The organism is Thalassotalea psychrophila, assembly GCF_031583595.1.
In the GTDB taxonomy this organism is placed as follows: domain Bacteria; phylum Pseudomonadota; class Gammaproteobacteria; order Enterobacterales; family Alteromonadaceae; genus Thalassotalea_A; species Thalassotalea_A psychrophila.
In genome coordinates, this window is sequence record NZ_CP134145.1 from 4497978 (window position 1) to 4613320 (window position 115343).

At 39.6% G+C, this 115343-nt stretch carries 109 protein-coding genes (2 of these 109 cut by a window edge); 52 read left to right on the forward strand and 57 right to left on the reverse strand.

What is annotated here, in order from left to right; translation table 11 throughout:
- The 9 genes from RGQ13_RS18760 to RGQ13_RS18800 form a co-directional block, all read left to right on the forward strand.
- On the forward strand, window positions 1-171 hold the final stretch of the coding sequence (locus tag RGQ13_RS18760; RefSeq protein WP_348391257.1) for a CaiB/BaiF CoA transferase family protein. Its footprint begins 1050 nt before the window's first position; the window shows 171 of its 1221 coding nt (coding positions 1051-1221); the start codon falls outside the window, past its left edge; the stop codon is at window positions 169-171.
- Between the two features lie 101 nt (window positions 172-272).
- Entirely contained in the window at window positions 273-1022 is a 750-nt protein-coding gene (locus tag RGQ13_RS18765) for a DUF3108 domain-containing protein (RefSeq protein ID WP_348391258.1), read from the forward strand.
- A 1-nt stretch (window position 1023) separates the two neighbouring features.
- Window positions 1024-2205, forward strand: a complete 1182-nt coding sequence (locus RGQ13_RS18770) for a class I SAM-dependent methyltransferase (protein ID WP_348391259.1) — start codon at window positions 1024-1026, stop codon at window positions 2203-2205.
- 21 nt (window positions 2206-2226) lie between these two features.
- Window positions 2227-2580, forward strand: a complete 354-nt coding sequence (locus tag RGQ13_RS18775; RefSeq protein ID WP_348391260.1) for a hypothetical protein — start codon at window positions 2227-2229, stop codon at window positions 2578-2580.
- A 21-nt stretch (window positions 2581-2601) separates the two neighbouring features.
- Window positions 2602-3573, forward strand: coding sequence for an alpha/beta fold hydrolase (locus RGQ13_RS18780; RefSeq protein ID WP_348391261.1), 972 nt, complete (start codon window positions 2602-2604; stop codon window positions 3571-3573).
- Window positions 3566-4591, forward strand: a complete 1026-nt coding sequence (locus RGQ13_RS18785; protein ID WP_348391262.1) for an alpha/beta hydrolase family protein — start codon at window positions 3566-3568, stop codon at window positions 4589-4591. The genes RGQ13_RS18780 and RGQ13_RS18785 overlap by 8 nt, the downstream gene beginning before the upstream one ends.
- A gap of 14 nt (window positions 4592-4605) precedes the next feature.
- Entirely contained in the window at window positions 4606-5568 is a 963-nt protein-coding gene (locus RGQ13_RS18790) for a DUF1838 family protein (RefSeq protein WP_348391263.1), read from the forward strand.
- Between the two features lie 52 nt (window positions 5569-5620).
- Window positions 5621-6343: a response regulator gene (locus RGQ13_RS18795; RefSeq protein ID WP_348391264.1), complete on the forward strand. Its 723-nt coding sequence runs from the start codon at window positions 5621-5623 to the stop codon at window positions 6341-6343.
- Between the two features lie 2 nt (window positions 6344-6345).
- Window positions 6346-7674: an ATP-binding protein gene (locus tag RGQ13_RS18800; protein ID WP_348391265.1), complete on the forward strand. Its 1329-nt coding sequence runs from the start codon at window positions 6346-6348 to the stop codon at window positions 7672-7674.
- Between the two features lie 165 nt (window positions 7675-7839).
- On the opposite strand, the gene RGQ13_RS18805 is transcribed toward RGQ13_RS18800, so the two are convergent.
- Window positions 7840-8049, reverse strand: coding sequence for a cold-shock protein (locus tag RGQ13_RS18805; protein WP_348390208.1), 210 nt, complete (start codon window positions 8047-8049; stop codon window positions 7840-7842).
- A gap of 311 nt (window positions 8050-8360) precedes the next feature.
- On the opposite strand from RGQ13_RS18805, the gene RGQ13_RS18810 reads away from it, so the two are divergent.
- From RGQ13_RS18810 to RGQ13_RS18830, 5 genes are read left to right on the forward strand one after another with little or no spacing between them, the layout of a single operon-like run.
- Window positions 8361-13133 (forward strand): cobaltochelatase subunit CobN, encoded by a 4773-nt coding sequence (locus RGQ13_RS18810; RefSeq protein ID WP_348391266.1) that lies wholly within the window; start codon window positions 8361-8363, stop codon window positions 13131-13133.
- Window positions 13134-13136: 3 nt separating this feature from the next.
- A complete protein-coding gene (locus tag RGQ13_RS18815; RefSeq protein WP_348391267.1) occupies window positions 13137-13835 on the forward strand; it encodes a hypothetical protein in 699 nt (232 codons plus the stop codon).
- Between the two features lie 4 nt (window positions 13836-13839).
- Window positions 13840-14427 (forward strand): MotA/TolQ/ExbB proton channel family protein, encoded by a 588-nt coding sequence (locus RGQ13_RS18820; protein WP_348391268.1) that lies wholly within the window; start codon window positions 13840-13842, stop codon window positions 14425-14427.
- A 23-nt stretch (window positions 14428-14450) separates the two neighbouring features.
- On the forward strand, window positions 14451-14795 hold the full coding sequence (locus RGQ13_RS18825; RefSeq protein ID WP_348391269.1) for a DUF2149 domain-containing protein: 345 nt from the start codon (window positions 14451-14453) through the stop codon (window positions 14793-14795).
- Between the two features lie 5 nt (window positions 14796-14800).
- Window positions 14801-15454 carry a hypothetical protein gene (locus RGQ13_RS18830; RefSeq protein WP_348391270.1) on the forward strand — a complete coding sequence of 218 codons (654 nt, stop codon included), beginning with the start codon at window positions 14801-14803 and terminating at the stop codon, window positions 15452-15454.
- A gap of 57 nt (window positions 15455-15511) precedes the next feature.
- Here RGQ13_RS18830 and RGQ13_RS18835 read toward each other — a convergent pair whose 3' ends face one another.
- The 5 genes from RGQ13_RS18835 to RGQ13_RS18855 are packed head-to-tail and all read right to left on the reverse strand — an operon-like array spanning window position 15512 to window position 19572.
- On the reverse strand, window positions 15512-15991 hold the full coding sequence (locus RGQ13_RS18835; RefSeq protein ID WP_348391271.1) for a hypothetical protein: 480 nt from the start codon (window positions 15989-15991) through the stop codon (window positions 15512-15514).
- A 29-nt stretch (window positions 15992-16020) separates the two neighbouring features.
- Window positions 16021-16911, reverse strand: a complete 891-nt coding sequence (locus RGQ13_RS18840; protein WP_348391272.1) for a hypothetical protein — start codon at window positions 16909-16911, stop codon at window positions 16021-16023.
- Entirely contained in the window at window positions 16901-17767 is an 867-nt protein-coding gene (locus tag RGQ13_RS18845; protein WP_348391273.1) for an isocitrate lyase/PEP mutase family protein, read from the reverse strand. The genes RGQ13_RS18840 and RGQ13_RS18845 overlap by 11 nt, the downstream gene beginning before the upstream one ends.
- 17 nt (window positions 17768-17784) lie before the next feature.
- Complete coding sequence (locus tag RGQ13_RS18850) at window positions 17785-18285, reverse strand: LeuD/DmdB family oxidoreductase small subunit (RefSeq protein ID WP_348391274.1); 501 nt, start codon at window positions 18283-18285, stop codon at window positions 17785-17787.
- A 9-nt stretch (window positions 18286-18294) separates the two neighbouring features.
- Window positions 18295-19572, reverse strand: coding sequence for an aconitase/3-isopropylmalate dehydratase large subunit family protein (locus tag RGQ13_RS18855; RefSeq protein WP_348391275.1), 1278 nt, complete (start codon window positions 19570-19572; stop codon window positions 18295-18297).
- Window positions 19573-19741: 169 nt separating this feature from the next.
- Between RGQ13_RS18855 and RGQ13_RS18860 the strand changes: the two genes are divergently transcribed.
- Both RGQ13_RS18860 and RGQ13_RS18865 read left to right on the forward strand, forming a co-directional pair.
- A complete protein-coding gene (locus tag RGQ13_RS18860; RefSeq protein ID WP_348391276.1) occupies window positions 19742-20512 on the forward strand; it encodes an enoyl-CoA hydratase/isomerase family protein in 771 nt (256 codons plus the stop codon).
- Entirely contained in the window at window positions 20512-20955 is a 444-nt protein-coding gene (locus RGQ13_RS18865) for a PaaI family thioesterase (RefSeq protein ID WP_348391277.1), read from the forward strand. The genes RGQ13_RS18860 and RGQ13_RS18865 overlap by 1 nt, the downstream gene beginning before the upstream one ends.
- Here the strand turns inward: RGQ13_RS18865 and RGQ13_RS18870 are convergent, their stop codons facing one another.
- Both RGQ13_RS18870 and RGQ13_RS18875 read right to left on the reverse strand, forming a co-directional pair.
- A complete protein-coding gene (locus RGQ13_RS18870; RefSeq protein WP_348391278.1) occupies window positions 20956-21591 on the reverse strand; it encodes a glutathione S-transferase family protein in 636 nt (211 codons plus the stop codon).
- A 21-nt stretch (window positions 21592-21612) separates the two neighbouring features.
- Window positions 21613-22287, reverse strand: coding sequence for a hypothetical protein (locus tag RGQ13_RS18875; RefSeq protein WP_348391279.1), 675 nt, complete (start codon window positions 22285-22287; stop codon window positions 21613-21615).
- A gap of 251 nt (window positions 22288-22538) precedes the next feature.
- On the opposite strand from RGQ13_RS18875, the gene RGQ13_RS18880 reads away from it, so the two are divergent.
- Complete coding sequence (locus RGQ13_RS18880) at window positions 22539-23306, forward strand: GntR family transcriptional regulator (RefSeq protein WP_348391280.1); 768 nt, start codon at window positions 22539-22541, stop codon at window positions 23304-23306.
- A 139-nt stretch (window positions 23307-23445) separates the two neighbouring features.
- On the opposite strand, the gene RGQ13_RS18885 is transcribed toward RGQ13_RS18880, so the two are convergent.
- Genes RGQ13_RS18885 through RGQ13_RS18895 form a run of 3 tightly spaced genes read right to left on the reverse strand, consistent with a single transcriptional unit; the run spans window position 23446 to window position 26370 of the window.
- Window positions 23446-24132 carry a hypothetical protein gene (locus RGQ13_RS18885; protein ID WP_348391281.1) on the reverse strand — a complete coding sequence of 229 codons (687 nt, stop codon included), beginning with the start codon at window positions 24130-24132 and terminating at the stop codon, window positions 23446-23448.
- 41 nt (window positions 24133-24173) lie between these two features.
- Complete coding sequence (locus RGQ13_RS18890) at window positions 24174-24635, reverse strand: VOC family protein (protein ID WP_348391282.1); 462 nt, start codon at window positions 24633-24635, stop codon at window positions 24174-24176.
- Window position 24636: 1 nt separating this feature from the next.
- On the reverse strand, window positions 24637-26370 hold the full coding sequence (locus RGQ13_RS18895) for a carbon-nitrogen hydrolase family protein (RefSeq protein ID WP_348391283.1): 1734 nt from the start codon (window positions 26368-26370) through the stop codon (window positions 24637-24639).
- 114 nt (window positions 26371-26484) lie between these two features.
- Between RGQ13_RS18895 and RGQ13_RS18900 the strand changes: the two genes are divergently transcribed.
- From RGQ13_RS18900 to RGQ13_RS18925, 6 genes are read left to right on the forward strand one after another with little or no spacing between them, the layout of a single operon-like run.
- Window positions 26485-27363 (forward strand): NAD-dependent epimerase/dehydratase family protein, encoded by an 879-nt coding sequence (locus RGQ13_RS18900; protein WP_348391284.1) that lies wholly within the window; start codon window positions 26485-26487, stop codon window positions 27361-27363.
- A 2-nt stretch (window positions 27364-27365) separates the two neighbouring features.
- A complete protein-coding gene (locus RGQ13_RS18905) occupies window positions 27366-28163 on the forward strand; it encodes an SDR family oxidoreductase (RefSeq protein ID WP_348391285.1) in 798 nt (265 codons plus the stop codon).
- An 11-nt stretch (window positions 28164-28174) separates the two neighbouring features.
- Window positions 28175-28999: a hypothetical protein gene (locus RGQ13_RS18910; RefSeq protein ID WP_348391286.1), complete on the forward strand. Its 825-nt coding sequence runs from the start codon at window positions 28175-28177 to the stop codon at window positions 28997-28999.
- A 23-nt stretch (window positions 29000-29022) separates the two neighbouring features.
- Window positions 29023-30348 carry an MFS transporter gene (locus RGQ13_RS18915; protein ID WP_348391287.1) on the forward strand — a complete coding sequence of 442 codons (1326 nt, stop codon included), beginning with the start codon at window positions 29023-29025 and terminating at the stop codon, window positions 30346-30348.
- Window position 30349: 1 nt separating this feature from the next.
- On the forward strand, window positions 30350-31192 hold the full coding sequence (locus tag RGQ13_RS18920; RefSeq protein WP_348391288.1) for a hypothetical protein: 843 nt from the start codon (window positions 30350-30352) through the stop codon (window positions 31190-31192).
- Window positions 31185-31916 (forward strand): alpha/beta hydrolase, encoded by a 732-nt coding sequence (locus RGQ13_RS18925; protein ID WP_348391289.1) that lies wholly within the window; start codon window positions 31185-31187, stop codon window positions 31914-31916. The genes RGQ13_RS18920 and RGQ13_RS18925 overlap by 8 nt, the downstream gene beginning before the upstream one ends.
- Before the next feature lie 218 nt (window positions 31917-32134).
- Here RGQ13_RS18925 and xylA read toward each other — a convergent pair whose 3' ends face one another.
- Both xylA and xylB read right to left on the reverse strand, forming a co-directional pair.
- Window positions 32135-33454, reverse strand: coding sequence for a xylose isomerase (xylA, locus tag RGQ13_RS18930; RefSeq protein ID WP_348391290.1), 1320 nt, complete (start codon window positions 33452-33454; stop codon window positions 32135-32137).
- Between the two features lie 53 nt (window positions 33455-33507).
- Entirely contained in the window at window positions 33508-34965 is a 1458-nt protein-coding gene (gene xylB, locus RGQ13_RS18935; RefSeq protein WP_348391291.1) for a xylulokinase, read from the reverse strand.
- Window positions 34966-35311: 346 nt separating this feature from the next.
- On the opposite strand from xylB, the gene RGQ13_RS18940 reads away from it, so the two are divergent.
- The 8 genes from RGQ13_RS18940 to RGQ13_RS18975 all read left to right on the forward strand — a co-directional run bounded on the left by RGQ13_RS18940 (window position 35312) and on the right by RGQ13_RS18975 (window position 44920).
- Window positions 35312-36061: an AraC family transcriptional regulator gene (locus RGQ13_RS18940; RefSeq protein WP_348391292.1), complete on the forward strand. Its 750-nt coding sequence runs from the start codon at window positions 35312-35314 to the stop codon at window positions 36059-36061.
- Window positions 36062-36270: 209 nt separating this feature from the next.
- Window positions 36271-37164, forward strand: coding sequence for an alpha/beta fold hydrolase (locus RGQ13_RS18945; RefSeq protein WP_348391293.1), 894 nt, complete (start codon window positions 36271-36273; stop codon window positions 37162-37164).
- 29 nt (window positions 37165-37193) lie between these two features.
- Entirely contained in the window at window positions 37194-38054 is an 861-nt protein-coding gene (locus RGQ13_RS18950; RefSeq protein WP_348391294.1) for a phosphoenolpyruvate hydrolase family protein, read from the forward strand.
- A gap of 105 nt (window positions 38055-38159) precedes the next feature.
- The gene (locus RGQ13_RS18955) at window positions 38160-39416 is read left to right on the forward strand and encodes a Tm-1-like ATP-binding domain-containing protein (RefSeq protein ID WP_348391295.1); all 1257 of its coding nucleotides are present in this window, start codon (window positions 38160-38162) and stop codon (window positions 39414-39416) included.
- A 33-nt stretch (window positions 39417-39449) separates the two neighbouring features.
- Window positions 39450-41408, forward strand: coding sequence for an SDR family NAD(P)-dependent oxidoreductase (locus RGQ13_RS18960; protein ID WP_348391296.1), 1959 nt, complete (start codon window positions 39450-39452; stop codon window positions 41406-41408).
- Between the two features lie 34 nt (window positions 41409-41442).
- Window positions 41443-42594, forward strand: a complete 1152-nt coding sequence (locus RGQ13_RS18965; protein ID WP_348391297.1) for a Gfo/Idh/MocA family protein — start codon at window positions 41443-41445, stop codon at window positions 42592-42594.
- A gap of 19 nt (window positions 42595-42613) precedes the next feature.
- Entirely contained in the window at window positions 42614-43666 is a 1053-nt protein-coding gene (locus RGQ13_RS18970; RefSeq protein WP_348391298.1) for a sugar phosphate isomerase/epimerase family protein, read from the forward strand.
- 30 nt (window positions 43667-43696) lie between these two features.
- The gene (locus RGQ13_RS18975) at window positions 43697-44920 is read left to right on the forward strand and encodes an MFS transporter (RefSeq protein ID WP_348391299.1); all 1224 of its coding nucleotides are present in this window, start codon (window positions 43697-43699) and stop codon (window positions 44918-44920) included.
- Window positions 44921-45086: 166 nt separating this feature from the next.
- Here RGQ13_RS18975 and RGQ13_RS18980 read toward each other — a convergent pair whose 3' ends face one another.
- Together RGQ13_RS18980 and RGQ13_RS18985 are read right to left on the reverse strand one after the other, a co-directional pair.
- Entirely contained in the window at window positions 45087-45932 is an 846-nt protein-coding gene (locus RGQ13_RS18980; RefSeq protein ID WP_348391300.1) for a phytanoyl-CoA dioxygenase family protein, read from the reverse strand.
- A 101-nt stretch (window positions 45933-46033) separates the two neighbouring features.
- On the reverse strand, window positions 46034-48565 hold the full coding sequence (locus RGQ13_RS18985) for a TonB-dependent receptor (RefSeq protein WP_348391301.1): 2532 nt from the start codon (window positions 48563-48565) through the stop codon (window positions 46034-46036).
- Window positions 48566-49467: 902 nt separating this feature from the next.
- Between RGQ13_RS18985 and RGQ13_RS18990 the strand changes: the two genes are divergently transcribed.
- Window positions 49468-50502, forward strand: a complete 1035-nt coding sequence (locus tag RGQ13_RS18990; protein ID WP_348391302.1) for a LacI family DNA-binding transcriptional regulator — start codon at window positions 49468-49470, stop codon at window positions 50500-50502.
- Between the two features lie 155 nt (window positions 50503-50657).
- Here RGQ13_RS18990 and RGQ13_RS18995 read toward each other — a convergent pair whose 3' ends face one another.
- Window positions 50658-51380 carry an SDR family oxidoreductase gene (locus RGQ13_RS18995; protein WP_348391303.1) on the reverse strand — a complete coding sequence of 241 codons (723 nt, stop codon included), beginning with the start codon at window positions 51378-51380 and terminating at the stop codon, window positions 50658-50660.
- Window positions 51381-51513: 133 nt separating this feature from the next.
- On the opposite strand from RGQ13_RS18995, the gene RGQ13_RS19000 reads away from it, so the two are divergent.
- From RGQ13_RS19000 to RGQ13_RS19010, 3 genes are all read left to right on the forward strand, one after another.
- On the forward strand, window positions 51514-52290 hold the full coding sequence (locus RGQ13_RS19000) for a maleate cis-trans isomerase family protein (RefSeq protein WP_348391304.1): 777 nt from the start codon (window positions 51514-51516) through the stop codon (window positions 52288-52290).
- Between the two features lie 3 nt (window positions 52291-52293).
- Window positions 52294-53160, forward strand: a complete 867-nt coding sequence (locus RGQ13_RS19005; protein WP_348391305.1) for an isocitrate lyase/PEP mutase family protein — start codon at window positions 52294-52296, stop codon at window positions 53158-53160.
- A 438-nt stretch (window positions 53161-53598) separates the two neighbouring features.
- Window positions 53599-55533 (forward strand): NAD(P)-binding protein, encoded by a 1935-nt coding sequence (locus tag RGQ13_RS19010; protein WP_348391306.1) that lies wholly within the window; start codon window positions 53599-53601, stop codon window positions 55531-55533.
- Between the two features lie 303 nt (window positions 55534-55836).
- On the opposite strand, the gene RGQ13_RS19015 is transcribed toward RGQ13_RS19010, so the two are convergent.
- The 19 genes from RGQ13_RS19015 to RGQ13_RS19105 all read right to left on the reverse strand — a co-directional run bounded on the left by RGQ13_RS19015 (window position 55837) and on the right by RGQ13_RS19105 (window position 77866).
- Window positions 55837-56661 (reverse strand): SDR family NAD(P)-dependent oxidoreductase, encoded by an 825-nt coding sequence (locus RGQ13_RS19015; protein WP_348391307.1) that lies wholly within the window; start codon window positions 56659-56661, stop codon window positions 55837-55839.
- Window positions 56654-57850: an MFS transporter gene (locus RGQ13_RS19020; protein WP_348391308.1), complete on the reverse strand. Its 1197-nt coding sequence runs from the start codon at window positions 57848-57850 to the stop codon at window positions 56654-56656. The genes RGQ13_RS19015 and RGQ13_RS19020 overlap by 8 nt, the downstream gene beginning before the upstream one ends.
- Before the next feature lie 23 nt (window positions 57851-57873).
- Window positions 57874-58503: a 3-isopropylmalate dehydratase small subunit gene (leuD, locus tag RGQ13_RS19025; RefSeq protein WP_348391309.1), complete on the reverse strand. Its 630-nt coding sequence runs from the start codon at window positions 58501-58503 to the stop codon at window positions 57874-57876.
- Entirely contained in the window at window positions 58503-59921 is a 1419-nt protein-coding gene (gene leuC / locus RGQ13_RS19030) for a 3-isopropylmalate dehydratase large subunit (protein ID WP_348391310.1), read from the reverse strand. The genes leuD and leuC overlap by 1 nt, the downstream gene beginning before the upstream one ends.
- 18 nt (window positions 59922-59939) lie before the next feature.
- On the reverse strand, window positions 59940-60854 hold the full coding sequence (locus RGQ13_RS19035) for a hydroxymethylglutaryl-CoA lyase (RefSeq protein WP_348391311.1): 915 nt from the start codon (window positions 60852-60854) through the stop codon (window positions 59940-59942).
- Window positions 60854-62053, reverse strand: a complete 1200-nt coding sequence (locus RGQ13_RS19040; protein ID WP_348391312.1) for a CaiB/BaiF CoA transferase family protein — start codon at window positions 62051-62053, stop codon at window positions 60854-60856. The genes RGQ13_RS19035 and RGQ13_RS19040 overlap by 1 nt, the downstream gene beginning before the upstream one ends.
- Before the next feature lie 132 nt (window positions 62054-62185).
- Window positions 62186-63154 carry a hypothetical protein gene (locus tag RGQ13_RS19045; RefSeq protein ID WP_348391313.1) on the reverse strand — a complete coding sequence of 323 codons (969 nt, stop codon included), beginning with the start codon at window positions 63152-63154 and terminating at the stop codon, window positions 62186-62188.
- Between the two features lie 28 nt (window positions 63155-63182).
- Window positions 63183-63959: a maleate cis-trans isomerase family protein gene (locus RGQ13_RS19050; protein WP_348391314.1), complete on the reverse strand. Its 777-nt coding sequence runs from the start codon at window positions 63957-63959 to the stop codon at window positions 63183-63185.
- Window positions 63960-63994: 35 nt separating this feature from the next.
- Window positions 63995-64384 carry a hypothetical protein gene (locus RGQ13_RS19055; RefSeq protein ID WP_348391315.1) on the reverse strand — a complete coding sequence of 130 codons (390 nt, stop codon included), beginning with the start codon at window positions 64382-64384 and terminating at the stop codon, window positions 63995-63997.
- A gap of 120 nt (window positions 64385-64504) precedes the next feature.
- Window positions 64505-65431 (reverse strand): hypothetical protein, encoded by a 927-nt coding sequence (locus tag RGQ13_RS19060; protein ID WP_348391316.1) that lies wholly within the window; start codon window positions 65429-65431, stop codon window positions 64505-64507.
- 105 nt (window positions 65432-65536) lie between these two features.
- Window positions 65537-68194, reverse strand: coding sequence for a TonB-dependent receptor (locus RGQ13_RS19065; protein ID WP_348391317.1), 2658 nt, complete (start codon window positions 68192-68194; stop codon window positions 65537-65539).
- Between the two features lie 364 nt (window positions 68195-68558).
- The gene (locus RGQ13_RS19070) at window positions 68559-69767 is read right to left on the reverse strand and encodes an FAD-dependent oxidoreductase (protein WP_348391318.1); all 1209 of its coding nucleotides are present in this window, start codon (window positions 69765-69767) and stop codon (window positions 68559-68561) included.
- A gap of 26 nt (window positions 69768-69793) precedes the next feature.
- Window positions 69794-70387, reverse strand: coding sequence for an isochorismatase family protein (locus tag RGQ13_RS19075; protein WP_348391319.1), 594 nt, complete (start codon window positions 70385-70387; stop codon window positions 69794-69796).
- A gap of 4 nt (window positions 70388-70391) precedes the next feature.
- Window positions 70392-71201 (reverse strand): alpha/beta fold hydrolase, encoded by an 810-nt coding sequence (locus RGQ13_RS19080; RefSeq protein ID WP_348391320.1) that lies wholly within the window; start codon window positions 71199-71201, stop codon window positions 70392-70394.
- Between the two features lie 12 nt (window positions 71202-71213).
- Window positions 71214-72653, reverse strand: a complete 1440-nt coding sequence (locus tag RGQ13_RS19085; protein WP_348391321.1) for an aldehyde dehydrogenase family protein — start codon at window positions 72651-72653, stop codon at window positions 71214-71216.
- Window positions 72653-74086: an aldehyde dehydrogenase family protein gene (locus RGQ13_RS19090; protein WP_348391322.1), complete on the reverse strand. Its 1434-nt coding sequence runs from the start codon at window positions 74084-74086 to the stop codon at window positions 72653-72655. Before RGQ13_RS19090 ends, RGQ13_RS19085 begins: the two co-directional genes overlap by 1 nt.
- Window positions 74087-74119: 33 nt before the next feature.
- Window positions 74120-75388, reverse strand: coding sequence for an acyl-CoA dehydrogenase family protein (locus RGQ13_RS19095; protein ID WP_348391323.1), 1269 nt, complete (start codon window positions 75386-75388; stop codon window positions 74120-74122).
- Between the two features lie 56 nt (window positions 75389-75444).
- Window positions 75445-76179, reverse strand: coding sequence for a hypothetical protein (locus tag RGQ13_RS19100; protein ID WP_348391324.1), 735 nt, complete (start codon window positions 76177-76179; stop codon window positions 75445-75447).
- Window positions 76180-76201: 22 nt separating this feature from the next.
- Complete coding sequence (locus RGQ13_RS19105; protein WP_348391325.1) at window positions 76202-77866, reverse strand: nitrilase-related carbon-nitrogen hydrolase; 1665 nt, start codon at window positions 77864-77866, stop codon at window positions 76202-76204.
- Window positions 77867-78111: 245 nt separating this feature from the next.
- On the opposite strand from RGQ13_RS19105, the gene RGQ13_RS19110 reads away from it, so the two are divergent.
- Genes RGQ13_RS19110 through RGQ13_RS19120 form a run of 3 tightly spaced genes read left to right on the forward strand, consistent with a single transcriptional unit; the run spans window position 78112 to window position 80842 of the window.
- Window positions 78112-78795, forward strand: a complete 684-nt coding sequence (locus RGQ13_RS19110) for a hypothetical protein (protein WP_348391326.1) — start codon at window positions 78112-78114, stop codon at window positions 78793-78795.
- A gap of 19 nt (window positions 78796-78814) precedes the next feature.
- Window positions 78815-80155, forward strand: a complete 1341-nt coding sequence (locus RGQ13_RS19115; RefSeq protein ID WP_348391327.1) for an MFS transporter — start codon at window positions 78815-78817, stop codon at window positions 80153-80155.
- A 3-nt stretch (window positions 80156-80158) separates the two neighbouring features.
- Entirely contained in the window at window positions 80159-80842 is a 684-nt protein-coding gene (locus RGQ13_RS19120) for a glutathione S-transferase N-terminal domain-containing protein (protein ID WP_348391328.1), read from the forward strand.
- A 42-nt stretch (window positions 80843-80884) separates the two neighbouring features.
- Here RGQ13_RS19120 and RGQ13_RS19125 read toward each other — a convergent pair whose 3' ends face one another.
- Window positions 80885-81688 carry an SDR family NAD(P)-dependent oxidoreductase gene (locus RGQ13_RS19125; RefSeq protein WP_348391329.1) on the reverse strand — a complete coding sequence of 268 codons (804 nt, stop codon included), beginning with the start codon at window positions 81686-81688 and terminating at the stop codon, window positions 80885-80887.
- Between the two features lie 96 nt (window positions 81689-81784).
- Here RGQ13_RS19125 and RGQ13_RS19130 point away from each other — a divergent pair, with 96 nt between their 5' ends.
- A complete protein-coding gene (locus RGQ13_RS19130; RefSeq protein WP_348391330.1) occupies window positions 81785-82381 on the forward strand; it encodes a hypothetical protein in 597 nt (198 codons plus the stop codon).
- Window positions 82382-83018: 637 nt separating this feature from the next.
- Here the strand turns inward: RGQ13_RS19130 and RGQ13_RS19135 are convergent.
- From RGQ13_RS19135 to RGQ13_RS19160, 6 genes are all read right to left on the reverse strand, one after another.
- A complete protein-coding gene (locus tag RGQ13_RS19135; protein ID WP_348391331.1) occupies window positions 83019-83345 on the reverse strand; it encodes a hypothetical protein in 327 nt (108 codons plus the stop codon).
- 113 nt (window positions 83346-83458) lie between these two features.
- Window positions 83459-83929 (reverse strand): hypothetical protein, encoded by a 471-nt coding sequence (locus RGQ13_RS19140; protein ID WP_348391332.1) that lies wholly within the window; start codon window positions 83927-83929, stop codon window positions 83459-83461.
- A gap of 976 nt (window positions 83930-84905) precedes the next feature.
- On the reverse strand, window positions 84906-85301 hold the full coding sequence (locus RGQ13_RS19145; RefSeq protein ID WP_348391333.1) for a hypothetical protein: 396 nt from the start codon (window positions 85299-85301) through the stop codon (window positions 84906-84908).
- A gap of 287 nt (window positions 85302-85588) precedes the next feature.
- Window positions 85589-86224: a hypothetical protein gene (locus tag RGQ13_RS19150; RefSeq protein ID WP_348391334.1), complete on the reverse strand. Its 636-nt coding sequence runs from the start codon at window positions 86222-86224 to the stop codon at window positions 85589-85591.
- A 118-nt stretch (window positions 86225-86342) separates the two neighbouring features.
- Complete coding sequence (locus RGQ13_RS19155; RefSeq protein ID WP_348391335.1) at window positions 86343-87398, reverse strand: DUF169 domain-containing protein; 1056 nt, start codon at window positions 87396-87398, stop codon at window positions 86343-86345.
- A 35-nt stretch (window positions 87399-87433) separates the two neighbouring features.
- Entirely contained in the window at window positions 87434-88255 is an 822-nt protein-coding gene (locus RGQ13_RS19160; protein ID WP_348391336.1) for a hypothetical protein, read from the reverse strand.
- A 181-nt stretch (window positions 88256-88436) separates the two neighbouring features.
- On the opposite strand from RGQ13_RS19160, the gene RGQ13_RS19165 reads away from it, so the two are divergent.
- On the forward strand, window positions 88437-89351 hold the full coding sequence (locus tag RGQ13_RS19165) for a LysR family transcriptional regulator (protein WP_348391337.1): 915 nt from the start codon (window positions 88437-88439) through the stop codon (window positions 89349-89351).
- Window positions 89352-89434: 83 nt separating this feature from the next.
- On the opposite strand, the gene RGQ13_RS19170 is transcribed toward RGQ13_RS19165, so the two are convergent.
- The 4 genes from RGQ13_RS19170 to RGQ13_RS19185 form a co-directional block, all read right to left on the reverse strand.
- Window positions 89435-89950 (reverse strand): hypothetical protein, encoded by a 516-nt coding sequence (locus tag RGQ13_RS19170; RefSeq protein WP_348391338.1) that lies wholly within the window; start codon window positions 89948-89950, stop codon window positions 89435-89437.
- Window positions 89951-90137: 187 nt separating this feature from the next.
- On the reverse strand, window positions 90138-90692 hold the full coding sequence (locus tag RGQ13_RS19175) for a GFA family protein (RefSeq protein WP_348391339.1): 555 nt from the start codon (window positions 90690-90692) through the stop codon (window positions 90138-90140).
- Window positions 90693-90965: 273 nt separating this feature from the next.
- The gene (locus tag RGQ13_RS19180; protein WP_348391340.1) at window positions 90966-91232 is read right to left on the reverse strand and encodes a hypothetical protein; all 267 of its coding nucleotides are present in this window, start codon (window positions 91230-91232) and stop codon (window positions 90966-90968) included.
- A gap of 214 nt (window positions 91233-91446) precedes the next feature.
- Window positions 91447-92667, reverse strand: a complete 1221-nt coding sequence (locus RGQ13_RS19185; RefSeq protein WP_348391341.1) for an aromatic ring-hydroxylating dioxygenase subunit alpha — start codon at window positions 92665-92667, stop codon at window positions 91447-91449.
- A 367-nt stretch (window positions 92668-93034) separates the two neighbouring features.
- Here RGQ13_RS19185 and RGQ13_RS19200 point away from each other — a divergent pair, with 367 nt between their 5' ends.
- The 4 genes from RGQ13_RS19200 to RGQ13_RS19215 all read left to right on the forward strand — a co-directional run bounded on the left by RGQ13_RS19200 (window position 93035) and on the right by RGQ13_RS19215 (window position 96875).
- Entirely contained in the window at window positions 93035-94690 is a 1656-nt protein-coding gene (locus RGQ13_RS19200; RefSeq protein WP_405054145.1) for an FAD-dependent oxidoreductase, read from the forward strand.
- A gap of 157 nt (window positions 94691-94847) precedes the next feature.
- Complete coding sequence (locus RGQ13_RS19205; RefSeq protein WP_348391342.1) at window positions 94848-95822, forward strand: hypothetical protein; 975 nt, start codon at window positions 94848-94850, stop codon at window positions 95820-95822.
- A 9-nt stretch (window positions 95823-95831) separates the two neighbouring features.
- Window positions 95832-96326, forward strand: coding sequence for a flavin reductase family protein (locus RGQ13_RS19210; RefSeq protein ID WP_348391343.1), 495 nt, complete (start codon window positions 95832-95834; stop codon window positions 96324-96326).
- A 111-nt stretch (window positions 96327-96437) separates the two neighbouring features.
- Window positions 96438-96875: a DUF2141 domain-containing protein gene (locus RGQ13_RS19215; RefSeq protein WP_348391344.1), complete on the forward strand. Its 438-nt coding sequence runs from the start codon at window positions 96438-96440 to the stop codon at window positions 96873-96875.
- Window positions 96876-97043: 168 nt separating this feature from the next.
- Here RGQ13_RS19215 and RGQ13_RS19220 read toward each other — a convergent pair whose 3' ends face one another.
- The 3 genes from RGQ13_RS19220 to RGQ13_RS19230 are packed head-to-tail and all read right to left on the reverse strand — an operon-like array spanning window position 97044 to window position 99615.
- Complete coding sequence (locus RGQ13_RS19220) at window positions 97044-97967, reverse strand: polysaccharide deacetylase family protein (RefSeq protein WP_348391345.1); 924 nt, start codon at window positions 97965-97967, stop codon at window positions 97044-97046.
- On the reverse strand, window positions 97967-98938 hold the full coding sequence (locus RGQ13_RS19225; protein WP_348391346.1) for a polysaccharide deacetylase family protein: 972 nt from the start codon (window positions 98936-98938) through the stop codon (window positions 97967-97969). The genes RGQ13_RS19220 and RGQ13_RS19225 overlap by 1 nt, the downstream gene beginning before the upstream one ends.
- An 11-nt stretch (window positions 98939-98949) precedes the next feature.
- A complete protein-coding gene (locus tag RGQ13_RS19230; RefSeq protein WP_348391347.1) occupies window positions 98950-99615 on the reverse strand; it encodes an isochorismatase family protein in 666 nt (221 codons plus the stop codon).
- Window positions 99616-99791: 176 nt separating this feature from the next.
- Here RGQ13_RS19230 and RGQ13_RS19235 point away from each other — a divergent pair, with 176 nt between their 5' ends.
- From RGQ13_RS19235 to RGQ13_RS19250, 4 genes are all read left to right on the forward strand, one after another.
- Window positions 99792-100973, forward strand: a complete 1182-nt coding sequence (locus RGQ13_RS19235; protein ID WP_348391348.1) for an acyl-CoA dehydrogenase — start codon at window positions 99792-99794, stop codon at window positions 100971-100973.
- 119 nt (window positions 100974-101092) lie between these two features.
- The gene (locus RGQ13_RS19240; protein WP_348391349.1) at window positions 101093-102487 is read left to right on the forward strand and encodes a sodium/proline symporter; all 1395 of its coding nucleotides are present in this window, start codon (window positions 101093-101095) and stop codon (window positions 102485-102487) included.
- Window positions 102488-102588: 101 nt separating this feature from the next.
- Window positions 102589-103347: a peptidylprolyl isomerase gene (locus RGQ13_RS19245; RefSeq protein ID WP_348391350.1), complete on the forward strand. Its 759-nt coding sequence runs from the start codon at window positions 102589-102591 to the stop codon at window positions 103345-103347.
- An 18-nt stretch (window positions 103348-103365) separates the two neighbouring features.
- Entirely contained in the window at window positions 103366-103749 is a 384-nt protein-coding gene (locus RGQ13_RS19250; protein ID WP_348391351.1) for a hypothetical protein, read from the forward strand.
- 13 nt (window positions 103750-103762) lie between these two features.
- Here the strand turns inward: RGQ13_RS19250 and RGQ13_RS19255 are convergent, their stop codons facing one another.
- Window positions 103763-105829 (reverse strand): S9 family peptidase, encoded by a 2067-nt coding sequence (locus RGQ13_RS19255; protein ID WP_348391352.1) that lies wholly within the window; start codon window positions 105827-105829, stop codon window positions 103763-103765.
- A gap of 163 nt (window positions 105830-105992) precedes the next feature.
- Here RGQ13_RS19255 and RGQ13_RS19260 point away from each other — a divergent pair, with 163 nt between their 5' ends.
- Window positions 105993-106190 carry a hypothetical protein gene (locus tag RGQ13_RS19260; RefSeq protein ID WP_348391353.1) on the forward strand — a complete coding sequence of 66 codons (198 nt, stop codon included), beginning with the start codon at window positions 105993-105995 and terminating at the stop codon, window positions 106188-106190.
- A 22-nt stretch (window positions 106191-106212) separates the two neighbouring features.
- Here RGQ13_RS19260 and RGQ13_RS19265 read toward each other — a convergent pair whose 3' ends face one another.
- Window positions 106213-107691, reverse strand: coding sequence for a M20 family peptidase (locus tag RGQ13_RS19265; RefSeq protein ID WP_348391354.1), 1479 nt, complete (start codon window positions 107689-107691; stop codon window positions 106213-106215).
- A gap of 145 nt (window positions 107692-107836) precedes the next feature.
- On the opposite strand from RGQ13_RS19265, the gene RGQ13_RS19270 reads away from it, so the two are divergent.
- On the forward strand, window positions 107837-109129 hold the full coding sequence (locus RGQ13_RS19270) for a YdgA family protein (RefSeq protein ID WP_348391355.1): 1293 nt from the start codon (window positions 107837-107839) through the stop codon (window positions 109127-109129).
- An 83-nt stretch (window positions 109130-109212) separates the two neighbouring features.
- Here the strand turns inward: RGQ13_RS19270 and RGQ13_RS19275 are convergent, their stop codons facing one another.
- From RGQ13_RS19275 to hppD, 3 genes are read right to left on the reverse strand one after another with little or no spacing between them, the layout of a single operon-like run.
- Window positions 109213-110220: a fumarylacetoacetate hydrolase family protein gene (locus tag RGQ13_RS19275; protein WP_348391356.1), complete on the reverse strand. Its 1008-nt coding sequence runs from the start codon at window positions 110218-110220 to the stop codon at window positions 109213-109215.
- Window positions 110220-110780, reverse strand: coding sequence for a VOC family protein (locus tag RGQ13_RS19280; RefSeq protein ID WP_348391357.1), 561 nt, complete (start codon window positions 110778-110780; stop codon window positions 110220-110222). The genes RGQ13_RS19275 and RGQ13_RS19280 overlap by 1 nt, the downstream gene beginning before the upstream one ends.
- Before the next feature lie 27 nt (window positions 110781-110807).
- Entirely contained in the window at window positions 110808-111887 is a 1080-nt protein-coding gene (gene hppD / locus RGQ13_RS19285) for a 4-hydroxyphenylpyruvate dioxygenase (RefSeq protein WP_348391358.1), read from the reverse strand.
- Window positions 111888-112015: 128 nt separating this feature from the next.
- On the opposite strand from hppD, the gene RGQ13_RS19290 reads away from it, so the two are divergent.
- Together RGQ13_RS19290 and RGQ13_RS19295 are read left to right on the forward strand one after the other, a co-directional pair.
- Window positions 112016-112462 carry a MarR family winged helix-turn-helix transcriptional regulator gene (locus RGQ13_RS19290; RefSeq protein ID WP_348391359.1) on the forward strand — a complete coding sequence of 149 codons (447 nt, stop codon included), beginning with the start codon at window positions 112016-112018 and terminating at the stop codon, window positions 112460-112462.
- 166 nt (window positions 112463-112628) lie between these two features.
- Window positions 112629-113414 carry a 3-hydroxybutyrate dehydrogenase gene (locus RGQ13_RS19295; RefSeq protein ID WP_348393437.1) on the forward strand — a complete coding sequence of 262 codons (786 nt, stop codon included), beginning with the start codon at window positions 112629-112631 and terminating at the stop codon, window positions 113412-113414.
- A 9-nt stretch (window positions 113415-113423) separates the two neighbouring features.
- Here the strand turns inward: RGQ13_RS19295 and RGQ13_RS19300 are convergent, their stop codons facing one another.
- From RGQ13_RS19300 to RGQ13_RS19310, 3 genes are all read right to left on the reverse strand, one after another.
- The gene (locus RGQ13_RS19300; RefSeq protein ID WP_348393438.1) at window positions 113424-113663 is read right to left on the reverse strand and encodes an ATP-binding protein; all 240 of its coding nucleotides are present in this window, start codon (window positions 113661-113663) and stop codon (window positions 113424-113426) included.
- A gap of 114 nt (window positions 113664-113777) precedes the next feature.
- Complete coding sequence (locus tag RGQ13_RS19305; protein WP_348391360.1) at window positions 113778-114902, reverse strand: hypothetical protein; 1125 nt, start codon at window positions 114900-114902, stop codon at window positions 113778-113780.
- A gap of 2 nt (window positions 114903-114904) precedes the next feature.
- Window positions 114905-115343: the 3' portion of a hypothetical protein gene (locus tag RGQ13_RS19310; RefSeq protein ID WP_348391361.1), read on the reverse strand. The gene runs 8 nt beyond the window's last position; 439 of the gene's 447 nt are visible here — the last part of the coding sequence; its start codon lies beyond the right edge, outside the window; the stop codon is at window positions 114905-114907.

The window sequence follows — 115343 nt, forward strand, 5'->3', positions numbered from 1 at the left end:
CAAGCCGGTACGATTAAACAAGTGGCAAATCCGGTTAAGTTTTCCAAAACACCACAGCAATACAGTAAAGCGCCACCAACATTAGGTGAAGACACCATCAAAATACTGGCTGAGCAATTAGAACTAACGCCTGAACAATTAGAAAAATTACGCGCCAGTCAGGTTATTTAACCAAGGCGATGATTGTTGACAAATAGCAGTGCAATGCCGCTGTATTTGTTCAAAGATAAAAATATAAGAAATGCCACAGGCAAAGCGGAATAGTAAGAATTATGAAAACATCAAATATGCCTCACAAAACCATACGAGGGAAAATAAAATATACCAGCAATAAACCTGAGCGTTTAGGTCAAGAACGTGGCCGTGAATATTTCAGCCAAACCGTACATGCTAATGGTGCTCGAACCCTACGCGCACAAACTGAAATTGAAGACGCACCAGCCGTACTTCGTGATGTAACCTACTCGGTTGATGAAAACTGGAAACCACTTGATGGATTTTCTCGTATCAGCGTTGATGATAAATTTGTGGGCAGTGGTTGGTATCGCTTTACCGATGAGTTTGCTGAATGTGAATCGTTTACTGTCGAACATGGCCGCCAAAGCCAAAAATTACCTCTTGATACACCAATTCAAGCGGTAGGTACCCACCCAACCTGTGGCGATGCCTGGTTCTGCCAAATTTTTAATATTGCCAATGGTCCCGGACAGCAATTTTTTGAAAACCTAGTATTAACTTCCCCTGATCATCGTGGTGCCACTGGTCCAGAATTATTCCCATTCTCTTACGGTTTGCAATATGTTGGCAAAGAACAAGTTACGGTAATGGCCGGCACATTCTCTGCCCTACATTTTCAGTTTGTTGAAACCCCAGGGGCATTACCTGAAGATCATCCTATTTATGACGTTTGGTTTACCGATGATGGCGACTATATCTTTTTAAAAGGTGGTGTTGGTGGCTATATGCAAACTGTATACGAACTTGAAGAGCTAGAAGTAATTTACGGACAAGCGGGAGCGTAACATGGCTAAAGCATTACCAAGTTGGAGTGCCTTAGAAAAGCACGAGCTTTTTCCTCAGGTTAAGAGTGACGATGTATCACGCTTAAACTTTTTAACGCATTTAAATATGCACCTTGCCGGCAATGTTTTACCTGGTGTAAAAATCGCCTATGAAAATAAAGTACTGCCTGAATTTATTAATGAGCATGGACGTGAGCCTAGCGATAGGCATGAAGTTCGAGTGGCTATGGATGATAATTCATACTTGCAAATGTGGAGTGCAATGCGCCGTAACACCATGGAAATGCGTCATCAATTAGGTCGTTCAATTGTATTGAATGACAGCAAAAACATTACCCAAAAAGTAAAAGGTTTGATTGGTGATGGCCGCAATATTAAGCTTGATGACGATATCGCCGTGCCATATAACGTTAGTGCGGTAGATGTGCATTGCCAACCTGGCTGTTATTACACTGAATACTTCAATGATGATGTGACCGTTGCTAGCAGTTACGACATTGGTATTTTTGTAACTACTGCTGGCTTACTTGGCGGTTTAAGTGATGGCGGTGGCCAAGGCCTTGGTACTTGGTTAGCGAAAGAACATCCAACATTTAAGCCTAAACGCATTTTAGATATAGGATGTACAATTGGTCATAATGCAGTGCCATTGGCGCAAGCATTTCCTGACGCAGAGGTTATCGCAATTGATGTGGCCAAACCTTCATTACGGTATGCCGCAGCAAGAGCAAAAGCTTTAGGCGTACACAATATTACCTTTATGCAAGTGGACGCCGAGAATATGGCAGGTTTTGCTGACGAGTCATTTGATCTCGTTACCACGGCAATGTTCTGGCATGAAGCCTGTGATCGTTCAATGATGTCTATTTTAACCGGCATTAATCGGGTGTTAAAAACAGGCGGCTTAACCATTTCACTTGAACAACCACAATATACTGATAAGCCAGTTTATGAGCAGTTTATTCGTGACTGGGACACCTTAAATAACAACGAACCTTACTGGGGCCGTATGCATGAACGTGACCTAGTGCAATGGCATACAGACTGTGGCTTTGACGGCAGCAAAATGTTTGAAACTGGCGTAGTGTCAAAAGTTGATGAAAACATTTTCGGAAAAGCAGATAGCAACAGTGAAGATTTTGGTCGTGCACCAGTATGGAATGCCTTTGGCATTTGGAAATAGGCCAAATAAGAGGAATATATTATGGAATTTGCAGAGAAATTAGCTCTTGCCAACACAAAGGCAAAGGGGAAACGTCCGGAGTATTTGCTAGATAAGCAAACCGAACAAACCTTATCGATTACCATGGCGTTAGCAATGGAATTACATGCCGCCAATGAGCGTGTTGCCAGCCTAGAATGTTTATTAGAACAAAAGGGCATTATTACTCGTGACGAGCTCAATAATTTTCAACCTGACAGTGAAGAAACAGCAAAGCGTTCATTAGATACGCAAGTATATTTAAATCGAATTCTGCGAGTGCTTGACCAAGAAAAACAAGCAATGGCGACAAATGATGAAAGCGTAAGTGAAGTACTGGAAAAGCTTAAAGACTAAAATATAAATGAGTGCGAAACCATGCTAAGTTGGCGATTAATCACCATACCGTTAAAGTTGCTATTAACCATTATAGTGCTTTACCTGTTGTGGGTTTTAATCGCTTTTCGCGATATACCAGTTGCAGAATTAGAACAAAAGTATGGTGGTAACAATCTGCAAACCACTAGCATTGATGGCGTCAACATTCGCTATAAAGTCGAAGGCAATGGCCCGCCAATAGTTTTAATCCATTCACACTTTTTTACCATGCGCCAATGGCAAGCTTGGGTCGATATTCTCAAAGATGACTTTACCGTTATCCGTTTTGATTTAACCAGTCATGGTTTAACCGGCCCAGATCCAACAGGCGATTATTCTCGCAAACGTTCTACCGTATTACTTAATGGTTTAATGCAACATATCGGTATAAACCATTTTAACTTAGTTGGTTCTTCTACCGGCGGTGGTATTGCTTATACTTATGCGGCAACACACCCCGAACAGATCAATAAATTAGTATTAATCAACACGCCCGGCATGCCAAAAGTCACCAATAAATACATGAAAAAAGAACTACCAACTTGGGGTGGTTTTATATTCTATTTATTACCTGAGTCGCTGTTTTCAGACTTTCTTAAAGCACCGATCATCGATGATGCACTGGTCACCGATGCTATGGTGAAAGAATTTCACCAAATGTATCGCCGCAGTGGTAACCGCATGGCTGAATATCAACGTATGCGCGGTTATGAAAAAGGCGATGTGACATCTATTTTAGAAAAGATTACTGCGCCAACCTTAATTATGTGGGGTGAAAAAAATCCCCAACTGCCCGTTGAGCATGTTGAACAGTTCCAACAAAAATTGAGAAGTAGCCCTAATGTGCAAACCATTATCTATCCAGATATTGGTCATGTAATTCCCATTGAGAATCCACAACAATCGGCGTTAGATGTACGCAAATTTTTCAAACAAATAACAATCAGAATGAATGACAAAACTAATGAATAAACTGAACCAGTTATTTATCACCCTTATGCTAACCATAGCGCTAACCGCGTGTGGTGAACCGCCAATATTGCCGCCAGCCAAACCATTATCAGCAAGCCAAGAGCAACTACAACAAATTCCCAATATCGATAAAGGCCAGCATCAGGTTGTTACTATCCGCGACATCATTTTATTTAATGCCGATACTGAGAGAGAACTTGAACTCAGTGCGTTCTACCCCAGAATTGGCGAAAACTTCCCGTTAATATTATTTTCCCATGGTAACTTTTCTAGCAAAGATAAATACGACAAAATCATAGAACATTGGGTAAGCCATGGCTATGTGGTCGTTGCCCCTAATCATCAAGATTGTTGTGGCATGGTTAGCGGTATTTTTAATAGTCTTTGGTATGGCAATTTTGGCTTGGTTGAACAGAGAATGATTGATTTTAAGTTTTTGTTGGGTAACTTAACGCAAATTGAACAAAAACATCCTGCCTTCAAAAATAAGGCAAACTTTAACAATATCGCCGCAACTGGCCACTCGTTCGGCGCATTTTCAGCACAACAGTATGGTGGAGCCGGATTATATGAGCCAGATACCGATAAGTATCACTACATTAATGATGACCGTATCAAAGCCATTGTTGCACTGTCACCTCCTGGGCCAATGTTTGATGTGATCACTAAAGACAGTTGGAACAATTTAGCCAAGCCGATGATGCTGACCACAGGAACTTGGGATGTGGATAGTCAGTTTTTTACAGAATGGCAGATGCATAAAATGTCGTTTGATAAAGCCAAGCACAACGATAAATATGCATTAATAACCCAAGGCGCTGATCATTACTTGGGCAATTTAATTTGTCGACCTGAAAAAGAACAGCCACCGCAAACCGATGCACTAAATATGGTAAATGCAGCAACAACTTCATTTTTAAATGCTTACATGAAACGCACAAAACGCGATTCTATGTTTTTAGACTTTAATGATTTAGCTGAACTTACTAATGGCTTTTCAATAATAGAAAAACGCTAAGAGATCACAGCATTATGACCTTTACACCGACGGCAATAAAACACTGTTTACATCCAAACTCAGACTTTGGCAGTGGCTCGCATAGTGGCACTAACCCTTTAGATTTCAACAATGCTAAAGATAACCTGCAGGCGTTTGCCAAGTTGTGGTTTTCATTTGATGACAAGCCAGCAGTTGCTGCTTTTCATGGTTTAATGTTTGGTGCAGTTGGCGATAACCGTTTAAAGCCTCTATTTGGTTATACCGGTTTTGGTTTGTTTCAAGCCAAGCTGCTTAGTAATGGTAATGTGCGCATTCGTGGCAAAGAAGTAGGTTACTTTTGTGACCCCATCACTGGTGATATCCTCGAATATTGGGACAACCCTTATACGGGTGAACGCGTCAAAGTATTTAACTTTTTTAACGACCGCATTAGGGGTGAGTTAACTCCTGAGATGCCAAAGTTTCATTTTGGTGATGACAATGATGCACCAACATTAATGAATGAAGGCAGCATTAAAACCCGCATCGACGGTAGTGCTCCATTTATTCTGCCGTGGCAACGATTTGGCGATAATATGACCCTTGCCTGGGATTATACTCACAGATATCGCAACCCAGTAACCAAAGACAAATGGCCAAAAGCCCACACCGGTGAATTTATAAATCCGTCAGAGCACTTTACCTTTCAAACGAATTATAACCACCTTGCTGATCGGGCAACGCCCACTGCAGATTTTGCTTGCGGGTTTTCACGTATTTCGCCTTGGTGGCCGTGGATGCAAATGGGACAAAGTGGCATTAAAGGTCACTTATTCGGTCGGATGAATTCTCATAAAAGCAATAATGGCTTTGTCGATATCCCTGAAAAAGTATTGGCCTATACCGAACAACATCACCCTGAATACTTAATAGCGCCGAATGATTGGGATGATGGTTTCCCTATTGGCACTTGGGAGTCTTACGCGCAAAAAGTAGCGCCAGAAATTGCATTGTAAATATTGTTATTAATCGCTAAGGTCTTAATAGATAAACTACAATTATAAAAATATGACAGAAAACCAACACATCTTAATTGTTGACGACGACCCAGAAATTCGCGAATTACTGGGCCAGTTTCTACGCAAGCACGAATTTAAAGTGGCCTTAGCCGCAGACGGTGAGCAAATGCAGCAGCAATTGCAACATCATAAGTTTGACTTACTGGTACTTGACCTGATGTTACCCGGTGAAGATGGACTATCTTTGTGTCGAAACCTGCGTACAAAAACCAATATGCCTATTATTATGCTGACTGCCTTAGGTGAAGAAGTGGACCGCATATTAGGGCTAGAAATGGGGGCAGACGACTATTTAGCAAAACCATTTAGCCCAAGAGAATTATTAGCAAGAATTAAAGCAGTATTGCGACGTTCACAGTTGGGAAGAGGCGGTCTAACCGAACAACAAAGCGGTACCTTGCTAATCTTTGATAACTGGCAACTCGATATAGGTAAGCGTGAATTGAAACAAGCTGATGGCACACTTATTCCGTTAAGCTCAGGAGAGTTTACCTTATTGCAAGTATTTGCCGAACATCCACAACGAGTTCTTAGTCGCGATTTTTTACTAGACCATACAAAAGGCCGTGAGAGTGGTCCATATGATCGTAGTATCGACATTCAATTATCAAGACTTAGACGCAAAATTGAAGTGAACAAGAAAGAGCCAGAAATAATTAAAACGATTCGCAGCGGTGGCTATCAATTTAGCCTGCCGGTTTTGAGAAAATAACTATGCGTTGGTTCTGGCCATCAGGGCTAACCGGACGAGTCGCATTAGTGCTGATCTTGGCATTAATTACGGTGCAACTGTTAAGCTTGCCGTTTTACCTGCGTCAGCAAACCAGTGAAGCAACTGAACTTTATCAACACTCAACATTGCAACGCATTAATCACATAGTTAAATTATTTGAACAATTAAATGCTACCCAACGTCGTGATTTATTACCCGCGCTAAACAGCCCATCTCTGTCTATGGATGCCTATTACCAGTTAACCCAAGCAGAAAGTAAGGCAACCGATGAACCAAGCTTGGCGGCAACACTATCAACACAGTTAGACCGCAACGTTATTGTAAAACACGCCAAACAAGACGGTTCTATGTTACTCGACATGTTTCCATCACAGCAGCGAATTGCTATTTGGGTGCCCTTAAAAGATAACTCTTGGCTACGCTTTTCTACCAGTTCATCACTGCCATCATCAGGTTGGATAATGCATATTTCTGCGCAAATAATCATGCTATGTATTGCAGTAATCATTCTTGCCATTGTTGCGGCTAGGCAATTGACTCGGCCGATTCGCACCTTTGCCGCCGCCGCTGAGCGCTTAGGTACCGATGTAAATGCAGAACCGATTGAAGAAAAAGGCAGTACCGAATTAAGAAAAGCTACCCGCGCATTTAATACCATGCAACAACGCTTGCAAAGTTATGTGGAAGACAGAACCAAAATGCTCGCGGCAATATCACATGACTTAAGAACATCCCTCACCCGATTAAGGCTAAGAACCGAATTTATAGAAGACGAACAACAACAACGTAAAGCCGAACATGACTTAGAAGACATGGAAGCCATGCTTGCCTCAACCTTAACGTTTGCCCGAGATGATGCAGGGCAAGAGAAACTAGTAAACCTAGATTTAGCAAAACTGATCCACACTCTTTGCGACGATATGGAAGACTTAGAAAAAGATGTCATATACCAAGGCCCTGAAGCACTCACCTGTTTAGGGAGACCAACTGCACTTAAACGAGCCATATCAAACGTAATAATAAATGCGGTGAATTATGGTAAAAAAGCAAAAGTGACCCTAAGCCAAGATGAAGAAAACATTAACATACAAGTTGAAGATGATGGTCCTGGTATACCAGCAGAGCAAATAGAAAAGGTATTCGAACCATTCGTAAGACTCGACCAAGCAAGAAACCGTAGCACTGGTGGTACCGGTTTAGGCTTATCTATTACAAGATCAGTTATACGTTCACATGGAGGTGATGTCACATTAAAAAACCATCATAAAAGTGGTTTAGTTGTTACTTTGGCTTTACCGAAAGTTAGTTAATAAAACCCTCTATCTCCCACCCATGAAAAATGCAGCTCGCCATTCCCCCATCTATGGTACAGGAGGATAAGCACGTCCTTGTGCAAAAAAAAAGCAAGGCTAATAGCCTTGCTCTTTATTCTAAATTCTTAATGCTTTGGGTTAGTGATCTAACCTAGCGATTAATTATAAAGGTTTGATGTTCTCTGCTTGAGGGCCTTTTTGACCTTCAGTTACAGTGAATTCAACTTTTTGACCTTCAGAAAGAGTCTTAAAACCGTCAGCAACGATTGCACGGAAGTGAGCAAAAACGTCAGGACCATTTTCTTGTTCGATAAAACCAAAACCTTTAGCTTCGTTGAACCATTTAACTGTACCAGTAGTAGTGTTAGACATAATAATATCCTATTTAATATAAATTTAATTTAAGCCTTTCTAGTGAAAGACCAAGTCGTTGGAAGCAAACTATCAAATATCAAACAGGATGAAGTCTTAAAAAAAACATCAACTTGGTGTACATAAATATAGGTCGAACTTTCAAGCTGCGAGGATTATATCCTAGTGAGTTTTTTAATCTAGAGGTTTAGTGTTAAATATTTGTTAAATATTGTTGTTACACAACGATACAAAACTCTAACTCCTTGAAATACTTGCGATACAAACAATCCATATACTTAATTTATTAATGTGTAAATTAGGAAAAAGTAATGGCTGTAGGTAAACGTGGGTTCTTTAAACGTCATTTACGGAAAATTTTAACTTTAATGGTCATTGCCGCTTTGATCGGTGGTTATTTTAAACTAGCCTCGCCTACGCTAGTTGCCATGGTTAACTATGAAGATTTTCAGGTAGCACGCGTATTTAAATCTAATACCAACTCAATGATTACTATTAATATGGTGTCGTTAGAAAACATTGAGCAAGTTGCTAATTACGATTTGGTGTTGTTTTTTGGTCGTGGTTTAAACCTTGAGCCCGAGCAGTTTGATTTTTTACAATCGCAAGGTATTAAAGGCTTGAAAATGTTTATGGAAGGTGCAACCAACCCTAACATTGATGTTACCAATCTACGTGGACAAGACTTAGACTTTATTGGCGATTACATTAAATACGGCGGCTCTGCTAATTACCGCTCCTTGTTAAATTATGTTCGATCTGTATTTGATCAGAAAAAGCTGTTTGTGGACGAGCTTAAAAAACCTATCCCATTATCACAAGATTTAGTGTTTCATCTTAAGGAAGATGAGATGTTTGAAACCGTAAGCGAATTTGAACAATACGCAGCATTAAATGGCATACACAAACCGGGGCAGCCAAAAGTTGCCATGGTTACTTCGGTTCCAGGGCCGTTTAACTCAAACCGTGATCACGTAGACGGTTTAATAAATTCATTAGCCAATCGTGGCCTGAATGTTTATCCAATGGCAGCGTTAAACAAACGGCTTGAATTTTTACAAGCAGTAAACCCTGATGCAGTGGTATTTATGCCGCACGGCCGTATTACCTTAAATGATACCGATGCCGCATTAAAGTGGTTAAAAGACGGCAACGTACCAATGTTTGGCCCTATTTCAGTATTTCAAAATCATGACGAATGGATAGATGACCAGCAAGGCATGATGGGCGCATTAATTACCATGTCGATTGTATTACCTGAATTCGATGGCGCCATCACCCCTTATGCCATTGCCGCGAAATATTCAGATGAAAACGGTTATCAAATCTTTAAAGCAATTCCCGAGCGCATGGAAAAGTTCACTGCCATGGTACGCAACTGGATTGATTTAAAAGTATTACACAACAAAGATAAAAAGCTGGCGATTTACTACTACAAAGGTCCGGGTAAAAATGCGATGACCGCCGGCGGTATGGAAGTGGCAGAATCATTGTATAACACTTTAGATGAGCTTAAAGGTTCTGGCTTCAATGTTGACGGATTGCCAGAAAACTTAGCGAGTTTTAAACAATTAATACAACGACAAGGTCCTGTACTTGGCCCATATGCCGCAGGTGATATGGCCGAGTTTTTCAAGCATGGAAAACCTGCTCGTGTTAGCGCCGAACAATTTGATTTATGGTGTAAAGAAGAGTTAAAAGCAGCAATGTGTGCAGCGGTTGAAGCGCGTTATGGCCGTAGCCCTGGCAATTATATGGTAGATGTGAAAGATGGTATTGAACATATTGGGGTTGCTCGAATTCAGCTAGGTAATGTAGTTATTTTACCGCAACCACTACCTGGTATAGGAGATAATACCTTTGCTTTGGTTCATGGAACCCGCGAAGCACCGCCACATCCGTATGTTGCCTCATATTTATGGACCCGCAAAGTGTTTCAACCCGATGCAATTATGCATTTTGGTACTCATGGCTCATTAGAGTTTACTCCATGGAAACAGGTAGCATTATCTGATTACGATTGGTCAGATGCGTTAGTAGGAGGTCTGCCACATTTTTATATTTACACCATCAATAATGTTGGTGAAGCAATTATTGCCAAGCGGCGCTCTTACGCCACTATTTTGTCGCATTTAACCGCACCATTTATGGAAAGTGGCGTGCACAATCAAATGAAATCATTAGCAGATAAACTGCAGAGCTATCATCAATTAGAAAATGGGTCTGTTAAAGCCAGTTATGCCCGCAGCATTACTGAGATGGCTAAGGACATGGGCATTGTTGAGCAACTTAACATTGGCGGAGAAAAATGGAGCGAAGCCGACTTTTTTGCCTTATCTAATCATGTTGAAACTGTATCGTCTGAAAAGATCACCGAAGGTTTATACACTCTGAACAAACCTTATACGGCTGAGCAGATTGATTCTACAACGCGCTTAATTGCTACAGATCCTCTAGCCTATTCAATGGCAAGCTTAGATGTATTAAAAGGCAAAATTGACAGCCAACAATTAGATAACAAACCCTGGTTTAATGCCAACTATCAAGCACCTGCCAAAGCTTGGGTAAATCGGGTATTAACCGGTGAACAAGCAAGCCAGGTTTTGCCTGAGTTGATTTCAACTAAAGAACTTGTGCAAACCGAGCAATGGTTTATTGATAACCGCCGCTTAACCGATGGCGAAATTATTGGTGGCTTTGTCGCTATGGGTAGTATGGAAGCCGATTTGGGCAATGTCGGTGGTAATTTAGCCGAAAACTTAGAATCGGTAAAAAGCCTATTGATAAAAATTATTCCTCATCCAGAACGCCTTGAATTTTTACAATCTCTAAAATCTGAAAAGCAATTTGTGATGGTGTCAAAATCGCTCGACCCCGAATTACTTAAACAAGCACAAACCATTGCCAAGGCAATTCCTGCTATGGCGGCTGGTTTAAAAATATCGCAACAGGGAGATGTTAATCAGCTACTGCGTTTGATGCAAAAACCGGCGATATACGAACAGGTATTTGTGTTACTTAACGATCCACAATTAGCAGACTCGGTTGCAAAAGAGCGCGCAGCAGTTGCTACAGAAAATAAACAACTTGCCCTGCAATCAGACAACTTAAAAGCCTTAAGCTTAGCGTTAAACGACATGCAGCGCCCGCAAACTTTGCCAAATATGGATAAAGCTGAGCTGCAAAATTTTATTGACGTATTGCAGTTTTATTTGGCTAAGAAAGAGGGATTAGAACTTAGCTCTGACGACAGTGATGAAGGCATCAATAAACAAGTAGAAATTTTAGCAGCTCTGCTTGCTGTTAATGATTTTGATGATCGGATTGAAGTTGCAAAGCAGCAAGCCTCAGAAAAAATTAGAATTATCGATCAACGCGCCAAAAGCATGGCCCATGCGGTACGCACCATAGAGCAAAACTTAATATCGGTTAACCAATACCGTGAAGACTTAGCGAATAGTCCAAGTATTGAAATGCAAAGTTTACTCAATGCGCTGAGTGGTGGTTATATTCTACCCTCTTCCGGTGGTGATTTAGTGCGCAACCCTCGGACCCTGCCTACTGGTAGAAATATGTTCTCGGTAGATGCAGAGCAAACTCCTACCGTTGAAGCATGGGATGTAGGTGTGAAGTTAGCCGATTCTTTACTGGAAAATCATCTTGCCAGCAACGACGGCGAATATCCGAAGAAAATCACTTTTACCTTATGGCCAGGCGACTTTATCCAAACCGAAGGGGCGCAACTTGCACAAATATTTTATCTATTAGGTGTTGAACCGGTGCGAGACCCATTTAACCGAGTAGTATCAATCAAACCTATCCCTCTGGCAGAGCTTGGCCGCCCACGTATAGATATTGTTGCTCAAACTGCTGGCCAGTTTCGCGATTTAGCGGCCAGTAGAATATTACTTATTAACAAAGCCATTGAAATGGTCAGCCAACTTGATGAAACAGCCAGCGACAACTTTGTTCGCAGTGGTGTAAGTAAATCAGAGCGGATGATGGTTGCTAAAGGCATATCTCCGGTAGAGGCACGGGAGCTTGCTAGTACCCGAGTATTTGGTGGTGCTAACGGTGCGTATGGTACCGGTATTATGGGTATGGTTGAACGAGGAGATTCTTGGGAAAAAGACTCAGAAGTGGCCCAGCAATACCTTAACAATATGGGCGCGGTTTACGGCAAAGGTGATAAATGGAGTTACTACCGTGAAGGCGTATTTGAAGCCGCATTGCAAGATGCCGAAGTAGTGGTACAACCTAGAGAGTCTAATACTTGGGGCGCGTTATCACTCGATCATGTTTATGAATTTATGGGCGGCTTAAATTTAGCAGTAAGAGAAGTGACTGGTGAAGATCCAAAAGCTTATTTTAATGATTTTCGCCAAGCTAATAATCCAGAAGTACAAACAATGGAAGATGCTGTATGGACAGAAGCGCAAGCAACACTATTTAATCCTCAATACATTAAAGCCATTCAACAGGGCAGCGCTTCATCGGCCGAGAAAATGGCAGAAACCTTCCGTAATACTTATGGTTGGAATGTAATGAAGCCCGACGCCATCAAAGATGAGCTTTGGGATGAAGTATATGAAACTTACGTAGATGATAAGTACGATCTCGGTGTTCAAGACTTCTTTGAAAATGAAAACCCTTACGCACTACAAGAGATGACCGCTGTAATGATGGAGACTGCCCGTAAAGGTTTATGGGAAGCCAGTGATGAACAACTTAATGCACTAGCAACACTGCATGCTGAATTGATCGAGAAGTACGATGCTGGTTGTACTATCTTCGTATGTGATAACAGTAAGTTGCGTGACTTTATCAGTCAGCGATTACCCGAACAGCAACGTCAAAATTACCAACAACAAATTAAAAAATCGTTAGAAGCACCAAGTGATGCCAATGAAGACTCTATGGTACTAGAAAAAGAAGTGGTTAAAAAAACTGATGAAAGTGAATTGCCACTTATCCAACGGTTAAACTGGGGCTTGATCCTTGGCTTGTTATTAATATTAGCAACCATTGCATTTTTAGCGTCACGTCGTCGTCAAGTTTCGCACCTTGATACTAACGAGCTGTAAATTATGGACAATATAATCCTATTTTTAGCGTTATTTAGCCTAACGGCAACGGCAGTCCAAGTGTCATTGTTTCGCCATTGGTGGCAACAACTGGCACTGGCATTAGTAATTGCAGCAATTACTTATTGTTTTTACCCAACGGCAATTGCGTATAGTACTACTGATATAGAACAACTACTGGCCAATACCAACTCAATGTTAGATATGTCGGTGGTGTTGGTACTTGAAGCTGTGGTAATGCTAATACTCGCGTTGTTTATGTTACGTGATATGTATACTCGCTTAGTTATGCCCTACAAACTTATACCCCATATGCAGTTTATCCCAATGGTAAGTGCCGTTGGCGTGTTGTGCTTTTATCAAGTGCACCTTTATCAACAAGCGCTTGAATGGGAGTTTGCCACTACCGCATTTATTTACGGCGGCTCGGTAGCATTAACTGTTGTGTTATTTGCCTGGGTTATTAAATTTTTAGTGCCAGCAAGAGTATTGCGGCTAGAACTGAAACTAGCAATGCACGCGGCGCAAATTGTTTTAGCGGTTGCGGTATCTATTTTAACGGCAAGGCATCCATATCTCCAAAGTGACATTAACCCTAATATAAACGAATTTATCGTGGTAACTATCATCATCAGCTTAGGTGCGGTTGTCGGTTACGTACGCTATCAATATCAATCAAAAAAATTATTAAAAAAGAGGTAATACCATGGAATTCATCATTCAAACACTGTACTGGATTTCTTCCGGTTTGCTGATCCCAACAATCGTATTGTTATTACTGTTTTTAGCACAAGGGCTAATGGTTATTGGTGGCTTTTATGGCGCTTATGCTAACCGTATGGCCTTTGAAAAAAGCGTAAAGCCAGCACTGCATGAGTTATCAAAAGACAACGCTAATGATGTACTAAACCAAGAAAAAATTCGTCGTACAGGTTTGGTGAATGTTTACTTAGAGAAGCTTTTGGCTAATCGCGACAATACCATTAAAGCTGAAAAAGTGTTGGCTGATTTTGAAATGGCTTGTGAACAGGATTTAGGCAAAGTAAAAACATTAGCCAAAATCGGTCCAATGTTAGGTTTAATGGGTACGTTAATTCCAATGGGCCCGGCGCTGGTTGGTTTAGCTTCTGGCGATATGGCTTCACTTGCACAAAACATGCAAGTGGCATTTGCAACCACCGTTGTTGGCTTATTAATTGGTGCCATTGGTTTTTTCTGTAACCAAATTAAAACTCGTTGGTATGCATCAGATCTTACCGACCTTGAATACGTTTATGCCGTAGTTAAAAATTAGTTAAGAACTAATAAGGATTAGTTATGCGCTCAACGAACACCAGACATAAATTTTTAAAACAAGATGATGATCTTGACCCGTTATCATCCCTTACCAATCTATTTGACGTTGCCATGGTATTTGCAGTAGCGTTAATGGTGGCCTTGGTACAACATTTAAATATCGCTGAAATGTTACTCGATGAAGACTTCACTATGGTGAAAAATCCAGGTAAAGAGAATATGGAAATTATTCAGAAAAAAGGCAAAGAGATTAGTAAATACAAACAAAACCAAAATAGTGAAGCTGATCCAAATAAAAAGCGTGGCAAGCGAGTTGGCGTGGCTTATCAGCTTGAGAATGGCGAAATCATTTATATTCCGGAGTAAAGTTAATGTTCAATTATATGTTACTTGGCTATGCCGTGTTGCACCTAACTATTTTGGCTTGGACATTTAGTTGGGCCGATAATAAGGACGCAAAAATTTGGATTTTGCGAGGCATGTTATTTGGCATGTTTTACGACAACCTTTTGCAAGGTTTAGGTGTTTGGTTTATAAATGCCAGTTGGTATGAATCGGCCAGTATTCTGCGCTTTGTATTGCACGTTACAGTATTGCCATTTTTAACCGTCTTTACTCTAAAAATATTACAACTTGGGCACGTTGAAATTGCCAGTAAACCGTTGTTTATTTCTTTTTGTTGGGCTTTTACATCCGCAGCACTTACCTACGGTATTTATCAAGAAGTGTACTTACTTGAGCTTGGTCCAAAATCAGCATTAGGCGTGGAAAAGTTATCAAACTTATCAAAAATACCCCCCATTGCCACGATATTAACCAATATTTTGGTGATGATAATGGCGGCAGTATTATTACGAGTTAATGGTTGGAAATGGTTATTTTTAGGCGCGTTATTTATTTTTATAGTTAATGGTGCAACCGCAACATTAACCTGGGGATTTATCGCCGGAAATTTTGCTGAAGTGGTATTTATACTATGTTTACTCGCCACTACTCGCAAGTTTCAACCAATCCAAACATCATGATACAAAAAGCCCAATGGCACGATATCGATCATGCCTTTGGTACAGCTCTCGGTTGTATTACATCATAAAACCATAGTAATACAATGGAAACGAAGTAAGGCCGGTAGCAAACATGCTAATCATCCCGCAATACCCTAAAGGCCGATGAAACTTACGAAATGGGTTAGTTTTGGTATTTGGCGGGAGTTTAAATTTCTTTATCGATAAAATAACCAATACAGCCCATAACAAGGTGGTAATAATAGCGATTAATGTATGGCCCCACATCCAGTAATTTAGTGTATTTGTGCCAAAGTATGTGCTGTCTTTAGTAAGTACCGCCATACCACCAGAAAGCTTTAAATCTAGCTCAAAAATTACTACTGCAACTGCCAAAATAACACTTAAGGAAATTTGCATTTTCGCATGGCCAAGATGATTGCCACTACGCGCTGTACGCCATGAGATGACCAACAATGGCATGATAATAATGAACGCGACAATAACCAAATCCATCATCAAATCAGCTCGAGTACCAAAAAAACCTTGCGGAAACATGCCATTCTCCAAATTATTATTGTTTTATATTAACTAGTTAGCATAATCTCCAACAACTCACCTGCCTTACCTTTATACAATCGAACTTCACCATTACCATAATAAGGATCATTTTCGACCGTCATCGCGGCTAATGGTTGGTAATCAGCAGGAATGTTTTTTGCCTGCATAGTTACCAAAGCAATACCTGCAGGTAAGCATTTATCTTTATGGTGCTCTCCCGTTGTAACTTCATCGATTTCAATTAACGATTCACCGTTAAATTGAATAGTCGCCACCGGGTATTGATGGTTGATATCGATATTGAAAAAACGATTTAACACGGTAATTTTGGTATTAAAGCTTATGCCATTGTGTTGGTTTATGCCTTCATAAAAAGCCAAGCTGTTTGCGCGGTTAGGCGCTTTTAATACTGGGATAAATAATCTATCTAATTCAGCATCGGTAAATGGTAATTCAAACGGAGGCACAGCCGCTTTGATTTCAGTTAAGTACAACACTTCACCAACGGGCCCTGCTACTTGCATTGCTTTAATAGCATCACTCAACTCTAGATTGGCAGGTTTGCCGAGCACGCTAAAATTGTCGGTTATTTTTGTCGCTGTTTGCTCAACATCAGCAACATTTACCTCAAGAGACATCCAGCCGTAACGTGATAATGGGGTAGGTGATGTAGCGTCTTTATCTTCAATAATTCTTAACCACTTACTCGAACTGGGCGATTGCAATATCACTTGCGTATTACCTGCTAACTTTGACGATTGCCAAAATGCAGCTTGTTGCTCGCTAATAGTAGTGCGGCTATATTCAGTCATGGCAAAGCTTTGCCTGTAAGCAGTAATAACCACATCAATATCAGCACAAACTAACGTTGCTCCTATCATAGGGCCAAGTTTTGGCGACGTTGCTTTACCCTTCATATTTTTGCCCATTTGCTAAAATTTCATCAGTACCTAGTAACTGATTCAAACCACCAAGATCTAGCATCCTATCTTGGTATTGTTTGGTATTTTGATTCGCTTTTAAACTTCCTAAAAACTCTTGTGCCATAAACGTATATGCACGCACCATGGCACCAGGGAATATTACTAATGAATATCCCATCTGTTGTAAGTCATCCGCATCTTTTATTGGTGTAGAACCACCTTCAACCATATTGGCTAATAATGGTACTTTACCTTCGAATATTTCATTAATGGTTTGCATTTGTTCAAGGCTTTCAGGCGCTTCGATAAATAACAGATCAGCACCCGCTTGATAATAGGCCATAGCTCTATCAACTGCAGCATCAAAGCCTTCAACGGCAATGGCATCTGTACGAGCAATAATCATAGTGTCTGGGTTACTGCGAGCATCAACAGCGGCTTTTACTTTACCTACCATTTCTTCTTTACTGACTAACGCCTTACCTTTTAAATGACCACAACGTTTTGGCATTTGCTGATCTTCCAGCTGAATTGCTGAAGCACCCATGCGTTCAAATAACTTCACTGTGCGCTGAGTATTAATGGCATTGCCAAAACCTGTATCGCCATCAACAATGATCGGAAAATCAACTCGTTCACGAATAACCGCTAAAGTTTCAGCTACTTCATTCATACTAACTAAGCCAATATCTGGACGACCAAAACGGGTGTAAGCAATGCTGGCACCAGATAAATACATGGCGTTAAAGCCACCTTGTTGAATAAGCGATGCTGACAAACCATCGTAACCGCCTGGAGCGATTAGGATTTCTTTGTCATTTACTAACTGGCGTAGCGTTTTTGCGTGCATTCTATGTCCTAAAATTTTTATTTATTGTTTTTATTCTGTAAAAACGGCATTAAACCACCGGCGCGAACAATTTCCATTAACTGCGGTGGAATGGCTTCGCATTTATATTGTTCGTTTTTACTATGATTAATAATCACGCCTTGTTCAGGCTGCACACTAATTTGGTCGCCTTTACTAATTTTATCAGCGTCATTACAAACCAGAGCGGGAAGGCCAAGGTTCAAAGCATTGCGATAGAAAATACGAGCAAAGGATTTAGCGATCACAGTACTTACACCTAATTCCACCAGTGCTTGTGCGGCTTGCTCACGTGAAGATCCGATACCAAATGCTTCTCCGCCAACCACAACATCCCCTGTTTTTACCTGAACAGCAAAATCAGTATCTATGGCCTCAAAGCAATGTTTGGCAAGCTCTGCCATTGGTTTTTTCATATAAGGGCCAGGCGCTAAAATATCGGTATCTATGTTATTACCATAAACCCATGCACTGCCTTTTTGTTCACTATTAAAAGTCATTTTTAGCTCCTACAAATACTCACGTGGATCGGCAATCTTGCCTGCAATAGCTGCAGCGGCAACAGAATAAGGAGAGCCTAAATATACTTCTGAGTTAGGTGAGCCCATACGCCCTTTAAAGTTTCGAGACGTTGATGAGATGCAGACTTCACCATTGGCAATCGCACCAGCGCCCATACCGGCACAAGCACCACAGCCGGTTGGTAAAATAATTGCGCCCGCTTCCGTAAGTATTTCTAAAGTGCCATCACTGGCCGCTTGGTTGGTGGTTTTTGCCGAAGCCGGTGCGACTAATAAGCGTGTGCCATCAGCAACCTTGTTACCCTTTAAAACTTTTGCCGCCATATGTAAGTCAGTTAATTTCGCTCCGGTACATGCGCCAATATAAGCTTGATCCACATGAACATTTTCAAAACTATCAACATCATTGGTATTTTCTGGGCTATGCGGTGCGGCTATTTGTGGCTTTAACTCACTGGCATCAAAGTTGTACTCGGCAAAGTAAATTGCATCACTATCGCTTTGCCAATCTTCAATGTTACCTTCAAAAACCTTTCCTGCGGTTTCAATTGCTGCAATTGTGCTGCTATCTGGCGCGATAACACCGGTTTTAGCACCAAGTTCTGCGGTCATGTTACAAAGCACCATCCGTTCTAACATGTTCATTTGGTCAATGGCAGTCCCTGTAAATTCAATCACTTTATAATTATTATTTACACCAAGCTTTTTGCATAAAAACAGCATGATGTCTTTTGATGATACGCCAACGGATAATGTACCGTGCCAATTTACTCTAATGGTTTCAGGTACCTTGATCCAAATTTCACCTGTGGCTAATACACCGGTCATTTCTGTAGCACCGATGCCCACCATAAAACAACCAAAAGCACCGCCAGTTGGAGAATGCGAATCACCGCCTACTAGAAAATTGCCAGGTAATAAATGCCCCTTCTCTGCCATCATTACATGACAAATACCCTGCATATCGTAGAAGTTACTGATGTTATTATCTTTAGCCCAACGACGGGTCAGAGCTAAAATTTCAGCACTTTCTGCATCTGTTGCAGGTACGAAGTGATCACTTACTAATATGATTTTGTTAGGATCAAACACTTTCGCGTTTAGGCTTTCTAAACGTTCTTTTACCCGGCGTGGACCTGAAGAGTCATGCATTAACACGTTATCCACTTTACAGGTAATTAATTCACCTGGTGAAACACTGACAACATTGGCTGCACGGGAAATAATTTTTTCAGCTAGCGTCTGCGCTTTGCTTTGTTCAGTCATCAACAACCTCAATGATCATTGTTAGTTTGAAAATAATAAAACTACTATACTATTAAAATGATATATTAGTATATCAATATAGTTTTTACCTTTGACAAATGTCAGCTAAATAGTTGATGATGAGATAAAGCTAAATAGAAATAACAAATATAAAGAACAATAAATCACTATGGATTATTTAAGTTTAGAGATCAGCGGCAGTATTGCTTATCTCACCATCAATAGACCCGAGAAGCGTAATGCCTTTAATCAACAGATGTGGCGCAACCTACCAAAACTGTTAGCCAAAGCTGTGCAAGCAAATACGCGCTGCTTAATTTTGCAAGCGAGTGGCGATAAAGCATTTTGTGCTGGTGCCGATATTGATGAACTAACGGTGATGATCAAAGATAAAACCGAACTTAAGGTCAATAATCAATACATTCAAGAAGCTCAGCAAGCCTTAGCAGTACTACCAATAGTAACAATTGCCCTAATTAACGGAGCATGTATGGGCGGCGGTTTAGGTTTAGCCATGGCCTGTGATTTTAGAATTGCTGCCAATCATGCCAAATTTGCGATTACTCCCGCCAAGCTAGGTCTGTTGTATAGTATTGCTGATACTAAACGAGTTTATGAATTAGTTGGTTTGAGTCGAGCTAAAGAATTATTAATGTTAAGTAAAGTACTCGATGCTGCAACTGCTGTTGATTACGGCTTGATCAATCAACAATGTGAACTTGACCAATTAACTGACCGTGGAGAAGAACTTTGCCAGCAAGTATTGCTTAACAGTGGATACAGTCAACGAGGAATAAAGCTCACTTTAAATCAGATAAGTGGCGAGCAACAAGTAACCGTCCAACAATTAGATGATTTGTTTATTGACGCTTTTGATGGTGATGATTTTAACGAAGGTGCTGCTGCTTTTCTTGAAAAACGTAAGCCGAAATTCTGCTAATGACTAATGCAAATATAGCCCATGAAAAGATAATTAATGAGGCCTGGCAATTATGCGCTGCCATGCAAGGTTTCTCTGCCCATATGGGCCCATTCTATGAGAAACAAGAAAACGATAGCAACGTTTTTACTCGATTATTACCATTACAAGAACATCACCAAAATCCAGAAGGTGTAATACACGGAGGGGTGCTAACAGCCGTTGCTGATTATGGCATTTATCGAGCAATTGGCGATGTACTTGGCCATCAACAAAAGTTTGCGACAATTAACTTAAATTGTGATTTTCTCGCCGCGGCAACCAGTGCTGATGATTCATTAAAGGTAAAAGGTAAAATAACCCGATTAACTAAATCTTTAGTCTTCGCCGAAGGTATGGTTTATACCGAGCGTAGAGAAGTACTGCGAGCTACTGGAATTTGGAAGTTAATAAGCTCTAAGTAATTATCCAGCTAACGCCTTAAATGCGTTTTCCATCTCAATAATACCCTGTTTTACCGCGCTGTCTTGTTGTACCCACTGCCACCATGCAGTAATTGCAGGGTAATCAGCAAGGATATTTTCGTAGCCAAAAAGACGAGGGGTTGCTTCAGTAAAATACATTGTTGTCGCTAAAGCAATATCTCCAATATTTAATGACCTTGTTGAATACTGAGGCATCGACTGCAGCAGGTTCTCGCCCTTTTGTAGCTCAGCTTTTATTAACTTTATTTCTTGTTCAACATCAATTTTAGTTTTCATCAATAAAGATTTAAACATTGGAAATAACGATGGTCCAAGGTGTAAATCTGCATAGCGTCCAACCATGGCCATATGAGCATTTTCAATTGCAGCATTTGGTTTTAAAGAAGTATCGGTAAAGCACTGCTCAAGGTATTCCATAATTACCCAAGACTCAGTAATCGCCGTATGCTCATCCAATTCCAGAACAGGGATTTTACCAAGGGGAAATTTACTCAAAAACTCCGCGGTTCTAAGTTCAGGCTGTGGAGCACAAATCTCAATCGGCAAATTCTTTTTTCTGATCTGGATGCGTACTCGGGTTGAGTAAGGTGAAATATCAGAGCTTAATAAGCGCATTTTCTATCCTTATTATTTTTATTATGGATTTATTAGGTGCATACCAAGGGCAGCATTAACTATTAGGCCAAACCAAATGAAATACACAAATGGTCGCACTCGATTGATAGAGCCCTGCATAACTGCATCTATTTCGTCATTAGGGCCGTCTTTCATCATCTGCATAAATGCTGGTACAAATGGTTTAAGCATTACCCTAATACCCAAACCACAACAAACAAGAATGGCAAACATGATCAATTTCCAAGCTAAGTACTCTGCCTGAATAAAACTAGGTGTTGTCGAGAACATAGATTCAAGGGCTACATAGAAACAGATCAAGACTACGACAATGCGAAAATTAAAATCAAACTTGGTAAGGGGGGCTACAAATTTTTTGCCATGACCAAAATGAATCGCTAATACCATAGCTAACCAAACTGCACACACTAGCCATACCAACACCATTGCCCAAGCAGGAATGGTGATAGCACCAGAGTTAAATGCCATTTGCACACCAGGGCCTAAAATTAAAGCCATACAAATACGTGGACCTTGATCAACACCCATCATAATGGTTAATGCGGTACTGCGCTGTTCTTTGCTTAAGCCTTTTTTCGCAACAAATTTAGACGCATAAAATGTGCCCAAATCGCCACCTAACCAATAGACAAATAAAACGATATGCAGCAATTTAAAAATTAAGTATTCAGTCATGTAATTTACGTACTCTAGTAACTAACACTATATTCGTTAGCAGATATTTTTATATATTGGCTTTATTAAAGCAGTTAATGCAAAAAAGCGAAATGACATAAATCATCTTGATATTTGTTGCATTTGTATTGTATCTATATCATTATTGCTTTTCGCACTCATATTTCAATAAAACTCGCGGCACACAAGGCTTACAGTTAATATACATATGTGCAAATAAGTAGTACTGACCAAAAAGAAGATATAACAATATGACATTTGAAGAGTTACTTAATGACCCTCGTTTAGGTCAGGCATTAAAAAGTGATGTCCCAACACCTTTGTACCATCAGGTTTATTTATTTCTTAAAGAAAAAATTCATTTAGGTGATATTCCCTTCGGTGAAAAGATGCCGACTGAACATCAATTGTCAGAAGCATTTCAAGTATCACGTATTACCGCAAAACGTGCCATGGATGAACTTGCTGAAGAAGGTTACATCTCTCGCCGCAGAGGTAAAGGCTCGCATGTTATCTACAAACATAGAGCTGAACAACTAGCCGCGCCACTATCGGGCTTATTAGAAAACTTAAAAGTATTAGGCGAAGAAACGCAAGTACGCTCTATTGATTTCAAACGTGCCATTCCACCACTCGATATACAAGAGCGGTTTGGTTTAGCTCCAAACGAAGAATTAATTCAATCGGTAAGAGTTCGATTAACTGACGGTATACCATTTGGTTATTACGTAAGTTGGACGCGTGATATTGGAGAAGGTTATAACGAAATGTCATTGCAGCAGTCCACACGTTTAGATCTATTTAAAAGTGCAGGTATTGCATTAGATAATGTTGAACAATCGATTACCGCAACTCTGTCGAATATGGATACCGCGTTAGTATTAGAAATTCCAACAGGCCGACCATTATTATTATTAGATCGTTCTATGTATGATGCTGAAGGTAAGTTAATTGACCACCTTTATGCTATATACCGCCCAGATAAATATCAATTTGATATGAAATTTTCAATGAAGTAACAGCGGTTATCCTGCACTTGATGCAGGATAAAATTCACCGCATAACTAGATTATAAACAACGTCTTCCCACCGTGTTTTTGGGTGGGATCTCATTCCGCGTATTGTGCATCGTTGAATAATGTTTTTGTAATTAAACTTCTATTTCACTAAATAAACTTGCCAATGCACATCAGGCTTTTGTTGCCAGCAATATTGGCTTAGCTGCCCTAATTTATTTAGATAAAACTCAGCCTGATCTTCTTGATAATGTTCACTGGTAAAACTAAGCTTTTTGCCCTTGCCGTTTGTCCCTAAAGATTTAGTTTTCCGTAAGTCAAAGCTAGGCTTGAGTTTATCGTTATAACGCGTTGCAAGTCGGATATCAGGTACTAATACTTGCTTTTGTTGACCATTATCAATTTTGCAATCTTGTAGCATCGTACCGCTGAATATACGTAATAGAGGAAAAATGACTAACCCCTCTACACAGCCATGTTGTTGGAATATATCGCCGGGATGGCTTTGAGTAACCTTCCAATTACCTTGTCCATCAATTCTATACTCAGCATTTATATCTGGGCTATCACCTTCACTGTAACTTATATCAACAACTTGATTACCATCAGAAATATGAGCAACTACCGAAAGCTTAACTCGATACTTTTCGCTATATCGTACGCTGCGAACTATTTGCAAGTTGCCATTTTCTAAGATTTGCCAAGGCTCTTGTATGTCAGTGCTTTCACCATTTAAGTGATATTGATATTGTCCTTGGTCCATTATTTTAAAATGTTGTTTTTGGATCGCTGTTAATGGCACAATTTTATCAAGCAATGCTTTATCCATAGTTACTTCCTTGGAGATTTTTTATTATTATTTCGATTTGATTATTTAATTTGAATGAGTTCAATATACAAATTGCCGGTTGTTTCTGGGTCTAAATAAACCATTTTTTTACTACCGGTATCCATGACTCCGTTCGGTGTTACATAACCGGGAATGATGCCCTGCTTCGCCAAAACATCCACGCTTTCTTCAATATCAGTTACCAACCAAGCTATATGATTTATGCCACCACCACCTGCAGGGGCGGAATGTAATAAGTGTTTAAAGTCAGTTGAAATTGGTTCGATTAATTCGATTTCACTGTCATTTATTTTGATAAAAGCAAAACGCGTTAATACTTCATCACCGGTTTGTGAAAAGGGTGGAAACACTAAAATATCACTATCTTCAACACCGTATACTTTCTTATAATCAGCAATAGATGCCGTTAAATCGGTAACGATAAAGCCAACATGAGCCAAACCGACAATTTGCTGCTTTAGGGTGTTTGCAATGTTAGTCATGTTATTTGTTTTCCATTGTGTTGCTATTATTAGTTGTAAGTTGGGTGCTTGTTTTCGTGGTTAGTACATCACTTAATTGCCACGGCCTGTCGCTGAGCAAATCAGTATTTGCCGACATTAATTTATTGCTAGCAGCAATAGGCGAAATACTCGTTTGAGTAAATCCAGACTGTTGCCTAGTGAGTAAAGGATGATTGATATAGCCATCAAATTTACGGTGCTGCCATGGCGTCATTATGGTGAAATCTGTTTCTAAATTGGCCACTAAACCCGAAAGCTGTTTATGCTCTAACAATTTGTTTCTACTGCTGGCAATCACACAAATACGATTTTCTGCAGCTCGAGAAAGTAAACCAAAATCGACTTCCCACGGCTCTTGAATATCAACAGGACAAATTAGCGCATGGACACCTTGCAACGCAGCAACTTTTGCAAGTTCTGGATAACAGGCATCATCACCAGTAAGCAGCGCAACTTTGCCCCATGGCAGTGAATACACTTTTAGTTTATCGGCCAAATCAGACCACTGATGCCGTTTACACTGGTGTAATTGGCCTTGAGAAAATTCTAGCCCGTGCTCATTAATCAACACGGCTTTATGGCTATCCCCAATAACTAATGAAGTAGCCACAAATTGGTTCGGTGCTAATATTGAGGCAATATCCCTTATCGCCATTTCGCTGTATTGACGGGCCAGTTCAATATCATTCACAACAGAGTCGGCTAGAAAAAATAACTCTGGCAAAACAATCAACGCTTCGCTGCGCGCTGCCAGCTGTTGCTTTACATTTATCAATCGTTGCAAAGGTTCTGATAAGTTAATTGGCAATTGATACAAAGCAATATCGACTTGTTCGGCACCACCTCGGCAATACTGCTGCTTTGCCGGTTTTACAATAGTTTGATAAAGCTCGGGGCGACGGTTATTAAATAAATCACTGCCATCTGGTCGGCACTTATTATTGCTGTCGGCTAAGTTGATGTCGGCATATATAAAACCTTCTTGGTTATATGCTGCTTTTGCCAATATTTCACCATTTGGAGCAACAATTTGGCTCTCGCCCGCTCCCATTAAAAACTGCTCAGGAATACTAGTGGCTTTAGCGACATCACTTAATACTTCAATTGGAATTAACGGCCCGACTTTATTTGCCGAAGCTAAGAACACTTTATTTTCTGGTGCGCGTGCAGGCACATGCAAACTGGCTTCATCTAGGGCGAATGAATTAAGAGAATCGCAAAATAATTGTGCGCCGCGTAATGCTAAAGAGCGAGGTGTTTCACACGTTACGCCATCTCTACATGGAAAAATACCTAATTGACCAAACTCGGTCTCGATCACATCAGAATGCTTATTTGCACGAACAAAAAAATCATTTTCGTGGCCCATTAAAGTCTGTTTATCTGCTTCTAAAATTAAACTACCTTGCGGTGAAAACAACAGTGAAGTCACCGTTATATCAGGAAATTTTCGGCGCAAACTAACATTTATGACAATGTAACAATGGTGTTTTTTTGCCTGCTGAGAAATTTTTTGTAAGAACTCACCATCAATATCTAGGGCTAATTGCCAAGCATGATCTTGGTCTTCATACCAAGATAAAGCATTACAGAACTCGGGCAACACCATAAGTTCAGGCGCACAGCTCGATGCTTCCTCAATCATTCTTAAACAAGTATTTAGGTTATCACTTACGCTTAACGTAGTTGCAAATTGTAAAACCGAGACCCGCATTATTTATCCTGAATTTTTCTAAAACTGCGTTAAAGCAATTCAAAGTTTGACACATTGTTATAATGTTAATACATTATAACTTATTGACTCACTATAAAACACTTTAGGTAAAAAATGAAAGTACTTATTTTAGGACTCGGACATGTAGGCAAAGCAGTCGCTACAAAATTAAAAGCAGACGGCCATAGTGTTGTTGGTACAACGACAACCGAAGCAAAAGTTGCAGAGCTATCAACTTTAGTTGAGCAAGTATTTGTGCTTAAAGGCGAAGAAACTGACAAAGTTATTGCCGCCGCAGAAGGTTGTGACGCAATTATTGCCACGGTTGCGCCAAACGTTAGAAATACTCGTACCAAAGAAGAGCGTGAAACTCATTACCATCAAGCTCTAGAACTTAGCTGTCAAAGCGCTGCTAAAGCTTGTCCGCGAGTAATCTTCTTATCGTCGTTTTCAGTATATGGCGATGGCGGCGTTGATAGCGCACCAATTAGTGAACTAACACCAACGTCTAATCATGAAGAGCCATCTTCAAAATATTACCAAAAAGCTGAGCAAGAAGTTTTAAGTAATGCACAAGGTTGCGTACTTCGTTTTCCTGATATGTACGGTGCTCCTGGCGATATTGATTTTCCACAACGAGTAAAAATGGCCATTGAATATTTTGGTGGCAAAGCAATTTTTGGTGCTGATGCGCCACTTTATGCCATTCACTTCAATGACGTTGTCAGCTCGGTATACCACGCCTTAAATAATGAATTAACCGGCATTTATAATGTTTGTGATAACGAAAATATTCCATCAACTAACAAAGTTGTATTTGATGCTATTTGCGATGATAACGATTGGTTGCGCCTTGAATTTTTAAACCAAATTAAAGCGCCTAACCGCAAAATTTCAGCCGATAAAATTTATGCGACTGGATACGCCGTAGAACATGGCGATCCAAATGCAGACGTAGTTGCTAGAGCACAATCAACAGGACAAGGCGCTTAATCATGGCAAATGTAGTTATCACCGGTAGCACCAAAGGCATTGGTCGCGGCTTAGCCGCAGAGTTTGCTAAGCAAGGCCATAAAGTAATGATATCCGGCCGTAAACAAAACGACATTGATAGCACCATTGCTGAACTTGGTTTTGAATCAGGGCAAGTTGTCGGTTTAGCCTGTGACACTACTGATAAAGCACAAGTTCAAGCACTTTGGGATGAAGCTAAAAGCACATTTTCAACGGTTGATATCTGGGTTAATAACGCCGGCCTTGCACGTACTGTTTGGTCAATTTTAGATACGCCAGACAGTGAAATTAGCACCATGGTTAATACTAACCTGCTCGGTAATATTAACTGCTGCAAAGTGGTAGCAAACGGCATGAAGCAACAAGGTGGAGGTAAAATCTTTAACATGCTTGGCGGTGGCAGTGACGGTGAATACTTTAAGGGTATGGGCGTTTATGGCACCACCAAACGTGGCTTAGATTACTTTACTAATGCGCTGAGCAAAGAGCTTAAAGATGACAATATCATCGTCGGTAAAATACGCCCAGGGATGATCATAACCGAAGGCGTTATTCGTGAAGCTAAAGAAGATTTAGATAATTTTCAAAAACGCCGAAAATTTGCCAATGCCTTATGCGATACCGTAGAAACAGTTGCGCCATTTTTAGTCGAGAACATTCTTAAATTTAATAAAACTGGTAAAAAAATCGCCTGGCTAAACACCACAAAAATTACATTGCGCATGCTAGCGACATTTATCAGCAAGCCAAAAGACAAATTTGAAGACTTCGGTTTATAGGAATAGAAACAATGACAACCGCAAATAAAGAAACAAAAACACTTGATGAATTTTTAGCAGAAAACCCAAACGTTGACGTTACTCAATATTGGGAACGCTGTTGGGGAATTTTAAGTGAATTAAAAGAAAAAATTAGTAAGCGTTTTCCTAACCTTGAACAACACCCATCAACATTTGATCGTGAATATTACACCTCACCAAATGGCGAGTTTGAAGGCTCTTACAAAGCGTGGACTGGCGAAGGTGCAGAATGGGTAGTTAACTCTTGGATTGGTAACCGTAAAGCTAGCATCCTAGATATGAATACTACAGCATTCTTAGGCCAAGAAACTGATGTTCCGCATTTAGTTATCGTATTTGGCACTGTGCCACATTTGTTTTGTTATGCCGATTACACTCCGCGTAAAAACCTTCTTACTAACGTTGACTATCTAGACAAATACTACGGCGACGAGGTGAATGACTGGTACATGAAATTACGCAGTGACGAAAATTTTCATTGGTCAGTAAGCCACGGTAATTACATGCGTGCGTTAATTAACCCTGCAACTCAAAGCTTAATGGGTGAATTAAACCACGACAATATCGACATCCTAGAAAAGTACTTACATGAAATGGTTGATCGTTGGTTAGGTTGGTTAGAAAACGCTGAAGCTGTACCCATGGAAGATCGCGCTGAACTACAACGTAACGACCATATTATTCGTGAAATGGGCTATGCCCGTGACCCAATGAATAAATTAGCGGCTAATGTTTTCGGTGCAGATGAAGTCGAAAATATGATCAAGCTACGAATGGGTAGCGAGCAAATGCAAGCCAACAAAACGTATAAATAGCTGGTTATAGTAGGAGCAGGATAATGAGTTCAGTTCGATTTTTAGGTATCGACTTAGTCAACGGCGTAAAGCGCCGTCACTTGCTTGCCTACTTTTTCGCGGTATTAATTTCGTCGGGCTATGCCGGGGCGATGTCGATACTGCAACCAGGCCTGTTACACGTTATTGGTATTGATTATAAATCCCAAGCACAAATCACCGGTATGTTAGGTGCTTTGCAAGAAGTTATTTTCATTATCATGCTTGGTATATATGGCGTGTTCGCTGATCGAATTGGCCGCCGCTATATTTATACATTTGGGTTGCTTACTACAGCTATTGGTTTTGCTCTTTATGGCACCTCAACCTCGGTTAATGAATTAATACTATATCGCGTTATCGTTGCATTAGGCTCTGGCGCTATGGTTGGCATGATGGTTACCGTAATTGCTGATTATGCCGAAAATAAAAGTCGCGGCAAAGCAAACGGCTTGCAAGGATTGATAGCTACATTTGGTGCTTTTATACCACCAATTTTAGCCACCCTGCCGAATACTTTTGTGCAATCGGGTATGACCGAAGTTGATGCCCAACAAGTCACCTTTGCCATTGCTGGCTCTATGGGTGTTGTTGGTGCCATTGTTGCCTACTTAGGTTTGTCAAAAGTCGCCGGCACCATTGTTAACGCTCACAATGAATCCATTTTGCAGCAACTACGGCTCGGTTTCAAAGAAGCAAAAGCACCTAAAATTGCACTAAGTTATGGCGCAGCGTTTATTTCTCGTGGCGATTTAGCCGTGACAGGGGCATTTATGGGTCTCTGGCTAGTGCAATTTGGCACTAAAAACATGTCGCTTTCTGTAAGTGAAGCAATGAATCAGCTCGCAGTTCCTGCCATTTTGATGGTTGTAGTTGGTGCATTTATTGGCTCATTACTGATGGGTTATGTCAGCGACAAAATTTCTAGAGTGCGAGCGGTAACTATAGCTTCTGGACTTGCTGCTTTAATTTATACCGCAATGTTGTTCGTTGAAGACCCCACCCAACCGTGGGTATTAGGTTTATTGCTAATTATGGGTATAGCTGAAATTAGCGCATTCGTTTCAAGCCAGGCGTTAGTTGGTGAAAGTGCACCAGCAAAACGTCGTGGTGCAGTGATAGGCTTCTTTGGTGTTGCTGGAGCTGTTGGAATTTTATTTGCTACCGCTGGTGGTGGCGCATTATTTGCTGAATATGGCCCGGCTACGCCGTTCGTCTTATTTGGCGCATTTAACTTTATCGTTTTTATCTGGAGTTGGTTTGTAAATGGCAAAAAAATAACAATCGCCGAAAACCAACATCCAACTGAAATTTTACCCCAAGGAGAGTAGTATGACTGCCCAAAAAAAGTCAATGATCACAGAAGAATTTGCCCGTCACATTGAAAGTGGTTTAAAGCAAGATACGAGCGAAACTTATAACGAAGTCTTAGCGTTACGTGATGATATTTGGGATTACATCTCATCTGAACTCGATTTTGAAGAAGACTTAGGTTGTTCTGATATCGCAGAATTTAGCGACTTAGAAGGTAACAAGCTTGGTCGTATGCGTAACTTTACTGGCGCTAAAGATACCCCAGTTGATTGGGTTATTCATTCTGATATTGGCCAACCTGAAAATACGTTTACTAATATTCATTTAACGTTTTGGATGAAAGACTGTACCGATGTACCGCATTTAGGTATGGCATTTGGTACATTACCTGAAGCATTTTTCTATATTGATCTTATGCCTCGCTACGAGTTAGTGACACATCCTGAACATGTTGAAAAATACTACGATGATTTAAACCCTATCGTTATGGATTTTCATAAAGCATTATTTAGTGACAGCGTTGCTCCATTCAATGCACAAATGCCGTTTATTCGTGCAAGTTTAAGCCCTTGTGCTATTGCCGGTGTTACGCCTTTAAGCTTTTTCCAGGCTCAAGCTAAAGACCGTATTTGGACCATCGTAAAGCAATGGGTTGAGTTAGTTAAAAATGCCAAGAAAGATGACAACAAAATAGCTTGTGATGAGCGTCGTCATCGCGATTATCAACAGCGTAAATCAATTGTTTACCTTGATCCAGCTAACCCAATTGCAGAGCGTTTAGTCGGTAAAGATGCTGCAGATCGTTTAGTAAGAATTCTTGCTGGCGAAGAGCGTAATGGTCAACCGTATAGCCATGATTAAGAAACTCTTAAAGTGGACAATAATCACATTTATCTTAGTTGTCGGAACAACGGCAATTTGGATGAGTGTGCCGTTTGACTATCAGCAACAAGTAACTGAACAAAGTTTATCATCGTCTGATACTGTAACCGTATCAACAGGTGACTTTATTGAGTTCAAGCCTGCTTTCAAAGCAACTGTCGGAATAATTTTTTATCCTGGAGGTAAAACTACAGCCAGCACGTTCGCACCGTTAATGCATGAGTTTGCAAGACAAGGATTTTATTCCGCGATAACACCAATGCCATTGAAAACGGCCTTTTTAGGTATCGACAAAGCGAACGATGTTATTGCCGCAAATCCAACGATAAAGCATTGGTACATTGCCGGCCATTCATTAGGCGGAGTTGCTGCGGCGGAGTACGTGAAGACATCACCTCAGTCAGTAAAAGGATTATTACTTTGGGCATCGTATCCTGGCAGTGATATTAGCAATTTATCGATAGCGGTACACAGTCTGTCGGCAGGTAAAGATTTGCAATCAACGCCTGACAAAATTGCGATTAACAAAGTGAAATTACCAACTCATACTGTTTATCAAGTAATTGAAAATGCCAACCATTGGCAGTATGGTCATTATCAAGATGATTTAAATGAACAACAAGGCTTGATTTCAAGAGCCGAACAACAGCAAAAAGTTGTAGTTGCTACCGTGGAATTTATTGAGCAGACCTTGGCTAAATGACTGCTCGGTTTTGACTATTACTCAGGAGCTTAATTGCTCCTTTTTTATAGCAGAATTCATCTTTTTTTGATCCTAAATTATTAAATAAAATCAATGGTACACATAGGAAGAATTAGCTTGTGTAAATGGTATAAATAAAACTAATTTTATTTTATTTTATACCAGTGATAAATCCATATCACTGGTATACCTTCATGCAGTTATCTTACAAAAGAGAATTAAACGTAACGGTTTACGATGTTCTCAAGTAGCTCTTGACGACCTGAAACCTGTTTAGGGTTTATGTCTGTATCGAGTACTAATTTAGAAAGTGATTCTAAACTTTGCTCACCAGCCATAATGCTTTTGCCTAGCTTTTCTTGCCAACCTGCATAACGTGCGTCTACAAAGTCAGATAACGGTGCATCTTCAATCATTTTAGCTGCATTTAACAAAGACTTAGCCATAGTATCCATACCACCAATGTGCCCAAGAAATAAATCATCACGTTCACATGATTGACGACGAAGTTTAGTATCGAAGTTAAAACCACCAGTGTCTAAACCACCTGCTTTTAATATTTCGTACATCACTAACGAACATTCGGCAACATCGTTAGGGAATTGGTCTGTATCCCAGCCGTTTTGCATATCTCCACGGTTAGCATCTACACTACCCATAATGCCTTCGGCACAAGCTGTCGCTATTTCGTGATGAAAACTATGGCCGGCTAAAGTGGCATGATTAGCTTCAATATTTACGTGAATTTCACCGGCAATGCCATGTTTGTGTAAAAATCCTGCAACGGTTGCAGTATCGTAATCATATTGATGTTTAGTAGGCTCTTGTGGCTTAGGTTCAATTAATAACTTACCTTTAAAACCAATTTTATGCTTGTGTTCAATGACCATATTCAAGAAGCGAGCGTATTGCTCGCCTTCTTGTTTTAAGTCGGTATTTAATAACGTGTCATAACCTTCACGACCACCCCAAAGCACATAATTCTCACCGCCTAACCGATGAGTAACATCCATAACGTGTTTTACTTGTGCAGCAGCATATGCAAATAATTGTGGATCAGGGTTAGTTGAACCACCCGCACAAAAACGTGCATTTGAGAATAAGTTTGCGGTCCCCCAAAGTAGTCCAGTGCCTGTACGTGCCATTTCTTTTTCGAAAATGTCAGCAATATGATTCACGTTTGAATGGAACTCTTTTAAAGAGCTACCTTCAGGTGCAATATCAGCATCATGAAAACAAAAATAGGGAACACCTAGTTTTTCAAAAAACTCAAAGGCAACTTTTGCTTTTTGTTCGGCAAGCTCTAATTGATTTCCAACAGGTTGGAGCCATGGACGATCAAAGGTGCCAGCACCAAAAATATCTGAGCCAGCCCAACAAAAGCTATGCCAGTAACAAGCGGCAAAGCGTAAGTGCTCTTTCATTGTTTTACCAAGCACAACTTGATTTTCGTCATAATAACGAAAAGCGAATGGATTGGTACTATTCGCTCCTTCAAATTGAATTTTATTGACGTTGTTGAAAAATTGTTCGCTCATGTTCTACCCCTAATTAATTCTGTTTATATATTTGATAGTAATTTTTGATAGGCCTAAAAAAATGTTTCTAGGCTTTTATACAGTGCTTGGTATTTGCGATGTTGGGCGGGATAAAATACAGTCATAATTTCATCTGGTTCGATGACGTATTTTATTTCGCCTGCTTGGCACACATCAGTAGCATTGAGTTTATTAACGACTACTTTAGCTAAGCGCGCTGCACCAAAAGCAGGCCCCATTTCGCCACCATTTCGGTATGTCAGTGGTTTATTTAATACGCTCGCGAGAATTCTTCCCCAAAGCTTGCTTTTAGAGCCTCCTCCAATAACAGATACATTTTCGATTTTTGTACCTGCAGCAAGTAATGCTTCTTGTCCGTCAGCAAATGCGTAGGCGATACCTTCTAACACCGCTCGACCTAATTCTGCGGCGTCGGTATTATGACCCAATCCAAAGAAAACACCTTGTGCATTGGGGTTGTTATGTGGAGTACGTTCGCCAGACAAATACGGTAGAAAAATAACGGGTGAAGGTATTGAAAAATCTAGTTTCTCAACTTGCTCAAGTAAGCTTTTTTCATCAGCGTAACCTGTTAATTGAGTAACCCAAGTTAGGCAACTGGCTGCACTTAATATTACTGACATTTGATGCCAAGTATTTGGAATACAATGACAGAAAGTATGTACGGCACTGTCTGGATTTGGTAAATATGCTTCATTGGCAACAAAATATACACCTGAGGTTCCCAACGATAAGAATGCCTCATTGGGATTAATCACACCTATGCCAGCAGCTCCTGCGGCATTGTCACCACCACCAGCAACAACGGGTACTGGATTCATTCCCCATTGTGTTGCAATTTCTTTGGACAGGTAACCGGTGATTTCAGTACCTTCATAGAGTTGTGGCATTTGTTCGATAGTTAAGTCTGTTGCTTTCAACATAGATAAAGACCATTGCCTTTTTTCAACATCTAACCACAAAGTACCCGCACTATCAGACATGTCAGAAGCAAAATCACCAGTCATTAGAAAGCGTAAGTAATCTTTCGGTAAAAGTATTTTAGCGACCCGATTAAAATTGTCGGGCTCATGTTCTTTTAACCAAACTAATTTAGGTGCTGTAAAACCAGGCATAGCCATATTGCCTGTAATTAAACGAGCTTTAGGCTCTTTGGCTTCAATAGTTTTACATTGTTTTTCACTCCGCCCATCATTCCATAGTATCGCTGGACGGATAATTTGATTGTCATCATCTAATAACGTGGCGCCATGCATTTGGCCAGAAAGACCAACGGCTGAAACTTGTAATAAATCATCAGAATTACTGGCCTGCAGAGTAGTAATGGCATCATTAGTAGCTCGCCACCATGAAGCAGGATCTTGTTCAGACCATAGGGCTGCAGGACGACTCACCTCGAGCGATGATGATGCTTGGGCGATAAGTGAATCGTTATCATCAAGTATGATGACTTTCACACCTGAAGTGCCTAAATCAATTCCTAAATACATAATTAATCTTTTTTTCTGATTATTTTGTTAGCGCTAACATTATCAGTATATTTTCTATATTGCAACAATCACACCTGTAACCATGCCTACCTCACGAATAACAACAACTAGCCAGCATGTTATTTTTAATGTTCATTGATATATGTATGTTATCGTTATCAGAAAATTTAAGGGATGGATAAGTGGACTTTAAGTAACTATTTGGTATACGAACTTAAAATTGTTAAGAGGCTTTAGGCTTGAGCTAACTACTTTATTAATATATTCAATAAAATAGTGAAAGATGATATAAATTATGTAATTGTTTATTTTGTGACCTAATCTTTTGAATTAAAAGGTAAAACTAATGACTGCAAAAGTAGACATTCGAACAGAAAAATTCATGGCGCAATTACGTGACCATGGCAATATTGAAACAATGTTCGACATTTTGCCGGATATTTGTTTCTACATAAAAGATCAAAACTACCAATTTATGCTCTGCAATGATGCCATGGCTCGTATTTTTAATTTAAAGAAAAAGTCCGATGTTATCGGTAAAACAGAATATGAGTTTTTTCCGAAAAAAATTTCCGACGCAATTCGCCATGACGATTTTCGAATTATTCACCATGCTGAATCAATCCTGAACCGCACCGAGTTGATCGTAAACGAATTTGGCAATCTCATTTGGGTTTCCACCAGTAAATTACCGCTTTTTGGCCATAATGGAGAAGTGCTAGGTGTAATGGGAACCACACGGGTACTAACAGAGTCTGAAAACCTACCAGAAGATTACCAGCCCTTTGCTAAAGCTATAAAGTACATAAAAAACAATTACCATACTGTGATTGATGTAGCAGAGCTTGCCGATATGTCCTTTCTTTCTAACAGTCAATTTCGAAGTCGCTTTAAAACTGTTATCACATTGCCTCCTCAGCAGTTTATTTTGAAAGTACGGGTTCAAGCCGCCTGCCATTTACTTAGTACAACAGAAAAAAGTTTAACGGATATTGCATTACGATGTGGTTTTTGTGATCAAAGTCATTTCACCCGTCAGTTTCGATCTTTCTTAGATATTTCACCCAAAAAATATCGCCAACGCTGGCATCATTAACACCTGTTATTCAGACTGCCTTAGTGCTCTAGTCCATCCAAAACATTCTTTTTTTGATCTATAAATGAATGCTCTAAACTCATTAACCCAAGTTGCTTCCATTGTGACTATCAAGCGAAATGTTATAAAAGTCAGTCAATATGTAAAAGACCTATTACAGCACTTAATTTATCTTAACTAGACATTCATCAATGAATTAAAGGTAAGTTATGACGTTCTTTTATTTTCAGGAACAGAAAATCGCATATCATCAAATTGAAAGCGATAAACAATGTACTCGAAAGAACGATTCTGAAATAAAAACGCTTGTTTTTCTTCATGGACTTGGAGCCGATCATCGTCAATTTATAGATACGGGAAGAAAATTTAGTGGCTATCGAATATTGGTTATCGATATGCCTGGTCATGGTGAAACAGTTATTGACCCATCTGAAAAATTAGAGCATTGGTTTCGGTTTGAAACCTTCAGTAACATTACATTAGCTTTGCTTGACCACCTATGTATTGATAAAGCAACATTTGTTGGGCTATCTATGGGGGCCGGCATCAGCATTCAGGTTGCTTTGAAGCAACCTACAAGAGTTGAAAGTTTAATTTTGATTCGTCCTGCTTGGCTTAACAGATCTGCAACTCCAAATTTATTGGCCATAAAAAGCATTGGGGAAGATATACTTCAAGGTGGAATCGAATATGCTGAAGATCGATTGCGTACGCAAAAGTGGTTTCAAAAACTTGAATTGGAAAATCCTTTATGCACTAAATCAATCGTAGGATTATTTACACGACCGCAGGCTACTACTGCTGCTATGGTTTTAATAAACTTAGTCAACGACTCTCCATTTCAACAATCTGCAAGTCTAATAAAAATCAAACAACCTACCATTGTTATTGGAAACGATGAAGATCTGTTTCATCCAATAAATATTGCTGAACAACTATCTGAACTCATTCCAAATGCTCATTATCAACAATTGCCATCTCGATACCAACAATCTGAAGAGCATCATCACCAACTAATTCAACTTATGCATTTATTTTTAACATCGGGGGCAAACCAGCACCAAAAACCAGAGCCAAAGCTGGTTGAACTTTGCATAAAATAGAAAAAACGGACTATAAATAGGATTTTTAAATGATAACAAAACGTATTTCAACTGAGAAAATTTTAAAAAACCTCAGAACAAAAGTGGCCAACCGCCAACCTATTATGATCTCTAGTGCAGGTAGCGGTTTAGTGGCTCGTTTGTTAGAAAAATCAGGGGTTGATTGTATTAATACCTTTTCTGGAGCACGACTTCGCTCAAATGGAATGGGTACTATGTCGATGATGTGGGCAATACTCGACTCTAATAAGCAAACACTTAACTATACCCGTGAAGACATAATGCCGGCACTGCAAGGTGATGCATTTGTTTGTGCCTGCCTAAATGCTAACGATCCTTTAAAAGACATGAGAATGGTATTGGAAGAGTGCATGCGCATGGGGGTGAATTCAGTATCAAACATTGGCCCATCTATTAGCTATGTTGACAAAGATAGTGAGATTTTTAAAGTGCTAAATAGTGCTGGAATCAACCTACAAAACGAAATTGACATGCTAATACTCGCCAAAGAAATGGGTATGGTCAGTATTGGTTTGGCCTTTACGCCAGAAGATTCTATAGAAATTGTTGAGCAAGCTAAGCCTGATATTTTCTGTTACCACGCTGGCACAACCAAAGGTGGTATCAGTGGTTACGACAATGGCAGCACAATTGAGCAAACGGCAACTGAAACTGAAGCAGTCTATAGTGCGGTTCGCAAACTTCACCCTGATGTAATATTAGTCGGTCACGGAGCGGCAATGGAGAACCCAAGTGATGCTCAATACATGCTCGATCATACTTCTGGTCATGGTTTTTGGACGGGGTCTTCAACCGAACGTTTACCTATTGAACGAGCTGTTACTGCTGCAGCTGATGAATTTACCGCTCTGACATTTTCGAACAATTAAAGATGAGTAAAGGAGAACAAATCATTAATTACAAAAGCGATTTTAAACGACTGGCTGACTCTCTAGTCGCGGTCGATTTACCAACAACGAACAGAGGGCTCTGTTATGAATATTAGAAAAGGAAATAAGAAAATAACTTCATCACAAAAAACCGTCGTCATTTTAGCCACAATGGATACGAAAGGTGTTGAGTGTGATTTTTTGCGTAAAGAAATTCAAAGCCTAGGATTTAATGCCTTTTTGATCGACATCAGCGTTGTAGGCGTAACTAATATCGAAGTAAACATTTACAAAGATGAAGTTGCCTTAGAAGGCGGCAGCTCCATGGCTGCGCTGTTAGAACATCCTTCTCGTCAAGAGGGTTCTGAAGTGATGGTTAAGGGTTCCATCAAACTGATGAACCAACTTATTGCAAATCAAAAAGTCGATGCCATCGTCAGCTTAGGAGGAACACAGGGCACTAATAATGGCTGCAAGGTGATGCAAGCCTTGCCTTATGCGTTCCCCAAATTAATGGTTTCGACCATGGCCTCTGGAGACACCTCTGCATTTGTTGGCATTAAAGATATCACCATGATGTTTTCAGTCAGCGATATATTAGGCTTAAATCCATTTTTTAGACGAATTTTATCAAACGCAGCAGGTGCAGCCTGTGGTATGGCTGAGTCCTATCAAAAAATAAAATTTGCTGAAGGAAAACCTATCGTTGGTATTTCTAATTTAGGTGTACTTACACAAGGCACAGTAAAAGCCATAGAGCTTTTCAAGCAACGCGGCTATGAATCTATCGTATTTCACGCCATTGGTTCGGGCAGTCGAGCGATGGAACAAATGATGAAAGATGGCATCATCACCGCCGTGTTTGATTACGGTTTAGGCGACATTGCGGACGCTCTATATGACGGCGTACGCGCTGCAGATGTCGAACGTTTAACCGTAGCGGGTAAATTAGGTTTACCACAAGTGATTGTCCCCGGTGGTATCGATCATATAGGTATTTTATTAGACGAACCTAACACCGTGCCAGAAAAATACAAGAACCACCAATACAGCTACCATAACCCGGTTATTTTTGTGCCTCGTACCAATGGTGATGAAATGATCGTCATTATGACTGAAATATCTAAACGCCTAGCCCATAGCAAAACTAAAACAGTATTCATGCTTCCAACTAAAGGCGTGAGCAGTTATTCAGCAGCTGATGGTGATTTATTCGACCCTAAAAGCGACCACGTTTTACAACTAGCAGTGAAAAAACTATTACCTAAAACTATTGAGTTGATAGAAATGGACAACAACGCAGAAGATACGGCCTTTGTAGAAAAAGCCGTCGATACGTTAATTTCTTTAATCGAAGCATAAGTGGCATTAATAAATATAGAAGACACGAACAATATGAAAAATTTATGGAATAACCAAGAGGCGAGTAAGCTTAAAACCGATTTAGATTTACGTGTTTATACCTCTCGACTTATTGGAGCCGATACAGAAATGGTTTTACACGGTGGCGGTAATACCTCATTGAAGTCCACCACCATAGATCGTTTCGGTGAAACGAAAGAGATCATCTGGGTTAAAGCCAGCGGTTTTGACCTCGCAACCATGGGCGCCGAAGGTTACACCGCGCTGGAAATCGAAAAAGTAATACGTTTAGCTGAACTTAAAACGCTTAGTGATGAAGATATGGTTAGCGATTTAAAAGTCGCCCGTTTAAACCCAAACGCTGCTGGCGCTTCTATTGAAGCTATCGTACATGCACTCATTCCGTTTAAATATGTTGATCATACTCATGCCAACGCCGTATTAACTATCTCTAATTCACCAAACGGATTAACACAATTAAAAAATATTTACGGTGATGATGTTCTATTTTTACCGTATATAAAACCAGGATTCGACTTAGCTCTGCAATTTCAAACAGCAATCAACAATGGTGAACTAAAGGGAAAAAATTCCGTTATATTAGAGCACCACGGCGTTTTCACATTTTCTGACGATGCTAAAACGAGCTACGATAATATGGTGAATGCCGTTGAGATTGCTGAATCGTTTTTGTTGGAACAGTATGGCGAGTCAAAATTTTCAGACTTACCTGACATTGACCCCGTATCTGTTGCTGAATATCGAAAGGCAGCATCTGATCTTGCAGGTCAAGCACTTCTTTCGAGACTAGTACCTAGTATTGCCGCGGATAAAACCAAGCGAATTACCCAATTGTTGCGAAATGGAACGCTCACTCCTGAACATGTTTTGCATAACAAACCTTTCCCTGCTTTATTGCAAGGTGAAAACGCTAATGCGGATATGAAGGCATTTGAAGCAGAATATCAAGCCTACTTTCAACGTGCTAACGATAGCTCATTGCAAATGCTAAAACCTCATCCGCATTGGGCCGTTTTCGAAAGTGGTCAATGTCGTAGTTTCGGTATTAATTTAAAGCGCGCAACAATATCAGCAGATGTGGCCGAAGCGACATTACAGGCATTGCAGTACGCCGATAAACTTGGCGGCTGGCAAGGTTTAACTGAACAAGATTTACGGGATATTGAATATTGGACACTTGAACAAGCGAAATTAAAATCTCAAAAGGCAGGCCCAGAACTCACAGGTAAAATCGCGGTTGTTAGTGGTGCAGCTGCTGGTATTGGTTTGGCATGTGCAAAAGCGTTGTATAAAAAAGGCGCTGTAGTTATTGGGCTCGATATCAACCCAGAAATTTTAAACGAGATGAACAAAGCCGGCTTCGAAGGAAAAGTATTAAATTTGACTGATGAAAGCGCCATAAAAATAGCACTTGCTGAAGTTGTGAATCAATACGGTGGCATCGACATTTTAGTGTCAAATGCAGGGATTTTTCGAACAGGAAAAAACATCGAACATCTTGATGATGACAACTGGGACAGTACTTTAGCGGTTAACTTGACCTCTCATCGCCTGTTATTAAAACAAGCCATTCCATTTTTGAGACACGGTGTAAACCCTTCGGTTGTTTTTATGGGTTCAAGAAATGTACCTGCACCCGGTGCTGGGGCTGCGGCATATTCAGTTTCTAAAGCAGGGCTCACCCAACTGATGCGAGTTGCCGCGCTGGAACTGGTAAAAGATGGTATTACTGTAAACGCTATTCACCCTGATGCAGTTTTCGATACCAAGCTTTGGACTCAGGAAGCTTTAGATAAGTCTGCCAAGCGTTATGGCATCACTGTTGAAGAATATAAAAGGCGAAACCTATTGAGTGCTGAAATAACTTCACACGATATAGCGTTGGCTGTCACTGCATTCGTTGACGGAACTTTATCAAAAAGCACAGGCGTTCAACTGAGTGTTGATGGTGGTAACGAACGGGTTATTTAGTGTGCATTGGGCACTGATGAGGATAGATAATAATATGGCATTTCGAAAAGTTAAAATGGGTATGGTTGGCGGCGGACAAGGGGCGTTTATTGGCGAGGTACACCGTCTGGCTGCAGCATTAGATAATCAGGTTGAACTAGTCTGTGGTGCCTTTAGTAGTGATTATGAAAATACGAAAACAACAGGGGCGGCACTTGGCCTGAGTGAAGAGCGCCTGTATACATCCTATAAAGAAATGATGGTTGCAGAATCAAAATTACCTGCAAATGAAAGGATGGATTTTGTCTCCATAGTAACGCCAAATCATCTGCATTACCCTGTCGCTGTCGCAGCTTTAGAAGCAGGTTTTCATGTATTAAGTGATAAACCCGCAACGGCTACTTCAGATGAAGCACGCCAACTTGATGCCATTGTAGAAAGTACTGGTTTGTTGTTTGGCCTTACCCACACCTATCTAGGTTACCCGATGATTTGGCAAGCACGTCACCTAGTTCAGACAGGTGCCCTAGGTAAAGTTCGTAAAGTATATGTGGAATATCCACAAGGCTGGCTTTCAAAGGATGAAGAAAGCGGAGGAAGTAAGCAGGCGGCATGGCGAACAGACCCAGCCAAGTCAGGCATTAGTGGATGCATGGGTGATATTGGCACTCATGCCCATAATATGGCTGAGTTTGTTTCTTGTGAAAAAGTGACCGAGCTTTGTTCTGAATTAAGTACTTTCGTAAAAGGGCGTCGTCTAGATGATGATGGTGCAGCGTTATTACGTTTTGAAAATGGCGCAACAGGCGTGCTTATGGCAAGCCAAGTATGCGCGGGAGAAGAAAATAACCTCAAAGTACGAGTTTACGGTGAAAAAGGCGGACTTGAATGGCAACAAGAAGACGAAAACTCCTTAGTTGTTAAATGGTTAGAACAACCTAAGCAAACTTATAAAGCAGGGGCAGGAAACATTGGTCTTTGTGACATTGCGAGTAACATGTGCCGTACGCCAGGCGGTCACCCTGAAGGTTATCTGGAGGCTTTTGCAAATCTCTACCGTAACTTTGCCAAAGCAATTACTGCTGGAGAAAGCAAACAGGCGACAGGCGTACCGGGGATAAAGGACGGTGTTAGAGGCATGGCCTTTGTCGATGCGATTGTTGAAAGTTCAAGTGCAGATAGTGTTTGGACAAAAATTAAAATTTGAAATTATTAGAGGATAATCTATGAAACAGATTAAAGGGCCTGCACTTTTTCTGGCACAATTTTTACAAGATTCAGCACCATTTAATACTTTAGAAAACCTTACAAAATGGGCTGCATCTATTGGATATAAAGGAGTGCAATTACCAACCGCACCCCATATATTTGATCTGGACATTGCTGCTGGAAGTCAAGATTATTGTGATGAACGTAAAGGCATTTGTGCTGAAGCTGGTGTTGAAATCACAGAGCTTTCTACTCACTTACAAGGGCAATTAGTAGCCGTTCATCCTGCTTATGATAAATCCTTCGATAATTTCGCGCCAGCCCATTTGCACGGCAAACCTGCTGATCGTACTGAATGGGCTAAAGACCAACTCATTAAAGCGGCTCAAGCAAGTGAGCGACTAGGTCTAAAGGCTCATGTGACCTTCTCTGGCGCGTTATTGTGGCAAACAATGTACCCGTGGCCTCAACGACCTCCAGGGTTAGTAGAGCAAGGTTTTGAGGAACTAGCAAAGCGGTGGTTGCCTATTTTAAATGCATTTCAAGATTCAGGTGTTGACCTGTGTTATGAGATCCATCCCGGTGAAGATCTCCACGACGGAATAACCTTTGAACGGTTTTTAGAAGCGACAGGCAATCATGAACGCTGTCATATTTTATATGACCCAAGCCATTATATTTTACAGCAATTGGACTACCTTCAATTTATCGATATCTATCATGAACGCATAAAAATGTTTCATGTTAAGGATGCTGAGTTTATTCCCAATGGGCGTTCAGGTGTTTATGGTGGGTATCAAGATTGGATTGATCGCCCAGGTCGTTTCCGCTCATTGGGAGATGGTCAGATAGATTTTAAATCAATCTTTAGCAAGCTTACACATTATGGTTTTGACGGCTGGGCTGTTGTTGAATGGGAATGCTGTATGAAGCACCCTGAAGACGGCGCACGTGAAGGGGCTGAATTTGTGAATAATCATATTATTCGCCCTAGTGAATATGCGTTCGATGATTTTGCCAGTAGCGGGACAGACAAAGAAACTAACAAGATAATTCTTGGTTTAAAATAACCTATAACAATTAAAATAGAGGAAGTTGAAATGACAACAAATAATAGACTTTTTTATGGCAGTTGCTTTGCTCTTATTACTACAGCGTTATCGTTTAGTATTAGAGCGGGTATATTGACACAACTGGGAACAGAACTTAGTTTAAGCGCCAGCCAATTGGGTTTTATTAATTCAATGTGGTTTTTAGGATTTCCTATATCAATGGTTGTAGGCGGTCTCATTTATCATAAGGTTGGCGGTAAGGTGATCATGCAATTTGCACTTTTTGCTCATGCTTTTGGTATTCTGCTAACTATATATTCAGGAAGCTATGAAGGTTTACTTATTTCCACTCTTTTAATTGGATTAGGAAATGGATGTACAGAAGCAGCATGTAATCCTATGATTGCTGATACATATTCAGGTGACGAGATGAGCAGCAAGATGAATCGTTTCCATATGTGGTTCCCTGGTGGTATCGTCATTGGTGCTCTCATTTCCAAGTTTATGACTGATGCAGCTATGGGCTGGCAGTCACAGATTTGGGTTATCATGATTCCTACCGTTATTTATGCATGGTTGTTTTTTGGACAATCATGGCCAAAAGCTAAAGAAGTAAAAGCTTCAAATATCGGTAATAATTTTTCGGCAATGATTTCTCCCCTATTCATTTTCATGTTTTTTTGCATGGCACTAACCGCTATTTCAGAGTTCGGGCCTCAGCAGTGGGTAGGTGTAATACTTGCAAAAAGCGGAGCACATCCAATGCTTATATTAGCACTGGTTACAGGTTTAATGGCTGTAGCCCGTTACTTTGGTGGTTCAGTTGTAGCTAAATTTGATATTACGGGTGTATTACTCGGTTCAGCAATTCTGACAACTATCGGTGTTTTTCTGTTCTCAACACAGACTGGTGGAATGGCATATGTTGCCGCGATTTTCTTTGCACTTGGGGTCGCTTATTTCTGGCCCAACATGATTGGATTTATCGCCAAATATATTCCCGCTAGTGGAGCTTTAGGGATGTCCGTAGTAGGCGCAGTTGGCATGTTTTCAACTTCCATTTTCCAACCTATTATAGGATCATGGATTGATTCTGACAAAGCGGCGGCTAAAGCTCAGGGATTAACAGGTGACGAGCTCGAATTATTTGCAGGCCAAGCTACTCTTGGAACCATGGTAATATTTCCAGCTATCCTCATCATTGCTTTCACAGTTCTCTTTTTCTGGATGAAATCTAAGAAAACTACTGTGTCTGTTGAGGCTACAGCATAATTAAGTTTTAATTAATTTAAATGTCGATATTTAAAGGGGGGGGGTTAATACTCCCTTTTTTGTTTCCCTTCGAGTTTTTTACGACCAAAATATTTAATGCCCATCATTCATGATGGGCACTTTGTTTTCTATAACCTTACTAAATCTCAAATGAGCACCAGGCTAACTACCTGATAAATTCATTCCAATTGACTTTGTCATTGTGCGAGTGAGTAAACCCTGCTCCACGTTCTTGCTTTATGGTTTCACTATCTCGAAATGCCATCACATAGGTTTTTCGCCAATCGTCTGAAAGGTTACCTGATGAACCATGAATAATACGCTCGTCGTGTACGGTAACACTGCCACGAGTTACAGGTAAATGCTGTATTTTATCGCCAGTTTCGTTATGAATAACTAACAGATGTGAATCATCACGACTCACCGCATTAGTTTTTCCTATATTATCAATATTGCGATAGGGCTTTGGTACATGTTTGCGTAATTCAGGCTCTTTGTTAGAGCCTGAAATCACTTGTAAACAGCCATTTTCTAATGTCGATGGTGTAATAGCTAATGAAAAAGTTGCTGTCCAAGTGTTGGCGGTTTTAGGCCAATAACCCAAGTCTTGGTGCATAGCAAACTCAGCGCCGCTCTTATTCGGTTTTTTAGCGAGGAATTGCTCGTAATCTAAAAGAGCTTTACCTCGTGTGTATAGCTGATCCGTGATGTTTTGCGCTACACGGTGAAATATGTTGTTAGCTAGCTCTGGGCAATATTTGGAAGGCAGCATGGCATTGACTAACTGAAATTCTTCAATTGGAGTGCCATAAGGTTGAGACATGTCACAAAAATCACGTGCCATACGGTGACTTTCGTTACCTGCGACAAAGTGATCAAACCATTGTTCGATAAACGCTATCTCATCATTGGAAATGACGTCAGGTAACACAACATAACCTTTTTCAGCGTATTGGATAATGTCTTCGTTGGTTAGGCTATATTGTTCGCCGTTTCGTTGGTGAAATGTCATATTAACCTCTTATTGTTACTATAATCATATAAATAAAAAACGCTGAGTTCATTGACTGAGCTCAGCGTATATTTGGTATTAGTAATTAAATAACTCAGTAACTAAAAGCTATAATCAACTTTCACCCCAAAAGTTCGCTCCTTACCCGGATAGGCAAGATCTTTAGCTGGTCCACCAAAAAGTTCACGTTCAGTAGGTGAATATTCAGAATCATAGGTTTCATCGGTACAGTTTTTACACCATGCACGGATTTCAAAACCTTGTGAAAATTCTAAACCAATACTCGCATCCAATAGACCAAGGTCATCTTGATGATCTTGACCATCTATCCACCACTGTCTATCACTTGAGTAGTTATAGTCGATTCGCGTAATTAAATAGCTATCGTTAGATAAAGGCATATTATGCTGAATACCGATATTAGCTGTTTGATGAGCAAAATTAGGTAGTTTTTCTCCCTTGAAGTTTTTGTCAAAAGCTACTTGAGTTTCAGTAGGAATGGGTAAAGCATTTGAAATTCTTGCATTTAGCTGTTCTTCCAAATTGTCACGAATACCTTCATCAAATTTATTGATTTCGGAGTCCATAATACCAAATGCGGCATATAAGGTTAAATCTTCAGTCGCAGCAAATTCAATATTACCTTCTAAGCCCGTAATAGTACTTTCAGGGATGTTGTATAAACTTTGCACAAAGACATTGCCATCAAATTCAAATTGTTGCACGTTTTCATAATCTTGATAAAAAACGGCGGCGCTAGCTCTAATACGATTATCGTACAGGCTTGCTTTAAGACCAAGCTCATAACTATCAAGTATTTCTTCTTTGTAGCTATCAGTTAACAGCGCACCAGAAGCATTAAAACCACCACTTCTAAAACCGCGAGCGTATGTACCATAATAAGTAAACTGATCACTAGGCACATATGCTATTGAAGCTTTTGGCTGCCATGCAGAAAATGTTTCAGATACTTTTGAACCTGATACCGCACAGTTGTCAGGGTCAACAGCTGAGTCACATTCTGCGCCTGCTACTGCCGTTGAACCTACACCTTGTCCATTGGTATCTACTGTTGGACCATCTAGTCGAGTAACTTCTCGTTCATCTTCATCGTATCGAAGCGCTGTGGTTAGTGTTAACTCGTCATTTATTTTATAATCGGTACTAACATAAACCGCCCAAGCCGTGTTGTCTTGTTCATTTTGAGTCGATAAAATCACACCGTTACAGGCGAAGTCACTAATGACTGGTCCACCTTCATAGGCAGGTACACAGTCAAAAGCTTCGCCATTAGCGGTTTCCCAGGTTGCTCTTATACTATCAGCACGTTCGGTTAATAGTACATAAGCACCGGCAACATAACTTAAATCGCCATCAGTATCAGAAACAAAACGTAAATCTTGCGAAAAAGTCTGCACATCATATTGTTGATCACTACCAACAAAATTTCCTGCGTTAGCGTTGCCGCCTAAATTATCGTTAAAAAAGTTATAATCAACTGAGCCAGGCTCAAAGCTGTTAATCATATCTAGAACAGAAGGAGCTGCTTGGAACCATACGTTAGCCGTTCTGCTACCACCTTGGTTTTCACCCGCAACACCATAGCGTTCATTCGTGTCAGTATAATTACTGATAGACGTTAATGTGCCTGATGCAAAATCATGATCAATTTTTAACGTGTTGGTATCAATTGTGCGAATTGCCACTGGATTAGAATTAGAGTTGATCGGCACATTATAAGTTGCATCTTGATCACTTTCTAAGCGAAATATATTTCGATAAAACATTGCTCCAGCGGTAAGATCATTTTGTGCATAGCGATAATCAATGGTGGTATTATCACTTGCTTCCCAAATAAATTGGGCGCGAAAATCATTATTTTCTTGAAAGTCCATCATTGAGTCTTTTTGAACTTTACCGACAACACCGGCATTACTTCGTTCAAGAACACCTTCTAAGTGTTCATTTTCAATAAGGCCATCAAACGATTTATGGTTACCCGCAACACGAAAAAACAGGTCATCGGTAACTGGAACAGCCAAAGAACCCGACACCTCAAATAAACCACCATTACCAACCCCCGTGGTTAACCTACCTTCTAGAGTGTCACCTGGTTTTTTAGAAGTAACGATTAATGCACCACCAATGGCATTACGCCCATAAAGTGCGCCTTGTGGTCCTTTTAGTAATTCAATTTGCTCAACATCAAAAAATGATTGCGACATTTCTGTGGAGCTGCCCACTTGTACACCATCAATAATCATGGCAACCGCTGGCTCTGAATTTCGAACAGAAGTAATACCTCGAACCATAATATAAGTTGAGGTAGGGCTAAGCGATTCAACCATTGATACATTAGGAATACGAGCAGTAACATCGACAGCAGTTGTGATATTGGCTCGACTAATTTCTGCTTCACCTATCGATACAACAGTATCAGGTACTACTTGTAAGTTTTCATTACGACGACGAGCTGTAACTGTTATTCTTTCTAATTCAATGCTCGATTCGCCTTCAACTTTTTCTTCATCTTGCGTTACTGCATTCTGTTCGGTATTGGTTTCTTCAGCAGCATGAACATTAGAGAACATCAGTGCAAATATTGAAGCCAAAAGTGTTTTTTTAGTTTTCATCTCGTATACCCCGTATTGTTATTTAGTCTTTCATGCTAATGTTACCGCTAACATTTAAACTATTTTTTTTTCAATAAGTTTAATTTTCAAGTAGTCACTTAAACTTCTTGAAGTGTCTACAGCTTTTCACTCTCAGATCCCATTCAATAACTCAAAATAGTATTTCTGTTATTTTAATGTTCTCTCTTGCACCATGTTCATCTCTTCTGTTTAGTTGGTATCCGGTTTTCTTTCCTTAAGTGAAAGAAAGCCATAATCTACTTTCTGGTACATTGATGAGCCTATAACTAAGATAAATTAAGCACGGTAATAGATCTTTTACATATTGACTGATTTTTATAACATTTCGCTTGAATTTGAAGGAGAACGATCGCTAAATCGCTAGGTAAATGACGTGTAACCACCTGAATCATAATTGATTTAATTTTTTCACTGTTAATTCATTACCCTCTTACTCTTTAATAATATCATTATATTCGATATTTTCATGAGCAAAACATTGGGAAAACGCTGAGAATTAACGGAACCGATGAATGAAATAATTTAGGCCGTTTCCCTATAAGATAGTAGCTGTTATATTTCAAAATTAAGGAGAAGGCATGTAAGATTTATTGAATATATACATTTATAGGTGTAATAGGTGGTGATGCTAATTATTTTTATTAAGCTTAGTATAATCTAATGGAAGTTAGAATTTTTAAATATACGCTCCAAATAAAACTCAACTTCCAAAACCAATTATCCTTGCACATAACGAATAGTTTATAGATAAAATTTCCACTAATAATTAATTTATATTATTTCTAACTGTAACTGCGTGCTAAACTAAATGATAGCGTTAACAGTATTTATTAATACCAAAACAATTTAAGATTGATAATAGTTAAGGAGTGGTCGTTATTATGTCAGCCTCAAAACGTACGAGAATAAAAGATGTAGCAGAAAAGGCTGGAGTATCGACTATGACTGTATCCCGCGTTCTTAATCAAGATCCAAAAGTAAGTGATGCGAAGCGAGCTTTAGTGATGAAAACTGTCAAGGAGTTGGACTATAGACCTAATGTTGCTGCGCGTAGACTTGCAAGTAAAAAATCTTTCTTTATAGGTTTATTATACTTTGATGATTTAGATACGTCTTACCTTAGTAAATTCATTATACGTGGTTTAAAAGTATGTCGTTCGACGAGTCACCATTTAATTGTCGATGAAGTTGAAGATACAGATAAATCACTTGCTTCTGTTAATGATCTCATTGATGTAACGCAAGTTGATGGGTTAATATTATTACCACCAATTTGTAACGATGCCAAATTGCTTGCGTTACTACAAAAAGCTAATGTTTCTTTTGTTCGAATATCTCCTGATACCCAATTGAACTTATCTCCATATATTTGTATGGATGACTATCAAGCAAGCTTTGAATTAACTGAGATTTTAATTAAGCAAGGCCATACCAAAATTGGCCATATTATTGGTAATCCAAATCAAGGCGTGAGTCGTTTGCGTTATCAAGGCTATTTAGATGCGCTTCGTTCAAATCAAATTAATGTCCCCCCTAGTTACATCGAGCAAGGTTTGTTTACTGTAGAATCAGGTTTAACAGCGGCTAAAAAAATGCTGTCATTAGATGATAAACCTACTGCAATATTTGCTGCTAACGACGCGATGGCGGCGGGAGTTTTATCCGCTGCACATATAAATGGAATTTCTGTACCTGAAGAATTATCTATTGCGGGTTTTGATGATGGCCACCTTGCTGTTTCGGTATCACCAAACCTAACAACGGTAAGACAACCCATTCAGCAAATGGCCGAGCTTGCTATTAATTTGATTATTTCAGGTGAATTTTCAGATCTATCAAAGGCAAATAGTCGAAATTTTCGAAATGTCCTAGATTTTGAAATTGTCGAACGTGAATCTACAAAAATAATTAAATAGTTATCATCTAAGCAATATAAAATTTAGCATGGAATAATCATTATAAACCTAGCTCACACTAGCTTAGCTTCTAAATGATAATTTATTAGAAGCTTCTTCTTTTATATGACGGTGTAGTTTTGTGTATTCTTCTTGTAGCATTTGCCTACTTACACTTACCACGGATAAGGGTTACGCTCTCGGAAGAAACCACCATTGGGCCCATCGGCATCTAAGGTCGCTAGCCATACAGGGGTATCAGCGCCTTGTTCTGGAGATAACGGTGCATCTTCTCCACCTAAAGCAGTTTTCACCCAGCCAGGGGCTGCAGCATTAATTTTGATGTTCGGATAATCAGCTAACTCAAGCGCTAATATTTTAGTCATGCTATTCAATGCTGCCTTTGACATTCGGTAGGCGAGTGTCATGCCCATTTCCATTGTATTAAAACTGGCAAGCTCCGAAGAAATATTTACGATACGACCATACTTTTGCCGTTTCATTATTGGTAAAGCAGCTTGCATTAATGAGAGCGGTCCATAAACATTGGTTGTCATGGTTTGCTCGACAACATCTTTTGCTATCGTTAAACCACTTTGCCATTGATCAATAGCGATCCCGGCATTGTTAATGAGAATATCCAAGCAGCCATAATTTACATCAATATCATCAATTAGGTTTTGGCATTGCTGCTCACTAGTAACATCAAGTAATACACCTTCAACGTTCAGTTCTTGTTGCTTAAGTTCATTAACCGCATGTTTGAGCTTTTCTACATCTCTGCCGGTAATAATGACCCTAATACCCTGTTCGGCTAATTGTTTGGCGATAGCAAATCCAATGCCACCATTTCCACCAGTTACTAACGCCACTTTTACAGCAGTATTGCTATTTGCCATATTTTCCTCATTTATAAAAGTCATTGGTTATTTAAGGCTTTATTTTATTTGTCAGCTATATTACATTATTGTTATATCTTTATAACAAATATTAAAAGCTAAAAAAATGCTTTTCGACAATTAAGGAATAACAATGTCTATCGATTATTATGGCTACCGCAAAAAATTCGCATTATTAGTACCAAGTACCAATACCGCGGTTGAAACTGAATATCATATGATGTGCCCGAAAGGGGTCGTATTGGCAACTCGCGGCTGTGTTATTCCTCCATTTAAAGTGACCAATGAAGAAGAATTTGTTGGTATGGTGAAAGCCATTGGTGATGCTACCGAGCAAGGCTTAATTGACGCCCTAACCTGTTGCCCTGACCATGTGATTTTTGGCTATTCAGCAGAAACATTTTGGGATGGTAAAGAACGTTCTGATCGTGAATTTGCTAAATATAATACTATTGCAAAAGAACAAGGTGACTGTGAAATTACCTTTGGTGCACAAGCTATTATGGATGCATTGAAATGCTACCCTGGCGTTAAAAAAATTGGTGTTGTAACACCTTATATGCCGGTTGGCGATAACATGGTAGTTAAGTTTTTAGCCGATATTGGATATGAAGTAGTACGTATTCAAGGTCACAATTCTCCAGGTCCCGTAGATATTGCCTTTGAAAGCTTTGGCAAAACTCGTCAGCTTATTAAAGAAGTTGATGGTGATGATATTGATCTAATTTTGCAAGCCGGCACTAATTTACATTTTGTAGAATTAGCGGCCCAACTTGAACAAGAGTTAGGCAAGCCAGTATTAGCAATTAATGCCTTAACATTTTGGCATGCACTACGCTCAAATGGTATTCCTGATCGAATTGAAGGTTTTGGTTCATTATTAGCAGAACACATTGCAATTCCAGAGTAATTTATGACACCACAACAACAGTTAAAGCAACTTCTAGCTCGTGCTGGTGTAATTAAAGCACCCGGAGTATTCGATGGCTTATCCGCCCGATTAGTGCAAAGTCAAGGTTTTGAATTGGCCTTTGTTTCTGGTGCTGGCATTGCTTTTTCTCGTTTTGGCGTTGCTGACATTGGCTTGGTATCAATGAGTGAAGTGGCAGCAACCATTTCAGCCATTCGTGAATATAATGACATCCCATTGGCCGTCGATATTGATACGGGCTTTGGTAATGCCGTTAATACTCAGCGTACGGTAAAAGTGCTAGAGCAAGCAGGTGCTACAGCGATGCAAATGGAAGACCAGTTAATGCCAAAACGTTGTGGTCATATGAAAGGAAAACAAGTTGTTCCTGCAGCTGAAATGGTTGGAAAAATTCATGCCTTTGTCGATGCACGAACTAATGATAATACGCTGTTAATTGCGCGTACTGATGCACTAGGCGTTAATGGCTTTGATGATGCTATGGAACGAGCTAGACGTTATGTTGATGCAGGAGCAGATTTACTGTTTATTGAAGCACCAAAAACAGTCGAACAAATGCAAATTATCGGTAAGGAATTTGGCGATAAAATACCTCTCGTACATAACTTAGTGGAAGGCGGTAATAGCCCCATCACTAACAGCGATGATATGGCAGCATTAAATTATAAAATCGCGCTATTTCCTGTTGCTCTACTGCATAGCTTTATTCCTAAAGCTCAGGACATTCTTAAACATATAGAGAAAACTGGCAACACCAACACGTATGAGCAACCTTTGTGGAATTTGAATCAAACCAATGCACTGCTTAAAGCGCAAGATTACTTGGATAAAGCGGAAAAATATAAGTAGGTTTGATTCATTTTACCGAATAGCTGCCGTTCCGACTTACTTCATCAATATCAAATATTTCGAATTAACATTAAGAGTTTTGTTGTTTGTTTAGATCGAAAAAATATAGGCCAGCCTTTATCCTGACAGAAAACTAATCCACTTTATGAGACATTAGATATTTTACTCCTTTGTAGTATTTGCCTATAATTTGATGCGGCATTAGTCCAAAGTAACTTCAATCCACCGTGTGTATTGATAGCGCTAAAGGAACAGGCAGTAAAAGGAGTTGGGTAGATACTTATTGATATCGTAATAAGGCCATTGTATCTACGCCTTGTTTTCTATCTCTGCCTGAAACGAGCATACTGATTAACTTTGGCTTGTGCATCAGCCTTCCACATTCAGCTGTAAATATGGAAAGTCATAATAATAATTTATTTAGGATATTTACTTGTTATGAAACCATCAGATAAAGAACTTGGTATGGATCGACTCATCACCCGCCGGGATATTGTGCTCGGTATGGGCGCGATTGGTGCCGGTATAATGTTACCGTGGTCACTAACAGCTTGTGGAAAGACTGCTAAATCAAAACTATCCTCTGCCCCTCACGCTGATTATCCACCTGCATTAATGGGTATGCGAGGCAATCACGATGGCGCTTTCGACGTCGCCCACGCCCTTGCCAGAGAGGGGCGGTCTGATTGGGGGCCGGTGCAGCAACCGGATTCTGATATCTATGATCTTGTTGTTGTCGGCGGTGGCATTAGTGGTTTGTCGGCGGCGCACTTTTATCGGAAAGAAAAACCGGATGCACGGATTCTGATTCTCGACAATCACGATGACTTTGGTGGCCACGCCAAGCGCAACGAGTTTGAAGCCAATGGGAAAACGCTGATTATGCATGGGGGTAGTGAAACCATGGCCGCCCCATCAACTTATAGCGATATCGTAAAGGGCTTGCTTGATGATCTAGGTATTAATTTGGAGCGATTCGAAACCGCCTATGATCAAGAATTCTACAAGCGAAATGGACTAAAAGCCGGCCTTCATTTCAGTAAAGATAAATGGGGAGTGGATCGTGTCGTCCCCTTGAATATGGGATTTTGGAATGGCTTTCTATCTCCCGCAGAGTCAGATCTCACGATTGAAGAAGCCGTATCCAGGCTCCCGATCTCAGAGGCGGCAAGAGATGATTTTCTGACTTTATTGACGACCACGGAAGATCAGATGCCCGAGATCCCACTCAATAAAAAAGCCCAATATCTGTTCAGTATTTCTTATCATGAGTTTCTGTCCCGGCATCTTGGGATAAAAGAGCCACAAGTTTTTGATATGCTACAGGATCTTGTTGGTGAGGCTGGTATTAGCAGCGAGTCCATCAGCGCCTACGCCGCCATGGCTTGGTGCGGCTTGCCCGGGGAAGTTGCGGCGGGCCTACCTAAATTTAATATGTGGACGGAACCCTACATCCACCATTTTCCTGACGGCAATGCCTCGATCGCGCGCCTGCTGGTACGCGCCATGATCCCGGATGTAGCCCCTGGGCAAACAATGGAAGATGTTGTTACAGCCCGTTTTGATTACTCAAAACTTGATCAATCCAACTCTCGAGTAAGGTTGCGGTTAAACAGTACCGTGACGCAAGTAGCACATGAGGGCGAGCCGCAGTCCTCCAAGCTCGTTAACGTTTCTTACGTACAAAACGACCAGGCATGCCAGGTCAAGGCCCGTAACTGTGTGCTGGCCTGTTATAACTCTATAATCCCTTATCTTTGCCCAGAATTGCCTGAGTCACAGCGTAAGGCGCTGGAAAATCAGGTCAAACAACCGATTCTTGTTACCAATGTTGCTCTGCGTAACTGGCAGCCCTGGAAAAAAATGGGCATCTGCGCAGTGCAAGCGCCGGGCAGTTATCACACTAGCGTCAGCCTGAACTATCCAGTCAGCCTTGGTGAATATACCTATGCCGGAGGGCCTGATGAGCCGGTTATGGCCTATATGATGAGGTTTCCGCACAACAATAACCCTGAGCTAACCCAGCAAGAACAATTTCGGCTTGGCCGCCATGAACTTTTATCCACACCATTTGAGGACATCGAGCGTCATGTTCGGCTTCAACTCACCAGCATGTTGAGTGAAGGCGGGTTTGATCCGGCAACTGACATATTGGGCATTACGGTTAATCGCTGGGCACACGGTTATGCCTATACGTATAACTCACTCTACGACGACGTTTATAAGGATTTCAATGATGAACGTTATCCGCATGTGCAAGCACGAAAAACTTTTGGGCGCATAGCAATTGCAAATTCTGATGCTGGTGCTATGGCGATGATGGAAACTGCAGTAGAACAAGGCTACCGTGCGGTGTCAGAACTGCTTGTTTGAGTTTATTAATTAAAGAAAGGGACTGAATTGGAGTTAAGGGTCAGAATAAAACTATTCATGACTCTTAATGGCACAAGCAGCCTGATTAAATCACCTTGAAACTGGAGAAGATCCCACCCAAAAGCACAGTGGGATGACGGTGTTCCTTTTCTTATTTTGAAAATGTCTCTGAATGGCACAAAGCTGCCTGATTAAGTCACCTTGAAACTGGAGGAGATCACACCCAAAAGCACGGTGGGATGACGGTGTTATTTTTCTATTTCAGTTTTTAGCATCAAACACTGCGGTGTCAGACTGAATGAATTAAATTCCATACTGCTTCAGCTTGTCTTTTTTAAACCAGCCAAAACAAAAACCAAAAATCATTTTATAGGTGGGTAAAAGTTTGATGAAGTGCCCATTCTTGTTACTTGCTATCATTCGCTTAACAAGATGTTCACCGCACTCCTCTGCGCTTTGACCAAATAACCTAAACATGATGCGGCCTTCTTTTTTCCAGCGTTGCTCACCCATTTCTTTGGCATCGTTTATCACCATAGGAGTGATCACCATGCCGGGGTTTAACCAACCAATAGTAATATTTTTAGTGTTAGTAAAGTTAAGCTCTTTGGCAACCCCATTAGAGAAATAACCAACTGCTCGTTTGGTGGTACCATAGCTAACCATAGTCGGTCTGGTAAAGCCATTTTCTCCCATACCTGCAGTATTATAAATTTTGCCATTTGGTTGGGCTTTCATCCCATTTAACGCAACATGAGTACCAATAATGACGCCATTAATATTAACATTAACGATTTGCTGAAGCTGTTTAACACTAGAATCTGCGATAACTTTTTGCGTGCCGCCAAGACCAGCGTTATTAATCCAATAGTCAATATTACCAAATGCATCTTTGCCCTGCTGCCATAGGTTTTGCACTTGTTCGCTATTTGTTACATCACACAAAACGGTAATAACACGGGTATCTTCATTACTGCCAGCAATAACACCAACGCGTTTATCTAGAAGCTGTTGATTAACATCGCTTAGCACTACATTAAAACCGCGTTTATAAAACGCTTTTGCCATACCTGCGCCAATACCTCCAGCGCTACCAGTAATAACGACGGTTTTTTTGTTATTAGTCATATTGTTGTTCATTAGTCGCTGCCAGTTTGGTTTTTTGTTTGGTCAATTCTATCAGGGGCCAAGTAAGATAAGCTAAACCAATTAAGATACCGAAGGCCCAAGCATAGTGATAATCACTAACGCTTAATATTGCCCCTGCAATTAATGGCCCAGCAACACGCCCCCACGCGCCCATGGCACTTGAAGCTCCCATAATCCGCCCACGATGTTTCATGTCGGTACGCTGCGAAATAAGAGAGTTCATTAACGGCATGCACATGCTGGCACCAGTAATAGTAATAAAGAAACTCGCTATCATAAATGGTTGAGTTGTTGAGAATGTCGCAAAGGTAAAACCAAGTGTTAATAAGCCAATGCCGAATGCTAATACTTGCATTTCACCAAAGCGCTTTGCAAACACACCAATAAGTTTAGCTTGCAGTGCGGCCATCATAAGTCCTTGAATACCAAATACAATACCAATTTGTCTTGGTCCCCAATCAAGTATAGCGCCCATCCACAACGGGAATAAATAACTGACTATAGTGATCACCATCGAATGTAAGAAAAACTGACTGATTAACCAACGGTTACCACTTTCTTTAAGCACCTTATAGCTGCTAGTTTTGCCACTTGTTTGCCGCCACTCTTTATGGGCTTTTTGCTTATCTTTGGTGTGTGACTCTTTCATAAAAATAAAACCAAAAATACTCGCAAATATAGATAACCCCATAGCCACCATACACGGCAAGAAAAAGTTAAGCTCATCGCCAGCAAGTACACCACCAAGGAATGGGCCAAACACCATACCTAAGCCAAACGCTGCGCCAACTAACCCCATGGATTTAGCACGATTTTCTGGTGTCGACAAATCGGCAACCATGGCAGATGCGACACCATAAATACCGGCAACAGAGCCAGCAAGAATACGGGCTACGTAAACCATAGTTAGCGTTTCAGCATTTGCTAATAAAAAGTAAGAAAAAGCGGTCACAATTAAGCAGAATATTATTACTGGCTTGCGACCAATTTTGTCACTAAGTTTTCCCCAGAGAGTACCAACTAAACCGGCGAACACTGAATAAATAACAATGATTAAGGCGATATCAAAGTTGGTAGCACCAAGCTTAGGAGCCAAAAATGGCAAAATTGGAATGACAATACCAAAGCCAATTAAATCAATGAATACGGTTAAAAATAGAATTGGCATAGGTTTCTCGTAAGTCGCTTGAGTTAAGAAAAAAAGTAAGGGTGACTATGTTGGTGTTGCTGTTCAAACGCTTTAATTTTGTCAACTTTTTCTAACGTTAAAGCAATGTTGTCTAAGCCATTTAGTAATTTAAATCGACGCATGTCGTCAACCTCAAAATTTATCGTTTGTTGCTCACAAATAATCTTTTGGTTTTCTAAATCAATGGTCATAGAAATACCAAATTTTGCTTGGTTGAATAAGCTGTCAATAATCTCGCTAGATAAGCTGATCGCCAGTACACCATTGTTAAAACAGTTATTAAAAAAGATATCGGCAAAACTAGTGGCAATAATGACTTTAAAACCCATGTCACGAATTCCCCAAACCGCATGTTCACGACTGGATCCACAGCCAAAATTTTCTCTACCAAGTAAAATACTGGCATGTTGAAATTGTGGTTTATTTAATTCAAAATCTGGATTTTTACGGCGGGTCTTAGGATCAACTCCAACATCACCAGCATCTAGGTAGCGCCAATCATCAAAGGTCCAATCGCCATAACCGGTTTTGCTAATGCATTTAAGGTATTGCTTTGGCATCATCGCGTCGGTATCAACGTTAGCCCGATCCATTGGCGCAACTTTGCCAGTGTGCAGGATAAAAGGCTGCATTAGCTGTACTCCCTAATATCAACAAAGTGGCCTTCAATAGCTGCCGCTGCGGCCATTGCAGGGGAGACTAAATGAGTGCGACCGCCTTGGCCTTGACGGCCTTCAAAGTTTCGGTTTGACGTTGAGGCACAGCGCTGCTGATTTTCTAATTTATCTGGATTCATCGCATTACACATAGAACAACCAGCAAACCGCCAGTCAAAGCCAGCATCAATGATAATTTGATCTAAGCCTTCTGCTTCAGCTTGCTCTTTGACCAATCCAGAGCCCGGCACCACCATGGCGCGCTTAATAGTACTGGCAACAGTTTTACCTTTTACCACTTGCGCCACCGCACGAATATCTTCAATGCGGCCATTAGTACAAGAGCCGATAAATACCTGGTCTATAGTTAAGTTTTTCATTGGTGTAGCAGCAACAACACCCATATATTCTTGCGCTTTTAACCACTCTTGCTGTTGGACGTCATCTTTGCCCGATGCAGAATTTGGAACCGCAGCATTTACATCAACTACTTGATCGGGCTTGGTGCCCCACGTCACTTGCGGTGCAATGTCTTTAGCGTCAATTTGCAGCTCTTTGTCAAATACCGCATCTTGATCTGAAACTAAACTTTGCCAAAACATTAGTGCTTGTTGCCACTGCTCGCCTTTCGGTGAAAATGGCTTACCTTTTAAATATTCTGCAGTGATATTATCAAACGCGACCATGCCAGAACGTGCGCCTGCTTCAATGGTCATATTACAAAGCGTCAATCGTCCTTCCATAGATAAAGCCTGAACGGCCTCACCCGCATATTCTATGGCATAGCCACTACCACCGGCAGTGCCTAATTTACCAATAATATAAAGGATCATGTCTTTGGCGGTTACCCCAAACGATAGCTCACCGTTAACATTAACCCGTAAGTTTTTGCATTTCTGTTGAGCTAAACACTGAGTCGCAAGTACATGTTCTACTTCTGATGTACCAATACCTTGAGCAAGGGCTGCAAATGCACCATGGGTAGAAGAATGTGAATCACCACAAACAACTGTCATTCCAGGTAATGTTGCTCCTTGCTCCGGACCAACAACATGTACTATGCCTTGACGTTTATCATTTAATTTAAATTGATTAATACCATGCTGTTCACAATTTTTGTCTAAGGTTTCAACTTGAAGTCTGGCAATAGGGTCGGCGAATCCCTCCAACCCTAAATGCCTATCATCGGTTGGGACTTGATGATCTGGTGTTGCTAAAATTGAATCTATTCGCCAAACGTCGCGTTGATGCTGATTTAAACCATCGAATGCCTGGGGAGAGGTAATTTCGTGAATAATATGACGGTCAATATAGATCAGCGCGTTTCCTTGCTCGTCTACTTCAACACAATGCATATCCCATAATTTATCGTATAAAGTCTTAGCGTTATTCATAATATATTGTCGGTAGTGCTAGACTAACGGCAAGCCTTTTTCTAACTGTAATTGTCGCCACTTATCAGCTCGACCGCCAATATCCTGACCAACCATTTCACCGGCTAAATTGGATACTTTCATTAAGTCTTCTAAGTTAATGCCAGTGTCATAGCCCATTTGATGTAACATCATCACTACATCTTCAGTGGCAACATTGCCCGTAGCACCAGGGGCGAAAGGGCAGCCGCCTAGGCCACCAAGAGCAGCATCAAATTTTCGAATACCAACTTGTAACGCAGCATAAACATTAGCCAGACCCATTGCGCGGGTATCATGAAAGTGACATGCAAGTTTCTTTATAGAAACACTTGATGCGACTTTCTCTACTAAATGAGCAACCGCCTCTGGCGTTGCCGCACCTATGGTATCGGCAAGGATAATTTCTTTCGCTCCAGCTTCATCTAAATATGACGCCATATTAATCACTTGCTGATTATCAGTTTTGCCTTCAAATGGACATTCCCAAGCAACAGCAATACAGCAAATAACATCGATACCGTCTTGTTTACCCTGGCTAATAATATCTCGAGCTTGCTTTAAACCATCGTTTACCGACAAACGGACATTTTTTTGATTCATAGTTTCAGTGGCACAAACAACCATCATCACTGCTTTTGCACCTGCAGTCTTAGCTAATTGATAGCCTTTTTCATTCGGGATCAGTGCCTGGTAGTAAGCTTTACCGGCAGGAAGCTGCTGATAAATATCAGCAACTCCCGCCATTGCCGGCACCGCTTTGGGAGAAACGAAACTTCCTACTTCTATATTTGGAACACCGGCGTCCACCAAACCTGCAATAATTTTACCGCGTTGTTCTGGTGTTAATATGGTTGCTTGATTTTGCAACCCATCTCTTGGGCCGACATCAGTGATACGAACAAACTTAGTCATTAGTTCACAATACCTTGCTTACGTAGCTCTTCTATTCGCTCTACTGGCATATTCAATAACTCAGACAGCACTTCATCGGTGTGTTGCCCTACATGCGGCGCTGGTGTGAAAGTATCTTCGTGCGAGCGAGACATCTTAATTGGATTACCCGGCCCTTTGGTTGATTTACCATCTGGGTGATGAATATCTACCACCATGTTGCGATGTAAAACTTGGCTGTCGTTTAACACGTCGCTAAATTTATTTACTGGCGCACAAGGGATACGCGCTTCTTCAAGTTTTGTTAACCAATATTTTGTGGTATTGGTAGCAAATATTTCATTGATAGTACTATCAATAAATGCCTTGTCGGCATAACGGCCCGGTTGTTCATCGTATTTATCATTGTCAAATAATGGTGTATTGGTAACTGATTTAAAGCGCTGCCAAAATTCATCCGCTAAAATTGCCACAATAATATGGCCATCTTCAGTTTTATAGCTGTTATATGGCACATGAACAAAATGACCGTTACCGATTGGATGTGGATCAACACCTGAAAGCATGTGCATAGTTGCCATGTAATTAAGCAATGACACTTGGCAATCAAGCATCGAAATATCTATATGTTGACCCAGACCTGATTGGTAGCGTTCAACCACGGCACCAAGAATACCCATTACCGCAAACATACCACCACCTAAATCGCCAATGGGAATGCCTGCGCGTTGTGGTTGATCGGCGTTGGTACCAGTAATTGACATACCACCACCAAAAGCTTGTGCTACTTGATCGAACGCTGGACGCTTATGGCCCGGTCCGTCTTCACCAAAACCGGTTACCGAACAAGTAATAATTTTGGGGTTATGCTTTACCAAAGTATCGTAATCTATGCCTAAACGTTTAGGTACTCCAGGACCAAAGTTGTTGATCACAACATCAACCTCACCAACCAATTGGTAAAATAATTCTTTGCCTTCTGTGCTTTTCAAATCAATGGCAACAGAACGCTTATTTCGATTGAGGGTAATAAAGTAGGCACCAAATCCATCTAAAGAATTATTTGGATCTTTAGCGAGCAGCTTTCGCGTACCTTCACCTTGCAGTGGTTCCACCTTAATTGTATCGGCACCCATATCGGAAAGGATCATTGAACCATATGGCCCGGATAACATATGGGTTAAGTCAATTATTTTTAAACCTGAAAGTGGCTTGCTCATTACTACTCCTGCGGATCAGACCAATCAAATTAGCCATTACATACTTTGTTATATCAATATAACAAAGTATGTCAGCAAAGGTTAATTAATGCAATAGATTCAATTGCGAAAAGTCAGTCATAAAGCTAGTGTTTAACGGCGTTTTATTATGAAGGTATGAATTAAATAAAGCAGGGCAGCCAGCACAACTGCAACTATAATCAAGATAAATGGAATACGTAAAACTTCGACCATTTGCCAGTAATCATTTTGATAGAAAATCACCAAAACTACGATATAAACAGCACTGCAATAATAAGTTACTCGCTTCGACAAACCTAAGCCATATATTTGAGTAATAAAAAATAGTGTTGCAAATCCAAAGGCAAACATTGGCCAAGTATCGTGGTAAATAGACATATAAGCAACCACCGCACCATGCAGTAATACAAAGGTTTCTAACAATAAGGTCCAGTATTTGTTTTGATGGTAACGAGTAAATATCAAACTCCCCTGAACGATGATCAGGATAGCGTAAAAAGTACCAAGTAAATGGCCATAGGTTATCTCAATAGGATGAAACCAAAAGGTAAAAACAATAGCCCAGGAAAAATAATAGCCGTGGTAATCTTTGACTAAATAGCGAATGTTATTTAAAAATCCTACTTGCTTACCAAAGAGTAAGCCACGGCGTTTATTCTCAAGGATTAGCACTAAAGCCAGCAAAATAATAACGGCAAACTGACCTGAAAATATATGTGTGTCTTGAGCTAAGCCATCGTAGAATACTTTCGTTTGAACTATGTGCAGTAAAACAAAAAATAAGTTGCCAAACAACGCGATGTAATTGTGTTTTTGTAAGCCCTTTTGGTAGCTTAGTTCACCAGCTGCTTTTTTCTTTTTACTGCTAGCTATTAACCACCAAAAGAAAAGTTGATGTGAGGCGAAACCGCCCCATGCGCTAAAACGAGTGAGCCAGGTAGGATCAGGTAATTGCCAATAATACCAAAATGGTCCTTTATCTGGTGTTAATTCAATACCGCTATTATAAGGGCCAAGTAACCAGATTAAGCCCATTAATAATAAGGATAAAGTAATTAACAGGTTAATGGTTCTTGGCATAATACTTAACCTTAACTCGAGATATCTGTTAGAACTCTTCTAACAAACGACCTTTGCCAGTAATTTTATCGTTAATGCCACACGCTCTTAATGCATGCCAAGCAGTTGCCTGATTAATTGGAAGCATAGGCTTTCCTAAAATATGCTCGTACGTTGGAAACAAGTCCATAGTAGATAAATTAGTACCACATTGAATAATAGCATCAACGCTATCGTGATCTACTTCATGGATAGCCGATACAACTTCTTGAATACTAGTTTCAGCAATAGCTGTCGCAGATGGACGGTTCATACCTTTAACTTTATGTACCTCAAAGCCTATATCACTAAAGAAGCGAATCACGTTTTCATCGCCAACTTCAGGGTATGGGGTAATTACCGATATCTTCTTAGCACCAAAAAGTTCTAACGCATCTTTGGTGGCTCCTGCTCCAGTAGTTAACCCAAGGTCACCAATTTGATCGCGAATTTCTTGTTCAAAGGCGATGTTACCATCAAGCCCGCCCCAAAATGTTTCAGCCGACATACCAAGCATAATGTGATCAACTTTCGCACTTAAAATATTACGAATTGAACTCGGAATTTCACCACGCATAATATCTAGAAAACGTTCAAATACGGCATTTTCATTTTCGCCAGTTTTGTTCATCTCTTCTGCCCAGTTACGCAATTCGATTAAAAATCTTGATGGGTGCCAAGTTACGCCATCAAACATAAATTTTTGTAAATCGTATTCAACACCAGTATTGGTGGATGGGATAATAACGCCGATTTGAGCTCGACGTGCAATTTGATAATTGTCCATAATGATTCCTCAGAACAATGTGAATATAAATACGCTTATGCGTTGCTTAATTGCGGTTGTTTTTTCACTAAAATAATCATCTGCACAATCGCAATCATAATAAATAGTGCTGCCACACCCATAGTTATACCGGCAATAGCAGGGTGCATTAACATACCGTACATACTGCCCATTCCTACGACCATCAAAATAGTGCCCAATTGATGGAAAATAAACTGACTAGTGGCGAACTTAGAAGGTTTGCCGTTAAGCCAAAGTTTATGAATACAGGCATAGCAAAATGACATAACAAAACCCAACATCAATAAATGTGCATGAGTAACCATTTGACTATGATTTTGATTTGCCGCCATATATAAACCCAAAGCGACACCGATAAGCACATAAATAAGTGCATGCATTAAATAAATTTTTGCAAGTTTCATAACAACCTCTTTATTTTTATTATGTTGAAAGTTTTCATTTACGACAATGACAAACAGCATTTACTAAGCTGTGACAAGAGCTGAATTCATAAAAAAAGGCCGGTAAACCGACCTGTATGATTACTTATTTATTTTGGCCGATTTTCCAGAATCTGGGTTTATTGGTGTTTTCCATAAGAAAATAAAAATACCAATAAACAGTGCAAGTACAACTAACCATTTACCCCACTGGCTGGGATCAATCCAAAACTCTTTATAAAAACCCCAATAGGTGGCTATTTCCCAGTTGTACCAAGCAACACCGCCAGCACCGATGGCATAACGAATCATTAAACCAACTTCAGTTTGCTTACTTTGTTTATAAAGTAAGTATACTGACCAAACAAATATTGCTGCCGACAAGATATAAGTTGCCATGTGGTGAGTACCGGCAATACGTGGGTCTAAAATCAGAATCATTACCACGTACATAAACCAGTTTACAAATACATATTCAGAGGCTGCAATTCGAGAGGTTTGTGGCTTAATGCCAGCCGTTGGTTTACCTAAACCTTCTCGCAAGCCTAAAGTTTTACGGATCCATAGCAACATGCGACAACGCATATCTTTCTGGAACATGGTGGTAATTAACATGAATAATAAAAAGATCGACGATATCTCTAATATGCTGTGTGAACCTAATAAGACTGGTGTTCCGCTAGCATCTTTCACCATAGGGATAGAGTTGGCGTGTTCAAAGAAATCTAAGCCCATTTCAACCCAAGAGTCCCAAATTAACATAGCACCCAAGAATCCAAGTAATGACCCCTTAACTTCGTCTTTTTTTAATCCCTTATAAATCAAAACAACACCGATACAACCAATAGCGAAAGTCATTAAGTACTTCCAGGTTTCGGAGTGCGGGACAGCGTAAATCATACTGACGACATACATATGGGAAATAGGTTTTTGCAAAGTCACGAAAAAGTAAACTAGCAATGCCATAAAGACAGTGTTAGCGCGGATATTAGAAAATTTAGAAGGCTGAGATACAACGTCAGTAGTCACAATAATCTCCAAAGTTAAAAGAAAAATCTATTTACATAGAATATAAAATAAGAATAGTAAGGGACGCAATGCGTCCCTTCTTTTTTTTGCTATATTATCAGTTAATTAAAATGTATAACTCATACGAACACCTGCAGTTCTTAAACTAGGTAAAGTTGCATTTACCGCAAATGGAACAGCTTGACCGTCAGGGAAGAAACCATAATCAACGTTACCAATTGCAGATTTGATTGTATCGTCATCAAATAAGTTTTCAACATAGCCAGTAACAGTCCAGTTGTCACCCTGCATTCCGATGCTTAAGTCCCATTCCCAATATGAATCTAAGTAAGCATGCTCACCACGATCTACATAACGTTTCGAACTGTATTGACCAAACACTTCAACGAAAGCTTGAAGTTCAAAAACTTCAGTAGTGTAACGTGCGTTAATCGTACCTGTATGTTTTGCTGAAAGAGGTAATTGTTTACCTGAAAAATCACCATCTTCATTACCGGAAATCATTTTATCAACATCACTTACTTTAGCGCCAGGAAGATCAGCACCTGCAACGATTTCTGCTAAATTGAAATCAGTATATGAAGAATCAGAATACAAATAACCGCCTGAAATACGTAATTCAGGAATTGGTTGCCATACACTATCAATTTCAAAACCTTTTACTTCAGATTCACCGGCGTTGATAACCGAAACGTTAGCAATACCAACTTCATTAAAGAAAGTAAATGGTGTTTGTTGGTCAGTATATTCCCAATAGAATGCCGCTACGTTAACTAAGACATTATTTTCTGCAGAGAATGCTTTAGCACCAATTTCATAAGCCCAAAGTTCTTCAGGCTTGTACTCACCATCTCTAACATCACCATTAGCATCGGTGGTAGTAATACCGCCGGGTTTAAAGCCTTTTGAAGCTGTTACATAAGTAAATACGGTTTCATTTACTTGATAATCAACCGTTACACGCGGTAAGAATGCGCTGTCGCTAACGCTGTTCTCAGTATAGTAATTCTCGTTAGGTACAAAGCCGCCAAACGGTGGAATAGTCGGATCAAATGTTAATTGTCCAGCATCGTAAGCATGCATGCCAAACATGTAAAAGGCATCATACGTTCTGTCATCTGCTTCACCGGTATAATCGATAGTTTCATCAATATAGCGACCTTCAAATGAAATGTTCATGTCATCTGTTACATGCCAATTGATTAAACCAGCAATAGACCAATGTTCAGTATCTCGTGTAATTGGAGTTGTTTTATTAACACCATCAGCAAATGGCGCTTCTTTAAGATCGTTAATAAAGCTAGTGAAAGGAGATTGTTGCAATTGTGCAAGTACTGTTGCTTTATCCGCACCTTCTCTTAACCAAAATTGATTGCCGAATTGTGTTTCCATTTCTTCTTTCCAGAATAATGCAGAAGCAACCCAGTTAAATTTGTCAGTATCACCACTTAGGCGAAATTCTTGGTTATATTGCTCTAACTCAAAGGTTGAACTTGAGTCTGATTGCATACCAAATTGTGACCATGGTGGTGCAAAAGGTGGCATTCCTACCGGATCTGAATAAAGCGAATAATCTGTAGAGTCAAAATCTTCTATAATTGACGAGTCACTTTTTGTATAAGAGGTACTTGATACAAAGTTAAAAGAATCGAAATTCCACTCAAATTCAAATGAAACACGAGTATTTTCTACGTCAGTGCCTCTATAATCCTTGCCTGTTAGAGGATTCGCTGACAAATCAATCTGACTTTCGTCTCCTTGCACTTCACCCGTAACCATAGGGCGACAATTAGGTTGAGGACCTAAGAAAGCGAAACTGTCCCAATAAGGCGCTGCTTCTGCTGCCGCACAATCTTGTGGTGCATCAAAAGAGTAAGGTAACATTTTTCCACCTTGCGCGGTATTAACCGAGCCGGTAGCAAATGGATTAGTCATCGGATCGAATTCTGGAAGCATGCTACGAATAGACACTACTGGACGAGGACCATATTCTTCATCTGAGGTTTCTGCACGGAAATAAATCGACGTATCATCACTAGGAAGATATAACGCCGATAAGGCAACACCTTGTGATTCAGAATAACCTAAGTTTCCACCAGTATTTGGATTGTCATATTGGCCATCGCTTGATGAGTCGATGACTTTAATTTTTGCTGCAAAATTTTCAGTAAGGCCGCCCTCAATGGTCAATGCAAGGTCATGCGTACTGTTTTCAGCGATATTGGCATCTAATTTTACTTGCTTGTCAAAACTAGGACGTTTAGTTACATAGTTGATGGCTCCAGCGAATGCACTGCGACCATAGTTTACCGATTGAGGACCTTTAACAACTTCAACTTGTTGTAGATCTAGAAGCTTCATGTTGGCGGTCATACCACCACCAGATAATGTCATTGTTTCTGAAGAAACATCGATACCATCTACTAGAATCGCTACATTTGGACGACCACGGTCAATAGTTAAACCACGAATCGTAGGGCGAGTATCGTTTGGACCTGCGCCAATATCAAATGTTAGACCATTAATATATTTAGCTACATCTTCTGATGTTTGAATACCTTTCTCTTCAATTTCTCTATTTGACATTGCTGAAATAGACAACGGAATTGTTTCTAATGTTTCAGTAATTTTACGAGTAGTAACGGTAATTCTTTCAATGTCTGACTCTTTTGCCGCTTGTGTTTCAGCATCGGACTCTGCAGCATATGCTGATTGCGCAAGCAAAAAAGAGGATATTAGAATAGATAACTTAGTTTTGTTCATAGTTTCACCCTAGGGGTTGGCTTTAAATTATTATTGTTTGCCATACCTGATTGAACTACATAAACATCATCAGGCGTGTCGCAAATTTCTATTATTGTATTTGTCTTATTATTATTTAAGCATTGCGCAGGCTTTGCTCTTAGTTATTAAAGTTACACATTTGTTATATTGATGCAACAATAAAACAATCTATTTTGTTATATTGATAATACAATAGACCTAAGATATGTTATTTAAATGTAAATTGGACTGACATATGTCACTTTTTTTGGCTAAAAATCAGACGAAAACACATAAAGATCAAAAAATATGTAAAAAAAAACCAGTTAATAACTGGCTTTAATATTTCGTTAATTAAAATGCTTTATTCAACAGCGAGTGAATCCTTTACACATTGAATCATTGCACGCTCTAATATAAATTCTTTCGCTTTAACTGGATCAGCAGCCGTGTCCATAAACATTTTTTGACGTTTAGCTTGCTCTTCAGGATCAGTAGATTCCATCAGTTTCTTATTGGCAATGGTATGGTTTTGCACAAATTGAACGGCTAAATCTTTGCGTTGACGATCATAGTGGGCAAACTTTGCTTCATAATCTGCACCATTTTGAATAATGTCTGTTAATTTTTCAGCTAAGTTAAACGCATCATGTAAACCGCCATTCATACCCATACCGCCTAACGGATTGTTAATATGACAAGCATCACCAGCAAGCACTACACGGCCTTTGTAATAGGTTTCAGCAACACGTTGATGTACGTTGTATAACGTACGATGGCCTATGTCATAATCACCTTCTTTTTTATAAAGGTGTTGTAGACGGTCTTGAATGAATTCATCAGTTAAGTATTTATCTAAATCGGTTTCATTCGGGTCTGTTGGCCAAAGTACACGCCAAATTTTCTCCGTACGTAATATCACACACCACTCATCAGGATCTGATACGTAGTTAACATAAGAAAGATTATCGAAGGCATCTTCAAATGGGAACGTGGTACTAGCAACCAAGAATTTCTCATTATAAGTAAAACCGCCGTAGTTAATTTCTGCCGCTTTTCGAACATTACTCGAGGCGCCATCACAGCCTAGTAAAAATGCGCCATTAATGCTGATTTCACCATTAGGTGTGTTAACAATTGCGGTAACGCCATCATTGTCTTGTTCAAAATCAGCAACTTCATGCTCAAATAACACTTCAACGTTGTCATAGTTTTTAAGGTGTTCACCAATAATGTGCGTTAACTCATACTGCTCTAACTGCAAACGAAATGGAAAACGAGTTTCATCACTGATCAAATTCATATCAAACTCAGCAACTTCGTTAGTTTTACGATCGCGATATTGATATCTATCTACAACTAAACCTTTCTCAATCATTTCATCAGCAAGCCCTAATCCATCTAACATTTCCATTGATGGCGGGTGAAACGTCGACGCTCTTAAATCGATTGGTAAACTGCTATGTTTTTCAAGTAGTACGACAGGAATATTTTGCTTTGCCAAATACAATGCGAGAACCGAACCTGCCGGGCCTGCACCTGAAATGATTACTGTGTTATTTGTTTTAGCCATAATAATACTGCTCCTTATGGTAATTTTTATATTTTGTGTAGTTGGGAAATAATGTCTGCACAGCCAGTAACATCGGCATATTTTGCATTCATATCAAATAGGTTTGCTTTGTGGGCGTCTTGATTACGATCGCCAACCGCCTCTTCTGCTACAACAACTCGGAAGTTATGTTGTAAGCCATCAACTACAGTTGCGCGCACACAACCACTTGTAGTTAAACCAGTGACCACTATTGAGTCAGCTTGGGCCGCGATTAGCTGCTGAGCTAAGTCGGTTTTAAAAAAACTACTCGCCCATTGCTTTTCAATAACAGCTTCGTTCTCTAGCGGTGTTAATCTTGAATCAATTTTTACCCAGTGCGAACCTGGAGTTAACACATCAAGCGCATTGATTTTATCTCTAAAAACACGTGCTTGAGATTCATTATGAAAAACCACAGTAGTAAAAAATACCGGTAACCCTTTGGCGCGAAAGGCGGCTAATAATTGTTGGTTGTGTACCACCACAGATTCACACTCTGCCCCCAAAGGGCAAGCTGGATCAGTAAAGCCATTGATCATATCAACCAATATCAATGCTGGTCGTTGACCAAATCCTAATTTGTTTTTCTGTAAGTCCATGAATTTATCTCAAAAAGTTTATTATTATATTGGCAACTTGTTGCGGATGAGTTTCACAAACATAAGTTGTGGTATCGCCAATTTCGACCTTGGTTCCCATTTTTAAAAGCGCTAAGCTATCATCAATATAAGGTTGTAAAACATCACGGTCACCGGCAAAAACTAGCGTTTTGCATTGTATTTTTCTTAATGCTGCTGCTGCATCAAAATTTGCTACTGCCTTATAGGCCGCTTGATAGTGTTCACCCATTTGTATTGCTAAGCAGGTTTCTCTTTGTGCTATAGCTATATCTACATCACTGTCTTTACCGCGCATTTTTTGCCAAATATTAGCGATATACTCTCCGCCCTCATCGGGCTCAGGCAATGCCACTTTGGCTGGCAATGCAGCGCACAAGTCTGCTGGCATTAACGTTGGACCTGACATGATTAAACGTTCACATAAATATGGATAATTCGAAGCGATATATTTAGCAACGGCAGCACCGGTATGATGGCCAAAAATAGCGGCTTGGTTCTCGCTAATATTGACACCAATATGCTGCAAACATTGCACCACGCTATCACCATATAAATCGATACTATGTGCACCTAAATTGATGCCATCACTTTGGCCGAAACCAATAAAGTCAGGAGCAATGCAGTAAAAGTGTTCGGTTAAAAATGGCATGATAATACGGTACATCTCAGCGCAGCTTGGCGCTTGATGAAGTAAAACCAATACAGGTTTTGACTTATCGCCAGCAGTTAAATAATGCACTTGGCCAAAATCAGTGTTTGCATAGCCTTTATTGATGTTAGATTGCTCGCTCATAATAGTACCTATTTACAAACTCTCATTTACTTCAATACTTACCCACTTAACATCGGTAAATTCTTCCGTTGAATAGGCTCCGCCGCTGCGTCCAACACCCGACAACTTACTACCGCCAATAGGTGCTAATGCATTACTTTGGAATGAGTGCATACCAACATGTACCGAACCGGCATCAATACCGCGCACTGCGGTCATTGCCCAGTTCATATTTTTAGTCAGTACACTTGCCGATAAACCAAATTTTGAATCGTTAGCAATATCAATCGCTTGCTCTAATGAATCGGCTTTAACCACATTGGTTAATGGCCCAAACGATTCTTCTGTCCAAGCACTGCATGTATTAGGTGAATCAACAAGCACTGTTGGTTGATAAATCAAACCAGATTTAACACTACCACCAGTTAAAATCGTTGCCCCTGCAGCTACGGCACTGTCGACATGCTGCTGAATTTTTTCAACTGCATTGCGATTAATAAGCGGGCCATAAATGGTATTGTCATCACGTAAATCACCTACTTGCAAACTTTCAGCTTCGGCTTTTAATGCCTCAATGAAGTCTTGATAAATATCGCTGTGTACTATCACTCTAGAATTGGCCATACAAATTTGACCACCGTGAGTAAATATCCCTTGGGCAACAATTGCCGCCGCCTTTTTAGGGTCAACATCTGGCAATACTAATGCCGCGCTTTTTCCGCCAAGCTCAAGTTGTGCTTTAACCATGCGTTTCATTGCCACACCGCCAATGTGTTGTCCTGTTTGGGTTGAACCAGTTAACGCAATACAGTCAATATCTTGATGCTCAACAAGAGGCGCACCACATTCCAAACCAAAGCCAGTTACAACATGAATTACTTCACTTGGTACGCCAGCTTCGACTAACATTTTGGCAAATTCTAGGGCAATAACCGGTGTTTCTTCAGACGGTTTGATAACCACTGAGTTTCCGGCAGCTAGAGGAAAGGCCACCATTTTGGTTAATAGCGCCAGTGGTGCGTTATAAGGTGAAACCACCGCAACTACGCCTAATGGATGGCGCAATACCATAGAAATTCTATCGGGATTATCATTTGGAAAGGTATCGCCATATAAACGACGAGCTTCTCCGGCCGCTGTTCTTAATAAATCAACGGTATATAAAATTTCAAAACGCGCTTTGCTAATTGCCGAGCCACTTTCATCAATAAGAATATCAAGTAGTCTCGCCATGCCTTGCTGTTCAATTAAATCGGCCGCTTTTAACAGTGCCGCTTCACGTACTTTGGGCGCTGCTTTTGACCAAGTTTTATAACCGCTTTTGGCGATATTGATTGCCTGTTCAACATCTGCTGAATTCGCCTGTGCAACTTTCGCATAAAGTTGTTCATTACTTGGGTTAAGTACATCAAAATAGTTACCACTTGCAGGGGCAACATCTTGACCATTTATAAATAAATTATAAGGATTCATTACGCCTCTCCAATAACACGTGTGCCGCGGAAAAACTCAAAGGTTTCAACAGTCCCTTCATCACCAACTCCAGATTTACCCCACGCTGAACGAGGTAAGTCAGGTCGTAATGAAAACAGCGTTACTTTGTTAATTTTAACCGTTCCTGCTCGTAACTTTTTAGCCACCTGCCAGGCGTGATCTTGTTCGCCAAATACATAAGCCGCTAGACCATAATCAGTTTGATTAGCTAAAAAAATTGCCTCATCATCGGTATCAAAAATATGCACAGTTGCAACCGGGCCAAACACTTCTTCTAGCGTTTGCTCGCCTTTTAAACCGTCAACCAAAGTTGGTACGTGGTACCACCCGGCCAAGTCAGGCAAATCAGCTAATTCGATGATATTTGCACCAAGCTCTTTATACTCGTTAACGCGTTGTTGCACATGTTTTAAGTGACCTTGATGAACTAAAGGCCCCATATTGGTTTTTTTATCTAAGGCATTGCCTAAAGTGATATCGGCAAATTTTTCTTTAACCTTGTTTAGCAATTCGTTTTTAACCGATGATGCGATAACAAGTCGGCCAAGCGCGCGACACCATTGAGCATTCATCGTAGTTAAACCCGCAACAATACTAGTGGCGGCATTATCTAAATCAGCATCGGCTAATACAACTAATGCATTATTACCACCAAGCTCTAATTGCGCCGATTTTATTTGTTCACCGCAAACACGGCCAACACCTGCGCCACCCATGGCACCACCGGTAAACGATACCGCTTGTGTGCGTTTATCAGTAACAACTTTACCACCTACATGGCTACCACCCAGTACCATTTGGAACGTACCCTTTGGTAATTTTGCATCGACAATTGCTTCACTAATAAATTGTGCTGAGCCTGCTGCCCATTCAGATGGTTTAAAAATAACCGGACAACCAGCAGCTAAAGCACTGGCTAACTTATGACACGCGATACCTGATGGAGCATTCCACGGGGCAATTATTGCAGCAACACCTAATGGCAGGCGCTCCATAATTATATTGCCATTAGCACCGTTAAATTCTTGTTGTTCGGGTAATTCACGTAACAATTTTGCTGCGCCAATAAATGCCAATGAACAAACTTTGGCAAATTGCTCTGTTAGCGCTAATACAACACCTGTTTGTACCGCATCCGCAAGGGCTATTTGCTCACTTTTAGCTTGCATGAACTCTGCAATTTTATCTAAATAGTCGGCGCGAAGTTGATAGCTCAATTCGGACCAATTGCCGCTGGCAAAACATTGCTGAGCACATGCTAAGGCTTGCTCTACTTGCTTGTCAGACGCAGCCATTTGTTGGCACAATTGCTCGCCAGTACTAGCATTATATAAATGGTTCGGTAACGTTTCAGCGGCATCACACCACTGATCATTTATATATAATTGTTGTATGGGAAGTTGATAACTCACAATTCAAATCCTTTGCTCTTTCGGTTTATCGGCTTAGCCTTTTACACCAAACTGATTTTGTTCAGCGCCTTCTACTTCCATTTGAGCAGCCATTAATCGACCACGCTCAGCAGGGAAAGCTTGAACTAATGCCATTGCCATATCTCGAAGACCGCGAGAACTTGGGTTTGAGAAACCAGTACCTGACGTTCCCGTACATTTCAATGCATTTACCGCAACTTTAAAGCCATATTCAGACACTTGGCCTTTACATAAACGCCAGCGTTTAACGACTTCTGCTTTAGGTAAAATTTCTTGTTCACTACTTTCTAGCTCTAATTGACGACGTAACCACAGCATTGCCGTTTCTACATCACACATCATTTCACCAATTAATTGTTGATGCATTGGCGAGCTGGCGATTGATTTTCCTGAATCGCCAAATTTCGCTTTAGTTAATGTGTCTAATGTAGTGTTATAAATTGACCAAGCTTGGCCAAGATAAACAGCAATACCTGCAAGTTGGTTACCTACAAAGCTGCCGCGACTCATTTGCATACAACGCACAAATGCACTCGGTACGGCTAACGCATCTTCTTCGCTAACAAAAACGTCTTCTAAAATAAGACCATGAGTGGCAGTACCACGCATGCCAAGGGCATCCCATTTTTGGCGTTGCGAAACACCTTTAGCATCACGGCCGACAAAGAAGGTTGCTAAACCACTTGCATCTTCATAGCCGTCAAGACTTGCTGTAACTAAATATTGATCAGCAACCCCTGTTGCACAACCAAATGATTTAACACCATTAATTAAGTAACCGCCTTCAACCTTAGTCGCTTTAGTGCTAATAGTAATCGCCGCTTTTTCAGACTTAACCGCTTCTGAAGCAAAGTTTGCTAACCATTTAGCATCTTTACCCATAGTATTAAGAATTTTTTCAGCGAATGCTTTTACTTGTGGCGCTTCTTCGTCAGTAAACAAACCATGTTCAATTGCTTCTAACGCTAACAAACCTCGAGATGCCGATGAACAGTGAAAGAAATACGTTAATGCTGTTGATGGGCATACACTACCAATAGCAAATGTCGCTGCAGCTAAATCACGTAGACCACCACCTAATCCACCGTATTCCTTTGGAATAATTAGGCCTAAAAGACCAGCATCTGACAACGTTTTTATGTGGTTTACTTCAAACTCACCAGATTGATCAACCCCTGCTGATGCTGCTTTTATTGTTTCTAATACTGAGTCTACTTTACTGGCACGATCACGCTCTTCACTATTCATGCCTTCAACAAAGTGTTCACCGGTATATTTCATTGTTATTTCCTTTACATTATTCTGTTCATGTTTGACTCAGTTATCACTAAGACTTGTTAGCTTTCGCCTTTAAGCATGCTACGTAATTGACTTACCGCGTCTTCACCAATTAAGCCCTGGATTCGATTCCATACTGGGTCGATTTCAGGATCGAAAATAGCAGCACGATTGGCCTTATCTCTGGCAACTAATTCTTCTTCACTAATCGGTGACGTTACGCCATTGGTATGTAAGTCATACCAATGATTTAAGTAGCCATCTAAATGCGGTGTTAATTGTGCAAACCCGGCTTCATCAGCGCGATGCACTAGCATCCAAGGTGACATTATGGCGCGTTGTCTCGGGGATATATGTGCCTTAGTGATACCTTCAATAGCTTCAGCTGCATCAAACTTTTCAGTTAACGGATGAAAAACTTCATTCATATAACCAATATGTTGCGCAAGATCTACACGAGGAGTCATATCTAAATGGAATGCGAAATGCTCGCCTGCTTTTACCGAATCAAGGGTAAAATGAGGGATAGCACTGGTTTTTGGCGTAAAGCCGTACAACATATGCGAATCGAGCATCATTGCTGGCACTACGATTGAACAAGTGATTAATCGGTCAAGGCCACCGCCTTCAAATACTCGAACGCTACCAACTTCACCTTGTGCCATTGGTGCATGACTAATTAGCGTCATGAATGGACCACCATTTTCATCATGAACTTCGGTCATGCCGAAATGATTTACGATATTTTGTACTGTATCTTCAGATAGTTGTGCTGGTAATGATAATTGTGACATTACGATTTCCCTTTAATTCTTATTATTGAGTCAGCATTGCAGACATTAGCTGCCATGGACGATTGTTTATTAGGTGTGTACGATGCGACACGACTTTATTTGCTGCTGCTTGCGGATGAATTTCAGCAATCAACACTTTATTTTCACTACTAAAAACTTCACATTGGCTTAAAAGGCCATCAAATTCACGTTCAACCCACGGGGTCATTATGGTGAAGTCCTTTTGTAAACTACAAATTAAACTGTCTTGTGACTTATGACTTGCGGCAACAATATTTACACGGTTTTCTGAGGCTCGTTCAATTAAACCGGTAATTGTCTGCCAACGCTCCTGACAATTTAGTGGTGCCAAAACAATTTCTGCACCTTGCATAGCAATTAAACGGTAGCTTTCAGGATAAATGGCATCATCTTCAACGGTAACAGCCATTACGCCATAAGCACTTTGAAAAGTACTAAACTCTGCGCTTAACACTGACCAATTAAAGCGCTCACTAAAGTGAACTTGTCCTTGACGATGCGCAATGCCATTTTCACTTATAATCACGCCTTGATGTTGGTATTGCTCATTATCAAGCTTAGCGACAATACTAGTACCAATATACAAACCTGGTACACAAGCAGTAGTTAACTGAGCGACTACTTGTTCACTTTGCTTGGCCATAATTGCAGGTGTATCAGCATCGATACCACAGAGTTCAGGTAAAGTAATGATTTTCACCTGTTCTTTAGATAATTGGCTTATTTGTGCAATCGCGTCGGCTAGATCAATAGTTGAAATTGTTGCAGCTTTAACATCTATAGCGCCAGCAAACTCAGGCAATGGTTGCGATTCTGGGTTTTCACCAAATGATTGATACAGTTCTGGGCGACGAGACTTGTAAATGTCTGTGCCATCCGGGCGAGATTTAGAGCCTGCTTGATCTGGGTCGATATCAGCCCAAATAACTTCTTCGCCTTTACCAGCTATTGCTAGCACAGTACCGTCGGGAGCAACAATTTGAGAGTCGCCTGCGCCATGTAAAAATTCTGCAGGGATATTAATTGCAGCAGAGATTGGCTCTAATACCGCTTCAGGAATTAGCGGTCCGACTTTATTTGCTGCAACAATAAATACTTTGTTTTCTGCGGCTCGCACCGGAATATGCAAGGTGCCTTCATCAATAGCGAATGAATTTAAGCTATTACATAATATTTGTGCACCTCGTAATGATAAGCAGCGCGGTGTTTCATTGATAACACCATCCATGCAAGAGTACATTGCTAGCTTACCAATTTTAGTGTCAACGATAGGTCCTGGCTGTTGGGCGATTTCAAGAAAGTCATTTTCATGACCAATCAGTACTTGTTTATCATTTTCACCAATCAACTCACCTTCTGGTGAAAATAGTAGACTAGTACCAGTGGCAATATCGTTACCACGTTTAACTGTTGAGTTGATCACAATATAAGCATTCGCTGCTTTGGCGGCTGCAGCAATTTGCTGAGCAAAGTCACCATCAATATCAATAGAAACATCATAGCAATGAGCTTTATCGTCATACCAAGAATTGTGATTGGCGAATTCAGGTAACACGATTAAATCTGGCGAGCATTTAGCCGCCTCTTTAATCATGCGAATACTAGTCAACAGGTTGGCTTGCACATCGTTAGTAACTTGATACTGTGCAGCAGCGACTCTAATCATGGAAATCCTCTTCTTTAAAAACAGTGCCTTTTTTATTCTTTTGGCTACCTGTAATAACTAATTATTTAACTAGATAAAAATAATCTATTGACTTAAAGTAATAACATTATAACTTTTAGTCAATGTTTACTATTGACTAAAATGACAAATGTACTATCAATATAACATTTTGTGATCCAACATAGATGTATAGCGTAGTTAATAACTACCAAACGAGTAATAATAACAATAACAAAGGTTTTGCCATGTATCAGTACTCTATTGAATTAGCATTATTTGATTTTATTCCAGTCATGCTATCGGCTTTAGGCCTATATTTTGTCGTGAAAATAATTAATGCTAACAACGATGAATACCAAACATTAACGAAAGTAGCGGCATTAATGATTGTTTTTGGCGGTGTATCAAAAGCTACTTGGAAACTATTGATTGCCAGCGCAGACCTAAACTTTATGTGGTTAAACAATAACTTGTTTATTTTTATGGCACCAGGTTTTGCCTTTTTAACATTTTGTTTATATGCCGCAAGAAAGCGTTACAACCAACAATCAATTAAAGCAACAGCTTGGCGCTGCCCAGCTACTATTGTCGCTATTTTTGCAATCATCTCTCTAACTTTAGCAATAACGTATCCAGATAAAAAATTATGGTTTTTCGCACTTTTAGGCTTACTTACGTTAAGTAATTTGGTGTTTATTTGGCATGCTATTCGACACAGTTGGCAGGTAAAGGTGCGCAGTTCTGCACTGCTTTATTTATTAAACATTATTGGTATATTTACCCTATCAGGAATTGCCAGAATGAACGACCAACGCGAAGCAATTCAATGGGTTGCTGAATTTACTAATACCGCCACACAGGGTGCGTTTGCACTCGCAGGATATCTGTTGTGGAAAAAAACGCGAAGCAGTATTACAGCTGCTAAGTAATCATCTATAAGGTTTTATTATGTCTCAAACAGCAAAAAAATATCTTGGCATTTATATAAATGCAGGAGTAAACAGTTGGAATATGAGTAGTTTTTATCTTACTTGTATTGCCACCATTTTACTTGCTACTTTTATTAACGCCTTCCAGCCTTATTTATTTACTGAAATAATGCATATTCCCAAAAGTGAACATGGCTCAATTACAGGGCAATTAAACTTTTGGGGTGAAATGGCAATTATCGCCACAGTAGGTGTTTGGGGTGCAGTTTCTGACAAAATTGGTCGTAGAACAGTACTCTGTTTAGGTTTTTTAATTGTTGCTTTAGCAATTTATTTATACCCAAGAGCCACTAGTATTGAAGATCTTTATCTTTACCGAGTAATTTACGGTGTTGGTATTGCTGCCGCCACTTGTATGATTGTTACTTTAGTTGCTGATTACGCAAAAGATGAAAGTCGTGGCAAGGCTGCTGGTTTGCAAGGAGTGTGTAATGGTGTTGGTGCTGTTATTGCCTTATTCGTTATATTGCGTTTACCACAAGTGTTTCAAAATGGCGGGGCGAGCAGCGTTGAAGCTGGCTTAACCACATACAATATTGCGGCCATCATTTCAGTGCTAGTTGCCATTGCAGCTTGGTTTGGCTTAAAGGCTCATGTAAAGCATAAAGATCACGGCAATGAAAACATTGGCAAGAAAATAGTTAATGGTATTAGAGCGGCAAAAGATCCTGGTATAGCATTAGCCTATGGCGCTTCGTTTGTATCGCGAGCAAACCTAACCATTGTTGGTGCATTTATGACGCTTTGGCTATCAAATTATGGTACATCTGAAGTAGGGATGACCAGTGCTGAGGCTTTAAAAAGAGCTGGTGTTATAGTTGCTATTGCCCAAGGTTGTGCACTATTAGCCGCGCCATTTTTCGGCATATTAACCGATAAAATAAATCGTGTATCGGCATTGTTAATCGCATTATTTATTTCATTTATCGGCTACTGCAGCACTTATTTTATTACTGACCCTTTTGGCGGTGCGATGATAATTGTTGTGGTAATTATTGGCATAAGTGAAATTGGTGGAATAATTACCTCAGGTGTACTTATTGCTCAACAAACTCCTACAGAAAACCGCGGTGCCGTTATTGGAATTTTCAATTTAAGTGGTGCTATCGGTATTTTGGTTTCAAGTATTGTTGGTGGTTATCTATTTGACCATTGGCATAACTCAGGTCCATTTGTTTTCGTTGGCTTATGTGCACTTATTGTATTTGTTTGGGGCTTGGTTGTTGCCAAAAAAGTCGTGCCATTAAATTTCAAAAAAGTAACCCCAACCAAACAATCAGTATTTGCTGACGCTAATTAGTAGATGATTGATCTCTATTACTTTCCAACGCCAAATGCTAAAAAAATTAGTATTGCGTTGGAAGAACTCAATTTAGATTACCGCATTATTAAAATCGATATACTTGCACGGGAACAATTTAGTTCTCAGTTTTTAGAAATTAGCCCTAACAATAAAATTCCTGCAATTGTCGATCACATGGTAAAGCCAGAGATATCACTTTTTGAAAGCGGAGCAATTTTACTATACCTTGCCGAGAAAACAGGGAAGCTTTGCCCATTAGAACCGCAGCAAAAATGGCAAGTTCAACAATGGTTATTTTGGCAAATAGCAGGGTTTGGTCCAATGGCTGGGCAATCAAATCACTTTAATCATTACGCCCGCGAACAAGTGCCATATGCTCAGCAGCGTTATCGACAAGAACTCACACGGTTATATACCGTGCTTGATAAACAACTTGCAGGTAACGCTTATATTTGCGAAGAATACAGCATTGCCGATATTGCTTGTTACCCTTGGGTTGAACAAGCGGATAGAGGTGGTATAGATATTAATCAATTTAGCAACGTAAAAAGCTGGTTTGAACGCATATCGACAAGGCCTGCGGTGATCAAAGGAATGGCCGTAAGTAATGAGTTAACACCAGACCAAACGCTAGATAATAAAGCGTTTGATAGCTTATTTAAGAATGAGCCGGTGAATAGCTAATCACCGGCCTGCTGAGCAAGCAACTTAAATATTGAGCGTTTTTTAAGCTCCTTCAATATCAGTAAATAAATCGCGTTTTTTAAAGCCTGCAGTTAAAAATCGTACAAACGCTTTTCCGCCAGTTAACCAAGCAACTTTAGCACCTGATTTGTTCGCGGCTAATACGCCCTCAACTAACCATGGCGTTACCGTTTCAACCTTATCACCTAAGATATTGAAGATCTTCTTAGCTTTAGCCCAAGCTTCACTCGAGGTATCGTAATCACCAATGAGAAGTTCAGTAACAACAATGCCCGGACTAAGTGTATTAACTTGAACTGCACTACCCTTAACTTCCTTTTGCAGTGACTTGTTTAAATAGGTTACTGCTCGCTTAGTTGCACCATAGGCCGCCATGCCAGGCTGTGTTGCATCATTAGACCCAAAGCCTTCCATATTCCACAGTTGGCCATTACCTTGGGCAAACATCCCTTTAAGCGCGACATGGCTTGCTAGAACTACACCAGCTAGATTGGTATTAATAATTGCCGATAATGCGGCACTGTCTTGTTCAGCAAGTGGCATACGTTGAATGCTCATACCGGCATTATTGATCCAAATATCTATGGTGGTAAACGCATCAACACCATGTTGCCATAATGCTGATAATTGCTCGACATTAGTAACATCGCAAGCGATGCCGGTAACGTTTTCTGCGCCATATTTTTGCCCAAGATCAGCAACAACATTTGCTACTTGTTCTGCTTGGCGAGCAGAAATCACCACTTTACAACCACGCTCTAGAAAGTTTTCTGCCAAGCCTCGGCCAATACCTCGAGTACTACCGGTAATTACCACTGATTTCATCATTTCACCCTATTAAATCTTGTCTGCAAAAGCATTTAAGTGTTATTGTTATATCTTTAGTACAAATACAATAACATTTATCGAGTTAGGATCAAGATGTCGAGACAAAAATTTCTTCCCGGAACAGTTGGCCATACCTTAATGCAAATGCGTGGTATTTGGCACGACTCAATTGAATGCTTCGAATTAGATGGCACACCACTTGACGATGACACCACTGCGGGTAGCGGCACACCTGGATCTTCACCATTTGATAACTTAGTTTATGTAGATTTTGACGGTAAATTCTTAAAGCTCACTAACGTGCATTTTCGTGGCCGTGAAGCAACAGCCAAGACGTTCACCGGCGAACTAAAAGATGGCGTTTTAGTGTTTGACCCACTTGGCGATGGTGCTTATGAAAATATAGGTATGAGCGGTGGTCCGGGTATTTTAACCTTTAATGCTCGTAAGCTTAGTAAAGCGACTGATGTTTATATGGAACCAGATTTCATTATTTTAACTGGCACAGGACAACGGGTAAGACACACAGTACTTTACCGTGACGGAATAGCTACTCGTACATTAACAGCACATGGGATACGTTTATCGCCAAGCTGCGATAAACGCCACGAATTAGACCCTAGGGGCATTGATGGTCCAGTGCATGAAAAGCCGTTTAAAGCCTCAATTTGGCAACATTTAGTTGAATAAGTTTTTGTTAAACTTATAACTAAAGATCTAGAAAAAATATACCGTCATCCCCGAGGAGCTCAAGCGACATCGGGGACCTCCTGAAGTGTATTGTGGATAGAAAAATCGTCTTCCTGAACTTGTTTCAGGATCTGTTTTGGTATTGCAGTGACCGGCTGAAAAGTGCCAATCTCAGACGGTCAGTTTAGTTGATAGGCTTCAACTTTAACTTTAACTTAAAGTGAACATTTTAAAAAACAAATAAGCAACAAGAATGAAGTTGAGGGTTAGTAAGACTTTAATGTGACTATGCTGAATATCTCTCCAGTTGATGGGGTTATATAAAAACTCGAAAATAACCCACACATCTTTGGAGTTACTAGAGAAAATCCTACCTTTAATAAATTTTCCATAAGCACTTTCAGAGCATTGCTTTAGCCTTAGCTTAATTGTGATTTGTAGAATTACGGATACAACTCCCCAAAACATAAGATACGGTAAACCTAGTATTGTAGGAACTTCCATTTATATTTCCCTTTTGGTATTGAAGGCAACGACCGCTTGTCATCACAGCCATTCGTTATTAATAAATTAAGCTATATACAATAACCGTTCAACAGCAATTGATATGTTAGTATCTAGCTATAAGCCGATCCAGCTATAGTGGTGGCATTAATAAAATAGGTAAAATGACCATTGCTGGTAAGAATACAATTAAAGTTGTAACTAATATGCGTCTCATAGCGGCACTTAGTGACGTCAATTCACGGTCATTCAGCGTAGTCCATTCTTTTTTGAATAAATAACGCATAAATAAAAGGTTGTTAGATAGAGTGTTATTTTTAAATAAGTGAGGGCATCCCATATCCTGAAATTTTTCAGGATGATTTTGTTCAATTAAATCAAACAATTTAGTTACAAGAAAAAACCAAATTAGAACAACAATCGCCATCGCACAAAAAAACATAAAAAATATAACTTCCACACTGATTCCTTTCTATATTAAACCTTATTTACTTACGGCTTTATTTTACCAATTTACTTAAAAATGCGATTATAAATTAATTGATGGCGTCTGCAAATCGCTCTTTAAAGTCATTATGATGATGTGTTTCTACTTGCAACTCTAATTAAGAGTACCAAAGAGAGAGCACCAATAGGGTAAAACCAATTATACAGCCCTCCATAAAAATAGCTTTGAAACGCTTCACACATAGCAATGGTAAATGCTACATAAAAGCTAAAAACAATATCACTTTTAAAATTTCCATTATCATTGATAGATAACGTTTTTAAGTGGATAAGGCTCGCTGCTTTTTCTATTTTTAATGCATAAAATAATACAAATACATAGCTAAGCACAAATACAAGAGATAGAAAGTTATTTCCTGTAAAGTCTTCTATATAAAAGGACATTAGAAAGAGTGAAAATGCAACCCCTGTATAAAATTGTCCTTTAGCTGAATACCCCTGCCATTTTCCTTTTTTAGCTAAACCTTTTAAATGACAAAATGCATTAAAAAAGATAAACAATATTACTAAAAGTATAAATAATTTATAGGCGTCCATTACTTAAATCCATTTGTTGGGTGTCTCTTAATCGCTCTTAGTAGATTAGCAACTTTTAGTATTGAGTCTATTTAATGTATGTTGATTTGTTATTAATTATTTATCTAATAACAGATATATGGAGGGTGTGAGCTTTTATTGAGTTTTCTTACCAAGTTATTTGAGCCATCAACGTCCGTTGCTCGCTCTTAAGAGACATTAACCATTTAAGATAGTTAACGTCAAATTTATGCCAAAATGGAAATGGCTAATGTCGATTAGATTAAAAAAAATCTTATCAGTATATATACAAAAATAGCAAAGTTGACTATGAGTAGAGCTTTAACTTTTTTAGATGCCAACCCATTCCAGTTTTTAGGGTTGTAGTAAAAACCAAGTGTTTTTAACATGTGCTCTTTATTGTTCTTATGAAACGCCCCATCAAAAAACTTATCATGCACAATACCGTCATGATTTTTGATTTGATAATAGATATATGCCTGCAACAAAACAGAAATTATACATAAGATTAAGATATGGTATTGCATAGTTTCAAATAATCCCTTACCCATGTTTGCTGTTATTGGTTTTCAGATAATTCAACGGCTGCTGCTCTCTCATAAGAGACCGTAATATTTTCAAAAGTTTACGTCAATTTTTTTTATATTTCAGGATAACTACACCGAGCAATAAAACTCCAATAGAAATTGATACTGGGAGAATAAAGGGTCCCCACGTCGCTCCATGGTTTCCTGAAATTGGCCACAAACTAAGACTTAACGTAAAAAACGCACCTACAACAATAAATATAATTCCAATAATTTTTTGAAGCATGCCTATTTTCTATTTTTGGTTACCACCAATGATGGTCTGTTAATCGCTCATCGGAGCCGTTCGTTTTCAATAACTTACGTTAAATAATACAGCCATGCAAATTTTGCTAATAGCGGTCTGTTAGCTACTTATAATATCTTGGGGTTAGCACCATAGTCTCTTATTAGCTGTACTGTGTGCCAACATTTTTATATTTGTAATAAACATAAGTAGCATATAGCGCAGGAACAATAGCAATAAATTTTAATTGCATAATTGAAGGTACGGTAATTAACCACAAATACCCAATTAAAATAGATCTGTATTTACTTGTAGTTTCAATTTTTAATAATCCAATAAAAGCAACTATATATAAAAGCAATACAATAAATAAACGGTGGTATATATGTTTATACTCTGGTGTAGCTAACATTTTATAGTTTTCAATTATTGTTAAATCTTCAGGAATATTTGACAATAAAATCGTTGCTATAAAAACAACTTGCCCCACCACAGCCAAGAAATAAATAACTGATACAAATTTATTAGGGTTTGATTCAAAGAATTGCTTAAGTTGCATAAAAACACTCTCTCCATAGAAATGCAGACTTTATATTCAAAGGCTAATGTCGCCTAATCGCTTTTAGTAGAATAACCACTTTTAGCTTCGAGTCTATTGAATGTATGTTGATTTGTTATTAATTATTTATCTAATAACAGATATATAAAGGATGTGAGCTTTTATTGAGTTCTCTGCAAAGTTATTTGGGTCATCCAACGGCTGTTTATCGCTCTTAGGAGACCTTAACCTTTTCAGATAGTTAACGTCAAATCTGTGTCATTTTCAGCCGCTCAAATTTTAATTTGTTAGTGATTCTCTCTACGCAATACTAAGGTAAAGATTATGATAAACATGACAGCAAAACCTAATGGAAAATACATGGTTTCAAGTCCTACTTTAGACAACATTTGTTGAGTTTCTTCAAGCTTATCATCTGTAGATTTGACTTGTTCATACTGACTAATATCATCATCACTTGGGATATATTTTATAAACTGGTTAGAATCGTTACGATATTCTACTGAAACCCCATAATGCCTATATATCTGTTGAGCTCCAATAGTTCTAACTTTCAGTTCTTCATGAACAGACATTTTTAATAGTTGAGTTGTTATTTTGTTATTTGTGGCTATGCCAGTGCCAGGGAGGTTATTGGCGAGTGTAATGCCAACATTTCCAACAACAGGCATTACCAACATAAATAAGCTTAGCAACAAAAACAGTGGTGACGTTTTTTTACTTTTTTTATCACGAGAAATTAATGATGTAGCAAATCCAAATGGTAATAAAACAGCTAAAACCAAATATGATGTATATTGGATATAGCAAGTACCGAAAACTTCAGGTACAAGCTGCTTTCCGAAATAAGAAACTAAAAATATTAATGCACAAACATTCAATAATTTCGATGTGCTTTTGTATGATGGGGTAATAGAAAACAATCCCAAATCCTTTTGCTTAACTTTAATTTTTACGACTGTCGCCTAATCGCTCAAAGCAGCCTTTGAGCCTTTGGTTACATTACGTTATATTACTGAGGCACTCAAGTACCGTTGCAACCTACTTTTTAGAAAATAAACGACTAAAGAAGCCTGGTTTTTGTTCACCATCTTCACTACCAAAGTTCATATATTTACGCGTGCCTGCTTTATCCATTTGCTCGTTAACCACAGCAAGACTAACTCGTTTATGGTTATTTTCTTCGGCAAAATCTTCCACATTACCTACTGCAAAACCACGGACAAATTTTGGCGCTTTGCAAATTAATTGCATCGCATCTTCATCCCAATCCATGCTTGTTTTTAAACCGTATTTTTTTGCTAAAGCAACGTTATCTTCAACTTTGCTCTCGCTTATTTCTGAAGCTTTTTCACGAGCCTGAGCGCGTTCTTCTTTCGCCCGTTTTTTTGCCCAGTATTCTGAGTGTTCAGGTTTTGTTGCTTCAAAAATTCCTTTCACATCTGGGCGAGCGCCAAGAATATCAATTAAGTTATCTGCGTATTCAATAGGGATAATGACAAACAGTTCTTCAGGCTTGAGTTTATTAGCCATACGCCCGCCCATATCACCAGGCGTCATCACCACATTATTTTCAAACCAAGGAGTAGCAAATACATCAGTACAAAATGAATTACCGGCAGCGGTGCTTGGCATTACACCATCTTTTACCGAGCGTGCAGCAGCGATTAATGCGGCTTCTTTCGGGGTGCAAACAACAACAATCCATTTAATATCCATTCCTTTTGGAACATCATTTAATGGTGCGGCACCTATGCCTTTAACCAATCCAGAAGGCAACCGAAAGTCACCACTATTAACCGCTTTTGCCGCCTCTGGTTCATAAGAGGGAATAAACTTATAAAGTATTTCACCAGTGCGCATCAATTCATTGCCTTCATCAAGACCCATCAAATAAGTACCATGAGAACAATCATTAAAGGTGCGATCAAAGTAAACTCGCTTACCATCATCCATTGCATGTTTTAAAATGCCGCAAGGTTCAACTTTTACACCTTCATAGTTTTCTGGAATGACATCTTCAAAAAAGGTCACCGCAACAGCGTTGCCTCGTATTTTGCCCTTTAATACATCACAGATGCCCTGAATATTAGCCATGATTTATCCTTATATCTAATTTATTGTTTTTGTTTTTATTTGTTTAAATTTACTGATTGCTGCTCTTCGTCACTTACATAACCACCACAGCGAGGGAGACCAAAAAATATCGAAGGTACGCGTCGAGCTGACAAAGTTTTATCCTTACTCCAAGGCGCAGGCATTCGCATATGTATGGTGCACCCCACTAATGCTACTGTTTGCAAGGCTATGAATATTACTTGGTTTTCATACACTGCAAAAAAGATCAAACAAAGTGTGACATTAGGAATGTGAGTTAACGGCACTTTCATTTTGATAGATTTGGGTGTGTCGTGTTCTGGCGATATATAAATATCCCAATACAAATCCATTAATAGTGCTTGCCAAACACTGATGCAAATATATGCAAAAATCCATAATTGCCAGCTCGCCCATTCGGGGCCAATTAATACGCCAAGATACCAAAATGATAAAAACATTTGGCCAAAAGCCGTGCCCCAAATCAAACCAAAAACCAACTGTGGTAGGAGATCAAGCTTACGACCAAATTGCATGGTGTTTTTCGCCCAAATCCCCCAATAAGCAAATATAATAAACGCAAACAAGCCAATTACACAGGCAACCCAAACAGGATCGTTTAATTGTTCTTCTGTATATAATGGTGAGTTAGCAATGGCCTCCATAGTACCAGTGGCCCAGGAAACTAAATAAAAAAAACAAAAAAATATGCCCGCACGCAGCCATGCAGCCATTGGAATAAACTCAGAAATTTCTAGTTCTTTGCTTTTTTTGCTGGTGTATTTACTGATATATACCAGCAAAAATAAAACCATAAGTACTGCCGCACTTAAAGCCACCGTGTCTACAATAGTCATCAACTTACTCGCTTAACTCATTATTATTTATATACAATCTAGGTCTAATTTTTGCTCATTTAAGATTGCATGTTTATTATGTGGCAACAATGTCTTAAGTCAATTTTATAGTTTTTATGAATTTGATAGGTTTTACTTATACCGTATAGTTTTATAATGATTCTCCATAAATAATGTCGTTATGAACTTAGATTTAAAACAATTAAGATATTTTTCAGCTGTCGTTGAACACAACAGCTTTCGAAAAGCTGCCGACAGTTTATTTATTTCACAGCCTGCCTTAAGTTTAGCAATTAAAGAGTTAGAACGAAGACTTGGCGTTGCGCTATTAGAAAGAGGTGCTGGAAAAATAATTGCCACCGAATACGGTAAAGTATTATTAAAGGGCAGTGTCGAAATAAAAGGGTGCGTACAACAAACGCTTGATGAATTGGATCACATTCGTGGCATTCATTCAGGGCAGGTAAATTTTGGTATATCGCCAGTAGTCGCAACTAGCGAACTTGGTACCATTTTAGGCAAGTTTGTGATCAAATACCCTAATATTAATATTTTAACCGATCACAGTCTTTACCATTGGTCGGTACAAAAACTATTACAAGGTGAGTTAGACTTTTTTATTAGTGAAGTTCCTCCCTATGGCGAAGATAAAAACGTTATTTGTCATCATTTATTTGATATGCATTATGGCTTTATCTGCGGCGTAGAACACTCCTTAGCCAACAAAACAGTGGAGCTGGCTGAAGCAATGCAATATCGCCTCGCGTATGGCAAAGATTGGGCGGCAGAAGTTCAAGGTTGGGCACAAAGCTTTGCCAAAAACGGTCTACAGCAACCGGAGTCATATTTGAATGTTTCTACATCAGAATTTTATGTAAATTTGTTGGCGCATAGTCAAGTAATTGCTCTTACTCCATTGACCAGATACATCAAAGAACGAATCGAAAACAATGAGCTTGCGCAAATTCATATCAAACATACAATTTGGCATACTACAGCCGCTTTAGTTTGCCGCAAGAATCAGCGATTTAGTCCTGCAGCTGAACTGTTATGTGAGGAAGTAAAGCAACAAGTTCCACAACTATTCAAAGTTTAAAACACCGTCATATAATAGAAGAAGTTCGCAATAGGTTGTTTAGATAAACTTTTCGCTATAGCTACCATTTAAATTTAAAGTTTTCATTTGTTTACTTCAAAACTATACTCATTATTTGTTGGTATTTGATTATTAACGTAATCGGCTAACACTTTAGTTGCTTTTTTTGCTTCACCTTGAGAAACCAAGCGCAACGCTTCTACTTGAGCTGCCTCTTGTTCAACAACATAACGATAAAAGTCTTTATCTTCTTCAGGCGCTAGATTCTCCATTTCTTTTAACCCCTCAAGGTACTTCACGGTAGAAGTATATAATGTATTAAGCATGTATTCTGGAAATAAATTAGACATTAAACGAAGGCTACTCGTTTTTACTGAAGTAAAAAATGTTGGTTGCATATCTAAGCCAAATTTATCTGCATATGGTTTATATAAACGCTGATTAATCACTTCCAAATCATAATATACACGCCAAAATGCTTCAATGTCATTATCTCCCCATGATGTTGAAGATCTCTCAGTATACATCAGAGCAAATGCTCTGTTTTGAACTTCACCTTCGTAAAGTTCTAAAAAACGCTTTTCTTTCGAGTCAGTCATGCTACATCCCGTAATACCTATAATTATAGTCAGTATTAAAGTTAAATTTTTGTAAAACATACATGTCCTTTTTTATAAGTACGTTTAGATTAAACTTTACTAGGATTAGCCGTATTTCTTAAAGCCACTACAAAGTGACTCTTATCATGAGTCACTGATGGCTTACTTTATATTAAGAACTACTAAATCAGGCAAGAACCTTCATGCCAAGGGCTTTGATATTCATAACCCAAGGATGGTGATACTCTTCAAAACCGGTAATCTTTGGTGGTGGAAAGCTCTGATCTGCGAAAGTGCCGATTTTGACACCAATACGAGAATTATCTGTATCTGCCGTGTAGTAAACTGTCGATGCGCATTCAGGGCAGAAATAGTATGTAGCGCCTTGATCGGCACAAGTTCGATAAGAAACTGGCTTATCTCCAGGAAACTTCCATGTAGAAGATTTACCTTTAATTGTTATCTCTTCACGGGGAAATCTCGCTTGCACGCTAAAAGCACTACCTGATTGTTTTTGACATAAGTAGCAATGACATAAGGAAACACGTTCAGGGTCAGGACCTACATGCGTTACAGTTAGCTGCCCACAATTACATGAAGCTGTACGCGTTTTTATTGATGTATCACGAGTTTCTTCCTTAGTAGGAGAAACTCCGGCTCTGACATTAGCAGCTATTAATACCGAGCCTAAGAGAGAAGCTCCTCCAGCCAATAGAGTTCGTCGAGTAAGTTTTTTTGTCATTGAAAATTACCTTTTATCTTAATGATAACTTAAGCTCTCAATGCTTTAATCTCAGTGAGGTATTAGTGACCAATACTGTAGATTAGCTCTGTTAAAAGTATCACTAACATATTAAAAATTGATAGTTCACATTACCATGATTAAGTATAGTATAAGTATTGTGAATTTAGACATTTATATTGGTCAAGGATTGAACGACCGTTGATTCGTCTTACCCTATTTTCGTGGACACACTACAATTGTTGTAGAGACTAAAACCCCTTGGGTTAGTATTTACTTTCTTTCGTAAAATTTATTTTTAAATATATCATCCGGAATACTATAAGTACCGCCTATTTGAGTAGGCTTTAAATCTGGGTGTCCAGAGTAGATATTGTTTAATATATTACAAACAGGCCCCATCACTTCACCAGCCTGAAGCCTGTACTTATGGAACTCTTCTTCTGAGTATTTATCTTGAACGAATGCTGTACTCTGATCCATTAATGCATTTATTTGTAGCATTAAGATTGATAGTTTTTGAGCATCATCGTTAGTCATAATTTTTCCTGTACATATTGCAGTTTAGTATCTCTGAAGGGGGCCCTGAGTGTAAGCGACTTCCTATCCCTCTGAAAGTTAAAATAAATCAACCACTTACTCATATCCATCCTATTGATATTTACTTGCATGTCAAAGGCAAAAAAAGAGCTAGAAAGATATCTTTCTAGCTCTTTTAAACACCTGGCCTTTAGTAAGCTGGGGTTAAGGCAAGTTAAACAACAAAACTATCTTTCGAATTTGCTGATTCCGTTGTTAAATTATCAACGTCTTTTTCAAATTCATTTTTAGCAGTCGCTTTTTTAATTGGTGCAACGGTTGGCATTTTTTCAAATACCCAACCGTCACCGTTTGCTTCGGCTTCACGTCGGCCAGGAGATGCAACGGTTAACACTTGCTTACCTTTGTGTTTATCACGCTCATCCATGTCTATTTGCCAACCTTTTTCTTCAACCAGTTTACGACGTGCCATACGGAATGTACTCATAAACTTATCAGACTTAACCGACACTTCATTAGCTAAAGTTTCAGGTAAGTAATACGGTTGTGTTGCTTCAACAATTTCAGCATCTTCGAGTAAAATTGTTTTCAATCGCTTAACTGAACCTTTATCAAAGATATCTTGTTTGAAGAATGATCTAAACTGCCATGCAAACGTTTTAGTTGTGTGTTCATCTATCGGCGTATTGGCATCAAACATAACAATTTGCCACCCTTCTCGTAAGTCGATTTGAATACGCACAATCATACCAGGCAAGTGCCACTCAGGGTGAACGCGAGTTTCTTGCTTATCCTTGCGGATAAAGTTACGCCAGCCTAAAAAGCCACCTTTTAATTGTGGGGGAAACATTACGTTAGTAGAGCGAGCCCACCATTCATGCTTTTCCACTTCGTCAATATAGTTGTCTTCAGCCGTACTTGGGTAACCAAATACTGGGTGAACAAATGATGCGTGAGCAATATCAATACCGTTTTCAACAACGCGGGAAGCTTCTGCCTTCCAAACGAAATCAGTTTTTAAAGCCTTCCATTTTGGATTGTCATATTCTGCTAATGGTGGGATTGGGTAACGTTCTTCTTCAGGAAGGTCGCCCATAAATACCCAAATCATACCGTAATGTTCTTCTACAGGGTAAGCATCAACTTTGAAACGATCTGGTACTTTAAATTCAGGACCTTCTGATGGAATTTTTTTACATTTTCCAGCGCCATCATATTCCCAACCATGGTAAGGACATACAACGCAGTCACGTTTTTCATTAACCCAACCACCAGCTAGCGAGCCACCGCGATGTAAACATACATCCGCCATAGCTTTAACTTTACCTTCTAAATCTCTAAACAAAACGAGATTCTGTCCCAATAGTTTTGCTTTTACTGGTTTATCTTTTACTGCTTCTGACCATTCGGCCACATACCATAGATTTGTAATCATTTATTGAAACTCCAACATTCGGTCACTTATTATTTTCATTATTGTTATAAGTTCGACCTAAAGAATAAGATCACTTGCGTTGAAAAAAAAGCTATAAAAAAGAAAACTTAGATGTAGATCAAAAATGGCAAGTACATTATCTTTCACCTAGTTTGTTTAACTAATGACAATCAGTATGCTTTAAATATAAAGGTATATCAATATAACATTTGTGATTTTTTTATGGTAATTTGTCATAAGTCAACTTTGCGTATAAACGCACTATGCAGCTTTACATTTTTCATTTATAACAAGAGCAATAGCAAAACTCGATATACACGGCGCCAAATTTTCCCGCCGTTTCTCAACAAAAATAGAGGTTTTCACAATGTCGCAGTACAAAGTATGGGAATGTCAGGTATGTGCCTGGATTTACGATGAAGCAAAAGGTTGGCCGGACGACGGCATAAAACCTGGCACTCGATGGGAAGATATTCCTAATGATTGGCTTTGTCCTGAATGTGGTGTTGGCAAAGATGACTTTGATATGGTGGCAATTTCAGACAGTGAAACCACGCCTGCTGCCGTTAGTTTAGAAAAAGCCGATGCTCATTTAGAAACACTTGAATACAGCATTTGGGAATGCCAAGTATGTTCATGGGTTTACGATGAATCGAAAGGCTGGCCAGATGATGGTATTGCACCAGGGACTGCATGGCAGGATATTCCTAAAAATTGGTTATGCCCTGAATGTGGTGTAGGTAAAGACGACTTTGATATGCTAGAAGTTAAGCGTGTACAGGTGCAAGTTCCAAACCCAGCAGAGGCAACTGAGACTGCGGATGCAATAGGCACAGACACCACTGAAGATAATCTCCAAGTTGACCAAAGTAAACCTGCCATTGTTATTATTGGTACAGGTTTAGCTGGTTATAACTTAGTGAAAGAAATTCGTAAAAACGACAACACAACGCCAATAAAGATGTTTACCAATGATGACGGTGCATTTTATTCAAAACCTCAGCTATCAACCGGTTTCGCAAAAAATAAATCTGCCCAAGAGTTAGTAAGCCAAACAGCTGAGCAAATGGCTGAACAGCTGCATGCCGAAATCCATATTTTTAGTCCTATAACGGCCATTAATAGCCAAGCCAAAACCATCACTTGCAGTAAAAATGGCGTGCATCATTATGGCAAATTAATTTTAGCGACAGGTGCAAGCTGCATTGAAGCACCATTAACTGGAAATGGTTTAAACCATGTTTATTCGGTTAATGATTTAATCGACTATGCGCGCTTTAGAACGATTGCTAAACATAAAAAGAAAGTACTTATTATTGGCGCTGGTTTAATTGGTTGTGAATATGCCAACGATTTACTGCAAACCGGTTTTGATGTTGAAGTAGTCGATCCTATGTCAACGGTATTGGCAAGTTTATTACCTGAAAAAGCATCTAAATCAGTTGAATCAGCATTAGCATTAGCTGGCGCTAAATTCCATTTCGGCACAATTATTGAGAAAATTGATACAGACGGCAGTGGCGTAAAGGCTACCTTGAAAAATGGTCAAACCATCTTTGCCGATATAGTCTTAAGTGCAATAGGCGTACGTCCAAACTTAGCCTTAGCAAATGCTGCCGCTGTCACAACCGAACGCGGTATTGTTACTAACCGACAATTGCAAACATCAAACAGCGATATCTTTGCCATTGGCGATTGTGCGCAAGTAGAAAATCATGTGTTGTTTTACATATCACCGCTAATGGCACAGATTAAAGCATTAGCTAAAACACTAACTGGAACAGCAACGACTGTAAGCTATAACGCGATGCCAGTCATGATTAAAACAACGTTATTCCCTGTAGTAGTTAACCCACCAGCACGAAATGCAGAAGGTACTTGGCATTATGAACAACAAAGTAATGACGGGGTGAAAGCGGTATTTAAAGATGCAAACAATCAAATACTTGGTTTCGCTTTAACAGGTGACCAAACTAGCGCACGCTCTGAGCTAGAGCAACATTGTCCTGCGATTATGCCTTAATTCAATCTACAAAGAGTAAACTTAATGGCCATTCTTTTGAGTGGCCTTTTGCTTTTTAGCATTTAAGTAGCACAACCTATTTGCCATAATGTTATAACCATAGTACATTTGATTCATAGTCAAACATTAAAACAAATTTAAATAAGAGTTAATCGAGATGTCAGAGAATAAACCAAGTAAATTTCAACAAGCAATTACCGGTGAGTGGCATGGTTTGCCATCAGTTTTCGATGCCGATGGTAGTCATACAGGATTTAATAAAGTTAATCGTTCTTCAGTTTTTGAAGGTGACAAAACCACATACTGGATGGAAACCAATTTTCAAAACTCTGGGCCATTACGCAACCGTTTCGATACTGCCGGTGCTAAATTTGAATTTGGCGTAATTGATAGCGATAAAGACCGTGTTTATTGTGGTCCTGATTTTATGGGATCGGGTAAGCCTTATGGTTTATTGGTAGACTCGAATTACTATTCACCAGGTTGGAATACCGATTTACGCACGGTTAATTTGATTTTGCCAGAGCATGGATTACAAGTTTACTCGTCACAGTTATTTGAAGCCGATACGCTGGTAGCAGTATTTAATGGTTTATATGTAGTAACTCAAGATCACGACACCAACCCTGAAACACAGAAATTTGTAGAAAACTTTTTAGAACAAGAACAATTAGATGCTAAAAAGCCATTCATTTTACCGGTTAAGACTTCGGGACAGTGGACTGGTACTCTTGATGTGCATGATGCATCACAAGAAAAAATAGGTACCACCGATGTGGTTATCGATTATACGCCAACATCACTGCGTAGCGCGACCGTAACCGTTACGATGACTGGCGCTATTGAACGTACCTTTAGTTATAAACGTTCACGTGTTGATAGTGTGCATAGCTTTGAAGGCCCAGATGTTTACGGTAATGGCCGCGCTTATGGCCGCTACTTATGGAGCACTCAACACTTTTATGGTGAAGCGTTTAAGTTAAAATCACGCGATACACTGATCGATGATAAATACAGCTTATGTTCGGTTTGGCAGTTCTATCAATCAAATAATGAACTATATACAACTTTTGGTGTGCTTGATTGGACTGAAGGTGAAAACGTGCTTGCCGCTCGTTATGTTAAAGATTAAGGAATTTATATGACTAAGCCAGGTATTGATCCAATACAGTTTCGAAATGCTTTAGGCAAGTTTCCTACCGGCGTTACCATAGTAACCACCAAATTTGGTGATGAACTAATTGGCATGACTATAAGTAGTTTTAACTCCGTGTCACTAGATCCGCCATTAATTTTATGGAGCATCGATAAGGGTGCTCGGTCATTACCTGCTTTTAAAGAAGCAAATCACTTTGCCGTGCATGTGTTAAGCGAAGAACAGCAAGATTTATCGAACCTATTTGCTCGTCAAGGCGCAGATAAATTTGCTAATGTTGAGCTAGAAACAGGTATTGCCGATGTGCCAATGCTTAGTGAATACTGTGCTCGTTTTCAATGCCAAGTTGAACATCAATACGAAGGCGGTGATCATGTAATTATAGTTGGTCGAGTGCTCGATTTTGACGCTCATGATGGCAAAGATCCATTGGTCTTCCATTCTGGTCGATACGCTCAAATTAGCAAATCGGCCGTATAATGACTAATAGCAGCTAAAAGAAAAGGGACCTGTTGGTAACAACAAGTCCCTTTTTTATTTAAACTAATTTGTACTAAACTGACTAAATAAAGTCTTAATTGGAGCATCTAGATGAAAATAGCCTTTGCCTGTTTATTAACACTGACAAGCACATTCAGTACTTTGGCCGCAACTCTAACCGTTGAGGTTCACGATATTAAGTCGACCAAAGGTGATATCGTTGTTACCGTATATAATAGCTCAAAAACCTGGTTGGAAGACGGCAAAAAAAATATTGTTAAGCAGCATGTTGTTAACTTAAAAGATAAGGTTATCGAAGGTGTTTTAATAACCCAAATAGAGCTACCAGAAGGCGAATATGCATTGCAAATTTACCAAGATTGGGACCAAAATAAAGAGATGGACTCTAATTGGATAGGTATGCCCAAAGAGCCTGTTGCCACTTCAAATAATGCCAAAGGTTCGATGGGGCCGCCAAGTTATAAGGATGCTAAATTCACGCTTTCAGAATCTGGTACAACGCAAATTGTCAATATTGTAGATATTTAGTTTTATTAAATAGCGCCAATATTTAGAAAAAGTGCACCGTCATCCCACCGTGCTTTTGGGTGGGACCTCCTCCAGTTTCAAGGTGGCTCTGAACAGCAACTTTATGCCAAATTCAACCACCTCATAATTCGTAAAAGCCGCAAAGTAGATAAAAGACCGGCCTCTTCTTTATTGTTGCTTGCTAAAACAATCAAGAATTTCACTGGCATGAGCAAACCAAACATCATCTCTACTGGCAAAATATTCTAATACTTGTTCCAACTTCGCAATACGGTGCGGTTGACCTAATAACCAAGGATGAATTTGTAATGCTAAAATTCTCCCTCCTTGGGTATTAGCTTCATCGGCTAGCATCTGTGTTGCATCGATAATTTGCTCGGCATAGCTTTGTTCACTATGCAGGTTATTCATCAGCACAAATTGATCGCTAAGTTCTGTCGACAAAGGCATTGACCACATATCACCGTTATCTGTTTTAAACACATAAGGCATATCATCATTTACCCAGTCACAATGAAATTCAATACCGTTTTGTTTTAATAACTCCGGTGTGTTGTCACTTTGGTTTTTTGCAGGACTTAACCAACCACGAATAGGTTGACCGCTAAGCTCACGTAACCGATTCACGCTTTCACTAACCAGCTTGGCTTCTTCATCAATGTTTTGTCCACCGAAATGCAGACTATCCATATTCCAGCCATGACAGATTATTTCATCGCCGCGCTTGTTAATTACATCGAGCAAGTATGGGTTTTGCTCGGCAAGCTCGGTGTTCATTGCAAATGTTGCTTTTATTCCATATTTATCGAACGCTTTTAAAAACCGATATAGACCAACACGATTACCATAATCTCGTAAACTAAAGTGGCGTAAATCAGGATACGGCATGGTCATACCGCCAGGTACTTTAAATGGAATGCCTTTTTGATCTAACGGGTATTGTTGCAAACCAACATTAACCCACACCGCCAGCTTTTTACCTTGTGGCCAATTGACCGGTTTTCGCTGAGCCAACATGCTCCAATCATAGCGCTGATGGTCCATGCCATAGCTGCGCTCACTATATTCTAAATAACTGTTATCTAATGCCATTATTTAGACTCCTCAGCTGGTTTACCGGCAAATGGATTAAGTACTCTTTTTTCAATATCGGCTTGCATCATGTCGAAATAATTATCACGGTAGTATTCGGCTATTTCACGGCCCGTTGCCACCCATACGTCATCATGCGAAGTGATGTAATCGAGTGCTTCTTCGAATGCTTTTAAGCGATGTGGACAACTCACTTGATAGTTATGAGTTGGTATACACATTACTGTGCCCGACTCTTCACCCTCTTGGTATAAACGGTCGAAGTTATCTTTAAGCATTTGCCCATATCGGCGTGGTTCAATTTTATTAACCACAAAAGCGATGGTATCGTTCATTTCTAATGAATAAGGAATTGACACAAATTGTTTACCACTGCGGGTATGAATATTGGTTGGCTGGTCATCATGAAATAAATCGCAAGTGTATATGCCGCCATCATTGCCAAATAGTTCACTGCCAACTTCGGCAAATAAATCAATGGTGTTATCTGAATGTGAAAGCGCCGGCGCCAGATAACCGGCACATTTTTGCCCGGTACTCCGATAAATGCTTTCCATCGAATCTTTGATCATGTCACGTTCTTGCTGCTCGCTCATGCCGTAGGTATAACGGGTATTATAAATGCCATGACTGAAGAACTCCCAATCACGTTCCTTAGACATTTGAATGATCTCAGGATGATGATCGCACAATGCCGTAGACAATGAAATTGAACCACGAATACCATATTTCTCCAGCAACTCCATTTGACGGATATGCCCTACTCGATTGCCATAATCGCGAATACTGTAACCCGGCACCGCAGGGTTAGGTTGTGGCCATGCTGCGCGATGTGGATTTTTAGGAGGATTAAGTTCATAGAACTCAATATTAGGAGCTACCCAAAATGCAACTTTTGCACCACCTGGCCAGGTTATTTTTGGCCTGTTTTCATAAGGCCAGTAATCGTAATATTCTGGATTTGCTTTCATGCTTATTTACCCTATGATTTCTCAGCTAGCCAAGTTTTCACGTCGGCAACATCTTCAACATCGGCATACTTCAATAGTAAATCAGTAAGATTGGCGTAATGGTAACTTTCGTGTTTATCGGCAACACATTCTTCTGGCACGATAGTACGGTAACCACGAGATAAGCTATCCACTGCAGTTGCTCTGATACAGCCTGATGTTGAACCGCCAGTCAGAATTACCGTATCAACTTGATGCCAAACGAGTAATGATTGTAATTGCGTTTCAAAAAATGCTGATGGCATTTTCTTTAAATAAATTGCATCTTTAACTTTATCGATTTCTAATCGGTCATCAAATTCACTACGGCGTGAATCAAATTTAATATTTTGCAATGAGTCTTCAGTATTTGTACGTGTGCCCCAAATACCTGCATCTGACGCATCATCCATATAGGCAACATGCGTCCACACTACTGGCCAGCCTAGTTTTCTAAATTCTTTTGCTAACTCATTAACATAATCCATTTGTTTAGGATCTGTTTCGTAAGCCGTCTTAAATTCGCCTACGCAGGTATATGCTTTTTGTGGATCGATATTTACTAATACTGCTTTTTTACCAAAGCCAAATTTTTTTCTGCTAGGATTAGCTTTAATTTCTAAATATATTTCTTTTGCTGTTTTAGTTGTTGTTTCCATAAAGATCTCATCTTAAAAGGCAAATTTGATATTTGACATATTGTTATAACATTTGAGTTGTTATGCTTTCAATCATTATTATTGACACATTCAAACAAGGCAATTACAAGTAAGATTTACAATAGACATATGTCAATTACTGTAAAATTAACTTGAATGCCAACAGGAGAGTATACGTGAGCGCAGTAACATCTAACTGGGAAGATATTTTATTACTTAACGATCAGCTGTCAGAAGATGAACGCATGATCCGTGATATGGCCCGTGATTTTTGTCAGGAGCAACTTCAACCAGGCATTTTAATGGCCAACCGCCATGAAAAGTTTGATCCAAACATAATGCGTCAATTTGGCGAGTTAGGACTTCTTGGTGCCACTATTGATGGCTATGGTTGTTCTGGCGTGTCATATGTTTCTTATGGTTTAGTTGCCCGTGAAGTTGAACGTGTAGATAGTGGTTACCGCAGTGCCATGAGTGTGCAATCGTCTCTTGTAATGCATCCCATCAATACTTGGGGTAGCGAAGCTCAAAAAGAAAAGTATTTACCAAAACTTGCTACAGGTGAGTGGATTGGTTGCTTTGGTTTAACCGAACCAGATGCAGGCTCTGATCCAGCGGGCATGAAAACTCGAGCTAAAAAAGTACCCGGGGGTTATCAGTTAACGGGTAGCAAAATGTGGATCACTAACTCCCCTATTGCTGATGTATTTGTGGTTTGGGCAAAAAGTGCTGCACACGATAACCAAATTTGTGGCTTCGTTTTAGAAAAAGGTATGCAAGGGTTATCTGCACCAAAAATTGAAGGCAAAATGTCGTTACGTGCATCCATTACAGGTGAAATAGTAATGGACAACGTGTTTGTACCAGAAGAGAACATGTTTCCAGACGTTCGCGGCTTGAAAGGTCCATTTAGTTGTTTAAACATGGCTCGTTACGGTATTTCATGGGGTGCTATGGGTGCGGCTGAAGATTGTTGGCATCGAGCCCGTCAGTACGGTTTAGACCGCATTCAATTTGGTAAGCCATTGGCGCAAACACAACTGTTTCAAAAGAAATTTGCCGATATGCAAACTGAAATTACGTTAGGTTTACAAGCGTCATTGCGCGTAGGTCGACTAATCGATGAGAAGCGCTTTGAACCTGCGATGATTTCACTAGTAAAACGCAATAACTGTGGAAAATCACTAGATATCGCCCGCATGGCACGTGACATGCACGGCGGCAATGGTATTGCCGATGAATTTCATGTAATTCGTCATATGATTAACCTTGAAACGGTAAATACCTACGAAGGTACTCATGATGTACATGCGTTAATTCTTGGTCGTGCACAAACGGGCTTACAAGCGTTTTATTAGTAAACAAAAGGGGCCTGAGATTGTTCAGTCCCCTTATTCATTCTTACATAGTGATGAAATTTGAAAAAGATACTGTTACTGTGTAGAAAAATATCTAAATAACAATAATAAAAAGCATCATGGATTATACAACAACCGTTCTCATTACCCTTGTCATCTACAAAATCATCCTTGTCGGCATAGGGTTTTATGCCAACCAAAAGACTAGCTCTACCGAAGATTACTTTATTGGTGGTCGTGGACTTGGACCTTGGGTTGCAGCTATTAGTTCTGCCGCGTCAGCATCTTCAGCTTGGACATTACTTGGTATGAGTGGTGCCGCCTATGCAATGGGTTTGTCTGCCATTTGGATAGTACCAGCAGTTGTTGGTGGTTACATGTTTAATTGGATATGGCTTGCACCAAAACTGCAAAAGAAAGCGGCGGCTGAGCAGTCAGTAACATTATCTGAATTATTAGCAAATGGCAGTGGCAAACTTACCCGCCCAATTCTATGGCTTTGCTCTGTCTGTATCGTGTTTGCATTTACATTTTATATTGCCGCACAATTTCAAGCTGCAGGTACAACGTTTGCTAGTACCTTTGATTTCTCAATGGCAGGCAGCATAGTGATGGGCACTACCATTATCTTAATTTATACCTTACTAGGTGGTTTTTGGGCGGTAAGTATTACCGATACCTTACAAGGTTTGTTGATGGCGTTAGCGGGTTTAGTGTTACCTATTGCAGCCTTACTTGCCATTGGCGGCCCAACTGAATTATGGCAGCAAATGCATAATGTTTTCAGCACAACACAGATGTCTATCACTGGTGAACATAGTGGTTTGGTTGGTATTGCTTTTATCTTTGGTCTACTTGGCATCGGTTTAGGTAACCCTGGACAACCGCATGTAGTAAATAGAATGATGGCATTACGTGATGAAAAGTCAGTACAACAAGCTAAATTCATTGCTGTCGGTTGGTCTGCTATTGTGATCACCGGCATGCTGATTGTTGGCTGGTGTGCAAAAGTATTGATAGACCCAGTAGCAAACAGTGAACAAGCTTTACTAGACGTTACTAATTTACTGTTTCCGCCGGTGATTGCCGGAGTCATTATAGCCGCGATTTTATCCGCTATTATGTCTACTGCTGATAGCCAATTATTGGTATCTGCGTCGGCTATTTCTTACGATATTAGCAAGAATAAGAACAATAAAAACAGCTTGTTATATTCACGCTTAACCGTAGTAATTATGTGCGTGATATCTATGCTTATAGCTTTATATGCACCAGATGATATTTTCTCAAGAGTGCTATTTGCCTGGAATGCTTTGGGGGCGGCTTTTGGTCCTTTGTTGATAGTAAAAGTTATCAGCAAATCGGTAGATGGTAAGTACGCTTTTGCTGCAATTTTTACGGGCTTTGCTCTGTCGGTAATACTGAGTTTATTTCCTTCGGCTCCAGGAGATTATTTAGAACGAATAATTCCATTCGCTTTAGCATTCATCATTGCTTGGTTAGGTAGAAGATAGAAAGATTACACTGCAAATTAAGGGGCAAATTAAAGGTGCTGCCCCTTGCTTTAAGATGGATATAGTTTAAGCTGCAATTTCATTTAATTTAAGTAGTAGAGATGATGAATAAAACTAACCTTTCCTTATTTACCTTTTTGTTTGCTGGCATTATAGCGTTAAGCACACCAGCACAAGCAACAGTAGTGTTATTTGATACCAACATGGGTCAAATTGAAGTCAATCTTTTAGATGAACATACCCCAGAAACTGTTAATAACTTTATCCGTTATATTGAAACTGGTTCATATCAGAATTCGATTATTCATCGTTCTATGACTAATTTTATTATTCAAGGTGGTGGTTTTAACTATAACATTGAGACCGGAAACGTTGTTGATGAACAAAAATTCACATCAGTAGAGAACGAACCTGTATTTTCGAATGTGCGCGGTACAATTGCTATGGCAAAACAATCGAATGATCCAAATAGTGCGACTAATCAATGGTTTTTTAATACACAAAACAATAGTGCTAATTTAGATAATCAAAATGATGGTTTTACCGTATTTGGTGTGGTTACCTTAGGCATGGACATTGTTGATCAAATTAATGAGCTGCCTCAATATGAGATACTAGGTTTGCCGGCTTTTACAGATACGCCATTACAAACAGCACCTGCAGGCGATGGTATAACTGAAGAGCATTATGTATTAGTTGAATCTATTACTATCACCAACGCTAACCAAGATACTCAGCCAGATTTACCACCAGAATCTACCGCCAAAAAAGACGATCAAGACGACTCATCTGGCGGTGGTTCACTATTTTGGATATTGAGCATTTTAGGTTTTGGCTTGTTACGCCGAGCTGCTAAATAACTTTATAGCAAGTATTCTATGAAACTTAGAGTTTTTATTTTTAAAGCGCCTTTTCGGGTTATTAGAATTCAAAGAAGGCGTAGCGTTTATCGTTTTAAACGACAAATGCTAATACTTAAAATAGCTCTTAGCCAAGAAAAAGCTGAAACTAAAGAAATGTTGTCGATATACAAAAAGTATACTCGTCGACAAGCAACAGCAGATGAAATGCAAGTGGCCAACAAGCAGTTTATAGACTTGCTTAAAGGTTTAGGGCTTGGTGTTTTTGCCGTGTTGCCCTTTGCTCCAATTACTATTCCAGTAATGATAAAGCTAAGCCGCTTGGTTGGTGTTGAAATATTGCCAAGTTCATTCAGTGAAGACCACAAAAACAAACAACAAAGCAAAAAAAAGGACGCTTAGCGTCCTTTACATTTTATTGGTATTTGATTTCTTTAGCTCGATATTTTTCAAACCAAGCCATAATATTACCAACTTTCTGAATTAAGTTACTCGGTCTTCTAGCTATACCATGACCAGACTTTTTAATTTTCACCATTGCCGAGTCTACTTTTTGTAATTGTAGCGCTTGGTAGTATTGCTCGGTTTCACTCATGGGTGTGCGATAATCAAATTCACCAGTTAATAACATAGTTGGTGTTTTAACATTACCTACCAATGATAGTGGCGAACGCTCCCATAAATGTCCGGCATTGTCCCAAGGCATCCCTGGCATCCAATATTGAGTGAAATAACTATAACCATCGGCGGTTAAACTAAAACTCATCCAGTTAATTACTGGCTTAGCCACCACGGCAGCTTTAAAACGATTCGTTTTACCAATTATCCACGCTGTTAACGTACCACCACCAGAACCACCAGTTACAAACAACTGCTCTTGATCAACATACCCTTCTTCAATAACTCCATCGACTACATCCATTAAATCGTTGTAGTCATTAGATGGGTAGTTATGATGAATTAAGTTCGCAAAATCTTCACCGTAAGATGTGCTACCGCGAGGGTTAGCCCAAACAACCACATAACCCTGGGCAGCCATTAATTGAATTTCCATGGCAAAATTAGGCCCATATGCAGCATGCGGACCACCATGAATTTCAAGAATAAGCGGGTATTTTTTTGCCGGATCAAAATTGGGTGGTAAGGCAACCCAGGCTTCAATTGATTTTTCATCTAGTGAGGAGATAACAGTTAAACTTCTAACTTTTGCCATGATTTTATGGGCAAATATATCTTCATTTAACGCCGTTAACTTTTTCACCTCTCCTTTGGTATTAACAACCGCCAAATCGGCTGGTCGATTTGGGTTCCCTTGGGTAAATACTACTCTACCATCTCCTACCACTTTATAATCACCAGAAGTATATGGACGACCTAACGATTGGCCGCCAAGTTTAGTTTTCATTTTTGTTAACTTGCCAGCTAAATCAACATAGCCAAGTTGTTGTTGACCATGATCAGCAAATGCGAAATATAAGCCTTTACTGTCACTACTCCATTGAATATTAGCAACTGAACGGTCAAGCGTAGGGGTAAGATCTTTACTATTTTTACCATCGATAGACATCACATTTAAATGTAAATTCTGGCTGCTTAATTTTTTATCTTCAAATCCTAAATAAGCGATATGTTTACCGTTTGGGCTAATTAAAGGTCGAGCATCTGGCCCTTGTCGATTGGTAAGTTGGGTGAAGGTGCCGTCTGTAACATTAACTGCATATACATCAGTTTCTCTTGGCCTTAATTGCCAATTATCATGTCTGTCCGCATCAATGATAAGTTGCTTACCATCTTTGCTCCAATTAATAGGTCCGTTGTGGTGGAAATTTCCTGAGCTAATTTGTCTTGGACTACCGCCATCACTTGGTACGATATAAATATGGCTGAATCCAGGTTCAACATAGCCACCGCCATCTTCGCGATAGTTGGTGGTATCTATATAGGTTGCAGTACCCGCCCATTTAGCCCCTTTAGGTTTTTTAGGCATGTCTTTAAATAACGAGCTGCCTTTACTTGGGCTGAACATTGAAAAGGCAATTTGTGTACCATCGGGTGACCATGAAATAGAGCTAGGGGAATTTTGTAAATTAGTCACTCTTGCTGTTTGGCCAGTATCTAACCAACGAACATATAATTGGTTCGAACCATCAAAAGCCGAAGTATATGCTAAGCGCTTGCCATCAGGTGAAAATGTAGGAGAGCGAAAGCTCTCTTTACCTGAAAGCAATGGCCGATGATTACTACCGTCTAAATTTACTTGCCATAAACTACTGCGAGTTTTATCACCCATGATATCCATGGAACGACGTTCATATATTACTGTTTTTTTATTGGGATGAACTTGTGGCGACGCTGCATATTCCAATTCAAATACATCGTTATAATCAACAACATCTGCGGCGCTTACACTAGCTGAAATTACTAAACCAACTAACATTAATAAATTATTTTGCAATGATTTATTACTAAATTTCCATTTCATAACACAACCTTATCATCATTTAAATCAAACACTTAATTATATTAAAAAGCGCTTTTATAAACTTACTTTAGCTTATAGAAAAGCATTAGTACATAAACTACCGTGACATTAGCTTACGCATTAAATATGCTGATGTTAACAAAGCTATACAAAAGAGATTTTAATGAAATTAATCATGCGCAGTGAGTTCGATAATTTACGCTTAAATAATAAACACAGCTTTGAGGTTGATAACAATACCGATAAACAAGTGGTGAAAATTTATTGCGCTGAAATATTAATTGCCAAAAGGATCACGCAAAAAAAATCGATTCGTTATTTTGGCATCAAAGGCTACAAAGATTACCTAACCGAAGAGTAATCATTGTAACCTTTAATATAAATTACTTAGGCGCTTCGTTATCAAATGCTGATTTTCGCAACAGCTCATGAAAATATTGAATACTCATCACATAGTTTTCAATACTGATATGTTCATCGATACCATGTACAATTTTCATTGTTTTTGGGTTAACTCGCATCATCAAAAAACGATAAACAGAATCGGTTAATGGATAAAAATATTTAGAATCTGTACCGCCCATCACTAGATATGGAGCAACCAGAGCATCGTTAGCAAATTCACGTATGGTTTGTGAAATCAATTTATAGCCGAGAGTGTCAGTACTTGATACTTTTGACGGATTATTTGCCATAAATACTTCATAACTGATCCGGTCATCATTAATTACTGATTTCACATACTCCAATACTGTGTCGGTTGTTTCTCCAGGTAAAATTCTAAAGTTAACCACCGCGCTCGCTTTAGTTGGCAGTATATTTGATTTGCTACTGCCTTTAAGCATTGTTACTGCTGTAGTGGTGCGAACACCTGCTGCTGTTCTCTGTTCGCTTAACATTTGGTCAATGATCAATGGTTCAGTTAGCCACTGGTTTGCCATTGCAAAACGTGTTGCTAAGTCAGAATGACTACCAACTGCATCAAAGGTGATATTGGTATACTTTACTGTTGCTGGAAACTTATTTTGTTCAAGCTTTACTATCGCTTGCGCCAAAATCCCTGGACCGGTATTTTCAGGCGGCATCGATGAATGCCCGCCGGGTCTTTCAGCAATTAAGCGAATGTTCATAAAACCTTTCTCAGCAATGCCGATAATTGCAAGTGGTTGCTCAACAATGCTTATCATATCTTCTGTAATCAAGCCGCCTTCATCGAGCACAAACTCAAAGCTTACACCTTGTTGCTGAAAATATTCGGCTACTTTTTTGGCCCCTTGGCTACCGCCAATTTCTTCATCATGACCAAAGGCAAAATAAAGGGTTCGTTTAGGTGGCACACCTTGCTTTAGCGTTAATTCCATGGCTTCCATTAAAGCCATCACAGTTGATTTATCATCAATTGCGCCACGCCCCCAAATTTTGCCATCCGCAATAGTTCCTGAAAAAGGCGCATGTGTCCATTTATCTAAAGTATCTTGATCGGCTGGTACAACATCCATATGGCCCATATATAAAATGGGTTTTAAACTGCTATCTGTACCTTCAAACTTATAAACAAGACTATAATTATTGATAACCTGTTTACTTGCAAAGCTGTGCACCGCAGGAAAACTGGCAATTAAATGTTGATGGAAAGCTAAGAATGGCTCTGGTGTTACAGGTGCAGGATAATCTTTGGAAACAGTAGCAATTTGAATAGCTTTGGAAAATGTAGCTACAGCTTTTTCAACATCAACCGCAACTTTTTGGGTTTCATTAGTGGGATAATATTGGGTATCAACATATAAGGTATTGGCTCTGTACAAGCCAACAAGGACTATAACGACAGTTATTCCTACAATAATTTTTAATAGGGTTTTCATTATTATTCTCAGTTACTTTATAGAACTGTAATTTACACTATCACAACCAATTAGGATCACAAAAATAGCTTACCAATATTAAAATAATTGCTATGATGGTTGCTGGAAACTAATAACAATAAAAAATTTTAAAGGAATAGTTACATTGAAAAAGAGATTAATTGCCACCGCTGTAGTTTCAGGGTTATTGGTTGCGCCATACTTTGCAGGAAAGCTGGCTCAAACTGAAATGGAAAACATGCTTGCAAAAATGCAAAACCTGCCAAATGCGACGGTGAGCATTGAAAATTATCATCGTGGTTGGTTTAGCTCTACTGCAGATATAGTGGCCACGATTTCACAAGACCTCCCCGAGCAAGTTGAACCGCTACAAATTACCCTAACCTCTAAACAGATCTTACAGCATGGCCCAATTTTGTGGCAATCAAATGGTCTAGGTTTTGGTTTAGTCGATATCGATTACAATTTTGACATCGCTCACAACCAAAATGATACCTTAGAATTTAATCATACATTTAGTAAAGATAAGCTAGATAGTTATGTTCGCATTGGCTTTACTGGCACGATGACATCTTCAATGAATTTACAAGCATTTCAAGTATCAACTGAACAAGGTACTTTTGATATTCATGCGATGAACATTGATTCATCTATGACTAAAGATGGTCAATTGCAATTTTCAGGTGATTGGCAAGGGCTAGATTTCAGTGAATTTGATGATAAAGTTTTATCCATTGGAAAAATGCAATTTTCAGCTGACCAACAAGTAGTAAGAGGTGACTTACTGAGTTATAACGCTCTTACGGTTGGCGATTCTAACTTCACTCTTGCTAGTCTTGATATTTTAGGGCCGATTGAGTCTGAAAAAATCAGCATGAAAGACCTCAACGTAATATCTACTAGCCATGAAAAAGATGGTTTAATGTACGCAGATGCGGATATAACCGTAGCCAACATTAATGCTGTTGGACAAGAGTTTAAAGATTTCTCTTATTTAGTAAGCTTCAACAAATTAGATTTAGATGTTTATCAAGAATTTCAAAATGTATTGGTAAGTAACAATGCTCAGCAAGATCCAAATCATATGATCATGCAAATCCAGGCCTTACTGCCGAAACTGCTAGCCGCGGGCCCAGAGCTTAAAATTAAAAAACTAGGCATGCAAACCGAGCAAGGTGAAATTGCTAGCCAATTGAATATTGAATTTGATCAAGACTTGCTTGATGCCAATAATCCGATGACCATAATTATGGCATTAAAGGCAGACGCTAATGGCAAAGCTCCTGTGGAGTTTTTCAATGCAATTGGTATGCAGCAGAATATTGAGGCTTTGATTATGCAAAACATGCTAGTAGCTGATGAAGCTGAAGTGAAATTTGATTTTACTTTTGCTAATGGCCAAGCGCTAATAAATGGCATGCCAATTCCTTTAGGCTGATAAATTTTCCCTGTGCAAAAAAAAGGCCGGATGATTTTAATATCATCCGGCCTTTTAAATTAGTTTCAGCTAATTTTTAAAGCTTATGCTTGTACTACATCTTGGTTAATCTGACCGAAGATAGACTGACCATTTGCATCAAACATTTCAATTTGAATGTTGTCACCAAAGCTCATAAATGGCGTGCTTGGCTGACCATTTTCAATAGTTTCAATCATACGGATTTCAGCGATACAACTGTAACCTACACCGCCTTCAGCGACTGGTTTTCCTGGGCCGTCATTTAACTTGTTAGAAACTGTACCAGAACCAATAACTGTGCCTGATGCTAACGGACGAGTTTTAGCTGCATGAGCGATTAACTGACCAAAGTGGAAAGTCATATCAACGCCAGCTTCTGGCTTACCAAATAGTGAATTATTGTACTTTGAGCATAACGGTAGGTGTAACTTACCACCTTGCCATGCATCCCCTAGTTCACTCGGAGTTACACAAACCGGGCTAAATGCACTTGAAGGTTTAGATTGGAAAAAACCAAAACCTTTGGCTAATTCGCCAGGAATTAAACCACGTAACGATACATCGTTAACGATCATCACTAAGTTGATGTAGTTAAGTGCATCTTCAGGGCTAACGCCCATAGGAACATCGCCAGTAATTACCGCAACTTCTGCTTCAAAATCGATACCAAAACCTTCAGTTTGTGGCATTAAAATAGGAGAGCGTGGTGCTAAGAACGTATCTGAACCGCCTTGATACATTAATGGATCAGTCCAAAACGTTGCTGGCATTTCAGCGTTACGTGCTTTACGTACTAACTCTACGTGATTAACATAGGCGCTACCATCGGCCCATTGATATGCTCGTGGAAGTGGTGAATGACATGCGGTTTGGTCAAACTCAACACCTGCAACTTCACCTGCCTCTAATGCAGCAAAACGTGCTTCTAATTGTGCTTCAACAGTTGCCCAATCATCTAATGCCGCTTGCATTGTTGGGGCAATATCAGTTGCACTTACCATTTTAGTAAGTGCCGTATTTACTACATAAAGTTGGCCATCGCGACCTGATTTAATACTTGCTAATTTCATTATTTATCACCTAGAAAACTTTTTTCATCAAAGTCAGCGTCACTATGCAACCAGGCTGCATGATTTGGCGCTTTTTTAGTTATTGCCCATTCATCTAACATGGCAGGTGCAACACGCTTTAATTCTTCCATCATACCTGGCTTTGCCGTTTGTGCAGCAAGCTCCATACGATGGCCATTTGGATCAAAGAAGTAAATTGATTTAAAGATAGTATGGTTAACTGGACCTAATACATCAATACCAGCGTCTTCAAGTTTAGTTTTAGTCGCTAATAACTCATCCATAGATTCTACTTCAAAAGCAATATGTTGTACCCATTCAGGGGTATTAATGTCACGACCCATTTTTGGCGAATTTGGTAATTCGAAAAACGCTAAAACATTGCCCTGACCTGCATCTAAAAATACATGCATGTATGGATCTGGAGCTTTAGTCGATGGCACTTCATTTTCAGCAATTGCTAATTGAAATTCCATGCCCAATAAGTCGCGATAGAATTCTACCGTTTCTTTAGCGTCATTGCAGCGATATGCTACATGATGAATACGTTTAATCGCCATAAATACCTCCTAGTCTTCAACCGCTTCTTATGCGTCTTTGTTACCAATAACACCACGTTCAACTTGATCACGTTCGATAGACTCGAATAACGCTTTAAAGTTACCTTCACCAAAACCCTCATCACCTTTACGTTGAATAAATTCAAAGAATACTGGACCTAGTAATGTGTCAGAGAATATTTGTAATAATAATCGAGGGTTTTCACCTTCTGTAGAACCATCTAATAAAATTCCACGTGATTGCAACTGCTCAGTCTGCTCGCCGTGACCAGGAAGACGACCTTCCAACATGTCATAGTAGGTAGAAGGAGGTGCTTTCATAAACTTGATACCTTGGGCTTTTAATCTATCCCAACAAGCAACTATATCATCACAAGCAAAAGCAATATGTTGAATACCTTCACCGTTGTACTTCATTAAGTACTCTTCAATTTGACCGCCGCCGCCAGCTTCTTCGTTTAAAGGAATACGAATTTTACCATCTGGTGCTGTCATCGCTTTTGATGTTAAACCAGTATATTCGCCTTTAATGTCGAAGAAACGGATTTCACGGAAGTTGAATAAGTTTTCGTAGTATTCAGCCCAGTAAGCCATACGGCCACGGTAAACGTTATGAGTTAAATGATCTAACGTATGGAAACCACAGCCTTCAGGGTGACGATCTGCACCTTCAATCCAATCGAAATCGATATCATAAATAGTGTTCGTACCTTCATAACGGTCGATTAGGTAAACAGTAGCACCACCGATACCTTTAATTGCAGGAAGACGAAGTTCCATAGGACCGGTTTCAATAAGAACAGGTTGTGCGCCTTTTTCAAGAGCACGTTTGTATGCTGCTTGTGCGTCTTTAACGCGAAAAGCCATACCACAAGCTGAAGAACCATGTTCTTGCGCGTAATAATCTGCATGACTATTTTTTTCATAGTTAGCAATAAAGTTGATGTCACCTTGTCGCCATAACGTCACATCTTTTGATTTGTGGTTAGCAACATGTGAGAAGCCCATGCTTGCAAATACAGGTTCTAAAATGCCTTTTTCTAGTGCGGTAAATTCTACGAATTCAAAGCCATCTAGGCCCATTGGGTTTTCAAATAAATCAGTCATGTTCTCTCCACTATTCTGAGCACTATTTATGTTGTTCGTGCGCTCTTATCTTAGTTATATGTTATGATTAGTTACAGATGAAACTATTTTAGTTGCATCTGTAACTAATTACAATCAAGGCACGTGTTATGACCACAGCAAATGATGGCACTTTATCTTTACAACAATTTCTACCATATCGCTTGTCTGCTTTGGCCAACCGTATTTCACAATCGTTAGCAGTTAAATATAGCAAACAATATGGAATTAGCGTGCAGGAGTGGCGCATTTTAGCTGTGCTCGGTGAGGAAACTAAACTTTCCGCTGTTGCCATAACAAATCGTATCGCCATGGACAAGGTTGCCGTGTCGAGAGCGGTAAAAAGGTTGATAGAAAAAGACTTAGTGGTCAAAGACTTAGACAGTAAAGATCAACGAAGCCATGAATTAACTCTGACGACAAATGGCTTAGAGATGTACCAGCAGTTGGTGCCTATTGCGCTTGAACATGAAGAACAAGTAACAGATACACTGACTACAAAAGAAAAAGAAAGCCTACTTAAGCTGTTGAGTAAGCTGGATAATGCGCCGCTGTAACAGACATTACACCTGTAAAGCAAACCGTACAGCAGATAGTTTCTTTCCAATATTTTCCCTTAATTCCATCCTTTAATTAAAACCGCTACTGGTACTAAGGTACTAAATATTTATAGTTACTTTTTCGCTAAAGTTTACCTTATTCATTTTAATAAGGTAAAAATTGATGACATTAACAGGTAAAGTTTCATTAATAACCGGCTCCACCAGTGGTATCGGGCTGGCAACAGCCCACGTATTAGCTGAACAAGGAGTAAATCTAATCTTACACGGTCTCGCTAGTGACGCTGAAGGCGATAAATTAGCCAAGCAATTTGAACAAAACTATGGCATTGAAACTCTATTTGATAACACCGACTTAAGGGATGAAGCAGGGTTAATTGTCTTTGTAGATAATGCCATTAAGCGAATGGGTAAAATAGATATTTTAGTCAATAATGCGGGTATCCAACATACCGAAAGCATAGATACGTTTCCTGCTAGTAAGTGGAATGATATTATCGCAATAAACCTCAGCGCAGCTTTTCACACCATGCAAAAATCAATTCCTAAGATGCGAGAACAAGGTTGGGGTAGAATAATTAATATCGCTTCTGTGCATGGACTAGTCGCCTCAGCCCATAAATCAGCTTACTGCGCGGCAAAACACGGCATTGTAGGATTAACCAAAGTAGCAGCTTTAGAGTGTGCTGAGCATGGCATTACGGTTAATGCAATTTGCCCAGGTTGGGTAGATACCCCGCTTATAAACAAACAAATAAATGCCATGGCAGGCAATGATAAACTGACCGTTGAACAAGCAAAATATAAATTAATCACCGCTAAACAACCATTACCGGAAATGACCGACCCATTGCAAGTAGGTGAATTAGTGTTGTTTTTATGCAGCAATACCGCTCGGACTATTACTGGTTCTTCAATACCTATTGATGGCGCCTGGACAGCTCAGTAACACTCAAAATCAGTTTGCTTGGTTTGGTAAAATTAAAATGACTTTTGTTCCTCCTAATGTTGCAGAGCTATTTATTTGTAGCTCTCCTTTATGCCATTCACTAATTACACTTGCAAAGGCTACCCCTAAGCCATAACTGTTCCCCAAGTCAGAATCATTTGCGCCTCGTTGATAGGCATTGATCACTCGATCTCTGTCTTCTTTTTTGATCCCTATACCGTCATATAAAGGAAGGTGTCTTTTTAATATTTCATTAAAAAAACTAAGCTGAGTGAGGAGAAGAGACTAATTAGCACTCGTTATTATTCAAGGCCACATAGTTATTCTATGTGGCTTTTTTTATTAAAAACATCTTAAAAACGTTTATCCTACCGGTTTAGCAAACAAGGTGATAAACAGTAAAATGACCGATAGAATGACTAAAGCAAACTTCCAATAGCTGTTTCTCGTCACAGAAATGGCAACAATACATTGAATAAAATAATACAATGCAAATGAACGAGACGCTAAAGCAATTACTTCAAATGTGTTTACCGACCAGGTTAAAGCGATAGCACCAACGGCCACAAACATATAGCCATGCGCGTTTGTTATTACTCCCTTACTCATTTCAACCATACTACCAGAGGCCGCAAGGGTATCGGCAACAGCCGCAGAAAATTGACTCAATACAGCAGCTAACACCAAAGGTGTAACCAACAATACAGATACCGTAGCAATTAAGTCGATTAAGCTGTGATCATTATACTGACCATTTAACGTATGAACGACCGGCAAAGCCAGAGCGACAAAGCTTATATACACAAGAGTAGATATGATTTGAGACCAACGAGAAGTTTTTACCCTTAAACTCGCATCGTACTGATGCCCTAAATAACGACTGGTTTCAAACCCCTGCACAACAATTAACGTACCGGCAAGAATAGTCAGAACTTGCCAAGTAGACTGTTCGACCCAAATTGGCATGGTAAAAGAAGACTGTTGTTGCCAAATGGAAAGGTCAAAACCAGCGAGGGCTGCACACAAAATAACAATAACCATCAAGGTGACACACAATGCCAAGGTTTCTATTTTTTCTAAAGGTTTCAAACCTTTAATCAAGCCAGTCAGTGTTATGGCAATGATGATTAGTGTGGTTAAAATATCTTCATTTAAGTGGTTATCATAACCAATGGCGGTAAGAACAAATGCCGACAAAATGTGTAAGTACAAACACACTGAAATAATGTATGCCAACACTAACGCGAGATCAGATACACGTTGAAAAAGCAATGTTGATTTAGCAGGTGCATCAACAAGGTAAGGTTCTACGTATTTGATGTTATATCGAATCACTTCACCAACGATAAACGCGAGTAAACAGACAACGAACATTGCATAGACAGAATAGAATGCTACAGCGCCAGCCAAAATAGGCACAATGACTAAAAAGCCACTGCCAAAAATCGAAGCTAGTGGCGTACTGATTGCAGCTATAAATTGTTTCAATATTAATTTAATAGCTTAGTGAATTTGGCGGTGCTACCTAACGTTTCTGCATCTTTCACAATATGCGCAAGTAATCGTTCAATCGTCGGACTTCCTGCGGCAGGTGCAGTACCTGAATGTTCAGCTGAAAAAACGTAACCTTGTACAGTTTCGCCAGCAGCATCTTTACCTTGTGCAGGTAATGCGGTTAATTCAATAGTGTCTTGATCGACACCCCATTGCACTTTTGAATGATAACCGATCTTAGGTGCAGATAATTCTTTGATGTCTTGTGGGTTGAATTCAGATTTCATCGCCGCCATCATCAGTCGCTTAGCAATTACTTCTGAAATAACGTACACATGTCCAGCCCCTTCGCCTTTGCTATCAACGGAACTAACCGTGCCAGTACAGGCAATTAAAGATAAAGATAACAGCAAAAAACTAATATATTTAAATAAG

Coding starts and splice junctions, on each gene's coding strand:
- xylA (WP_348391290.1), bottom strand. CDS start 33,454: ATGAGCGAACAATTTTTCAACAACGTCAATAAAATTCAATTTGAAGGA.
- RGQ13_RS18850 (WP_348391274.1), bottom strand. CDS start 18,285: ATGACTTTTAATAGTGAACAAAAAGGCAGTGCATGGGTTTATGGTAAT.
- RGQ13_RS19240 (WP_348391349.1), top strand. CDS start 101,093: ATGGATTATACAACAACCGTTCTCATTACCCTTGTCATCTACAAAATC.
- RGQ13_RS18990 (WP_348391302.1), top strand. CDS start 49,468: ATGTCAGCCTCAAAACGTACGAGAATAAAAGATGTAGCAGAAAAGGCT.
- RGQ13_RS19200 (WP_405054145.1), top strand. CDS start 93,035: ATGTCGCAGTACAAAGTATGGGAATGTCAGGTATGTGCCTGGATTTAC.
- RGQ13_RS19175 (WP_348391339.1), bottom strand. CDS start 90,692: ATGACAAAAAAACTTACTCGACGAACTCTATTGGCTGGAGGAGCTTCT.
- RGQ13_RS19075 (WP_348391319.1), bottom strand. CDS start 70,387: ATGGACTTACAGAAAAACAAATTAGGATTTGGTCAACGACCAGCATTG.
- RGQ13_RS18965 (WP_348391297.1), top strand. CDS start 41,443: ATGGCATTTCGAAAAGTTAAAATGGGTATGGTTGGCGGCGGACAAGGG.
- RGQ13_RS18820 (WP_348391268.1), top strand. CDS start 13,840: ATGGAATTCATCATTCAAACACTGTACTGGATTTCTTCCGGTTTGCTG.
- RGQ13_RS19105 (WP_348391325.1), bottom strand. CDS start 77,866: ATGATTAGAGTCGCTGCTGCACAGTATCAAGTTACTAACGATGTGCAA.
- RGQ13_RS18805 (WP_348390208.1), bottom strand. CDS start 8,049: ATGTCTAACACTACTACTGGTACAGTTAAATGGTTCAACGAAGCTAAA.
- RGQ13_RS18765 (WP_348391258.1), top strand. CDS start 273: ATGAAAACATCAAATATGCCTCACAAAACCATACGAGGGAAAATAAAA.
- RGQ13_RS19260 (WP_348391353.1), top strand. CDS start 105,993: ATGAAATTAATCATGCGCAGTGAGTTCGATAATTTACGCTTAAATAAT.
- RGQ13_RS19055 (WP_348391315.1), bottom strand. CDS start 64,384: ATGAAACTTGCAAAAATTTATTTAATGCATGCACTTATTTATGTGCTT.
- RGQ13_RS19220 (WP_348391345.1), bottom strand. CDS start 97,967: ATGGCATTAGATAACAGTTATTTAGAATATAGTGAGCGCAGCTATGGC.
- RGQ13_RS19145 (WP_348391333.1), bottom strand. CDS start 85,301: ATGCAACTTAAGCAATTCTTTGAATCAAACCCTAATAAATTTGTATCA.
- RGQ13_RS18845 (WP_348391273.1), bottom strand. CDS start 17,767: ATGCACGCAAAAACGCTACGCCAGTTAGTAAATGACAAAGAAATCCTA.
- RGQ13_RS19020 (WP_348391308.1), bottom strand. CDS start 57,850: ATGCCAATTCTATTTTTAACCGTATTCATTGATTTAATTGGCTTTGGT.
- RGQ13_RS18860 (WP_348391276.1), top strand. CDS start 19,742: ATGGATTATTTAAGTTTAGAGATCAGCGGCAGTATTGCTTATCTCACC.
- RGQ13_RS19275 (WP_348391356.1), bottom strand. CDS start 110,220: ATGAAATTAGCAAGTATTAAATCAGGTCGCGATGGCCAACTTTATGTA.
- RGQ13_RS19070 (WP_348391318.1), bottom strand. CDS start 69,767: ATGGCTAAAACAAATAACACAGTAATCATTTCAGGTGCAGGCCCGGCA.
- RGQ13_RS18795 (WP_348391264.1), top strand. CDS start 5,621: ATGACAGAAAACCAACACATCTTAATTGTTGACGACGACCCAGAAATT.
- hppD (WP_348391358.1), bottom strand. CDS start 111,887: ATGACTGATTTATTTGAAAACCCAATGGGCCTAGATGGCTTTGAATTC.
- RGQ13_RS19110 (WP_348391326.1), top strand. CDS start 78,112: ATGTATCAGTACTCTATTGAATTAGCATTATTTGATTTTATTCCAGTC.
- leuD (WP_348391309.1), bottom strand. CDS start 58,503: ATGCAGCCTTTTATCCTGCACACTGGCAAAGTTGCGCCAATGGATCGG.
- RGQ13_RS19155 (WP_348391335.1), bottom strand. CDS start 87,398: ATGGCTAATATTCAGGGCATCTGTGATGTATTAAAGGGCAAAATACGA.
- RGQ13_RS18940 (WP_348391292.1), top strand. CDS start 35,312: ATGACTGCAAAAGTAGACATTCGAACAGAAAAATTCATGGCGCAATTA.
- RGQ13_RS18785 (WP_348391262.1), top strand. CDS start 3,566: ATGAATAAACTGAACCAGTTATTTATCACCCTTATGCTAACCATAGCG.
- RGQ13_RS19225 (WP_348391346.1), bottom strand. CDS start 98,938: ATGAAAGCAAATCCAGAATATTACGATTACTGGCCTTATGAAAACAGG.
- RGQ13_RS18770 (WP_348391259.1), top strand. CDS start 1,024: ATGGCTAAAGCATTACCAAGTTGGAGTGCCTTAGAAAAGCACGAGCTT.
- RGQ13_RS19245 (WP_348391350.1), top strand. CDS start 102,589: ATGATGAATAAAACTAACCTTTCCTTATTTACCTTTTTGTTTGCTGGC.
- RGQ13_RS18955 (WP_348391295.1), top strand. CDS start 38,160: ATGAATATTAGAAAAGGAAATAAGAAAATAACTTCATCACAAAAAACC.
- RGQ13_RS19185 (WP_348391341.1), bottom strand. CDS start 92,667: ATGATTACAAATCTATGGTATGTGGCCGAATGGTCAGAAGCAGTAAAA.
- RGQ13_RS19230 (WP_348391347.1), bottom strand. CDS start 99,615: ATGGAAACAACAACTAAAACAGCAAAAGAAATATATTTAGAAATTAAA.
- RGQ13_RS19065 (WP_348391317.1), bottom strand. CDS start 68,194: ATGAACAAAACTAAGTTATCTATTCTAATATCCTCTTTTTTGCTTGCG.
- RGQ13_RS19045 (WP_348391313.1), bottom strand. CDS start 63,154: ATGCCAAGAACCATTAACCTGTTAATTACTTTATCCTTATTATTAATG.
- RGQ13_RS19210 (WP_348391343.1), top strand. CDS start 95,832: ATGACTAAGCCAGGTATTGATCCAATACAGTTTCGAAATGCTTTAGGC.
- RGQ13_RS19295 (WP_348393437.1), top strand. CDS start 112,629: ATGACATTAACAGGTAAAGTTTCATTAATAACCGGCTCCACCAGTGGT.
- RGQ13_RS18830 (WP_348391270.1), top strand. CDS start 14,801: ATGTTCAATTATATGTTACTTGGCTATGCCGTGTTGCACCTAACTATT.
- RGQ13_RS18775 (WP_348391260.1), top strand. CDS start 2,227: ATGGAATTTGCAGAGAAATTAGCTCTTGCCAACACAAAGGCAAAGGGG.
- RGQ13_RS19015 (WP_348391307.1), bottom strand. CDS start 56,661: ATGACTAATAACAAAAAAACCGTCGTTATTACTGGTAGCGCTGGAGGT.
- RGQ13_RS19170 (WP_348391338.1), bottom strand. CDS start 89,950: ATGACTGACTCGAAAGAAAAGCGTTTTTTAGAACTTTACGAAGGTGAA.
- RGQ13_RS19255 (WP_348391352.1), bottom strand. CDS start 105,829: ATGAAATGGAAATTTAGTAATAAATCATTGCAAAATAATTTATTAATG.
- RGQ13_RS19010 (WP_348391306.1), top strand. CDS start 53,599: ATGAAACCATCAGATAAAGAACTTGGTATGGATCGACTCATCACCCGC.
- RGQ13_RS19125 (WP_348391329.1), bottom strand. CDS start 81,688: ATGAAATCAGTGGTAATTACCGGTAGTACTCGAGGTATTGGCCGAGGC.
- RGQ13_RS18920 (WP_348391288.1), top strand. CDS start 30,350: ATGACTGCCCAAAAAAAGTCAATGATCACAGAAGAATTTGCCCGTCAC.
- RGQ13_RS18835 (WP_348391271.1), bottom strand. CDS start 15,991: ATGTTTCCGCAAGGTTTTTTTGGTACTCGAGCTGATTTGATGATGGAT.
- RGQ13_RS19050 (WP_348391314.1), bottom strand. CDS start 63,959: ATGGACAATTATCAAATTGCACGTCGAGCTCAAATCGGCGTTATTATC.
- RGQ13_RS19130 (WP_348391330.1), top strand. CDS start 81,785: ATGTCGAGACAAAAATTTCTTCCCGGAACAGTTGGCCATACCTTAATG.
- RGQ13_RS18895 (WP_348391283.1), bottom strand. CDS start 26,370: ATGCGGGTCTCGGTTTTACAATTTGCAACTACGTTAAGCGTAAGTGAT.
- RGQ13_RS19085 (WP_348391321.1), bottom strand. CDS start 72,653: ATGAATCCTTATAATTTATTTATAAATGGTCAAGATGTTGCCCCTGCA.
- RGQ13_RS19215 (WP_348391344.1), top strand. CDS start 96,438: ATGAAAATAGCCTTTGCCTGTTTATTAACACTGACAAGCACATTCAGT.
- RGQ13_RS18885 (WP_348391281.1), bottom strand. CDS start 24,132: ATGGATAAAGCATTGCTTGATAAAATTGTGCCATTAACAGCGATCCAA.
- RGQ13_RS19000 (WP_348391304.1), top strand. CDS start 51,514: ATGTCTATCGATTATTATGGCTACCGCAAAAAATTCGCATTATTAGTA.
- RGQ13_RS18880 (WP_348391280.1), top strand. CDS start 22,539: ATGACATTTGAAGAGTTACTTAATGACCCTCGTTTAGGTCAGGCATTA.
- leuC (WP_348391310.1), bottom strand. CDS start 59,921: ATGAATAACGCTAAGACTTTATACGATAAATTATGGGATATGCATTGT.
- RGQ13_RS19265 (WP_348391354.1), bottom strand. CDS start 107,691: ATGAAAACCCTATTAAAAATTATTGTAGGAATAACTGTCGTTATAGTC.
- RGQ13_RS18925 (WP_348391289.1), top strand. CDS start 31,185: ATGATTAAGAAACTCTTAAAGTGGACAATAATCACATTTATCTTAGTT.
- RGQ13_RS18910 (WP_348391286.1), top strand. CDS start 28,175: ATGACAACCGCAAATAAAGAAACAAAAACACTTGATGAATTTTTAGCA.
- RGQ13_RS18960 (WP_348391296.1), top strand. CDS start 39,450: ATGAAAAATTTATGGAATAACCAAGAGGCGAGTAAGCTTAAAACCGAT.
- RGQ13_RS19140 (WP_348391332.1), bottom strand. CDS start 83,929: ATGGACGCCTATAAATTATTTATACTTTTAGTAATATTGTTTATCTTT.
- RGQ13_RS19205 (WP_348391342.1), top strand. CDS start 94,848: ATGTCAGAGAATAAACCAAGTAAATTTCAACAAGCAATTACCGGTGAG.
- RGQ13_RS19290 (WP_348391359.1), top strand. CDS start 112,016: ATGACCACAGCAAATGATGGCACTTTATCTTTACAACAATTTCTACCA.
- RGQ13_RS18810 (WP_348391266.1), top strand. CDS start 8,361: ATGGCTGTAGGTAAACGTGGGTTCTTTAAACGTCATTTACGGAAAATT.
- RGQ13_RS18815 (WP_348391267.1), top strand. CDS start 13,137: ATGGACAATATAATCCTATTTTTAGCGTTATTTAGCCTAACGGCAACG.
- RGQ13_RS18790 (WP_348391263.1), top strand. CDS start 4,606: ATGACCTTTACACCGACGGCAATAAAACACTGTTTACATCCAAACTCA.
- RGQ13_RS18890 (WP_348391282.1), bottom strand. CDS start 24,635: ATGACTAACATTGCAAACACCCTAAAGCAGCAAATTGTCGGTTTGGCT.
- RGQ13_RS18995 (WP_348391303.1), bottom strand. CDS start 51,380: ATGGCAAATAGCAATACTGCTGTAAAAGTGGCGTTAGTAACTGGTGGA.
- RGQ13_RS18945 (WP_348391293.1), top strand. CDS start 36,271: ATGACGTTCTTTTATTTTCAGGAACAGAAAATCGCATATCATCAAATT.
- RGQ13_RS18985 (WP_348391301.1), bottom strand. CDS start 48,565: ATGAAAACTAAAAAAACACTTTTGGCTTCAATATTTGCACTGATGTTC.
- RGQ13_RS18980 (WP_348391300.1), bottom strand. CDS start 45,932: ATGACATTTCACCAACGAAACGGCGAACAATATAGCCTAACCAACGAA.
- RGQ13_RS19035 (WP_348391311.1), bottom strand. CDS start 60,854: ATGACTAAGTTTGTTCGTATCACTGATGTCGGCCCAAGAGATGGGTTG.
- RGQ13_RS18800 (WP_348391265.1), top strand. CDS start 6,346: ATGCGTTGGTTCTGGCCATCAGGGCTAACCGGACGAGTCGCATTAGTG.
- RGQ13_RS19180 (WP_348391340.1), bottom strand. CDS start 91,232: ATGACTAACGATGATGCTCAAAAACTATCAATCTTAATGCTACAAATA.
- RGQ13_RS19280 (WP_348391357.1), bottom strand. CDS start 110,780: ATGGCGATTAAACGTATTCATCATGTAGCATATCGCTGCAATGACGCT.
- RGQ13_RS18950 (WP_348391294.1), top strand. CDS start 37,194: ATGATAACAAAACGTATTTCAACTGAGAAAATTTTAAAAAACCTCAGA.
- RGQ13_RS18970 (WP_348391298.1), top strand. CDS start 42,614: ATGAAACAGATTAAAGGGCCTGCACTTTTTCTGGCACAATTTTTACAA.
- RGQ13_RS18780 (WP_348391261.1), top strand. CDS start 2,602: ATGCTAAGTTGGCGATTAATCACCATACCGTTAAAGTTGCTATTAACC.
- RGQ13_RS18870 (WP_348391278.1), bottom strand. CDS start 21,591: ATGCGCTTATTAAGCTCTGATATTTCACCTTACTCAACCCGAGTACGC.
- RGQ13_RS18875 (WP_348391279.1), bottom strand. CDS start 22,287: ATGACTGAATACTTAATTTTTAAATTGCTGCATATCGTTTTATTTGTC.
- RGQ13_RS19005 (WP_348391305.1), top strand. CDS start 52,294: ATGACACCACAACAACAGTTAAAGCAACTTCTAGCTCGTGCTGGTGTA.
- RGQ13_RS18900 (WP_348391284.1), top strand. CDS start 26,485: ATGAAAGTACTTATTTTAGGACTCGGACATGTAGGCAAAGCAGTCGCT.
- RGQ13_RS18855 (WP_348391275.1), bottom strand. CDS start 19,572: ATGACTGAACAAAGCAAAGCGCAGACGCTAGCTGAAAAAATTATTTCC.
- RGQ13_RS18825 (WP_348391269.1), top strand. CDS start 14,451: ATGCGCTCAACGAACACCAGACATAAATTTTTAAAACAAGATGATGAT.
- RGQ13_RS18915 (WP_348391287.1), top strand. CDS start 29,023: ATGAGTTCAGTTCGATTTTTAGGTATCGACTTAGTCAACGGCGTAAAG.
- xylB (WP_348391291.1), bottom strand. CDS start 34,965: ATGTATTTAGGAATTGATTTAGGCACTTCAGGTGTGAAAGTCATCATA.
- RGQ13_RS19080 (WP_348391320.1), bottom strand. CDS start 71,201: ATGAGCGAGCAATCTAACATCAATAAAGGCTATGCAAACACTGATTTT.
- RGQ13_RS18975 (WP_348391299.1), top strand. CDS start 43,697: ATGACAACAAATAATAGACTTTTTTATGGCAGTTGCTTTGCTCTTATT.
- RGQ13_RS19165 (WP_348391337.1), top strand. CDS start 88,437: ATGAACTTAGATTTAAAACAATTAAGATATTTTTCAGCTGTCGTTGAA.
- RGQ13_RS18840 (WP_348391272.1), bottom strand. CDS start 16,911: ATGAAGGGTAAAGCAACGTCGCCAAAACTTGGCCCTATGATAGGAGCA.
- RGQ13_RS18865 (WP_348391277.1), top strand. CDS start 20,512: ATGACTAATGCAAATATAGCCCATGAAAAGATAATTAATGAGGCCTGG.
- RGQ13_RS19120 (WP_348391328.1), top strand. CDS start 80,159: ATGATTGATCTCTATTACTTTCCAACGCCAAATGCTAAAAAAATTAGT.
- RGQ13_RS19160 (WP_348391336.1), bottom strand. CDS start 88,255: ATGACTATTGTAGACACGGTGGCTTTAAGTGCGGCAGTACTTATGGTT.
- RGQ13_RS18905 (WP_348391285.1), top strand. CDS start 27,366: ATGGCAAATGTAGTTATCACCGGTAGCACCAAAGGCATTGGTCGCGGC.
- RGQ13_RS19100 (WP_348391324.1), bottom strand. CDS start 76,179: ATGTCACAATTATCATTACCAGCACAACTATCTGAAGATACAGTACAA.
- RGQ13_RS19095 (WP_348391323.1), bottom strand. CDS start 75,388: ATGAAATATACCGGTGAACACTTTGTTGAAGGCATGAATAGTGAAGAG.
- RGQ13_RS19250 (WP_348391351.1), top strand. CDS start 103,366: ATGAAACTTAGAGTTTTTATTTTTAAAGCGCCTTTTCGGGTTATTAGA.
- RGQ13_RS19040 (WP_348391312.1), bottom strand. CDS start 62,053: ATGAGCAAGCCACTTTCAGGTTTAAAAATAATTGACTTAACCCATATG.
- RGQ13_RS19115 (WP_348391327.1), top strand. CDS start 78,815: ATGTCTCAAACAGCAAAAAAATATCTTGGCATTTATATAAATGCAGGA.